This is a genomic window from Bacillus sp. D7-8, from assembly GCF_052055895.1.
Classification (GTDB): Bacteria; Bacillota; Bacilli; order Bacillales; family Bacillaceae; genus Bacillus; species Bacillus velezensis.
Genome location: NZ_CP179922.1, coordinates 70,172 through 162,500, shown reverse-complemented (window position 1 = coordinate 162,500; position 92,329 = coordinate 70,172). Strand labels below are relative to the sequence as shown.

Genomic DNA, 92,329 nt, shown 5'->3' with positions numbered 1-92,329 from the left:
AATTAAACCACATGCTCCACCGCTTGTGCGGGCCCCCGTCAATTCCTTTGAGTTTCAGTCTTGCGACCGTACTCCCCAGGCGGAGTGCTTAATGCGTTAGCTGCAGCACTAAGGGGCGGAAACCCCCTAACACTTAGCACTCATCGTTTACGGCGTGGACTACCAGGGTATCTAATCCTGTTCGCTCCCCACGCTTTCGCTCCTCAGCGTCAGTTACAGACCAGAGAGTCGCCTTCGCCACTGGTGTTCCTCCACATCTCTACGCATTTCACCGCTACACGTGGAATTCCACTCTCCTCTTCTGCACTCAAGTTCCCCAGTTTCCAATGACCCTCCCCGGTTGAGCCGGGGGCTTTCACATCAGACTTAAGAAACCGCCTGCGAGCCCTTTACGCCCAATAATTCCGGACAACGCTTGCCACCTACGTATTACCGCGGCTGCTGGCACGTAGTTAGCCGTGGCTTTCTGGTTAGGTACCGTCAAGGTGCCGCCCTATTTGAACGGCACTTGTTCTTCCCTAACAACAGAGCTTTACGATCCGAAAACCTTCATCACTCACGCGGCGTTGCTCCGTCAGACTTTCGTCCATTGCGGAAGATTCCCTACTGCTGCCTCCCGTAGGAGTCTGGGCCGTGTCTCAGTCCCAGTGTGGCCGATCACCCTCTCAGGTCGGCTACGCATCGTTGCCTTGGTGAGCCGTTACCTCACCAACTAGCTAATGCGCCGCGGGTCCATCTGTAAGTGGTAGCCGAAGCCACCTTTTATGTCTGAACCATGCGGTTCAAACAACCATCCGGTATTAGCCCCGGTTTCCCGGAGTTATCCCAGTCTTACAGGCAGGTTACCCACGTGTTACTCACCCGTCCGCCGCTAACATCAGGGAGCAAGCTCCCATCTGTCCGCTCGACTTGCATGTATTAGGCACGCCGCCAGCGTTCGTCCTGAGCCAGGATCAAACTCTCCGATAAAGTAGTTTGACTGACTACGCACATCGCTGTGCGATTTATTTAAAACTTTGAATTAACAGGTACGTTTTGTCTTGTTTAGTTTTCAAAGATCATTACCGCTTGTTGAAGCAGCTTTATTAGCTTACCACTCAGCTTCTTTTATGTCAACAACTTTTTTCAAGTTGTTTCCGAAGCTTTTTGTTGTTGTCTGCTGTTCATCAGCGACGTTTAATAATATACCATGCATTCGTTGAATTTAGCAAGTGTTTTTTTCATTTTTTTTAAAACGTATTTCGTTATATTCATCTCCGCCGCGGCATACGATGTAATCAAGCATGGACAAGATAAGGAGGCGTCATCAGTGAATCACTTCTACGTATGGCACATCAGAAGGATAAAACAGCTGCTTATTATTATCATTGCCGCATTTGCAGCAGCCAGCTTTTTTTATATACAGAGAGCCGTCCCCCTTCCTGTATTTTTAACTGATAGCGGCCCGAAGGCTATTTCAAAAGGGGAGACGAAAGCGGGCGAAGTCGCATTAACATTCGATATCAGCTGGGGCGATGAAAAGGCGGTTCCGATTCTGAACGCGCTAAAAGCAAACGGTATTAAAAACGCCACTTTTTTTCTGTCAGCTTCTTGGGCGGAACGGCACCCGGACACGGTTGAACGTATGGTAAAAGACGGACATCAAATAGGCAGCATGGGATATGCGTATAAGAATTATACCAACCTAGAGGACAATGAAATAAAAAAAGATATCCTCCGGGCCCAGACCGCATTTAAAAAGCTGGGTGTGAAGAATGTTCATTTACTCCGCCCGCCGACCGGACAATTTAATAAAAAGGTTCTTACCATTGCACAGCAGTACCACTATTCAGTGGTTCATTACAGCGTTAACTCGCAGGATTGGACAAATCCCGGCCCTGATAAAATCATTGAAAATGTAAACAGTCATATAAAAGGCGGCGACATTGTCCTGCTGCACGCCTCTGATTCAGCAACACAGACTGAAGAAGCGCTCCCCGCCATCATCCACAATTTAAAGCAAAAAGGACTGAAAAACGTGACCGTCGGCGACCTGATCGCAAATACTGACGTCAAGTCATCAGAAGTGAAATAATTACCTCTGGGCAAACTTCGGCAGCATTAACAGCTGAAACGCATTGCAGCCCATCAGCGGAATCAGCATCAAATAAAGCCAGTCCTCATTATTCACTCGTAGCGCAGGAACCCATTCAAGCGCTGTAATAACAACCATTAAAAATAATGATGAAACGAACGTATTTTTTGAGGACTGCTTTTGTTTTATATATGCCGTCAACAGGCCGACGGCAAGCAGAGCCAGCGGCAGCCAGACAAACCCTGCAATCGAGTCATCCCGCTCTCCGAAAAACAAAAATCTGACGTACATTAAATCAAAAGCGACAAACAGAATGATAAACAGCTGAAGCAGATTCCAAAGCGAGCTTGATCTGAGAATTTCAAGGGCAAACCGGTGCACCGTAAGAAAAACGAAGAATCCCATCTGGCTGATCACACTGAAAATCATGCCTACCCCGATAAACCAGATCAGAACGGAGAAAATCTGACCGGCCTCAAAATTCAGAAAGAACCCCTTGTACTCCCCCCACTTCAGAGCAAATCCCACGACGCTTGTAATAAGAGCGCCCACAGCTAAAATCGAAAAGAAAAATCGAACAAGCCCGCGGCTTTTCATCTCTTATTCATCCCCCTGACAATCGCGTTCAGCGATATTTTGTTATGTATAAATCCATTCCGATGAATCATATTAAAAATAAGTACAAGTAAGGAAGGAGCTTATGCATGTCAAAAGCCAAAACGCTATTGATAAGCTGTTTTGTTTTATTATCTGTAACAGCTTGTGCTCCAAAAGACCAAGCAGCGGATATGGATTATGACCAGACTAAAAAAATGGTTGTTGATATATTAAAGACCGATGATGGAAAAAAGGCAATTAAGGAAATATTAAATGATGATGCGATGAATGAGGCATTGGTGATTGATCAAAATGCCGTTAAAGGCACAATAGAGAAAACCCTCACCTCTAAAAAAGGGGCGGAGTTCTGGAAAACCATCTTTGAAGACTCAAAATTCGCCGAGAGCTTTGCAAAAACTCTTCAGCCCGAGCATGAAAAAATCATAAAAAAACTGATGAAAGACCCTGATTATCAGAAAAGTTTTATGCAGATCATGCAGGACCCCGGCATGGATAAAAAATACTATGAGCTGGTGAAAAGCCAAAAGTTCCGCAGTTACTTAGAAGATGTAATTACAGAGACACTTTCCAGCCCGCTTTTCAAAAAGCAATTCGAGGATGAATTAAAAAAAGCAGCTTCAAGCTCTGAAAAAGAAAGCCAATAAAAGGCCGGGCCGTGTTGATCCCGGCCCCTTTTTTATTCAGCTGTTTTTTCAATGACTTTCTGGGCGATCCCCATATAAATTTCCCCGATCGGATGACTTCTGTCATAGACAGAAGGCGCAAACTGATCCTTGTCCCAATCAGGCTGTTTTAAAGGAATTCTGCCAAGCAGCGGCACTTGCAATTCCTCCGCAAGCTTATCTCCCCCGCCTTGACCGAACACATATTCTCTCTCGCCGGTTTTTGCACTTTCATAGTAAGCCATATTTTCAATGACCCCTACAACTTCATGATCGGTCTTAATCGCCATAGAACCCGCTCTCGCCGCTACAAATGCGGCTGTAGGGTGCGGCGTTGATACGATAATCTCTTTGCAGCTCGGAAGCATCGTGTGTACATCGAGCGCCACATCACCCGTGCCGGGCGGCAGATCGAGAACGATATAGTCAACCTCTCCCCAGTCAACTTCATGGAAGAAGTTATTCAGCATCTTGCCCAGCATCGGCCCTCTCCACACAACCGGAGCGTTTTCTTCGACGAAAAAGCCCATCGACATAACCTTTACTCCAAATCTTTCGACAGGAAGCAGTTTTTCTCCTTCTACTGTCGGACGAACTGTAATACCCATCATGTCCGGCACGCTGAATCCGTATATATCCGCGTCGATCAAGCCGACTTTTTTTCCGAGCCGCGCAAGAGAAATGGCCAGGTTGACGGAAACCGTTGATTTGCCGACACCGCCTTTTCCGCTTGCCACCGCAAGAAAGACCGGCGGATGTTTCCTATTCAGCAGGGTTTCGCTTTCAGCAGCCGGCCGGCTGAATTTCGCCAATGTTTCTTCCGGCAGCTCTTCAAACCGCAGTCCCACAGTTTCCGCACCCGCTTCTTTCAGAACGGATACGATTTCCTGCTGAACACCCATCTGTTCAGCCGTCCCCGTTTTTGCCAATGCAATTTTCACACTGACATGCCGTTTTTCCGGCTTGATCTTTACTTCTTTAATGGCATCCAATTCTCCCAGCGGTCTATGAAGAAAAGGTTCGCGCATGTTTCCGACTATATTTCTTACTTCATCTTCTCTTATCATCGAACCCTCACCCTTTGTGTATTCGTTTACAAATGGTATTATACCATATATTATACATAGAATCGGCGAAAAACCCTCCTTACTCAGGAGGGTCTCCTTTCTCGGTGAAGTATCTCAATACGCCCTTATACACGGAAGAAGCGATTTTGTCCTGATATTTGGGCTGGCCGAGCCTTTTCGCTTCCGCGGGATTGGACAGAAATCCGATCTCCACCAGCGCGCCCGGTTTGGTTACATTCTGCATTAAGTAAATGCCGTGTATCCGTTTCGCCTTTCTCGTTGTATTCTCCAAATTGATTCTCAATTCGTCCTGTATATATTTTGCCACTTTTTCATTTTCTTCGTATTTTCCATAGTAGAAGCTTTGGGCGCCGCTCCATCTCGGTGACGGTATGGCGTTCAGATGAATGCTGATATAAAGCTCCGCCTCTGAACGGTTGATGATCTCCACGCGCTTTCTCAGATCTTCCGCTTTGCGTCTGCTGTAGCCTTTCGTCCCTTCAGGAGCTAAATCAGTATCCGTCTCCCGCGTCATAATGACCAAAGCCCCCTGCTCCTGCAAATAGTCTCTGACCCTGGAGGCCACTTCGAGAGTAATGTCCTTTTCAAGGTGACTGCCTCCCGTGGCGCCTCCGTCCGGCCCGCCGTGTCCCGGATCGAGATAGATGATTTTCCCGCTCAGCGGCAGACTCCACGGCCGCCAGGAATCATCATTATGGAATTGAAACCGGAATAAACACAATAATATGATAAAGCCAAGTAAAAAACCGAGCCATTTCAGCTTTTTTGTCATACCTTTCCCTCCCGCTTGTCCCCGTTATTAATAAGTATGGGACAAGGGAAGAAATTATGATTACCTCATGCGGAGCTTACATTGTTTTTCTCTTTGCAGAAATCCTTCCGTCCACCAGCTGTTGATAAACCGGCAGGACGCTTCATAGATTTCTTTTTGTTTAACGGAAGAATATTGCTCATGCGTCCAATTGCAAAGATATTCAAAAAAATCGACCGTCAGTTCTTCCTCTTCTTCAGCCGAACGGGCGTTTGCCCTCTGCAAAGACTCACCATAATAGCCAAAGACGCCGAACCGGCCGCCTAATAAATACGCTTCAATTGCAAAATCTATGCATCCTTCACTCAGAATGCCGTTTTCGTCTTGAAGAAAGGGAAACAAAGGGGTAAGACATGCTTTTACGGACTGAATGATCTGCGTCAGTGACAGCTCCTTTAGTAAACTCTTCTCAAGCTCAAAATCCTTCTGCCGTTTCACGTCTGAAAAAGATAATACTTCTGCCATTGCCAGCCACGCTCCTTTTTACTGTTATTTTGAAAGGAAAAGGGAAAAAGCATGCTTTGTTGATAGTGGAAATCCTCCCAAATGAAGGAGTTATATGTTAACTGGAAGAATAAAGAGCTGAGGTGACGTGATGAAAAAGCTGTTTCAATACAATTGGACGGTGCGTGACGAGTGGTTTATGATATGTGAAAAGCTGAGCCGGGAGGAACTGACGAAAACCCGGACGGGCGGAATGGAGAGCATCTTGCGGACTTTATTTCATATCATTGATGTAGAGATCAGCTGGGCTCGTGCCATTTTAGGTAAAGATGATGTTTTACCTGCTCAGTCTGACTATACGAGCATTCAGGATCTCAGAAAGCTGTCTGAACAGTATCGGGAGGATGTCATTCATACGGTCTCCCTCAAAGGACCGGATCTTGTTAAGCCGGACTGGATGGACCAAACCTTTCCTAAAGAAGATATTCTCCGCCACATCCTTGCGCATGAGATTCACCATATGGGACAACTGTCTGTTTGGGCCAGAGACATTGGAATAGAAACGGTTTCGGCTAATGTGATCAGCCGTCCGCAGGAAAAAGCCGCAAAAAAACAGCACCTCTGACGGGATGCCGTTTTTATATTTTAATGCTTCTTGTTACGGAGTATGTATTAATGTATTCATCCAGCACGAGGCCGCCTTTGTCCTCGTAAAAACCGGCAACCATGAAGCCTGCGTCAATCTGACCTTTAATTTGATCCTCCAGCGTATGGCCGAATTCAAGCGCTTCATGATTATCAATAAGTTCCTTTACCTTTTTCTTACTCAGGTCTTTTTCATCCGAAAACGGAATGGAATACTTTACTTTTAGTACGCCTTCCTGCTCTAAATCCATATCAAATAAGAACACGACGGGATTTACAAAACCGGAGACTAAAGACCCGCCTTTTTTCAATACGCGATGAGCTTCTTTCCATACCGGAAGAACCGTATCAACAAAGCAATTCGATACCGGGTGCACGATAAAATCAAATGACTCATCATCAAAACAGCTCAGATCATTCATGCTGCCTTTGACAGTCCGAAGCGTAAGATCGTCCCGCTCGGCAACCATTCTGTCTTGCGCAAGCTGTTTTTCCGAATTGTCAAAGATGGTCACGTCCGCTCCTGCAGCAGCAAGGACCGGCCCTTGCTGTCCTCCTCCTGAAGCGAGACAAAGAACCTTCAGACCGTCTATGAGCGGAAACCAATCCGCCGGCACATCTTTTCCGGGGGTCATTCTGATGCTCCAATTGCCTTTTTTCGCTTCACCAATCGTATGAGAATCAACCGCAACCGTCCATTCATTGCCTGTTTCGACTTTTTTATCCCATGCCTTGCTGTTATGTATGACTAACTTATTCATTATAACTGCGCTCCTTATTGGTAATGAATAGAGTATAACAAACAATTCTAGAAAAACATCGGATAACCTCTTGAATATGAGAAAAAAATACAAAAAAACCACAACCAAGAAGTTGTGGTTTTTGCCATCCAAAACGATTAACGTTTTGAGAACTGAGGTGCACGACGAGCGCCTTTAAGACCGTATTTTTTACGTTCTTTCATACGAGCGTCACGAGTCAGAAGACCAGCACGTTTAAGTGTTGCACGGTATTCTGGATCTGCTTCAAGCAAAGCACGAGCGATACCATGACGGATTGCTCCAGCTTGACCAGATAAGCCGCCTCCATGTACGTTTACTAAAACATCATAAGTACCAGCTGTTTCAGTTAAAGTTAATGGTTGTTTGATATCTTCGATTAGAGCTGGAGATGGAATGTGCTCGCTGATTTCACGATTATTAACGACGATACGACCTTCACCTGGAACTAAGCGCACACGCGCTACAGAACTTTTACGACGGCCAGTACCGTAATATTGAACCTGTGCCAAATTGGTAACCTCCTTTTTAATTAACCGCGAAGTTCGTAAACTTCAGGTTTTTGTGCTTCATGTGGATGCTCAGAACCACGGTATACGTTCAATTTCTTGAACATTTGACGACCTAGAGAACCTTTTGGAAGCATGCCTTTGATAGCAAGCTCAAGCATTTTCTCAGGGTAGTTTGTACGCATTTCAAGAGCAGTTCTTGATTTTAATCCGCCTGGATGTTGAGTGTGACGGTAGTAGATTTTGTCAGTTAACTTTTTACCAGTTAACTCGATTTTTTCAGCGTTGATGATGATCACATGATCTCCAGTATCAACGTGCGGTGTGTAAGTCGGTTTGTGTTTCCCGCGAAGGATAGATGCAACTTCTGTAGAAAGACGTCCTAAAGTCTTGCCTGCTGCATCAACAACTAACCACTTGCGTTCAATAGTACTTGCGTTAGCCATAGGTGTTGTACGCATTGAATTTCCCTCCTAAATGATCTGTCATTTTCAATAATCTTCGATTACGTTCTATTTCACAACACAATAAGTTCCGGGGCTTATCGTGGGGTTGAAATACATACCATATGATATCTTATAACTTTATGCAGACTCTGTCAAGAAAATGTTACACCTGGTTTAGTTGTCATAGCAAACGCTCCATAAATACAGCCCGTGCCCCGGTGCGGTGCGCCCCGCGGCTTCGCGATCCTTCGCTTCGAGCATTGCTTTTACATCATCGGGAGAAAATTTTCCAGCTCCTGTATCCAATAACGTTCCGGCAATGATTCTGACCATATTATAGAGAAAACCGTTACCGGTGATCCGCATCTGCAGGCCGTCTACGGTCTCAGTCCAATCCAGCTCGTAAATCGTTCTGACTTTATCCTGAACCGCGGTATCAGCCGCGCAAAAGCTTGTGAAATCATGTGTCCCGACGAGGTGCCTTGAAGCTTCCCTCATTTTCTGCACATTAAGCGGATATGCAAAATGGTAAGCGTAATGTCGTTTAAATACGTCCGGGTGTTTCTCCGTATATACAAAGTAGCGATATTCCTTTTGGACCGCGCTAAATCGTGCATGGAACCCATCATCCGCAATCTCTGCTGTTTTGACGGCAATATCATCAGGCAGCAGGGCATTGAGCGCAAACGGCCATTTCTCACCCGGGATGGACAGCGGCGTATCAAAATGAATGACCTGCCCGGCAGCATGAACATCGCTGTCCGTGCGGCCGGATGAGTAAACAGGCACTCTGCCGTCCGTTTTATGGATGACAGCCAGCGCTTTTTCCAATTCACTTTGAACGGTCCGCTTTCCAGGCTGGACCTGATATCCGTTAAATAAATGCCCGTCATAAGCAATGGTACATTTCACTCTCATTCAGCAGCACCTCTAACTTCTTAAGAAAAACAATAACACGGCTAATACGATGATAAGCAGAATAGCTCCGGTATCCTTTCCGGTCCAGACGAGCTTTCTGTATTTCGTTCTCCCCTCACCGCCCTGGTAGCCTCTCGCCTCCATGGCGACCGCGAGCTCTTCCGCGCGTTTAAAGGCGCTGACAAACAGCGGGACAAGCAGCGGAACAACCGCTTTGATTCTGTCTTTCACCGGGCCGCTTGTAAAGTCCGCACCCCTCGCCATTTGCGCCTTCATGATTTTATCTGTCTCTTCCATCAATGTAGGGATAAATCGCAATGATATCGACATCATCAATGCGAGTTCGTGTACGGGCAGCTTCACCTTTTTAAAAGGATTCAGGAGCTGCTCCAGTCCATCCGTTATTTCAATCGGCGTTGTTGTCAGCGTCAGCAGCGTCGTCATAAAGATAAGGTAAACGAAACGGAGGGAGATAAAAATACCCTGTATAAGTCCGCCCTCATACACTTTAAACCAGCCAAGCTGAAAAATGACAGATCCTTCATGCGTCATGAAAATGTGTAATAAAAAGGTAAACGCCACAATCCAGATAATCGGCTTAAGCCCCTTCAGCAAAAAGCTGAACGGCACGCGAGTCAAGGCGATCACCCCGAATGTAAACAAACCGAGCAAAGCGTACGTCTGTACGTTGTTTGCCAAAAAGACGATACATACAAAAAGAAAAATGCTGACAAGTTTTGTTCGCGGGTCCAATCGGTGAATAAGCGATGATCCGGGAACATACTTTCCGATAATCATGCTGTCCATCATTGGTCCTTTTCCTCCTGAAAGAAAGCCTTAATTTCACTGGCGGCATCCTGCAGGGTCAGCATGGGTTTTTCATACTTGACTCCGAGAGCCTTCTCAAGCCGTCTCTGAAACTTCACCGATTCAGGAAGATCCAGTCCCATTTCGGACATCTCTTCACCTTTTACAAACAAGTCACGCGGACTCCCCGTCGCTTTAATGGTTCCTTTGTGCATGACGATCATCTCGTCGGCATAACGGGCGGCGTCCTCCATGCTGTGGGTGACGAGAACGGTAGTCAGGTTTCCCCGCTGATGAAGCGCATAGAACATGTCCATAATTTCCTGGCGCCCTCTCGGATCAAGACCGGCCGTCGGTTCATCCAAAACCAGCACTTCCGGCTCCATCGCGAGAACGCCGGCAATCGCCACTCTGCGCATCTGGCCGCCGCTGAGCTCAAATGGTGAACGATCCAAAATGTCTTCCGGAAGGCCCACAAGCCCCAGCATTTCTTTTGCTTTCCGTTCAGCGTCTTCTTTTTTTACACCGAAATTCATCGGTCCGAATGCGATGTCCTTCAGCACAGTCTCTTCAAACAGCTGATGTTCGGGAAATTGGAAAACGATTCCGACTTTTTTTCGCAAAGTCTTAAGGTCTTTATTCTTTTTACCGGCTGCCAGAATCGTGCTCTCGAGTTCAAGCTGTCCTTTAGTCGGTTTCAGCAAACCGTTTAAATGCTGCAGGAGCGTCGATTTGCCCGATCCTGTATGCCCGATGACGGCAACGTAGCTGCCCTCTTTTATCACGGCATTGATATCATACAGAGCCAGCCGTTCAAACGGTGTCTTCATTTGATAGCGGTGTTCTACATCTTTGATTTTAATGTCCACAGCTCATTCACCAGCCCTTCCTGAGTCAGATGGTTTTTCGTTAACGCCAGTCCGCTTTCTTTCAAAAGCAGGCTGAGCTGGAATGAGAAAGGCAAATCAAGACCGATGCGAACCAAGTCTTCGTTTAATTTAAAAATCTCTTCAGGCGTGCCCTCTGCATATTTCCTGCCGCCGTTCATCACAATGATCCTGTCCGCCCTTGCGGCTTCTTCCAGGTCATGTGTTATCGAAATGACGGTGGCCATGCCCTGATCTTTTAAGCGTCTGACAGTATCAAGGACTTCTTCTCTCCCAATCGGGTCAAGCATGGATGTCGCTTCATCCAAAATCATAATATCAGGACGCGCGGCAATAATTCCCGCGATCGCCACTCTTTGTTTTTGACCTCCGGAGAGATGGTGCGGCTCTTGATCAAGAAAATCCTGCATATTGACTTGTGTGACAGCCCAATCTACTCTCTCAATCATTTCTTCGCGCGGAACACCATTGTTTTCTAAACCAAAAGCCACATCATCGCGAACAGTCGTTCCGACAAATTGGTTATCGGGATTCTGAAAGACCATCCCTATTTTTTTTCGCACATCCCACACGGTATCCTCAGTCAGTTTGATGCCGCCGACTTCAATTTCTCCGGCCTCAGGCAAAATCAGCCCGTTCAGCGCTCTGGCCAAAGTCGACTTCCCTGAACCGTTGTGGCCTACGATAGCAAGCCATTCTCCTTCGTATACCTCCAGACTCACACCGTCCAGCGCCGGTCTTTCTGCATCTTTGCGGTAGCGGAATAGAATGTCTTTTACGGATATAAGCTGTTTTTGATCCACGGGCGCCTGACCTCCTCTCAGCTATAGCTCTGCTTTTCTGTCTCATGATAAAAAGTTCTGATATCTAAAAAAAGGGCATAGATCCAGTTAGAAACTGTCCCGCCCTTCTTTAGATACACAAAAATATGTGATTAAACCAATTCGATGATTGCCATTGGTGCACCGTCACCACGGCGAGGACCAAGCTTCATAATACGTGTGTATCCGCCTTGGCGCTCCTCGTAACGAGTTGCAATGTCAGAGAATAATTTTTGAAGTGCATCTTGGTTATTTTCTTCATTAGCAACCTCGTTGCGAATGTATGCAGCTGCTTGACGACGAGCATGCAAGTCACCGCGCTTACCAAGAGTGATCATCTTTTCAACAACAGAGCGAAGTTCTTTCGCACGTGTTTCAGTTGTTTCAATTCTTTCGTTGATGATCAAATCTGTTGTAAGATCACGAAGCATAGCTTTACGCTGTGAACTCGTACGTCCTAGTTTTCTGTATGACATGTGATGTCCCCTCCTTTAATGGAATGCTGTTTCTAAATAAAAAACACACGAAAATCCTAGTTCACATGGAAACTAGATCAATCGTCTTTGCGAAGGCCGAGTCCAAGTTCTTCTAGTTTCGCTTTCACTTCTTCAAGTGATTTGCGTCCCAGGTTGCGAACTTTCATCATATCTTCTTCCGTCTTGTTCGCAAGTTCTTGAACCGTGTTAATGCCCGCACGCTTCAAGCAGTTGTAAGAACGGACAGAAAGGTCAAGTTCCTCAATCGTCATTTCAAGAACTTTTTCTTTTTGATCCTCTTCTTTTTCAACCATGATTTCAGCATGCTGAGCTTCGTCAGTTAAACCGACGAATATATTAAGGTGTTCAGTTAAAATCTTTGAACCGAGAGCAATTGCTTCCTTCGGTCCAGTGCTTCCGTCAGTCCAAACATCAAGTGTAAGTTTGTCATAGTTTGCAACCTGGCCTACACGAGTGTTTTCTACCTGATAAGATAAACGAGAAACTGGCGTAAAGATTGAATCGATCGGAATCACGCCGATTGGCTGATCGTCTCTTTTGTTCGAATCAGCAGGTGTATACCCACGTCCTCTTTGTGCAGTAAGGCGAACTCGGAAACTCGCATTCTCACCAAGAGTCGCAATATGAAGATCCGGATTAAGGATTTCAACATCGCTGTCGTGTGTAATATCAGCTGCTGTGACAGTTCCTTCGCCCTGTACATCAATTTCAAGCGTCTTCTCTTCATCAGAGTAGATTTTCAATGCAAGCTTTTTAATGTGCAAGATTATCGTTGTAACATCTTCCACAACGCCTTCGATTGTCGAGAATTCGTGCAGTACACCATCTATCTGGATCGATGTTACAGCGGCACCAGGGAGTGAGGATAAGAGGATACGACGTAAGGAGTTACCCAGAGTTGTACCATATCCACGCTCAAGCGGCTCTACGACAAACTTACCAAATTTGGCATCGTCGCTGATTTCAACCGTTTCGATTTTTGGTTTTTCAATCTCGATCATTACTTAAAACCCTCCTTCAAAACGTCGAAACCTCGAATAGAATCATATGAGATTCCATCCGAAATTCCCCATTGTTTAGTCCCGTATGTGCTCAGGCAACGAGTCGGTGCATTCGTTTCATAAATAACTGTATCATAACCCATTATTGACAGGGACACAAAATCTATACAAACAAATTACACGCGGCGACGTTTTGGTGGACGGCATCCATTATGAGGAACAGGAGTTACGTCTCTGATAGCTGTAACTTCAAGCCCGGCAGCTTGTAAAGCACGGATTGCAGCTTCACGGCCAGAACCTGGTCCTTTAACAGTTACTTCAAGAGTTTTAAGTCCGTGTTCGATTGAACCTTTAGCAGCTGTTTCAGCAGCCATTTGCGCAGCAAAAGGAGTAGATTTACGAGAACCTCTGAATCCTAGAGCTCCGGCACTTGACCAAGAAAGAGCATTACCATGAGTATCAGTGATCGTAACGATCGTGTTGTTGAAAGTTGAACGAATATGAGCGATTCCTGACTCAATATTCTTTTTCACGCGACGTTTACGCGTGTTTTGTTTACGAGCAGCAGCCATTGTTTAGGTACCTCCCTTACTTATTTTTTCTTGTTAGCTACAGTACGACGCGGACCTTTACGAGTACGCGCATTGTTTTTAGAGTTTTGTCCGCGAACAGGCAAACCTCTGCGATGGCGGATTCCGCGGTAGCTTCCGATTTCGATCAGACGCTTGATGTTAAGAGAAACTTCACGGCGAAGGTCACCTTCTACTTTCAGTTTGTCAATAACATCACGGATTTTACCAAGTTCTTCTTCAGTAAGATCACGCACACGAGTATCTTCAGAAACACCAGCCTCTTTCAAGACTTGCTGAGCCGTTGTGCGGCCAATTCCGAAGACATATGTTAAAGAAATAACAACACGTTTGTCACGTGGGATATCTACACCAGCAATACGAGCCATTCTCTGGGCACCTCCTTATTAATTATCCTTGTTTTTGTTTATGCTTTGGATTTTCACAGATCACCATTACTTTTCCTTTTCTGCGAATAACTTTACATTTCTCGCAGATTGGTTTAACTGATGGTCTCACTTTCATGTGTTTCCAACCTCCTTCAGTTTCCGGAGTGCTTTATTTGTAACGGTACGTAATCCTGCCACGAGTTAAGTCATATGGAGATAATTCTACCGTAACTTTGTCTCCAGGTAAAATGCGAATGAAGTGCATGCGGATTTTACCAGATACGTGAGCCAAAACCGTATGGCCATTTTCGAGTTCAACTTTGAACATCGCGTTTGGCAGTGTTTCGACAATCGTACCTTCCACTTCAATTACATCGTCTTTCGCCATTCAAGTGTTCTCCCTTCTTCAAATCAGTAACTTGCTCTCTGACAAATTTCAAAAGAGAAAATCTCAGTTATCCGTTTGTCACACGCCCTGTTTCGTTTATACTGTTCTGAACTTCCGGAGATACGCAATCATAAAGGGTGAATGATTGATATTCTTTTTCTAAGGAGAATGAAATGTACGCTTTTCTCCGTCTGCTTTAGTACACGATGATGAATCTTCATTCCGGTGACAGCAGCTAGCCGGTTTTTCTTCCGACCAATTGTAAACCTACAATCTGCCCAGGTGCGGAATGAAAAACATATGTCATGGAATTCATTTCATCATCTAGACTTTTGTCAGTATATCAAAACCCGTTTCCGTAATCGCAATCGTATGTTCAAAATGAGCACACTTTTTCCCATCTACCGTTACAACCGTCCAGTTATCAGCCAATGTTTTCACATATCGGCTGCCAGCGTTAACCATCGGTTCTATAGCGAGAACCAAACCAGGCTTCAGCCTAGGTCCTTTGTTTGGCGGACCGTAATGAGGAATTTGCGGATCCTCATGCAAGTCTTGACCAACACCATGTCCGACATACTCCCTAACAACTGAAAACTGCTCATTTTCGACATACGTTTGTATTGCGTGGGAAATATTCGACAAACGTTCACCTGGTTTTGCTTCCTTCAAGCCTTTATATAAAGACTCCTCTGTTACTTCCAGCAGTCGTTTATCATCATCACTGATGTTTCCTACCGGATATGTCCAAGCAGAGTCACCATGATAACCATTTAATTTAGCACCGATATCAATGCTGATAATGTCACCGTCACGCAAAACCCTTTTACCGGGAATTCCGTGAACGAGTTCTTCATTAACTGATACACAGATGCTCCCGCGAAACCCATTATACCCCTTAAAAGATGGGATTGCACCATGCTTCTCAATAAAACGTTCGGCAATTTGATCCAATTCTTTTGTCGAGATTCCTGGTTTAATGTGCTTTTTCATCTCTTCATGAGTCAAAGCCACGATTCGCCCTGCTTCCCGCATGATGCCAAGCTCACGAGGGGTCTTACAGATAATCATTTGCTCAATCCTCCAAGAAGCTCTTTCACATCTTTGTACACGTCGTTAATGTCCTGCTGGCCATTGACGTTGACAAGATACCCTTTCTCAGAATAAAAATCGAGTAAAGGCTGAGTCTGCTTCATGTTGACCTCAAGCCGTTTTGAGACGGTTTCCTCATTATCATCTGCCCGTTGATAAAGGTCTCCTCCGTCTTTATCACAAACACCCGGCGTTTTCGGCGGATTGAAAACCAAATGATAGGTTGTGCCGCAAACACTGCAAATTCTGCGTCCAGTCAAACGTTCCATTAAAGAGTCTTTGTCTACTTTAATGTTAATGACATAATCAATCGGCTTGCCGTATTCCTCAAGAATGTTTTCAAGAGCTTCAGCCTGAGCGACTGTTCGCGGAAATCCGTCCAGAAGAAAACCTCTTTCACAATCATCTTTGCCGAGTCTTTCTTTGACAATGCCGATTGTGACTTCGTCCGGTACGAGCTCGCCTTTATCAATATAAGACTTTGCTTCGAGTCCGAGTGGTGTTTCTTCTTTCATAGCAGCACGGAACATATCTCCCGTTGAGATATGAGGTATCCCATAATCCTCAACAATTCGTTCTCCCTGTGTGCCTTTACCGGCTCCAGGAAGTCCCATTAAGACTAAGTTCATTCGGATTTCCCCCGTCCTCTCTTATTTAGAGGAATGGTTAAAACCAGTCCTCTAATTTTTCATAAATCCTCGGTAATTACGTTTCACTAACTGGCTCTCCAGCTGCTTCATTGTCTCCAAGGCTACCCCGACGACAATTAACAATGATGTTCCGCCAATCTGTGCACTTTGAGGCAATCCAGCGAATTGAATGAAAAAGATAGGAAGAATGGAAATCACGGCTAAGAATATAGAACCCACAAACGTAAGTCGATACAAAATGCTCGTAATTCTATCTTGAGTCATTTTCCCTGGACGAACCCCCGGGATATAGCCACCCTGTTTTTTTAGGTTATCAGCCATTTGTTCAGGGTTTACCTGCACAAAAGCATAGAAGTACGTAAAGGCGATAATTAATGCGACATAAACCGCCATGCCCACCGGATGTGTATTGTCAAAGTTGGCTTGAATCCACTTTGTCACATTGTTTTCTCCGAAAAATGACGCGATAGTACGCGGCGTAATAAGAAACGCAACCGCAAAGATTACCGGAATAACCCCTGCCGGATTCACTTTAAGCGGAAGGTGAGTTGACTGGCCTCCGCCAACAGGTGAACGACCTTGCCCTTTTGCATATTGAATTGCGATTTTGCGTACGGCCTGCTGAATGAAAATAACACCAACAATAACGGCCAAAATTGCAATCACCAGTAAAGCGATTTTTACAATATGAATAAACAGCTGATCGCTGCTGCCGACAAATTGAGTCTCATAAATCTGCCCAACAGTTTTCGGAATACTAGCCACAATCCCCGCGAAGATGATGATCGAAATTCCGTTACCTACTCCATTGGAAGTAATTTGTTCTCCCAGCCACATTAAAAAAGCAGTTCCTCCAGTGAGTACTAAAGCAATAATCAGATATGTCGATATGCCGGATTTTTCAATCAGCATACCGTTTGCCAGGTTGTTAAACCCGTAAGACATACCTAATGCCTGGATAAAACCAAGCACAATCGTAAAATATCTCGTGAACTGAGCTAATTTACGGCGGCCGACTTCACCTTGCTTAGACCACTCGGTAAACTTCGGCACAACATCCATCTGAAGCAGCTGAATGATGATTGAAGCAGTGATGTAAGGCGTAATTCCCATCGCAAAAATGGAGAACTGATAAAGCGCACCGCCGCCAAATGTATTAAGGAGATCAAAAACCCCCATCGAACTTTGTGTCTGCAACGCCTGAGCATTTACATATGGCACAGGGATAAACGCACCTATGCGAAAGACGATAAGCATGAGTAATGTAAAAATGATTTTATTCCGAATATCACTCACACGCATAAAGTTGGAGATTGTCTTAAACAAGTTAGATCACCTCAGCTGTACCGCCAGCAGCTTCAACAGCTTCTTTCGCAGAAGCAGAGAATTTATTGGCTTTTACAGTTAATTTTTTCTCTAATTTACCGTTGCCAAGAATCTTTACTCCTGCATTAAGTTTGCTAATAACACCAGTCTCAAGAAGAAGTTCAGGAGTGACTTCCGTTCCTTCCGCAAAACCGTTCAATTTGTCTACGTTCACAATAGCGTAATCCTTACGGTTGATGTTTGTAAAACCGCGTTTAGGAAGACGTTGGAATAAAGGCATTTGTCCCCCCTCGAATCCAGGGCGTACACCGCCGCCAGAACGAGCGTTTTGACCTTTGTGACCTTTACCAGCTGTTTTACCGTTACCAGAACCAATACCACGACCTACGCGATTGCGTACTTTACGTGAACCTTCTGAAGGCTTTAATTCATGAAGTTTCATTAGGACACCTCCTTAGCCTATAATTTATTTTTATTGTTCTTTAACAGAAACTAGATGAGATACTTTATTAATCATACCGCGGATCGCAGCGTTATCTTCATGAACGACAGTTTGGTTTGTTTTCTTTAAACCAAGTGTTCTTACAGTAACGCGCTGATCTTCCGGGCGACCGATTACACTGCGTTTGAGGGTAATTTCTAATTTAGCCATTAATGTTCCCTCCTTATCCTAACAGTTCTTCTACAGATTTTCCACGAAGCTTCGCAACCTCTTCAGCACGTTTAAGCTCACTTAAACCTTGAAGTGTTGCACGGATCATGTTGATCGGTGTGTTAGAACCTAAAGACTTAGAAAGGATATCAGCAACGCCAGCAAGCTCAAGTACCGCACGTACAGGGCCTCCAGCGATAACTCCAGTACCTTCAGAAGCAGGTTTCAACAAGATATTGCCTGCACCGAAACGTCCGATGATTTCGTGTGGAATCGTAGTTCCAACCATTGGTACTTCAATCAAATTCTTTTTCGCATCTTCAACAGCTTTGCGGATTGCTTCAGGTACTTCTTGTGCTTTACCAGTACCGAAACCTACGTGACCGTTTTTGTCACCGACAACGACTAGAGCTGCGAAACGGAAACGACGACCACCTTTAACAACTTTCGCTACGCGGTTAACCGTAACTAAGCGTTCTTCTAACTCTAATTTGCTTGGGTCAATACGACGCATAATCATGTGTCCCTCCTTTTTTTATTAAAATTTCAGTCCGGCTTCACGAGCTGCATCGGCCAGAGCTTTTACACGTCCATGGTATAAGTATCCGCCGCGGTCAAATACTACGTCAGAAACACCTTTCTCAGAAGCGCGTTTCGCAACGAGTTCACCGACTTTAGCAGCAGCAGCGCTGTCACCAGTGCTTTCCACGTTCAAATCTTTATCGAGAGTAGAGGCACTAGCAAGTGTAACGCCATTTACATCATCGATGATTTGAGCATAAATGTGTTTGTTTGAACGGAACACATTCAGACGAGGTCTTTCAGCTGTGCCTGAAAGTTTAGCACGAACACGGGCATGTCTTTTTTGACGAGCAGCATTTTTGCTAGTTTTCGTAATCATCCTTAGGTCACTCCTTTCTTCACTTTAAGCGGTCTTACTTAGCAGATTTACCTTCTTTACGGCGAACAACTTCACCTTCGTAGCGGATTCCTTTACCTTTGTAAGGCTCTGGAGAACGTACAGCGCGGATGTTAGCAGCGATAGCTCCTACACGCTCTTTGTCTGTACCTTTTACAACTACTTTAGTTTGAGAAGGAACTTCGATTTCGATGCCCTCTTCAGGAACGATCTCAACAGGGTGAGAGTATCCAACGTTTAAAACAAGTTTGTTTCCGGATTTAGCCGCACGATAACCGACACCGACTAATTCCAAACCTCTTTCAAATCCTTTAGATACGCCTTCAACCATGTTTCCAAGCAGACTGCGAGTCGTACCATGCAGCGCACGGTGCTCTTTGTGATCAGAAGGACGAGTAACTGTAAGCACGTTGTCCTCAATTTTGATTTCCATATCAGGATGGAAAGTACGAGTTAATTCTCCTTTTGGTCCTTTTACAGCTACAGTGTTGCCTTCGTTCAGCGTTACTGTAACTCCAGAAGGGATCTCAAGCAGTTTTTTACCTACACGAGACATACTAAAACACCTCCATTCTTGTTAAACTTCTTACCAAACGTATGCTAGAACTTCTCCACCAGCTTGTTTTGCACGGGCTTCTTTGTCCGTTAAAACACCTTGTGATGTAGAAATAATCGCGATTCCAAGACCGTTAAGTACGCGAGGTACTTCATTTGATTTAGCGTATACACGCAAACCTGGTTTGCTGATTCTTTTAAGACCAGTGATAACGCGCTCGTTGTTTTGTCCGTATTTCAAGAAAACGCGGATGATACCTTGTTTGCTGTCTTCTACGAACTCAACGTCACGAATGAAACCTTCACGCTTTAAAATGTCAGCAATTTCTCTTTTCAATTTAGAAGCAGGAATTTCAAGCTTCTCATGACGTACCATGTTTGCATTGCGAATACGAGTCAGCATATCTGCAATTGGATCTGTCATAACCATTATATAATTACCTCCTTCCCATTCTTGGGGATTACCAGCTGGCTTTTTTCACGCCAGGAATTTGTCCTTTATATGCAAGCTCACGGAAACAAATACGGCAAAGTTTAAATTTACGAATGACTGAGTGCGGACGTCCGCAGCGTTCACAGCGAGTGTACTCTTGCACTTTAAACTTTGGTGTACGTTGTTGTTTCGCAATCATTGACTTTTTAGCCACGATTTCGCCTCCCTTTCATTGATTATTTCTGGAACGGCATACCTACTTGAGTTAATAGCTCACGAGCCTCTTCGTCAGAGTTAGCAGTCGTTACGATAACGATGTCCATTCCGCGAACCTTTGTTACTTTATCGTAGTCAATTTCAGGGAAGATTAACTGTTCTTTAATACCAAGAGTGTAGTTTCCGCGACCGTCGAAAGATTTCTTAGAAATCCCGCGGAAGTCACGTACACGCGGTAAAGATACAGAAATAAGTTTATCAAGGAAATCATACATGCGCTCTCCGCGAAGAGTTACTTTCGCACCGATAGGCATTCCCTCACGAAGACGGAATCCAGCAATTGATTTCTTCGCACGAGTAACGACAGGTTTTTGACCTGCGATAAACGTTAATTCTTCAACAGCACTGTCGATTGCTTTTGCGTTTTGAACAGCATCACCGACACCCATGTTGATTACGATTTTTTCGATTTTTGGCACCTGCATAACAGAGTCGTAGTTGAACTTCGTCATTAAAGCAGGTGAAATTTCTTTATTGTACTTTTCTTTAAGGCGGTTCATGAGATAGACCTCCCTTCCTTTAAATACTATTTATCTAAGACTTGCCCAGATTTTTTTGCAACACGAACTTTTTTGCCATCTTCCACTTTGTATCCTACGCGAGTCACTTCACCTGTTTTAGGATCGAGCGGCATAACGTTTGATACATGAATTGGCGCCTCTTGATTAGAAATACCGCCTTGAGGGTTTGCTTGAGTTGGTTTAGAGTGCTTCTTCACCATGTTTACGCCCTCAACTAGAACGCGGTCCTTTTTAGGGAAAGCAGCAAGGATCGTACCTTGTTTGCCTTTATCTTTACCAGAGATAACCATTACTTTATCGCCTTTTTTCACATGCATCCTGATCGCACCTCCTTGAGTAAGGCATTTATTTCATTAGATAACTTCTGGAGCCAGAGAAACAATTTTCATGAAGTTGTTTTCACGTAATTCACGGGCAACCGGTCCGAAGATACGAGTTCCACGCGGGCTCTTGTCGTCACGGATGATAACACATGCATTCTCATCGAAGCTGATGTATGATCCGTCAGTTCTGCGTGCTCCGCTTTTTGTGCGAACGATAACAGCTCTTACGACTTCACCTTTTTTGACAACGCCTCCTGGTGTTGCTTGTTTAACCGTGCAAACAATTACATCACCAATGTTAGCCGTTTTACGTCCAGAACCGCCAAGAACTTTAATAGTAAGTACCTCACGCGCACCGGAGTTGTCAGCAACTTTTAAACGAGTCTCTTGTTGAATCATTATTTGTTACCTCCCTTCGGAAAAAGAATTCCGAACTTTATTAGATAATAACAGCTTCTTCGACAACTTCTACTAGACGAAAACGCTTAGTTGCAGATAATGGACGAGTTTCCATGATCTTTACGATGTCTCCGATTTTAGCTTGGTTATTTTCATCATGTGCTTTGAATTTCTTTGAGTATTTTACGCGTTTACCGTAAATAGGATCCTTTTTGTATGTTTCAACAACAACAGTGATGGTTTTATCCATTTTGTCAGAAACAACACGGCCTTGGTAAACTTTGCGTTGGTTACGTTCGCTCATGCTCACGACCTCCCCTCAGTGATTATTTGTTGGCAGCAATTTCTCTTTCACGAATCACAGTTTTCATGCGCGCGATAGCTTTGCGCACTTCACGAATGCGAGCAGTATTTTCAAGTTGTCCTGTCGCTAATTGAAAGCGAAGATTGAAAAGTTCTTCTTTAAGAGACTTTACTTTTTGTTCAATTTCAGCAGTGGTAAGGTCACGAATTTCATTAGCTTTCATTTGATTCACCACCAATTTCTTCACGTTTTACGAACTTCGTTTTAATTGGCAATTTGTGAGATGCAAGACGAAGAGCTTCACGAGCTACCTCTTCAGACACACCAGAAATTTCAAATAAAACTTTGCCCGGTTTTACAACAGCTACCCAGCCTTCAGGAGCCCCTTTACCGGAACCCATCCGTACCTCAAGCGGTTTAGCAGTGTAAGGTTTTGAAGGGAAAATTTTAATCCAAACTTTACCGCCACGTTTCATGTAACGAGTCATCGCAATACGTGCAGCTTCGATTTGGCGGTTCGTGATCCAAGAAGCTTCAAGAGCCTGGATACCGTACTCACCAAAATGTACTTCAGTACCGCCTTTAGCGCGACCGCGCATTTTTCCGCGATGCTCTCTGCGATATTTAACGCGTTTTGGTAATAACATATTATTTTCCTCCTTCCTCAGTTTTCTTCTTAGTAGGAAGAACCTCTCCACGATAGATCCAGACTTTTACACCAAGCTTACCGTAAGTTGTGTCAGCTTCAGATGTTGCATAGTCGATGTCAGCACGTAAAGTGTGCAATGGAACAGTTCCTTCACTGTAGTATTCAGAACGAGCAATGTCAGCTCCGCCAAGACGGCCGGAAACCATTGTTTTCACACCTTGTGCTCCAGCACGCATAGTGCGTTGGATTTGTTGTTTCTGCGCACGGCGGAAAGAAATACGGTTTTCTAGTTGACGAGCGATGTTGTCAGCTACAAGCTGAGCATCAAGATCTGCTCTTTTGATTTCAAGAATGTTAATGTGTACACGCTTGCCAGTAAGGCTGTTAAGGGCTTTACGAAGTGCTTCAACTTCAGATCCGCCTTTACCGATTACCATACCAGGCTTAGCAGTGTGGATCGTAATGTTAACGCGGTTTGCTGCGCGCTCGATTTCTACTTTAGAAACAGAAGCGTCAGAAAGGCGTTTGCTAATGAATTCACGAATTTTTAAATCTTCGTGCAGGAAGTCAGCGTAATCTTTACCAGCGTACCACTTAGATTCCCAATCACGAATGACTCCGATACGAAGACCGACTGGATTTACCTTTTGACCCACTACTTATCCCTCCTTCTTTTCTGATACAACGATTGTAATGTGGCTCGTACGTTTGTTGATTTGGCTCGCACGTCCCATAGCACGCGGGCGGAATCTTTTTAACGTTGGGCCTTCGTCAACAAATGCCTGAGAAATAACCAGATTGTTAGCGTCCATCTCGTAGTTGTGCTCAGCATTTGCGATAGCAGATTTTAAAACTTTTTCGATGATCGGAGAAGCAGCTCTCGGAGTTAAGTTCAGGATAGATACTGCTTCGCCTACTTGCTTACCTCGAATCAGGTCCATTACTAGACGTGCTTTACGAGGAGCAATACGGACTGTTCTTGCAACAGCTTTAGCTTGCATTTAAAAGCCTCCTCTCTTAGCGTCTTGTTTTTTTATCGTCACTGGCGTGGCCTTTGTAAGTACGAGTCGGTGCGAATTCGCCCAACTTGTGGCCTACCATGTCTTCAGAAATGAATACAGGCACGTGTTTACGTCCGTCATATACTGCGATAGTGTGACCGATAAATTGTGGGAAAATAGTTGAACGGCGAGACCAAGTTTTTACAACTTGTTTCTTGTCCGTTTCGTTTAATTTCTCGATTTTTGTCATCAAGTGTCCATCGACAAATGGTCCTTTTTTCAAGCTGCGAGCCATTTTGGAACCTCCCTTCGTGATTGCACTACGGTCCGAAATGAACCGTAGACAACCCCGTTATTTATTTTTACGACGACGTACGATAAATTTATCAGATTTGTTCTTTTTCTTACGTGTCTTGAATCCAAGAGTCGGTTTGCCCCAAGGAGACATTGGTGATTTACGTCCGATTGGCGCGCGACCTTCACCACCACCGTGCGGGTGATCGTTAGGGTTCATTACAGAACCGCGGACTGTAGGGCGAATGCCTTTCCAGCGAGAGCGTCCTGCTTTACCAACGTTGATAAGTTCGTGCTGCTCGTTACCTACTTGACCGATAGAAGCGCGGCAAGCAGAAAGGATCATGCGAACTTCACCAGAGTTAAGACGTACAAGAACGTATTTGCCTTCTTTACCAAGAACCTGAGCAGATGTACCAGCTGAACGTACAAGCTGTCCGCCTTTACCAGGTTTTAATTCAATGTTATGCACAACTGTACCAACAGGAATGTTGATAAGCGGAAGTGCGTTACCTACTTTGATGTCAGCTTCAGGGCCGGACATGATTTCAGTACCTACTTGAATTCCTTTTGGTGCAAGAATGTAACGTTTTTCTCCGTCTACATAGTTGATTAGTGCAATGTTAGCTGAACGGTTTGGATCGTACTCAACTGTAGCAACGCGTCCAGGTATACCATCTTTATCGCGTTTGAAGTCGATAACACGGTATTGGCGTTTGTGTCCGCCACCTTGGTGACGTACAGTCAATTTACCTTGGTTGTTACGTCCGCCTTTTTTGTGAAGGGGCGCAAGCAAGGATTTTTCCGGCTGGTCAGTCGTGATTTCAGCAAAATCTGAAGTTGTCATGCCACGACGTCCGTTAGAGGTCGGTTTATACTTTTTAATCGCCATTTTGAATTTCCCTCCTTCTTTTTACAGATAATTAAGCTTCAAAAATTTCGATTTCTTTGCTGTCTGCAGTAAGTTTTACGATCGCTTTTCTGCGACGGCTAGTCATACCAGTGTAGCGGCCGACACGTTTTGATTTCCCTTTGTAGTTCATGATGTTGACTTTGTCAACTTTCACTCCAAAGATACTTTCAACTGCATCTTTCACTTCTGTTTTGTTAGCTCTTACATCAACTTCAAAAGTATATTTTTTTTCAGTCATTAAATCAGCAGAACGTTCAGTAATGACGGGGCGCTTAAGAACATCACGAGGATCTTTCATTATGCAAGCACCTCCTCTACTTTTTCAACCGCAGCTTTTGTAATCAGAAGCTTCTCGTGGTTGACAACGTCTAACACGTTGATTCCGTTAGCTTGAACAACTGTAACTCCAGGGATGTTGCGTGCAGAAAGAGATACTGCTTCGTTTGCATCCGCAGTTACGATTAAAGCTTTTTTCTCAACAGATAATCCTTTAAGGATAGCTGCCATTTCTTTTGTTTTAACCGTATCAAGAGTAAGATCTTCAAGAACAATAATGTTGTTGTCGTTCACTTTAGAAGACAATACTGATTTGATTGCCAAGCGGCGAACTTTTTTAGGTAATTTGTAAGAATAGCTGCGTGGTGTTGGGCCGAATACGACACCACCTCCGCGCCATTGCGGTGAACGGATTGAACCTTGACGGGCACGACCTGTACCTTTTTGACGCCATGGTTTGCGACCTCCGCCGCGTACTTCAGAACGATTTTTTACTTTGTGAGATCCTTGACGTAAGGAAGCTCTTTGCATAAGAATAGCGTCGAATACTACGCTCTCATTTGGCTCAATTCCAAATACAGACGCGTTTAATTCGATATCACCAGCAGTAGAACCGTTTTGGTTGTATAATGCTACTTTTGGCATGATCAATTTCCTCCTTTCCTAAGAGACTTATTTAGATTTAACAGCACTTTTAACAGTGATTAAAGTTTTTCTCGCACCAGGTACGTTACCTTTAATCAAAAGAAGATTGCGCTCAGCATCTACTTTTACGATTTCAAGGTTTTGGACAGTGATTTGATCTCCGCCCATGCGTCCAGGTAATAGTTTACCTTTGAATACACGGTTAGGATCTACAGGTCCCATTGAACCAGGACGACGGTGGTAGCGTGAACCGTGAGACATAGGTCCGCGAGATTGTCCGTGGCGCTTGATTGCACCTTGGAAACCTTTACCTTTAGATACTCCTGTTACATCTACGATTTCTCCTGCAGAGAAAATTTCAACCTTGACTTCCTGACCAATTTCATACGCATCCATATCCACGCCGCGTAATTCTTTAACGAAGCGCTTAGGAGCAGTTTCCGCTTTTGCAACGTGTCCTTTTTCCGGTTTGTTTGAAAGCTTTTCACGCTTATCGTCAAAACCAAGCTGGATCGCTTCATAGCCATCGTTTTCAGCTGTTTTCTTTTGAAGAACAACGTTTGGAGCTGCTTCAATAACAGTTACCGGGATAAGATCACCGTTCTCTGCGAATACTTGCGTCATACCAATTTTTCTTCCTAAGATTCCTTTGGTCATTCGTCACACCTCCTATTAAGATCATTCTATATTTTAGAATTAAAGTTTGATTTCGATATCGACACCAGATGGTAAGTCTAATCGCATGAGAGCATCAACAGTTTGTGGTGTTGGGTTCACAATGTCGATTAAACGTTTATGTGTACGCATTTCAAATTGCTCACGAGAATCTTTGTATTTGTGCACCGCACGAAGGATTGTGTAAACTGATTTTTCAGTTGGCAACGGAATCGGACCAGATACGCTGGCACCAGAACGTTTTGCCGTTTCAACAATCTTCTCTGCAGATTGATCAAGGATTCTATGATCATATGCTTTTAAACGAATACGAATTTTTTGTTTTGCCATTATTTTCCCTCCTTTTCGCCTACATCACGTTAGACAGTTCTCCGTGAGAAAAACCTGATCACCTTGCCATGGCAAAGCGGCCGGGTGTGTCAGCAACCTCTCACTTCATCGCAGTCAAAGACCAACATACACTATTATACAGAAAATAGACGCATGTTGCAAGGTTTATTTAAAGAACCTTGTGGTTTTCACACTTTGATTATTATACAGGTGATACCATGATTAATCAAGGATATGTCTGTTTTCTTTCAGAGATGGAACGATGCGAACCGGCTGACAACTTCGGCAAAGCGATCCGGTTCCTCCAAGTGAGGCGAATGGGCTGAGTTCTCAAACCAATGCCATTCTTTATACGGCGCATCAACCTTCTGATAATATTCAAAAGACGTCGTCCCCGGGACCGTCAAATCGTATCTCCCTGACATAAAACAGCACGGTATTATAATAGAAGAAACTGATTCTCCGGCATCAAAGAAAATGAGATCCTCCCATAGGTGTTTCAGGCTGAACATTTGTCCCCGCGCGGCTAAGAAGCTCCCTCTCACACCGTACGGTTCACCAAACAGCATTCGCCCCCCTGCTTTAAGAGCGCCGATCGGATGATGGGTAAAGCCCCCTCCCCTCATCTCGATACAAAGCAGAAATAACGATCGCTGCAGCTGTTTCTCCCATGGAGGCGCTCCGATAAAGCTCAGCGTCTTTTCCAGCAGGAAATGTTTGCGTTGCCTGCTCCATTCCAACATCAGCCGGTAAGCTTCCGTTTCTTCCTTTTGAATATTAACCACCTGACTGATACCGATATACGCATAATACAAATCAGGTCTCTCTTGAAGAACATGAAGCGCCAGAACTGACCCCCACGAATAACCGGCGATATATATTTTTTGCCTGCTGAATTGCTTGCATAGGCGTTCGGTCAAATGAATGGTATCGGCTGTCAGCTGATCCAAGGTCATAGATGAACCCGGAATTTCCTTTGAATAAGAGAGACCCGCCCCTCTCTGATCCCAGTTCACAACGGTGAAATGCTTTTCCAGCTTATTCTGGTATTTTCTCGCATAGCCGATTTGAGGCGTGCCGGGACCGCCGTGCAAAAATAAAAGCAGCGGATTACTCCTGTCATCACCATTAATCATAATGGTTTGTTCACTGCCATTAATCAGCAATTGCTGAAGCATTGAAATACGATTGGTTTTCTTGAAGTTATCGTTCATCGCTCTGCTCCTAAAATTTGTATACGTTCTATTATACATGGAATCAGCGGGGAAACAAAAAAACGAGGCCCCATAAGGGACCCCGCATTAATGAACGAGTCGATTACTCAGTGATTGTAGAAACAACGCCTGAACCAACTGTACGTCCGCCTTCACGAATAGAGAAACGAGTTCCTTCTTCGATAGCGATTGTAGAGATAAGTTCAACGATCATTTCAGTGTTATCTCCAGGCATAACCATTTCTACGCCTTCTGGAAGATTGATGATACCAGTTACGTCAGTTGTACGGAAGTAGAACTGAGGACGGTAGTTAGAGAAGAATGGAGTATGACGTCCACCCTCTTCTTTAGAAAGAACGTAAACTTCAGCTTTGAATTTGCTGTGTGGAGTGATTGTACCTGGTTTAGCAAGTACTTGTCCACGTTGGATGTCTTCACGAGCTACACCGCGAAGAAGTGCACCGATGTTGTCTCCAGCTTCAGCATAGTCAAGAAGCTTACGGAACATTTCAACACCTGTAACAGTTGTTTTGCTGTTTTCTTCTTGAAGACCGATGATTTCAACTTCGTCACCGACTTTAACTTGTCCGCGTTCTACACGGCCAGTAGCAACTGTACCACGACCAGTGATTGAGAATACGTCCTCAACTGGCATCATGAATGGTTTGTCAGTGTCGCGTTCTGGAGTTGGGATGTACTCATCAACTGCAGCCATAAGTTCAAGAATTTTTTCTTCGTACTCAGCGTCACCTTCAAGAGCTTTAAGAGCAGAACCTTTAACAACTGGTACATCATCACCAGGGAAGTCGTATTCGCTAAGAAGATCGCGAACTTCCATTTCAACAAGCTCAAGAAGCTCTTCGTCGTCTACCATGTCGCATTTGTTAAGGAATACTACGATGTATGGTACACCAACGTTTTTAGAAAGAAGGATGTGCTCACGAGTTTGTGGCATTGGGCCATCAGCAGCAGATACTACAAGGATAGCTCCGTCCATTTGCGCAGCACCAGTGATCATGTTTTTAACATAGTCAGCGTGTCCTGGGCAGTCAACGTGTGCATAGTGACGAGTGTCAGTTTCGTACTCAACGTGTGCAGTAGAGATTGTGATACCGCGCTCACGTTCTTCTGGAGCACCATCAATTTGATCGTACGCCATAGCTGTACCTTTACCAGATTTCTTATGAAGTACTGTTGAGATAGCAGCAGTTAATGTTGTTTTACCATGGTCAACGTGTCCAATTGTACCGATATTGGCATGTGATTTGGAACGGTCGAATTTTTCTTTAGCCATTCTAAAATCCTCCTTAAGAGCTTTTAATTAGTAATGTATAGAGTGATAGAAAGTGAAAGCAAGCTTTCACTTCCTCATCTTACAATAGTAGTTATACTTGAGTTAAGTGGCAAAATCAATTATTCGCCTTTATTTTTTTTGATAATTTCTTCAGCGATGCTCTTCGGCACTTCTTCGTAGTGATCCATGAACATTGTGAACGTACCGCGTCCTTGCGTGTTAGAACGAAGGGCAGTAGCGTAACCGAACATTTCAGCAAGAGGTACCATCGCACGCACAACTTGAGCGTTACCGCGAGCTTCCATACCTTCTACACGTCCGCGACGAGAAGTAACATCACCCATGATGTCTCCCATGTATTCTTCAGGAATAACAACTTCAACTTTCATGATTGGTTCAAGAAGAACTGGGTTACATTTGCTGACTGCATTTTTCAATGCCATAGAAGCAGCGACTTTAAACGCCATTTCGTTTGAGTCAACATCATGGTAAGATCCATCAAAAAGTTTCGCCTTGATGTCGATTAGCGGGAATCCGGCTAGGACACCATTTTCAAGAGAGTCTTCAAGACCTGCTTGTACGGCTGGGATGTATTCACGAGGAACAACACCACCGACGATTGCGTTTTCGAATTCAAAGCCAGCGCCTTCTTCGTTCGGTTCAAATTCGATCCAAACGTGACCGAACTGACCGCGCCCGCCTGATTGACGTACGAATTTACCTTCAACTTTTGCACCGGTACGGAATGTCTCACGGTACGCAACTTGAGGAGCACCAACGTTAGCTTCAACTTTGAACTCACGCTTCATACGATCAACAATGATATCAAGGTGAAGCTCACCCATACCAGAGATGATTGTTTGACCCGTTTCAGGGTTTGTTTGTGTACGGAATGTAGGATCTTCTTCAGCAAGTTTCGCTAAAGCGATACCCATTTTATCTTGGTCAGCTTTTGATTTAGGCTCAATCGCTACGTCGATAACAGGCTCTGGGAATTCCATTGATTCAAGGATTACAAGATCCTTCTCATCACATAGAGTATCTCCAGTAGAAGTATCTTTTAGACCTACAGCAGCTGCGATGTCTCCAGCGTAAACAGTAGAGATCTCTTCACGGCTGTTAGCGTGCATTTGAAGGATACGTCCTACGCGCTCACGCTTGCCTTTTGTAGAGTTCTTTACATATGAACCGGAATCAAGTGTACCGGAATATACGCGGAAGAATGTCAGCTTACCGACATAAGGGTCAGTCATAACTTTAAATGCAAGTGCAGAGAATGGCTCTTCATCAGAAGAATGACGAACGATCTCTTCATCTGTATCAGGACGTACACCTTTGATTGCAGCAACATCAGTTGGCGCAGGAAGGTAGTCAAGAACAGCATCAAGTACAAGCTGAACACCTTTGTTTTTGAAAGCAGATCCAACAAGTACAGGGTAGAATTCAACATTCAGTGTACCTTTACGGATAGCAGCTTTCAGTTCAGGGATAGTGATTTCTTCACCTTCAAGGTACTTTTCCATAAGCTCTTCATCAAGCTCAGCTACAGCTTCAATCAGGCTGCTGCGAAGCTCTTCAGCTTGCTCTTTGTACTCTTCAGGGATTTCTTTCGCATCTGAACGAGTTCCAAGGTCATCTTCGTAGAAATACGCAACGTTTTCTACTAAGTCGATGATACCTTCGAAGTTGTCTTCAGCACCGATCGGCAATTGAATTGCGTGAGCGTTAGCTTGAAGACGGTCTCTTAAAGTGCCTACAGAGTAAAGGAAGTCTGCGCCGATTTTGTCCATTTTGTTGACAAATACAACACGCGGTACTCCGTAAGTTGTTGCTTGGCGCCATACTGTTTCTGTCTGAGGCTCAACACCTGATTGAGCATCAAGTACGGCAACCGCACCATCAAGTACACGGAGTGAACGTTCAACTTCAACTGTGAAGTCTACGTGTCCCGGTGTATCGATGATGTTTACACGGTAACCTTTCCACTGTGCAGTCGTTGCTGCAGAAGTGATTGTGATACCGCGTTCTTGTTCCTGCTCCATCCAGTCCATTTGCGAAGCACCTTCGTGAGTTTCGCCAATTTTGTGGATACGGCCTGTGTAGAACAAGATCCGTTCTGTAGTAGTCGTTTTACCGGCATCGATGTGAGCCATGATCCCGATATTACGAGTTTTTTCTAAGGAGAACTCTCTTGCCATTGGGTAATTTCTCCTTCCTTATTAGGGAATTATTATTTTGATTATATGAATCCTACCAGCGGTAGTGAGCAAATGCTTTGTTCGCTTCTGCCATCTTGTGAGTGTCTTCACGTTTCTTAACGGCAGCACCAGTGTTGTTAGCTGCATCAAGAATTTCGTTAGCCAGGCGCTCTTCCATTGTTTTTTCTCCGCGAAGACGCGCATAGTTAACCAACCAGCGAAGACCAAGAGTTGTACGGCGTTCAGGACGAACTTCTACAGGCACTTGGTAGTTAGCTCCACCTACACGGCGTGCTTTTACTTCAAGTACAGGCATGATGTTTTTCAATGCTTGTTCGAAAACCTCCATTGCATCATTGCCAGTGCGTTCTTTAATGATATCGAATGACTTGTATAGGATTGTTTGAGATTTACCTTTTTTACCGTCGATCATCATTTTGTTGATCAGGCGGGATACCAGCTTAGAGTTGTAAAGCGGATCAGGTAAAACATCTCTTTTTGCTACAGGACCTTTACGTGGCATCTGAATATCCTCCCTTCATAGTTTTAATGATTTATTTGATTACTTTGCTTTAGGACGTTTCGTACCGTATTTAGAACGGCCTTGCGCACGGTTTTCAACTCCGGCAGTATCAAGCGCGCCACGAACGATGTGGTAGCGTACCCCCGGTAAGTCTTTTACACGTCCGCCGCGGATCAGTACAACGCTGTGCTCTTGCAGGTTGTGACCGATACCAGGAATGTAGGCAGTAACCTCGATTCCGTTAGTCAAACGAACACGAGCATATTTACGAAGTGCTGAGTTCGGTTTTTTCGGTGTCATTGTACCCACACGAGTACATACCCCGCGTTTTTGTGGAGAAGATACGTTAGTGTGCTCTTTTTTAAAGCTGTTGTATCCTTTGTTTAGTGCAGGTGACTTAGAGTTTTCAACTTTGCTCACGCGTCCCTTGCGAATTAGCTGATTAATTGTAGGCATGTTGTGTTCCTCCCTTCATTACGTTTTATAACCCACATACCCAGGTGGTTCATCATTAGGCAAAAAACAATGTCTTTACACAAGATTGATATCTTATATAAAAACAAAAAGTACGCTATAACATAATGGCAACAGCTGCTGCTCCCACTTCAATTCCGCAGGCTTTGCCGAGCTTTTTCATGGAATCCACCATACAGACAGCGGTATTTTGGTTCTTTGCAAGCTGGATAACGCCAGCTGTAAGAACTGAATCCGCGTCTTTTGCCACGACGACTTCCTTCACTGAACCTCGTTTTAGAGCTTTCACTGTTTGCTTCGTACCAATAATAATTGATTTGGCCTGTGATACTTTATCATAAGACATAAACATATCCTCCAAAGTAACAGGTTTTATTTCGAGCACCTTGGTTATATTATCACTCTGCGGGACGGATGTCAACAACGTATGACATTTTTTAGTGCAGTCCTCCGCCAGAATAATTGTAATACTGAGGAAAAGCTGTCGAAACAGCCTTTCCTGCAGCAGTTTCTGTTATTCAGCCGGAACCATATCTTCCGTAGGCTGAACGTTTGAAACAGGTTTTACTTTTCTGTAATTCATCATACCGGTACCGGCAGGAACCAGTTTACCGATGATAACATTCTCTTTCAGGCCGAGAAGTTCATCGCGCTTGCCTTTAATCGCAGCATCTGTAAGAACGCGTGTTGTTTCTTGGAATGATGCGGCAGACAAGAATGAATCCGTCTCGAGTGAAGCTTTCGTGATACCGAGAAGGACAGGACGGCCTGTAGCAGGTCGATTGCCTTCAAGCAGCACTTTTTTGTTCGCTTCTGTGAATTGGTGAATATCAAGCAATGTGCCAGGGAGAACATCAGTATCTCCGGCATCGATCACACGGACTTTGCGAAGCATCTGGCGAACCATTACTTCTACGTGTTTATCGCCGATTTCAACCCCCTGCATACGGTAAACTTTCTGAACCTCATGCAGAAGATATTCCTGAACCGTTGTCAGGTCAGTGACTTTAAGAAGTTCTTTCGGATCGATTGAACCTTCTGTCAGCACTTGACCGCGGGTAATCTGATCACCCTCAGCCACTTTCAGGCGTGAGTTGTAAGGTGCCGTGTATGAACGTGTCTCAACAGCGCCCTGAACAACAATCTCCTGCTGTTTGTCGCGGACTTCATTGATTTCGGCAATTGTACCGTCAATCTCAGAAATCGTCGCTTGACCTTTCGGATTACGCGCTTCGAAAAGCTCTTGGATACGCGGAAGACCTTGTGTGATATCGTCTCCGGCAACCCCGCCTGTGTGGAACGTACGCATTGTTAACTGTGTTCCAGGCTCACCGATAGATTGAGCGGCGATAATACCTACTGCTTCGCCGACTTCAACATCAGTTCCGGTTGCAAGGTTACGTCCGTAGCATCGTTTACATACACCATGAGGAGTGTTACATGTGAACGCGGAACGGATCCACACTTCTTCGATTCCGGCTTCAACGATTTCCAGCGCTTTATCTTCATCGATCAATTCATTTTCGTTAATGAGCACAGCACCCGTTTCAGGATGTTTGATCTGTTTTCTGGCGAAACGTCCGATCAGACGCTCTTCCAGACGCTCGATGATTTCCGTGCCTTCTTTGAGCGGTTTTGCAAGAATACCGCGGTCTGTTCCGCAATCAGTTTCACGAATGATAACATCCTGCGCAACATCAACAAGACGGCGTGTAAGGTAACCTGAGTCAGCTGTTTTCAGGGCGGTATCGGCAAGACCTTTACGCGCACCGTGAGTGGAGATAAAGTACTCCAATACTGTCAGACCTTCACGGAAACTTGATTTAATCGGCAATTCAATGATTCGTCCAGCCGGGTTGGCCATCAGACCGCGCATACCCGCAAGCTGTGTAAAGTTAGATGCGTTACCACGGGCTCCTGAGTCACTCATCATGTAGATCGGGTTGACTTCGTCTAATGATTTCATCAGTTTGCCTTGGATAACATCTTTCGCTGAACTCCAAATTGAAATGACTCTTTCATAACGTTCTTCTTCGGTGATTAAACCGCGTCTGAACTGTTTCAGGACATTATCAACTTTGCTTTGTGCTTCTTCAAGGATTTCCTGTTTGTCATCGAGAACGACGATATCAGAAACCCCTACTGTGATGCCGGCTTTCGTTGAATATCTGAAACCGAGATTTTTCATGCGGTCAAGCATTTTAGACGTTTCCGTGATATGGAATCGTTTAAAGATTTCCGCGATGATTTTACCGAGAATACCTTTTTTAAACGGTGCGTTGATCGGCTGCTCAGCAATCACAGCTTTTACGTCAGCACCTTTATCTAAGAAGAAACGGTCAGGTGTCTTCTCTTCAATGTTGCTCTTCGTTGGTTCATTCATGTAAGGGAATGATTCCGGAAGAATTTCATTGAAGACGAGCTTACCGACAGTTGTAATTAACAATTTTGAACGCTGTTCTTCAGTAAATGTCACATTCTTAAGGGAGTTCGCTGCAACAGCAACTCTCGTATGAAGGTGAACATAACCGTTTTGATAAGCAAGAAGCGCTTCGTCCGTATTTTTGAAAACCATACCCTCGCCGACTGCTCCGGCGCGCTCAAGCGTCAGGTAGTAGTTTCCTAATACCATATCCTGAGACGGCGTAACAACCGGTTTACCATCTTTAGGGTTCAAAATGTTTTGGGCCGCAAGCATCAGAATGCGCGCCTCAGCTTGAGCCTCAGCTGATAAAGGTACGTGAACCGCCATTTGGTCACCGTCAAAGTCAGCGTTATAAGCTGTACATACTAACGGGTGAAGACGGATGGCGCGTCCTTCAACAAGCGTCGGTTCGAAAGCCTGGATACCTAATCTGTGAAGAGTAGGGGCACGGTTCAGTAAGACCGGATGCTCCTTAATGACAGATTCAAGTACATCCCATACTTCAGGCTGCACGCGTTCGATTTTGCGTTTTGCGCTCTTGATATTGTGAGCAAGGCCTTTTTCAACAAGCTCTTTCATGACGAAAGGCTTGAAGAGCTCAAGCGCCATTTCCTTCGGCAAACCGCACTGATACATTTTCAAATGCGGACCTACGACGATAACGGAGCGTCCTGAGTAGTCTACACGTTTACCGAGAAGGTTCTGACGGAAACGCCCTTGTTTCCCTTTCAGCATGTGAGAAAGAGATTTAAGCGGACGGTTACCCGGTCCGGTAACCGGACGGCCGCGGCGTCCGTTGTCAATCAGAGCATCGACTGCTTCCTGAAGCATACGTTTTTCGTTCTGAACGATGATGCTTGGCGCGCCGAGGTCTAACAGACGTTTTAAACGGTTATTACGGTTGATGACACGACGGTAAAGGTCGTTCAGGTCAGACGTTGCGAAACGTCCGCCGTCAAGCTGAACCATCGGTCTTAATTCAGGCGGAATAACCGGAAGCACGTCGAGGATCATCCAAGACGGCTTGTTTCCTGAATTACGGAAGGCTTCAAGCACTTCAAGGCGTTTGATCGCACGTGTACGGCGCTGTCCTTGAGAAGTCTTCAGCTCTTCTTTTAACATATCAACTTCTTTGACAAGGTCGATGTCCTGCAGAAGTTTATTAATGGCTTCCGCACCCATAGAGGCTTGGAATTTGTTTCCGTACTTATCCAGATACGCACGGTATTCCTTTTCAGATAAAAGCTGTTTCTTTTCGAGCGGTGTATTGGCCGGGTCAGTTACGACGTAAGAAGCAAAGTAAATAACTTCTTCCAGCGCACGCGGTGACATATCCAATACAAGACCCATACGGCTCGGAATACCTTTGAAATACCAAATGTGAGAAACCGGGGCAGCCAGTTCAATATGCCCCATTCTCTCACGACGGACCTTAGCCCGCGTTACTTCAACTCCGCAACGGTCACAAACTACGCCTTTATAACGAACCCGCTTGTACTTGCCGCAATGACATTCCCAGTCCTTAGTCGGTCCGAAAATGCGTTCGCAGAACAGGCCGTCCTTTTCAGGTTTCAATGTACGATAGTTTATCGTTTCAGGCTTTTTCACTTCACCAAAAGACCATGAACGGATTTTATCCGGTGAAGCAAGACCGATGTTCATATACTCAAAATTGTTCACATCTAGCAAGGGGCCTACCTCCCTTTTTATCTTCGGATTAACCGATGTCACTTGCCTTTATCAATCAGAGACTACTCTTTCGTTACTGCGTCACGTTCAACGTCTGGAGATGCTGTTTCTTCCGGCGCTTCATCACCTGATAATGCAAGGCCGTCAGCTTGTTTCGCATCTTCCTCGTCTTCTAGATCTCTCATTTCTATTTCTTCTTCATCGCCTGAAAGGATTTTCACGTCCATACCTAAGCTTTGAAGCTCTTTGATCAATACTTTGAATGATTCCGGAACACCAGGCTCTGGAACATTGTCGCCTTTGACGATGGCTTCATATGTTTTCACACGTCCGACCACGTCATCGGACTTCACAGTCAGGATTTCTTGAAGCGTGTAAGCTGCGCCGTAAGCTTCAAGCGCCCAAACCTCCATCTCACCGAAACGCTGTCCGCCGAATTGGGCTTTACCGCCGAGAGGCTGCTGCGTAACAAGTGAGTAAGGACCTGTAGAACGGGCATGAAGTTTATCATCAACCATGTGTGCCAGTTTGATCATGTACATGATTCCGACAGATACACGGTTGTCAAACGGTTCTCCCGTACGGCCGTCATAAAGAACTGTTTTAGCGTCTCTTGACATGCCTGCTTCTTCAAGTGTTTCCCACACATCTTCTTCACGCGCGCCGTCAAATACAGGTGACGCGATGTGAATGCCGAGGTAGCGGGCAGCCATACCCATGTGAAGTTCTAATACCTGACCGATATTCATACGTGATGGTACACCCAGCGGGTTAAGCATGATATCGATCGGCGTGCCGTCAGGAAGGTAAGGCATATCTTCTTCAGGAAGAATCTTCGAGATAACCCCTTTGTTTCCGTGACGTCCGGCCATTTTATCACCTTCAGAAATCTTACGTTTCTGAACGATATATACGCGTACAAGCTGGTTCACTCCCGGAGGAAGTTCGTCGCCGTCTTCACGGTTGAAGACTTTTACGTCGTGGATAATTCCGCCGCCGCCGTGAGGCACACGGAGAGAAGTATCACGGACTTCACGCGCTTTTTCTCCAAAGATCGCATGCAGAAGGCGTTCTTCAGCCGTAAGCTCAGTTACACCTTTAGGCGTTACTTTACCTACGAGAAGGTCTCCGTCGTTGACTTCCGCACCGATACGGATAATTCCGCGGTCATCAAGATTGCGAAGCGCGTCTTCCCCTACGTTTGGAATATCACGGGTGATCTCTTCCGGCCCAAGCTTTGTATCACGTGCTTCTGATTCATATTCTTCAATGTGAATAGATGTGTATACATCATCTTTCACAAGGCGTTCACTCATGATGATGGCATCCTCATAGTTGTAACCATCCCATGTCATGAAGCCGACCATTACGTTGCGGCCGAGAGCAAGTTCACCAAGCTCCATTGAAGGTCCGTCAGCAAGGATTTCTCCTTTGACTACTTCATCGCCGACACTGACGATCGGACGCTGGTTGTAGCACGTACCTTGGTTGGAGCGGACAAATTTCAGCAAGCTGTACTTATCCAGGTTGCCTTTTACTTTTTGGCCGTCAATTTCTTCATAGCGGCGCACCCATACGTTTTTCGCTTCCACCCGTTCAACGATACCAGGGTGTTTACAAATAACGGCTGCACCGGAGTCTTTACCGGATACGTATTCCATACCCGTTCCGACGATCGGAGCTTCCGGCTGCATCAAAGGCACAGCCTGACGCTGCATGTTCGCTCCCATGAGGGCGCGGTTCGAGTCATCGTTTTCCAAGAACGGAATACATGCTGTCGCAGCAGATACAACCTGTTTAGGAGATACGTCCATGTAATCCACGCGGTTGCGGGCTACAACGGTGTTTTCCCCTCTGAAACGCGCTACGATGCTGTCATCCAAGAAAGAACCGTCATCGCTCAGCTTAGCATTCGCTTGGGCTACGACATAGTTATCCTCTTCATCAGCAGTCAGGTAGTCGATTCTAGGCGTTACTTTTCCTGTTTCAGGATCAACGCGGCGGTATGGCGTCTCAATGAAACCAAAGCGGTTTACTTTCGCAAATGATGACAATGAGTTGATCAAACCGATGTTCGGGCCCTCAGGCGTTTCAATCGGACACATACGGCCATAGTGAGAGTAGTGAACGTCACGTACTTCCATACCTGCGCGCTCACGTGTCAAACCGCCCGGTCCGAGAGCTGACAGACGGCGTTTGTGCGTCAATTCAGCAAGCGGGTTCGTCTGATCCATGAATTGAGAAAGCTGTGAGCTTCCAAAGAACTCTTTAATAGATGCAATAACAGGTCTGATGTTAATCAGCTGCTGCGGCGTAATTGTATTTGTGTCTTGAATAGACATTCTTTCACGTACGACACGTTCCATCCGGCTTAAACCGATACGGAATTGGTTTTGCAGGAGCTCACCTACAGAACGCAGACGGCGGTTTCCGAGATGGTCGATATCATCAGTGTCGCCCACTCCGTGCAGGAGGTTGAAGAAGTAGCTGATAGAAGAAATAATATCAGCAGGCGTAATGTTTTTAATCGCCTCTTCGATGTAAGCATTGCCGATCACATTGATCGTCTGCTCTCCTTCTGCATCGGTAGGAGCATAGATTTTAATGGATTGAAGCATCACTTCATCCTCGACAACGCCGCCGTTAGGATAAAGTTTTCTGAAGCCGATTCCATTTTCTAAGTATGGCAGTACTTTATCAAGTGTTCTTCTGTCAAGAATCTGCCCTTTTTCAGCGAGAATTTCACCGGTTTCCGGATCCACCAGTGTTTCTGCAAGGCGTTGGTTAAACAGGCGGTTCTTGATATGAAGCTTTTTATTAATTTTATAGCGTCCTACATTCGCAAGGTCGTATCGCTTCGGATCGAAGAAACGGGAATCCAGCAAGCTTTTTGCGTTTTCTACTGTAGGCGGCTCTCCGGGACGAAGGCGCTCATAGATTTCAAGAAGCGCTTTGTCACTGTTTTCAGTGTTGTCCTTATCCAGTGTATTGCGGAGATATTCGTTCTCACCAATGAGATCGAGAATCTCTTGGTCGGAACCGAAGCCGAGAGCACGCAAAAGAACCGTAACCGGCAACTTACGTGTGCGATCAATGCGGACATACACAACATCTTTCGCATCAGTTTCGTATTCTAACCATGCGCCACGGTTTGGAATGACAGTCGCGGTAAAACCTTTTTTACCGTTCTTGTCTACTTTACCACTGAAATATACACTTGGAGACCGAACAAGCTGAGATACGATAACACGTTCTGCACCGTTGATGATAAAAGTACCGGTATCTGTCATAATAGGGAAATCACCCATGAAGACATCCTGGTCTTTTACCTCTCCAGTTTCTTTGTTAATTAAACGAACCTTCACTCTCAGCGGAGCTGAGTAAGTCACATCACGTTCTTTTGACTCTTCAACGGGATACTTAGGATCTCCTAAACTGTAGTCAATGAACTCTAGAGAGAGGTTACCAGTGAAATCCTCAATTGGTGATATGTCTTGAAACATCTCTCTAAGACCCTCATCAAGAAACCACTGATAAGAAGAGGTTTGAATTTCAATGAGATTTGGTAATTCTAACACTTCGCTAATGCGAGCATAGCTTCTGCGCTGGCGGTGTCGTCCATACTGAACTAGTTGACCTGTCAACTGATTCACCCCTCAAATCATGCGTATTATATGTGTAATAAGCATCTCTTACGATAAAGAAATACTTTTACAAGACAAAAGAAAAAAGGGTTTCTAATTAAGAAAACCACATCCAAAAACAAATACCGATTTTATTAGCATTTCCATGTTTGTATAATTTATACATGCACTATGATTATTTCAGCATATCATGCAAAATATATACATTGGCATTTTACAATATTAACATAGCTGAAAATTCAAGTCAAACTTTTTTTGCTTTTATGATATAATAGCCTTTCTTTTTTTGAACCACAGAAACTTCGTCAAAAAGCTCCTTCAGTTTTTCAATGGCAGAAGGCCCGCCCTGTTTTTTCTGTATAACGATCCACAATTCACCTGAAGCCCTTAAATGCTCAGCGCTTTTTTCAAAAATGGCATGGACAACTTTTTTTCCGGCGCGGATTGGGGGGTTTGTAATAATAGAAGCAAATGTTTGAGCAGAATCAATATTTGAAAATAAATCACTCTGATAAATTCGAACGTTTTTTATTCCGTTTTTTTCTGCATTTTCATTTGACAGCTCTACGGCTCTTTCATTCACGTCAATCATGTGCACGGTCCGGTCTGTAAATTCACCGGCGAGTGACAGACCGATCGGGCCGTAACCGCAGCCTGCATCCAGGAAGTCACCATCGATCTCCGGCTCTTCAAACGCTTCAATTAAGACACGCGAACCGAAATCAACTTCCTTTTTCGAGAAAACGCCGCTGTCACTTGTGAATGTATAAGATCTGTTCCGCAGTGTAAATGACCATGTCTGTTTATCGCTTTTAACTGAAGGTTTTTCTGAATAATAGTGATCACTCATTATTAGAACCTCCTTTTATAATGGCACTTAAAGAAAAGCAAAGAAAAAGCCCGCCTCATAAAAGCGAGCTTCCCCTACAGGCAAGTGAAGATTACTTAACTTCTACAGAAGCGCCAACTTCTTCAAGTTTAGCTTTAAGCTCTTCAGCTTCTTCTTTCGCAATACCTTCTTTAAGTGGTTTTGGAGTGTTGTCAACAAGTTCTTTAGCTTCTTTCAAGCCAAGACCAGTGATTTCACGAACAACTTTGATAACTTTGATTTTCTGAGAACCTGCACCAGCAAGGATAAGGTCGAATTCGCTTTGCTCTTCAGCAGCGCCGCCAGCAGCAGCTCCGCCAGCTACAGCTACAGGAGCAGCAGCAGTTACGCCAAATTCTTCTTCGATTGCTTTTACTAGGTCGTTCAATTCAAGTACAGTTGCTTCTTTAACGGAAGCAATGATTTCTTCGATATTTAAAGCCATTTGAAATTCCTCCATTTGTTTTATTTTAGGGTAAAATCAGATTAAGCGCCTTGTTCTTCCTTTTGGTCTGCAACTGCTTTAGCTGCAAGTGCAAGGTTGCGAACTGGAGCTTGAAGTACGCTAAGCAACATAGAAAGTAAGCCATCGCGTGAAGGAAGTTCAGCAAGAGCTTTCACTTCTTCAACAGAAGATACTTTTCCTTCGATAACGCCCGCTTTGATTTCCAGAGCTTCGTGATTTTTCGCGAACTCGTTAAGAACTTTTGCCGGAGCGATAACATCTTCAGTACTGAATGCGATCGCATTCGGTCCAGTTAAGACATCATTCAAACCATCAAGTTCAGCTTGTTCAACCGCACGGCGAGTCATTGTGTTTTTGTACACTTTGAACTCTACGTTAGCTTCGCGAAGCTGTTTACGGAGTTCAGTTACTTCAGAAACGTTAAGTCCGCGGTAGTCAACGATGATCGTTGATTTGCTTTCTTTCAGTTTAGAAGCAATCTCTTCAACAACAACTTTTTTTGTATCAATTGCGCTGCTCATGGTTACACCTCCTGTAGATTTTGTGTAACACTTATACCGCTAGGTGATCACGACTGTGACGACGATTTCATATAAAAAGCCTCCATGTGGACATGGAGGCTGTATATACAAGCATACGTAACGTAATAGCTGTGATATATATACACCTCGGCAGGATATTAAGCCTTAACGGCCCCTGCTGTCTACGGTATAAATGACATATTATATTTTACAACATTTTGAATCATATCAGAATGCTGATCTAAAGTCAAATATTATTTTACGTTGAAAGTAGAAGCGTCTACTTTGACACCAGGGCCCATAGTAGAAGTAACGGCAACGTTTTTCACGTAAACACCTTTAGCCGCAGCCGGTTTTGCTTTCAGGATTGTATCATACATTGTTGTGAAGTTCTCAACAAGTTTTTCATCCTCGAAAGAAACTTTTCCGATCGGAACATGGATGTTACCAGCTTTGTCAACGCGGTATTCTACTTTACCAGCTTTGATTTCGCCGATTGCTTTTTCCACTTCGAATGTAACAGTTCCTGTTTTAGGGTTTGGCATAAGACCTTTTGGTCCAAGCACACGGCCGATTTTACCGACTTCACCCATCATGTCAGGAGTCGCAACGATTACATCGAATTCGAACCAGCCTTGCTGGATTTTCGCGATGTAATCAGAATCGCCAACGTAGTCTGCACCGGCAGCTTCAGCTTCTTTTGCTTTTTCGCCTTTAGCGAATACAAGCACGCGCTGAGTTTTACCAGTTCCGTTAGGAAGTACAACTGCACCGCGAATTTGCTGATCGTTTTTACGAGGGTCAACCCCTAAACGAAAAGCAACTTCAACTGTAGCGTCGAATTTAGCTGTGTTTGTTTTTTTAGTAAGCGCCACTGCTTCAGCGACGTCGTAAGCTTTCGCACGGTCTACAAGCTTCGCAGCTTCAACGTACTTTTTACCTTTTTTAGCCATTTTAAAATTTCCTCCTTATGTGGTTATAGCGGAATAACCTCCCACGAATAAGGGTTGCGAACTTGTGAAAACTCGCAACCCGACAAGAAACAAATTAATCCTCGATAACGATACCCATACTGCGGGCAGTACCTTCAACCATGCGCATTGCCGCTTCAACGTCTGCTGCGTTTAAGTCAGGCATTTTCGTTTCAGCGATTTCGCGAACCTTATCGCGCTTAACGGTTGCCACTTTATTACGGTTTGGTTCACCAGAACCAGACTCAATTCCAGCTGCTTTTTTAAGCAATACTGCAGCAGGCGGAGTTTTTGTAATAAATGTAAATGAACGGTCTTCGTAAACCGAAATTTCAACAGGAATGATTAAACCAGCTTGGTCAGCTGTACGAGCGTTAAACTCCTTACAGAATCCCATGATATTTACACCGGCTTGACCTAGTGCAGGTCCAACTGGCGGCGCTGGGTTAGCTTTTCCAGCAGGAATTTGCAATTTTACAACTTTTACTACTTTTTTAGCCACGAGACACACCTCCTTAAGTCCGTGATGTGGTAATAGGGTAAACCCTCCCACTCAAGGTTTCATTCTTTATATGAATGACGAAATATCAAGCTAGCTGCCTTGGATTAGTCCAAGACGTACCTTTGCTATATTATCATTAATATATAGCAATTTCAAGTTTTTTCACATTACAATTTGTCGATCTGGGTAAATTCCAGTTCAACCGGCGTTTCACGGCCGAACATGTTAACGAATACTTTCACTTTGCTCTTATCATAATCAATCTCTTCAATTGATCCTGTAAAGTTGGCGAAAGGTCCGTCTATGACTTTGACTGTCTCATTCAATTCAAAATCAATGTCGGTTTTCCGCTCATCCATGCCCATGCGTTTTAAGATGGTTTCCGCTTCGCCAGGAAGAAGCGGAGTAGGCTTTGAGCCTGAACCGGCTGATCCGACGAATCCGGTAACGCCCGGCGTGTTGCGGACCACATACCAGGAATCATCAGTCATGACGATTTCAACAAGCACATAACCCGGGAACACTTTCTTTTTGACTACTTTTTTCTTGCCGTTCTTAATATCAGTCTCTTCTTCTTCAGGGACGACAACGCGGAAAATTTTATCCTGCATTCCCATTGATTCCACACGTTTTTCAAGGTTCGCTTTTACTTTGTTTTCATAACCGGAATACGTATGAACAACATACCAATTCTTTTCCATTCTATCAGGACTCTGCAGTCCTTCCCTCCCCGCATTTAAAAATGAAGTGTAAAACAAAAAATAGGCTCAGGGCCTATGAATCCTTTTTCAACAACACAATAAAAAACCCGCTGAACGGGTTTTGGCAAACGATATTATGATCTATTATAGCACGTATTGCTGATCATTATTCAACTATTAAACGAATTAATTGAGAAATTCCTGTATCAAGGAGGGCAAAAAAGATAACAAAAAAGATAACCGTTGAAATCACCGTGATCGTATAGCGCGTTAACTCTTTGCCTTTAGGCCAGCTAACCTTTTTCATTTCTTTCCCAACATCTTTAAAGAAACTCATCATGCGCATGTAAAAGACCTCCACAATTTAAAAAGCGAACACTATTTTGTTTCTAAATGAGCTGTATGTGAATTGCAAGTGCTGCAGTACTTCTTAACTTCTAACCGCTCAGCCGCTGATGCAGAGCTTTTCATTGTCGTATAATTACGATTTCCGCATGTTTTGCATGCCAGCGTAATCTTTTTTCTCATGTCGTTACACCTTTTCCTAAACATTCATTTATCTTAATAAAATAGCACAGTCAGAAAAATTCTGTCAATATGACACAGAAACCTGCTACAGGCTGATCTCTCTTATTTCTAAATACTTTTCAAGCTTGCGCTTCACGCGCTGCAGGGCATTATCGATTGATTTTACGTGTCGGTTTAAGTCATCTGAAATCTCTTGGTAACTTCTTCCGTCCAAGTACAAAACAAGCACCTTTCTCTCCAGATCGCTCAGCAGTTCTCCCATTTTCATTTCGATATCATCAAATTCTTCCTGATTAATAATCATCTCTTCAGGATTTAACGTTTTAGCGCCTGAAATGACATCAAGCAGTGTTCTGTCAGATTCTTCATCAAAAATAGGTTTGTCTAAAGAAACATAGGAATTTAAAGGAATGTGTTTCTGACGGGTAGCTGTCTTTATTGCGGTAATAATCTGGCGGGTAATGCATAATTCTGCAAAAGCTTTAAATGAAGTAAGCTTGTCCTCTCTAAAGTCTCGGATAGACTTATATAAGCCTATCATCCCTTCCTGTACAATATCTTCTCTGTCGGCCCCTATTAAAAAATAAGACCTTGCTTTCGCCCGTACAAAATTACGGTACTTCGTAATCAAGTAATCTAACGCATCACTATCCCCAACATGAACCTTTTCAATGACCTGCTCGTCCTCCAACTGGCAAAATTGCACTTTGTTGAACTTTCCCTTGCTGTTCTGTAGATTCACTGCGATCCCCCCGGCGCACGTAGATAGAAATATTATACATTAATGGGCGAAAAAGCGTCAACCTAATCCAGACCGCCTCGGCGCCACTTTTCAAACGTTTTCAAAACCTCTTCGGACAGCTCGATTTTACCCGGTGGTTTTTCAGAAGTGATCTTTGAAACCCGCCTTTGAATCCGGCGTTCTATCGTATCCACTTCCCTCAGGAGCTCCCGGGCGGATTTACGGAGAGCCCCTTGTCCGAAAATCGCCCACTGCTCCGTATAATCGGAGGTTGCGACATGAATCTGTGTCGCAATATTATTCAGTGCCTGGGCAAGCTTCTCGATCCGCTCATCCGCCGTTTCATTCTCCCGTGTGAAAATCACTTCGACTCTGTGATTCGTTTGTTTTTTCTCTATACCTTTTACCAGGTGTGCGTCAAACACCACAATGACTCTGATTCCCGTGTAGGACTGATATTCCGCCATCTTCTGGATCAGTACATCTCTCGCTTCTTCAAAACTGTTCGCTTTTAAATCCTTTAGCTGCGGCCAAGCTCCAATCATGTTGTATCCGTCTACTAACAGGATGTCCATCTGTCTTCATTCCCCTAAAGGATTGCGCTTCCGGTAGACTTCATACATGAGAAGGCCGGCCGCTACCGACGCATTCAGAGAAGTGACTTTTCCGGCCATCGGAAGCTTAATGAGAAAATCACATTTCTCTTTCACAAGCCGGCCCATTCCTCTGCCTTCGCTTCCGATAACGAGCGCCAAAGGCATCTTGCCGTCCATAGAGCGGTAGTCTTCCCGGGCGGATGCATCCGTTCCGACGACCCAAATCCCCCGCTCCTTCATTTCATCAAGTGTCCGGGCAAGGTTGGTCACCTTCACGACGGGAATGTGTTCAATCGCACCGGTCGAAGCTTTTGCGACTGTCGAAGTCAGTCCGACCGCTCTGCGTTTCGGAATCATGATGCCGTGTGCACCGACAGCGTCAGCCGTTCTCATGATGGAACCGAGATTATGAGGGTCTTCCAGCTCGTCCAGTATGAGAAAGAAAGGCTGTTCGTTTCTCTCTTCCGCTCTTTTATATAATTCGTCTAATTGTGCATATTCATATGCCGCCACCTGGGCGACAACACCCTGATGCTGCCCCTCCACCATCTGATCGAGTTTTTTCCTCGGTACAAATTGAATGGTGACGCCGCGCTTTTTAGCAAGCTCCATAACTTGCTGCGCCTGTCCTTTTACTGTGTTTTCCGCCATCCATAACTTATACAGCTTGCGATCTGACTTTAACGTCTCAATCACAGCGTTTTTTCCTATGACGTAATCATGTTGCTGACTCATTTGTTTTCCTCCCTGACGTCCCGACTTGTATAGCCTCAGCAATCAGCTGATTCAGTCTTTCTTCTCTTTTCTCAAGAAAAAGGTATCCGAGTAAAGCCTCAAAAGCTGTACTATGGCGGTACGTCTGTACATCTGTGTTTTTAGGCGTCGTCCCTGATTTCGCGTTTCTGCCTCTTCTCAGCACGGCTTCCTCTTCCTCCGTGAAAAAGGATTCGTCCTGAAGGCGGAACAATATGTCTGCCTGTGATTTTGCCGATACAATCCGGCTCGCCTTCTTATGAAGGTCATTCGGTTTCGTAAAGCCCTGCTTAAGCAGGTGATGCCGGACGTATATTTCAAAAATGGCATCACCCATATAAGCGAGCGCAAGACCGTTTAACTGCTTTGAATCTTTTATTTGTTCAAATTGAAGCATCCGCTTACTCTCCCCGCTTCCAGCGAGTTCCCTGGGCCGTATCTTCAAGAATGATATTCATGCTTTTCAGCTGATCGCGAATCTGGTCTGACAAAGCAAAATCGCGATTGCGGCGGGCTTCATTTCTCTTCTCAATCAACTCTTCAATCTCTTCGTCGACAAGCTCTTCTTCGCCGAGCGTAAGTCCGAGAACAGATCCGATTCTGTCAAACATGCTGATAAAGGCTTTAATGACGTGATCCGCCGTATTGTCTTCCTGCATGTAGTAATTGGCGACCTTCGCCAGATCAAACCAAACGGAAATTGCATTCGCCGTATTAAAATCATCATCCATTGCTTCTTCAAACGCAGTGCGGTGCTCTTCGATTTTAGCGAGCCATTCCTCATCATTGTCAGTCAGATTCGTGCTGCTAATCAAACGATGGTTTAAATTACTGTAGGCCGTCTTCAGGCGGTTAAACGCGTTTTTTGTTTTCTCAAGCAGCTCTTCCGAATAGTTGATCGGGTGGCGGTAATGAACGGACAGCATGAAAAATCTCAAAAGCTGCGGGTCATATTGCTTAATGATATCGTGCACCAAAACAAAGTTGCCGAGCGATTTTGACATTTTCTCATTATCGATATTGATATATCCGTTGTGAAGCCAGTATTTTGCGAATGTCTTGCCTGTTAATGCTTCAGATTGGGCGATTTCGTTTTCATGGTGCGGGAATGTCAGGTCCTGACCGCCGGCATGAATATCGATTTCGTCACCCAAATACTTTTTCACCATTGCGGAGCATTCAATATGCCAGCCCGGGCGGCCTTTTCCCCAAGGGCTATCCCATGAAATTTCTCCGTCCTTAGCAGCTTTCCAAAGAGCAAAGTCCAGCGCATCCTCTTTCTTCTCGCCGACACGGATACGCGCGCCTGATCTGAGTTCATCAATTGATTGCTGAGATAGCTTGCCGTAGCCTTCGAAGGCCCTTGTTTTGAAATAGACGTCGCCTTCTGATTCATAAGCGTAGCCTTTTTTAATCAGTTCGCTGACAAATTCAATAATGGCATCCATGTTTTCCATGACCCGGGGGTGAAGATCCGCTTTCCGGCATCCGAGGGCGCCCACGTCTTCAAAATACGCTTTAATGAACCGTTCAGAAACGGTCGGGACGTCCTCGCCGAGCTCGTTGGCCGCCTTAATCAGTTTGTCGTCAACATCGGTGAAATTCGATACGTATTGAACATCGTATCCTTTATACTCTAAATAGTTGCGTACGGTATCATACACAATCGCCGGACGGGCGTTGCCGATATGAATATAGTTGTATACAGTCGGTCCGCACACGTACATTTTTACTTTGCCTTCCTCAAGAGGAACGAATGTTTCCTTTTTCCGTGTCAATGTATTATAAAGTGTAATGGTCATTTTTGGTTGATCCTTTCTTTTTTATCTTCCAGTTCAGCCTGCAGTTCAAAAATCTGCTGCTCCAATGCTCTAAACCGGTCAGCAACCGGATCGGGCAAGTCTTGGTGATTGAGATCGCGTTTGATTTTTCTTCCGTTCTGAATGACGACTTTCCCCGGTATGCCGACAACGGTCGAAAAGTCGGGAACATCACGAAGCACAACGGAGCCGGCCCCTACTTTAGAACCCTGCCCGACCGTAATAGAGCCGAGCACCTTCGCTCCGGTTGCAATTAAAGCATCATCTTTTATGGTCGGATGCCGCTTCCCCTTTTCTTTTCCCGTTCCCCCGAGAGTGACACCTTGGAATACCGTCACGTTATTGCCGATTTCACATGTTTCCCCTATGACGACCCCCATACCGTGGTCAATGAAAAACCTTCTCCCGATGGTCGCGCCGGGATGAATTTCAATTCCGGTAAAGAAACGGGCAATCTGTGATATCAGGCGCGCCAGGAAGAAAAATCTCCGTTTATATAAAGCATGTGCAATCCGATGCGCCCATATAGCATGTAAACCAGAATAAGTTAAAACAACTTCGAAATAGCTTCTTGCTGCCGGATCTTGATCGAACACTGTATCTATGTCTTCTTTTAGCATTTTAAAAAACACATGCTTCCCCCCATTCTCTCCCCGCTCCAGTCTGTTTTTCCGCCTATAAAAAAAGCGCCTCTGCATGTAAACATGACAGAGACGCTTTTACCGCGCGGTTCCACTCTGTTTGAAAAACAAGTCACTGTTTTCCCAACTTAAAAGCCGGTAACGGCGGCGGCCGCCTTTAAATACTGATTTCCGCAGAAATGTTCTTCAAAGGTCTTAAGGGCGCACTTCTAAAACATGACGCATGAATCTCTCTCAGCCGATGAAGATTCTTTCTGTAATGGTCATTGTTTTATACTCTTCCCTGTCAACAATCGTATATTTAAATGCTTTTCAGGCGTCTGACGGCTGTTTCTCTGCCGATCAGCTCAATGGCCTGCGGAAGCTCAGGACCGTGTGTCTGACCGGTAACCGCTACACGAATCGGCATGAACAGCTTTTTGCCTTTATGGCCTGTTTCTTTCTGAACAGCTTTGATTGAGGCTTTGATCAGCTCAGGCGTAAATTCTTCAAGCTCTTCAAGCTTCGCAGCAAAGACGCTGAGCACTTCAGGCACCTGTTCCTCTTCCAGAACGGCTTTTGCCTCTTGATTATACTCGATCTCATCTTTAAAGAACAAATCAGTCAGCTCGACAATTTCAGCGCCGTAGCTCAATTGCTCATGGTAAAGAGAAATTAATTTACGAACCCATTCCTGCTCCTCGGCAGAAAGCTCAGTGCCGACTTTTCCTGCTTTTTGCAGGTGCGGCAGGGTCAGCTCAACCACTTGATCAAGATCCAGCGCTTTGACGTATTGGTTGTTGACCCATTTCAGTTTATGCATATCAAACAGAGCCGGTGACTTAGACAAACGATTTACATCAAAAATTTCAATGAATTGTTCTCTTGTGAAAAGCTCTTCTTCACCGACGGGAGACCAGCCGAGAAGTCCGATAAAGTTAAACAGCGCTTCAGGCAGGTAACCCAGCTCATCATACTGCTCAATAAACTGGATAATTGATTCATCACGTTTACTTAATTTTTTGCGGCTTTCGTTTACGATAAGCGTCATATGTCCGAAGACAGGAACATCCCAGCCGAATGCCTGGAAAATCATGATCTGTTTCGGTGTATTTGAAATGTGATCCTCACCGCGGAGCACGTGCGTCATTTTCATTAAGTAATCGTCAATCGCGACGGCAAAGTTATACGTCGGTGTTCCGTCTTTTTTGACGATGACAAAGTCGCCGATGCCGTCTGATTCAAAAGAAATCTCACCTTTTACGATATCGTTAAATGCGATGATTTTCCCTTCCGGCACGCGGAAACGGATGCTCGGCTGTCTGCCTTCGGCTAAAAACCGCTCCTGCTCTTCCTGAGTCAGGTTTCTGTGTTTGCCGGAATAGCGCGGCATTTCCCCGCGGGCGATTTGCTCTTCACGCTCTTTCTCAAGTTCTTCTTCCGTACAGAAACATTTATAAGCAAGCCCTTTTTCAAGAAGCTCTTCATAGTACTTTTTGTAAATGTCGTTACGCTCAGACTGGCGGTACGGGCCGTATTCTCCGCCGATATCCACACTTTCATCCCAGTCCATGCCGAGCCATTTCAAATAGTTGAGCTGGCTTTGCTCTCCGCCTTCAATATTTCGCTTTTTGTCCGTATCCTCAATCCGGATAATAAACTTTCCGCCTTGGCTGCGGGCAAATAAATAGTTAAAAAGCGCTGTTCTGGCGTTACCGATATGCAAATGTCCGGTCGGACTCGGTGCATAACGAACGCGTACTTCATTTCCCATGTTCAAATACTTCCTTTCATCTCGTCTGTAGCCTCTAGCCGAATATATGTATCTATTCTACCACCAAATAGACCGGGCATCAAAACAATGATCAGGCTTTTTGGATCAGAACGGTCGCCTGAGCGGCAATTCCTTCGGCTCTTCCGGTAAACCCGAGCTTTTCTGTCGTCGTCGCTTTTACGTTTACTTGAGAGACGTCCGCCTCAAGGCCTTCCGCTATCCGTTTTCTCATAGCATCAATATGCGGCGCCATTTTCGGCTTTTGCGCAATAATCGTGCAGTCTATATTTCCGAGTACGTATCCTTTTTCTTTAACAATGTTCCAGACATGCTGAAGAAGCTTAAAAGAATCCGCATCCTTGAATTCCGGATCAGTATCCGGGAAATGCTTGCCGATATCTCCTTCACCTGCCGCTCCGAGACACGCGTCTGCGACTGTATGCAGCAATACATCAGCATCTGAATGTCCGAGCAGCCCCTTTTCATAAGGAATTTCAATTCCGCCGATGATGAGAGGACGGCCTTCCGTTAATTGATGCACATCAAATCCTTGTCCGATTCTAAACATTATGATTCCCACTTTCCGCTTTCATGATTGCTTCCGCAAATATCAGGTCATCCGGCGTTGTCAGCTTAATATTGGTATAGCTGCCTTCAACGATACTCACCTGATATCCATCAAGACGCTCGACGAGGCTGGCGTCATCCGTCCCTAAGAAGCCTTTGTTTTCCGCTTCCATATGCGCCGTCTTCAATAAAGAAAGACGAAAAGCTTGCGGCGTTTGAACGGCCCACAAGCTTGAACGATCAAAGGTCTCCGCAACCCGGGAGCCTTCCGCCCGTTTTATCGTGTCTTTCACAGGAACAGCCAGGACAGCCGCTCCCGCCTCCTCTGCTGTTTCAACGAGCTTATCGATATGCTGATGTGTGACAAACGGGCGCGCTCCGTCATGAACAAGGACGACCGATTCCTTATCAATCATTTTCAGTCCTTCGTATACACTGTGCTGACGCTCCGCACCTCCGGTAACAAGCTCAATTTCCGTCTGAATCGGAAATTGGGCCAGCAGCTGGCGAAAATCTTCCCGTTCACTCTCGTTTATCACCAAGATTATTTTCTGACAGGGTGCGTGGCTTTCAAAAACCCGCAGTGTGTGTATAATAACAGGCGCACCTTTTAAGCTGATGAACAGCTTATTTTTCCCGGCCTTCATCCGTTTTCCTTGTCCGGCAGCCGGAATAACGACAACATACTCCATATGAACTCCCTCTTAAAGAGCTTTCTCAAGCAGCTTGGGCTTGGCAAAAATCATTCGTCCCGCCGCTGTCTGCAGTACGCTGGTTACGAGCACATCAATATGTTTACCTATATAATTGCGGCCTTCTTCCACAACAATCATCGTCCCGTCATCCAAGTAAGCCACACCTTGATTATGCTCTTTCCCGTCCTTAATCACCTGCACATTCATCTCTTCGCCCGGAAGCACAACCGGCTTCACCGCGTTTGCAAGGTCATTAATATTCAGTACCGCAACCTTCTGAAGCTCACATACTTTATTTAAATTAAAATCATTCGTCACAACGACGCCGGATGTCAGCTTCGCAAGTTTGACAAGCTTGCTGTCAACCTCCTGAATGTCCTCGAAGTCGCCTTCATAAATTTCAACCGTAATATCCAGTTCCTTTTGAATGCGATTCAAGATATCCAGTCCGCGGCGTCCTCTGTTACGTTTTAAAACATCTGAAGAATCAGCGATATGCTGTAATTCCTCCAGCACAAATTGAGGAATGACAATGACGCCTTCTAAAAAGCCCGTCTGACAAATATCTGCAATTCTCCCATCAATAATAACACTTGTATCCAAGATTTTCAGCCTTTTATCCTGTTCCTCCTGCTCCTCATCAGCACTTCCCTTTTTCTTCTGCATTCTTGCAGAAATGGAGAAAAGACTGATCAGTTCATCCTTTTTCTTAAATCCGACTTGGAAGCCCAGGTAACCGAGAAAGAAAGCCAGAAAGACCGGAATGATGGTGCTGAATATACGGTACGGAATATTGTCCAGCGGAATCACGTTTACAATGAGATATGCGATGATAAGTCCAAAAACCAATCCGAGACTCCCGAATAACAGATCCGGCACCGGAGCTCTCAGCAAAGAATCTTCAATCCATTTTACCCAATTAATCACATATTCTGTCGTCCATATACTGATGAGAAAAAAGATAATAGCACCAATTGCAGCAGACGTATATGCGTTTGTTATTAAAGGTATGTCCTGTATATTTGACAGTACAAACAATTCAGGTATTAAAAAGATACCGACAACGCCGCCCACAATAATGAAGAACGCCTGAACTATTCGTTTTAACATACCTCCACCTCCTTTTAAGTAGCATTTTTTCAGCAGACTGTCAGAGCCTACAAATTCAGAATAAACAAAAACTAACAATAATATACCCGGATTCCGACAGGTTTAAGCGATTCTTAAAGTTGTCTATCTATATAGTGTTTTTCCTGAAGGCGTTTTAAGCCTTTTTTGATTTTTTTGGCGCGCACTTCGCCGATACCCTCAACATCATCAAGCTCTTCTACAGTGGCTTCCGTTATGCTTGGCAAAAATCCGAACGCCTCAACCACATTTTCAACAATCGGCATCGGCAGACGCGGAATTTTGTTCAGCAGCCTGTATCCTCTCGGGAGCACATAATCATCAATATTGGTAGAAGCCGGATATCCAAGCAGCTTAAACAGAATGGAATCATCAAGCAGGTCATAGCTGGACATATCCTGAAGCTCTTTTAACAGCACGAACGGATCTTTGATTTTTTCTTTGACATAGTCTTTAATGAAAAGTGCCGCCTCTTCTTCCATGTCCGTAATCAGTTCAATCACCTGCAGACGGATTAAGTGGCCTTCCGTTCCGAGTTCTTTAATATACATATTGATTTCATTTTTTATTCGGAGCACCATTTCATATCGATGCATGACGGACAGCACGTCACTGAATGTCACAAGCTCCTCAAACTCTAATGCGTTTAAAGCCGTAATCGTTTTGTCTAAAATGGTTTTATACTTCTCAAGCGTTTGAATGGCCTGATTTGCCTTTGTTAAAATAAATCCTATGTCCTTTAGTGTGTACTTCATGCTGTCCTGATATAACGTAATGACATTTCTGCGCTCAGAAATGGCAATGACGAGACAGCCGGTCTGCTTCGCCACCCGTTCCGCCGTACGGTGCCTCATTCCCGTTTCTGAAGAAGAAATGGTCGCTTCCGGCATAAGCTGCGTATTCGCATAAAGAATTTTCTGGCCGGAATCACTTAAAATAATGGCACCGTCCATTTTGGCCAGCTCGTATAAGTGAGCGGGCGCAAATGATGTATTAATATGAAAACCGCCATCCACGACTTGCTTTACCTTATCATTGTATCCGACAACAATCAGGCCGCCTGTATTTGCCCGAAGTACATTCTCTATCCCGGCTCTGAGCGGGGTGCCCGGTGCAACGAACTGCAGAATTGCAGACAGGTCAAGCTCTTGTTTCGCCCCTTTTTTCTCTTTTTCCATCTATTATGATCCTCCTAATGAAGTACGAAGCGCTTCTGCAACATTTGCTACTCCGACAACCTCAATCCCTTTTGGTATTGTCCACCCATCTGCATTCGCCTCAGGTATGACCATGCGCTTGAAGCCGAGTTTTGCCGCTTCTTTTACGCGCTGTTCGATTCTTGACACCCTGCGGACTTCTCCTGTCAGACCCACTTCACCGATAAAGCAATCTGCGGGATTCGGCGGTGTATCTCTGAAGCTTGAGGCAATGCTGACGGCTACTGCCAAATCAATCGCCGGTTCATCCAGTTTGACCCCGCCGGCGACCTTTAAATAGGCATCTTGATTTTGAAGCAAAAGACCCACCCGCTTCTCAAGCACAGCCATAATTAACGACACCCTGTTGTGGTCAATGCCTGTAGCCATGCGGCGCGGGTTTCCAAAACTGGTCGGTGATATGAGCGCCTGGATTTCAACCAGGATCGGTCTCGTTCCTTCCATTGACGCAACGATACTCGAACCCGATGCCCCGGCAGAACGCTCTTCCAAGAAAATTTCAGAAGGGTTCAGCACTTCCGTAAGCCCCTCTTCCCGCATTTCAAAGATGCCCATTTCATTTGTTGAGCCGAAACGGTTTTTTACGGCCCGCAAAATACGGAATGTATGGTGCCGCTCTCCTTCAAAGTATAGAACGGTATCGACCATGTGCTCAAGCAATCTCGGCCCTGCGATCGATCCTTCTTTTGTGACGTGCCCGACGATAAAAATAGGTATGCCGTTTGTTTTCGCGATTTTCATCAATTCGGCCGTACACTCTCTTACTTGTGATACACTGCCGGGAGCTGAGGTGATATCACTTTGGTAAACGGTCTGAATGGAGTCTACGACAACAAATGCGGGTTTCATCTCTTGTATAGCAGACGAAATATACTCCATATCGGTTTCAGATAAAACATGTAACATTTGGCTGTTGATTCCAAGTCTGTCGGCGCGCAGCTTCGTTTGCTTCACGGATTCTTCCCCTGAAATGTAAAGCACGCTGCCGGCCGTATCTGCTAATTGTGCGGATACTTGGAGAAGGAGCGTTGATTTTCCGATGCCGGGATCGCCGCCGATTAATACTAACGAGCCCTTCACAACGCCGCCGCCAAGCACTCTGTTGAATTCTTCAAGCTTTGTGTGAACGCGGGGTTCTTCCGATGTTTCAATTGATGTAATGGGTGATGGTTTCTGGACGGTTTGAACGGAGTGGGAGAAAGCCGCCCGCCGATTCGCCGGCGCTTTTTTTATGGTTTCTTCCACCATTGTATTCCAAGCCCCGCAGCCCGGGCACTTTCCCATCCATTTTGCGGATTCATAACCGCATGAGTGGCAGATGAATTTTGTTTTTGATTTAGCCATATATGTTGTAAGACCTCTTCCTTATCGAATATTTCTCTATATAACAAAGTGAGGCATACACTCGCTTACGTATGCCTCATGTTTGTCACTTATATTAGTTCGTTTTAGCAGTTGTTTTTACGACAAATTCGCCGTCCTCAACATCAAGAACAATGTGCTGGCCTTTATCAATATTGCCTCTGAGGAGTTCTTCTGATAACCGGTCCTCCACATGCTTTTGAATCGCTCTTCTTAACGGACGTGCGCCGTATTCCAAATCGACGCCCTCTTCTGCCACTTTTGCTTTTGCAGCATCCGTCAGCTCGATAGAGAGATCTTGTTCTTTCAGACGTTTTGTTAACTGATCAGACATAAGCGACACGATGTCTGTAAGGTGTTTTTTCTCAAGGGAGTGGAAGACGATAATTTCGTCAATCCGGTTGATAAACTCAGGTCTGAAGGCACGCTTCAGCTCTCCCATGACTTTGTCTTTCATGTCTTTATGGTTTTGTGATTCATCCTGCACATTGAAGCCCACATATTTGTTGCGTTTCAGCTCGCTCGCTCCGACGTTTGACGTCATAATCAGGATCGTGTTGCGGAAATCCACAGTGCGTCCTTTTGAATCAGTCAAGCGTCCGTCTTCAAGCACTTGCAGGAGAATGTTAAACACATCAGGATGCGCTTTTTCAATTTCATCAAGCAGTACGACAGAGTAAGGTTTTCTTCTCACTTTTTCTGTCAGCTGGCCGCCTTCATCATAGCCGACATACCCCGGAGGAGAACCGACAAGACGTGAAGTCGAATGTTTCTCCATGTATTCGGACATATCCACTCTGATCATCGCTTCTTCATCACCGAAAATGGATTCCGCCAGCGCTCGTGCCAGCTCTGTCTTCCCAACGCCTGTAGGGCCTAAGAAGATGAATGAACCAATCGGGCGTTTCGGGTCCTTCAGACCGGCTCTTGCACGTCTGACGGCCTTTGCAACGGCTACAACAGCTTCATCCTGGCCGATGACGCGGGAGTGCAGAATGCTTTCCATATTGAGAAGCTTATCTGTTTCCGTTTGGGCAATTTTAGATACAGGCACCCCGGTCCAGCTGGATACAACCATCGCGATATCCTCTACAGAAACTTCGGAGTTCTCCTGGCCTTGTTTTTCTTTCCACGTTTTTTTCGTGTCTTCCACCTGTTCTCTCAGGCGCTGCTCCGTATCACGAAGGGAAGCCGCTTTTTCAAACTCCTGGCTCTGAACGGCAGCGTCTTTTTCCTTGCGAACTTCATCGAGTTTCTGCTCAAGCTCTTTTAAGTTCGGAGGCGTTGTGAACGAACGGAGACGCACTTTTGAACCGGCTTCATCAATTAAATCGATCGCTTTATCCGGAAGGAAGCGGTCAGAAATATAACGGTCGGACAATTTTACCGCCGCTTCAATCGCTTCATCGGTAATGGATACGCGGTGATGCGCTTCATAGCGGTCACGGAGTCCTTTTAAAATTTGAATGCTTTCATCGGCTGAGGGCTGATCCACCTGAATCGGCTGGAAACGGCGCTCGAGAGCGGCGTCTTTTTCGATATATTTACGGTATTCATCAAGCGTTGTCGCGCCGATGCATTGAAGCTCTCCGCGGGCCAGTGAAGGTTTTAAGATATTCGACGCGTCAATCGCACCTTCTGCTCCCCCCGCTCCGATCAGTGTATGCAGTTCGTCAATGAATAAAATAATATTGCCGGCCTGACGTATTTCATCCATTACTTTTTTCAAGCGGTCTTCAAATTCTCCGCGGTATTTCGTACCGGCTACAACCGTACCCATGTCTAATGTCATTACGCGTTTATCACGTAAAATTTCCGGCACTTCATTATTGATGATCTGCTGTGCAAGGCCTTCAGCAATCGCAGTTTTACCTACACCCGGTTCTCCGATAAGAACGGGGTTATTCTTCGTTCTGCGGCTTAATACCTCAATAACACGCTGAATTTCTTTGCTTCGGCCGATAACCGGATCAAGACTGTCTTCCTTCGCAATCGCAGTTAAATCACGCGCCAAGCTGTCAAGCGTCGGCGTGTTCGCATTGCTGTTCGTACCGGATGCAGAAGACCCCGTCTCATTGCTTCCCAGAAGCTGCAGCACTTGCTGTCTCGCCTTATTCAAGCTGACACCGAGATTATTCAGAACTCTCGCCGCCACGCCTTCTCCTTCACGAATCAGTCCGAGAAGTATGTGTTCTGTTCCCACATAAGAATGTCCTAGCTTTCTGGCTTCATCCATGCTGAGCTCAATGACTTTTTTTGCTCTTGGCGTATAATGAATCGTTTGAGACATTTCCTGTCCCCGTCCGATTAAGCTCTCCACTTCTTTCTGAATTTTATCCGAACCGAGTCCGAGTGCTTGGAGTGCTTTAGCCGCAATCCCTTCTCCTTCACGAACCAGACCTAATAAGATATGTTCAGTTCCAATATTGTTATGACCTAAGCGCAGTGCTTCTTCCTGTGCCAGTGCCAATACCTTTTGAGCTCGCTCTGTAAACCTTCCAAACATCATATCGAATCATCCTCCTGTCTATTTGCACTCATTTCTAAATGCAGCCTTTCCCTGATAAGAGCCGCTCTTCTCGCGTCTCTTTCGTTCGGCCGTAATGCACCGCCCGAATATTGCTGGAGAAAACCCGGCTGTGTCAAAATCATCAGTTCATTAAGTATATTGCTTGATAGCCCTTTAATGATCCCCAGGTCTATCCCCAGCCGAACGTCAGAAAGGCATTTCGCCGTTTCCTTTGATTCAATCATACGGCAGTTGGATAAAACGCCGTAAGATCTGAATACCCGGTCCTCCAATTCAATTTTCGAGGTTTGGTAAAGCGCTTCTCGGGCTGAACGTTCCTGCTCAATCAGCTGGGCAGCCACACTGTTTAAATCATCTACAATGTCCTGTTCTGATTTTCCGAGTGTGATTTGATTTGAAATTTGAAAGATATTTCCTAATGCTTCGCTGCCTTCACCGTAAATTCCTCTAACAACTAAACCTAATTGGTTAATTGCCGGTATAATTCGATTCATTTGCCTAGTTAATACAAGACCCGGCAAATGCATCATGACTGAAGCCCTTAGTCCCGTCCCTACATTTGTAGGACAGCTTGTTAAGTACCCTCTCTTCTCTCCAAAGGCGTAATCCACTTTCTCCTCAATCCAGTCATCAACCTGGTTTGCCGCTTTTATGGCGTTGAGAAGCTGGAAGCCGGGGAAGAGGCATTGAATTCTGATATGATCTTCTTCATTTAACATAATGCTGACTTCTTCATTTTCAGAAAGCAGACAGCCGCCAAAAGGGGATTCCGTTAAATTCGGGCTGATCAGATGTTTCTCCATCAGCACCCGTTTTTCCAAAGGCTGAGCTTCACTCATTCTGATTAAATGAAATTGACCGATATCAGGCAGTTCTTTTCCTGAAAAATGATCTTCGAATTGCTGAATGATGGATGAGGCTTCTTCATTCGTATACCGGGCGGGAAACTTTATATTTTCAAAGTTTCGGGCCAACCGTATACGGCTGCTGAGTACAATGTCACTTTCAGGTCCCTTTTGCTTCATCCAATTGCTTAGTGCGTCCTGAATAAAATGCTTGAGCGACATTACCCTTGTTCCCCCTCACTGTCTTTACTTTTTAACTTCTGCTCTAACGATCGGATCTGATCTCTGACCTCCGCTGCTCTTTCAAACTCTTCGTGGTGTATTAAAGATTCAAGTTCTTTTTTTAACATTTCCATTTGCCGTCTTACATGCAGGTTTCCGCCTATTCGTTTTGGAATTTTCCCGGCATGCACCGTATTCCCGCTGTGAACTTTTCGCAAGATCGGCGTAATTTGGCTGTAGAACGTATCGTAACATTCCGCACAGCCGAAACGCCCTGTTTTTCTCAGCTGCTGAAACGTCATACCGCATTTCTTACAAGCTGTGCCTTGCTCTGAGTAGCCGAACATTTGAGAACCGGTGTTTTGAAATGAAGACTCCATATTCAGCAGCCCTGATAATAAATTATGGATCGAGAACCCTTGGTTTCCACTTATACTGTATGAATCGCTATTTTCTTTTGCACATTGTTCACAAATATGAACTTCTTGTTTTTCTCCATTAACAACTTTCGTAAAGTGAAAAGTGGCCGGTCTCTCATTGCATTCTTGACAAATCAATCTTTTCACCCGCTTACTTTAGTTTTAAAGATGTGAGCATTGCTTTCATCATTCTGGCTCTTAGTTCATCCCGTTCGGGCAAATCAATATATAGAACTGAACGATCCATTACACTCACCATCATTTTAGCTTCTCTTTCCGAAATAACTCCGTCCTCTAACAGTCTGAGAATAATGTCATCAGAGGCTGCCTGGGACAAGTGGGTATGAATCTGCGAAATAATATTATTGATGAGGACGACTTCGTTATTCATTTTAATTTTGATAATACGAATATAACCGCCGCCTCCCCGTTTACTTTCAACAATATATCCTCTTTCACTTGTAAATCTGGTGTTGATGACATAATTTATTTGGGAAGGAACACATTGAAATTTATCAGCGATTTCACTGCGTTTGATCTCTAAAATTTCTTTGCCATTTTGATCTAATACTTGTTTCAAGTACTGTTCAATGATGTCAGAAATATTATGTCCCACTCAACCCCCTCCTTCATTGACTTTGACTATATTTGACTTTAATCTTACTATAAGGTGTTTCGCAAAATTTTTCAACTGTATCGCTCTATCTCTATTATTTCCACTTTGCACAAGCATAAAACCTGCTTTTGCAAAAAGGCATATCGTTACGTTTCTCATATTATATAACGTATGCAGAAAAACACAAAAAAGGCAACTCATGATGAGCTGCCTTTACCGTAATGATAGCTTGGCGGCGTCCTACTCTCACAGGGGGAAACCCCCGACTACCATCGGCGCTGAAGAGCTTAACTTCCGTGTTCGGCATGGGAACGGGTGTGACCTCTTCGCTATCGCCACCAAACCATTGAGAGTGTTCTCTCAAAACTAGATAACAGTAAGCATACATTCAAATTGGTTAAGTCCTCGATCGATTAGTATCTGTCAGCTCCATGTGTCGCCACACTTCCACCTCAGACCTATCAACCTGATCATCTTTCAGGGATCTTACTTCCTTGCGGAATGGGAAATCTCATCTTGAGGGGGGCTTCATGCTTAGATGCTTTCAGCACTTATCCCGTCCGCACATAGCTACCCAGCGATGCCCTTGGCAGAACAACTGGTACACCAGCGGTGCGTCCATCCCGGTCCTCTCGTACTAAGGACAGCTCCTCTCAAATTTCCTGCGCCCGCGACGGATAGGGACCGAACTGTCTCACGACGTTCTGAACCCAGCTCGCGTACCGCTTTAATGGGCGAACAGCCCAACCCTTGGGACCGACTACAGCCCCAGGATGCGATGAGCCGACATCGAGGTGCCAAACCTCCCCGTCGATGTGGACTCTTGGGGGAGATAAGCCTGTTATCCCCGGGGTAGCTTTTATCCGTTGAGCGATGGCCCTTCCATGCGGAACCACCGGATCACTAAGCCCGACTTTCGTCCCTGCTCGACTTGTAGGTCTCGCAGTCAAGCTCCCTTGTGCCTTTACACTCTGCGAATGATTTCCAACCATTCTGAGGGAACCTTTGGGCGCCTCCGTTACCTTTTAGGAGGCGACCGCCCCAGTCAAACTGCCCACCTGACACTGTCTCCCCGCCCGATAAGGGCGGCGGGTTAGAAGGTCAATACAGCCAGGGTAGTATCCCACCGATGCCTCCACCGAAGCTGGCGCTCCGGTTTCCAAGGCTCCTACCTATCCTGTACAAGCTGTACCAACATTCAATATCAGGCTGCAGTAAAGCTCCACGGGGTCTTTCCGTCCTGTCGCGGGTAACCTGCATCTTCACAGGTACTATAATTTCACCGAGTCTCTCGTTGAGACAGTGCCCAGATCGTTGCGCCTTTCGTGCGGGTCGGAACTTACCCGACAAGGAATTTCGCTACCTTAGGACCGTTATAGTTACGGCCGCCGTTTACTGGGGCTTCAATTCGCACCTTCGCTTACGCTAAGCGCTCCTCTTAACCTTCCAGCACCGGGCAGGCGTCAGCCCCTATACTTCGCCTTACGGCTTCGCAGAGACCTGTGTTTTTGCTAAACAGTCGCCTGGGCCTATTCACTGCGGCTCTCTCGGGCTTGCACCCTAACAGAGCACCCCTTCTCCCGAAGTTACGGGGTCATTTTGCCGAGTTCCTTAACGAGAGTTCTCTCGATCACCTTAGGATTCTCTCCTCGCCTACCTGTGTCGGTTTGCGGTACGGGCACCTCTCACCTCGCTAGAGGCTTTTCTTGGCAGTGTGGAATCAGGAACTTCGCTACTATAATTCGCTCGCCATCACAGCTCAGCCTTCACGGGAAACGGATTTGCCTATTTCCCAGCCTAACTGCTTGGACGCGGATATCCAATACCGCGCTTACCCTATCCTCCTGCGTCCCCCCATTGCTCAAATGGTGAGGAGGTGGTACAGGAATATCAACCTGTTGTCCATCGCCTACGCCTTTCGGCCTCGGCTTAGGTCCCGACTAACCCTGAGCGGACGAGCCTTCCTCAGGAAACCTTAGGCATTCGGTGGAGGGGATTCTCACCCCTCTTTCGCTACTCATACCGGCATTCTCACTTCTAAGCGCTCCACAAGTCCTTCCGGTCTTGCTTCACAGCCCTTAGAACGCTCTCCTACCACTGTTCGAAGAACAGTCCGCAGCTTCGGTGATACGTTTAGCCCCGGTACATTTTCGGCGCAGAGTCACTCGACCAGTGAGCTATTACGCACTCTTTAAATGGTGGCTGCTTCTAAGCCAACATCCTGGTTGTCTAAGCAACTCCACATCCTTTTCCACTTAACGTATACTTTGGGACCTTAGCTGGCGGTCTGGGCTGTTTCCCTTTCGACTACGGATCTTATCACTCGCAGTCTGACTCCCAAGGATAAGTCATCGGCATTCGGAGTTTGACTGAATTCGGTAACCCGGTAGGGGCCCCTAGTCCAATCAGTGCTCTACCTCCGAGACTCTTACCTTGAGGCTAGCCCTAAAGCTATTTCGGAGAGAACCAGCTATCTCCAGGTTCGATTGGCATTTCACCCCTACCCACACCTCATCCCCGCACTTTTCAACGTGCGTGGGTTCGGGCCTCCATTCAGTGTTACCTGAACTTCACCCTGGACATGGGTAGATCACCTGGTTTCGGGTCTACGACCACGTACTCAATTCGCCCTATTCAGACTCGCTTTCGCTGCGGCTCCGCATCTTCTGCTTAACCTTGCACGGGATCGTAACTCGCCGGTTCATTCTACAAAAGGCACGCCATCACCCGTTAACGGGCTCTGACTACTTGTAGGCACACGGTTTCAGGATCTCTTTCACTCCCCTTCCGGGGTGCTTTTCACCTTTCCCTCACGGTACTGGTTCACTATCGGTCACTAGGGAGTATTTAGCCTTGGGAGATGGTCCTCCCGGATTCCGACGGAATTTCACGTGTTCCGCCGTACTCAGGATCCACTCAGGAGAGAACGAAGTTTTGACTACAGGGCTGTTACCTCCTATGGCGGGCCTTTCCAGACCTCTTCATCTACCTCGTTCCTTTGTAACTCCGTACAGAGTGTCCTACAACCCCAAGAGGCAAGCCTCTTGGTTTGGGCTGGTCCCGTTTCGCTCGCCGCTACTCAGGGAATCGCATTTGCTTTCTCTTCCTCCGGGTACTTAGATGTTTCAGTTCCCCGGGTCTGCCTTCTCATATCCTATGTATTCAGATATGGATACCACTCCATTACGAGTGGTGGGTTTCCCCATTCGGAAATCTCCGGATCAAAGCTTGCTTACAGCTCCCCGAAGCATATCGGTGTTCGTCCCGTCCTTCATCGGCTCCTAGTGCCAAGGCATCCACCGTGCGCCCTTTCTAACTTAACCGTTAAAAAGAATCACTACGTGATATCTTGCATTACTAATTGAATGTGAATTACTTCTGTTATCTAGTTTTCAAAGAACAACATCTCGAAGAATCGAATGATCCTTCAAAACTAAACAAGACAGGGAACGTTCTGTTTATAAGACCCAAGGTCTTATATTCCGTTAAAATCCTTAGAAAGGAGGTGATCCAGCCGCACCTTCCGATACGGCTACCTTGTTACGACTTCACCCCAATCATCTGTCCCACCTTCGGCGGCTGGCTCCTAAAAGGTTACCTCACCGACTTCGGGTGTTACAAACTCTCGTGGTGTGACGGGCGGTGTGTACAAGGCCCGGGAACGTATTCACCGCGGCATGCTGATCCGCGATTACTAGCGATTCCAGCTTCACGCAGTCGAGTTGCAGACTGCGATCCGAACTGAGAACAGATTTGTGGGATTGGCTTAACCTCGCGGTTTCGCTGCCCTTTGTTCTGTCCATTGTAGCACGTGTGTAGCCCAGGTCATAAGGGGCATGATGATTTGACGTCATCCCCACCTTCCTCCGGTTTGTCACCGGCAGTCACCTTAGAGTGCCCAACTGAATGCTGGCAACTAAGATCAAGGGTTGCGCTCGTTGCGGGACTTAACCCAACATCTCACGACACGAGCTGACGACAACCATGCACCACCTGTCACTCTGCCCCCGAAGGGGACGTCCTATCTCTAGGATTGTCAGAGGATGTCAAGACCTGGTAAGGTTCTTCGCGTTGCTTCGAATTAAACCACATGCTCCACCGCTTGTGCGGGCCCCCGTCAATTCCTTTGAGTTTCAGTCTTGCGACCGTACTCCCCAGGCGGAGTGCTTAATGCGTTAGCTGCAGCACTAAGGGGCGGAAACCCCCTAACACTTAGCACTCATCGTTTACGGCGTGGACTACCAGGGTATCTAATCCTGTTCGCTCCCCACGCTTTCGCTCCTCAGCGTCAGTTACAGACCAGAGAGTCGCCTTCGCCACTGGTGTTCCTCCACATCTCTACGCATTTCACCGCTACACGTGGAATTCCACTCTCCTCTTCTGCACTCAAGTTCCCCAGTTTCCAATGACCCTCCCCGGTTGAGCCGGGGGCTTTCACATCAGACTTAAGAAACCGCCTGCGAGCCCTTTACGCCCAATAATTCCGGACAACGCTTGCCACCTACGTATTACCGCGGCTGCTGGCACGTAGTTAGCCGTGGCTTTCTGGTTAGGTACCGTCAAGGTGCCGCCCTATTTGAACGGCACTTGTTCTTCCCTAACAACAGAGCTTTACGATCCGAAAACCTTCATCACTCACGCGGCGTTGCTCCGTCAGACTTTCGTCCATTGCGGAAGATTCCCTACTGCTGCCTCCCGTAGGAGTCTGGGCCGTGTCTCAGTCCCAGTGTGGCCGATCACCCTCTCAGGTCGGCTACGCATCGTCGCCTTGGTGAGCCGTTACCTCACCAACTAGCTAATGCGCCGCGGGTCCATCTGTAAGTGATAGCCGAAGCCACCTTTTATGTCTGAACCATGCGGTTCAAACAACCATCCGGTATTAGCCCCGGTTTCCCGGAGTTATCCCAGTCTTACAGGCAGGTTACCCACGTGTTACTCACCCGTCCGCCGCTAACATCAGGGAGCAAGCTCCCATCTGTCCGCTCGACTTGCATGTATTAGGCACGCCGCCAGCGTTCGTCCTGAGCCAGGATCAAACTCTCCGATAAAGTAGTTTGACTGACTACGCACATCGCTGTGCGATTTATTTAAAACTTTGAATTAACAGGTACGTTTTGTCTTGTTTAGTTTTCAAAGATCATTTTGTTCACTTTCTCAATCAACTTTTTAATTATATAATAAGTTTCTTTTAAAGTCAACATATTTTTTTATAAATGGTGGAGCCTAGCGGGATCGAACCGCTGACCTCCTGCGTGCAAAGCAGGCGCTCTCCCAGCTGAGCTAAGGCCCCGAAGTGGTCGGGAAGACAGGATTCGAACCTGCGACCCCATGGTCCCAAACCATGTGCTCTACCAAGCTGAGCTACTTCCCGATTTTTAAAAATATTATGGCGCGCCCGAGAGGAGTCGAACCCCTAACCTTTTGATCCGTAGTCAAACGCTCTATCCAATTGAGCTACGGGCGCATAATAATGAATGCCGAGGGCCGGACTTGAACCGGCACGGTAGTCACCTACCGCAGGATTTTAAGTCCTGTGTGTCTGCCAATTCCACCACCCCGGCGTGGATGGTATAGTTGGAGCGGAAGACGGGATTCGAACCCGCGACCCCCACCTTGGCAAGGTGGTGTTCTACCACTGAACTACTTCCGCATACAGGATAGTTATCCTGTATAATGCGGGTGAAGGGACTTGAACCCCCACGTCATAAGACACTAGATCCTAAGTCTAGCGCGTCTGCCAATTCCGCCACACCCGCGTAACATGGTGAGCCATGAAGGACTCGAACCTTCGACCCTCTGATTAAAAGTCAGATGCTCTACCAACTGAGCTAATGGCTCTTTTTAAAAGACTTATGTTATTATCTTGTCCAAAAATGGTGCCGGCCAGAGGACTTGAACCCCCAACCTACTGATTACAAGTCAGTTGCTCTACCAATTGAGCTAGGCCGGCAAATATGGTGGAGGATGACGGGCTCGAACCGCCGACCCTCTGCTTGTAAGGCAGATGCTCTCCCAGCTGAGCTAATCCTCCATATATTACACTTACGTGTAATAGCTTGGCGGCGTCCTACTCTCACAGGGGGAAACCCCCGACTACCATCGGCGCTGAAGAGCTTAACTTCCGTGTTCGGCATGGGAACGGGTGTGACCTCTTCGCTATCGCCACCAAACCATTGAGAGTGTTCTCTCAAAACTAGATAACAGTAAGCATACATTCAAATTGGTTAAGTCCTCGATCGATTAGTATCTGTCAGCTCCATGTGTCGCCACACTTCCACCTCAGACCTATCAACCTGATCATCTTTCAGGGATCTTACTTCCTTGCGGAATGGGAAATCTCATCTTGAGGGGGGCTTCATGCTTAGATGCTTTCAGCACTTATCCCGTCCGCACATAGCTACCCAGCGATGCCCTTGGCAGAACAACTGGTACACCAGCGGTGCGTCCATCCCGGTCCTCTCGTACTAAGGACAGCTCCTCTCAAATTTCCTGCGCCCGCGACGGATAGGGACCGAACTGTCTCACGACGTTCTGAACCCAGCTCGCGTACCGCTTTAATGGGCGAACAGCCCAACCCTTGGGACCGACTACAGCCCCAGGATGCGATGAGCCGACATCGAGGTGCCAAACCTCCCCGTCGATGTGGACTCTTGGGGGAGATAAGCCTGTTATCCCCGGGGTAGCTTTTATCCGTTGAGCGATGGCCCTTCCATGCGGAACCACCGGATCACTAAGCCCGACTTTCGTCCCTGCTCGACTTGTAGGTCTCGCAGTCAAGCTCCCTTGTGCCTTTACACTCTGCGAATGATTTCCAACCATTCTGAGGGAACCTTTGGGCGCCTCCGTTACCTTTTAGGAGGCGACCGCCCCAGTCAAACTGCCCACCTGACACTGTCTCCCCGCCCGATAAGGGCGGCGGGTTAGAAGGTCAATACAGCCAGGGTAGTATCCCACCGATGCCTCCACCGAAGCTGGCGCTCCGGTTTCCAAGGCTCCTACCTATCCTGTACAAGCTGTACCAACATTCAATATCAGGCTGCAGTAAAGCTCCACGGGGTCTTTCCGTCCTGTCGCGGGTAACCTGCATCTTCACAGGTACTATAATTTCACCGAGTCTCTCGTTGAGACAGTGCCCAGATCGTTGCGCCTTTCGTGCGGGTCGGAACTTACCCGACAAGGAATTTCGCTACCTTAGGACCGTTATAGTTACGGCCGCCGTTTACTGGGGCTTCAATTCGCACCTTCGCTTACGCTAAGCGCTCCTCTTAACCTTCCAGCACCGGGCAGGCGTCAGCCCCTATACTTCGCCTTACGGCTTCGCAGAGACCTGTGTTTTTGCTAAACAGTCGCCTGGGCCTATTCACTGCGGCTCTCTCGGGCTTGCACCCTAACAGAGCACCCCTTCTCCCGAAGTTACGGGGTCATTTTGCCGAGTTCCTTAACGAGAGTTCTCTCGATCACCTTAGGATTCTCTCCTCGCCTACCTGTGTCGGTTTGCGGTACGGGCACCTCTCACCTCGCTAGAGGCTTTTCTTGGCAGTGTGGAATCAGGAACTTCGCTACTATAATTCGCTCGCCATCACAGCTCAGCCTTCACGGGAAACGGATTTGCCTATTTCCCAGCCTAACTGCTTGGACGCGGATATCCAATACCGCGCTTACCCTATCCTCCTGCGTCCCCCCATTGCTCAAATGGTGAGGAGGTGGTACAGGAATATCAACCTGTTGTCCATCGCCTACGCCTTTCGGCCTCGGCTTAGGTCCCGACTAACCCTGAGCGGACGAGCCTTCCTCAGGAAACCTTAGGCATTCGGTGGAGGGGATTCTCACCCCTCTTTCGCTACTCATACCGGCATTCTCACTTCTAAGCGCTCCACAAGTCCTTCCGGTCTTGCTTCACAGCCCTTAGAACGCTCTCCTACCACTGTTCGAAGAACAGTCCGCAGCTTCGGTGATACGTTTAGCCCCGGTACATTTTCGGCGCAGAGTCACTCGACCAGTGAGCTATTACGCACTCTTTAAATGGTGGCTGCTTCTAAGCCAACATCCTGGTTGTCTAAGCAACTCCACATCCTTTTCCACTTAACGTATACTTTGGGACCTTAGCTGGCGGTCTGGGCTGTTTCCCTTTCGACTACGGATCTTATCACTCGCAGTCTGACTCCCAAGGATAAGTCATCGGCATTCGGAGTTTGACTGAATTCGGTAACCCGGTAGGGGCCCCTAGTCCAATCAGTGCTCTACCTCCGAGACTCTTACCTTGAGGCTAGCCCTAAAGCTATTTCGGAGAGAACCAGCTATCTCCAGGTTCGATTGGCATTTCACCCCTACCCACACCTCATCCCCGCACTTTTCAACGTGCGTGGGTTCGGGCCTCCATTCAGTGTTACCTGAACTTCACCCTGGACATGGGTAGATCACCTGGTTTCGGGTCTACGACCACGTACTCAATTCGCCCTATTCAGACTCGCTTTCGCTGCGGCTCCGCATCTTCTGCTTAACCTTGCACGGGATCGTAACTCGCCGGTTCATTCTACAAAAGGCACGCCATCACCCGTTAACGGGCTCTGACTACTTGTAGGCACACGGTTTCAGGATCTCTTTCACTCCCCTTCCGGGGTGCTTTTCACCTTTCCCTCACGGTACTGGTTCACTATCGGTCACTAGGGAGTATTTAGCCTTGGGAGATGGTCCTCCCGGATTCCGACGGAATTTCACGTGTTCCGCCGTACTCAGGATCCACTCAGGAGAGAACGAAGTTTTGACTACAGGGCTGTTACCTCCTATGGCGGGCCTTTCCAGACCTCTTCATCTACCTCGTTCCTTTGTAACTCCGTACAGAGTGTCCTACAACCCCAAGAGGCAAGCCTCTTGGTTTGGGCTGGTCCCGTTTCGCTCGCCGCTACTCAGGGAATCGCATTTGCTTTCTCTTCCTCCGGGTACTTAGATGTTTCAGTTCCCCGGGTCTGCCTTCTCATACCCTATGTATTCAGATATGGATACCACTCCATTACGAGTGGTGGGTTTCCCCATTCGGAAATCTCCGGATCAAAGCTTGCTTACAGCTCCCCGAAGCATATCGGTGTTCGTCCCGTCCTTCATCGGCTCCTAGTGCCAAGGCATCCACCGTGCGCCCTTTCTAACTTAACCGTTAAAAAGAATCACTACGTGATATCTTGCATTACTAATTGAATGTGAATTACTTCTGTTATCTAGTTTTCAAAGAACAACATCTCGAAGAATCGAATGATCCTTCAAAACTAAACAAGACAGGGAACGTTCTGTTTATAAGACCCAAGGTCTTATATTCCGTTAAAATCCTTAGAAAGGAGGTGATCCAGCCGCACCTTCCGATACGGCTACCTTGTTACGACTTCACCCCAATCATCTGTCCCACCTTCGGCGGCTGGCTCCTAAAAGGTTACCTCACCGACTTCGGGTGTTACAAACTCTCGTGGTGTGACGGGCGGTGTGTACAAGGCCCGGGAACGTATTCACCGCGGCATGCTGATCCGCGATTACTAGCGATTCCAGCTTCACGCAGTCGAGTTGCAGACTGCGATCCGAACTGAGAACAGATTTGTGGGATTGGCTTAACCTCGCGGTTTCGCTGCCCTTTGTTCTGTCCATTGTAGCACGTGTGTAGCCCAGGTCATAAGGGGCATGATGATTTGACGTCATCCCCACCTTCCTCCGGTTTGTCACCGGCAGTCACCTTAGAGTGCCCAACTGAATGCTGGCAACTAAGATCAAGGGTTGCGCTCGTTGCGGGACTTAACCCAACATCTCACGACACGAGCTGACGACAACCATGCACCACCTGTCACTCTGCCCCCGAAGGGGACGTCCTATCTCTAGGATTGTCAGAGGATGTCAAGACCTGGTAAGGTTCTTCGCGTTGCTTCGAATTAAACCACATGCTCCACCGCTTGTGCGGGCCCCCGTCAATTCCTTTGAGTTTCAGTCTTGCGACCGTACTCCCCAGGCGGAGTGCTTAATGCGTTAGCTGCAGCACTAAGGGGCGGAAACCCCCTAACACTTAGCACTCATCGTTTACGGCGTGGACTACCAGGGTATCTAATCCTGTTCGCTCCCCACGCTTTCGCTCCTCAGCGTCAGTTACAGACCAGAGAGTCGCCTTCGCCACTGGTGTTCCTCCACATCTCTACGCATTTCACCGCTACACGTGGAATTCCACTCTCCTCTTCTGCACTCAAGTTCCCCAGTTTCCAATGACCCTCCCCGGTTGAGCCGGGGGCTTTCACATCAGACTTAAGAAACCGCCTGCGAGCCCTTTACGCCCAATAATTCCGGACAACGCTTGCCACCTACGTATTACCGCGGCTGCTGGCACGTAGTTAGCCGTGGCTTTCTGGTTAGGTACCGTCAAGGTGCCGCCCTATTTGAACGGCACTTGTTCTTCCCTAACAACAGAGCTTTACGATCCGAAAACCTTCATCACTCACGCGGCGTTGCTCCGTCAGACTTTCGTCCATTGCGGAAGATTCCCTACTGCTGCCTCCCGTAGGAGTCTGGGCCGTGTCTCAGTCCCAGTGTGGCCGATCACCCTCTCAGGTCGGCTACGCATCGTTGCCTTGGTGAGCCGTTACCTCACCAACTAGCTAATGCGCCGCGGGTCCATCTGTAAGTGGTAGCCGAAGCCACCTTTTATGTCTGAACCATGCGGTTCAAACAACCATCCGGTATTAGCCCCGGTTTCCCGGAGTTATCCCAGTCTTACAGGCAGGTTACCCACGTGTTACTCACCCGTCCGCCGCTAACATCAGGGAGCAAGCTCCCATCTGTCCGCTCGACTTGCATGTATTAGGCACGCCGCCAGCGTTCGTCCTGAGCCAGGATCAAACTCTCCGATAAAGTAGTTTGACTGACTACGCACATCGCTGTGCGATTTATTTAAAACTTTGAATTAACAGGTACGTTTTGTCTTGTTTAGTTTTCAAAGATCATTTTGTCTTTCGTTCAAGCGACTTTATTATTATATCTTATCAATCTCTTGAAGTCAACAACTTTTTAAATTTCTTTTTTCGTCAGCGCCTTGTTTAGCGGCAACGAATAATAATATACCACCTCACAAATAATAGTGCAATAGTTTTTTAAAAGAAAATCAAAAAAGTTTTACGAGCGGCTTGTTTCTAAAAAAGCGCCGTACTGCGATAAGCAGAAACGGCGCCTTCCCTTTTACTAGCGTTGTCTCATTTGAGGGAATAATAAAACGTCTCTGATAGACGGAGCATTTGTTAACAGCATGACAAGGCGGTCGATACCGATACCCAATCCCCCGGTCGGCGGCATGCCGTATTCAAGAGCTTCAACGAAGTCTTCATCCATCATATGCGCTTCATCGTTTCCTTCTTCTCTTTCTTTTAACTGCGCTTCAAAGCGTTCCCTCTGGTCGATAGGGTCATTCAGCTCCGTAAACGCATTAGCATGCTCACGGCCGACGATAAACAGCTCAAAACGGTCTGTAAAGCGAGGGTCCTCCGGATTTTTCTTAGCAAGAGGAGAAATCTCTACAGGGTGGCCGTAAATAAATGTAGGCTGAATGAGTGTTTCTTCAATTTTTTGTTCGAAGAATTCATTGATGATATGACCCACCGTCATTGAGTTTGTGATCTCGATACCATGCTCTTTTGCATGACCGCGCGCTTCTTCAACAGTCATCTCATTCCAGAAATCTACACCTGTCGCTTCTTTGACCGCATCTACCATGTGGAGTCGTTTCCACTCAGGTTTCAGATCAATCTGCTCTTCGCCGTACTGGATTGTGGTGCTTCCAAGCACTTCCTGCGCAATATGTGCAACGAGATTTTCCGTAAGGCTCATAATATCTTTATAATCGGCGTACGCTTCATACAGCTCGATCATCGTGAATTCAGGGTTATGGCGTGTAGAAACACCTTCATTACGGAACACGCGGCCGATTTCGTAGACTTTTTCTAATCCGCCGACAATCAGGCGTTTCAGGTGCAGTTCAATCGCAATACGCATATAAAGAGGCATGTCGAGCGCATTATGGTGCGTGATGAACGGGCGCGCAGACGCTCCTCCCGGTATGCTGTGCATCGTAGGTGTTTCAACTTCTAAGTATCCATGGTCATCTAAGTATCTTCTCATCGCTTGGATGATTTTGCTGCGTGTGATAAACGTTTGTTTGCTGTCAGGGTTTACGATGAGATCGAGATAGCGCTGGCGGTAACGCTGTTCAACGTCTTTTAACCCATGATATTTATCAGGAAGAGGACGCAGTGCTTTTGTCAGCAGTTCAAAAGATGTCGCTTTGACAGAAAGCTCGCCTACGTTTGTTTTGAAAACTTTCCCCGTGATGCCGATAACGTCTCCGAGGTCTGAAGATTTAAAGATTTCATATTGTTCTTCGCCGACACTGTCTTTTCTTACGTAAATTTGAATTTGACCTTCTAAGTCCTGCAGATGCGCAAAGCCGGCTTTCCCTTTTCCGCGCTTTGTCATCATACGGCCTGCAATGGTCACTTCTACCGCTTTTTCTTCCAGTTCTTCTTTAGAAAGCTCCTGGTAGGCGTCAATGATCTGTTGAGATTGATGCGTTCTCTCGAAACGTTCGCCGAAAGGGTCAATGCCGTTTTCTCTCAGCTGGTTCATTTTATCTCGTCTGACTTGCAGCTGGTCGTTCAATTCCTCATGATTTTGCTCTTCTTGACTCATTGGTATCACTCCGTTACATTTTGATTTCACGAAAAAGCAGAAAAACTGCCAGCGGTAAGCTGGCAGTGAGCAGCAATAGAGGGTGTATATTAACCTACTTTTGCATCTTGAAGCTCTTTTGCCTCTGCTTCGGCGGTAAATGCATCTAAAAGCTGCACAACTTCTTCACGCGTCTCACATTGGTTAATTTCGTTGCGTACATTCGCATTGCCTCTGACACCTTTCAGGTACCAGGCAGCGTGCTTTCTCATTTCTCTGACTGCCACATTTTCGCCTTTTAACTTAATCAGGCGGTCTAAGTGCAGTTTGCATACCGACATTTTTTCACGGACTTTCGGTTCGTCTTTTAACTCGCCGGTTTCAAGGTAGTGCACCGTACGGTAAATCATCCACGGGTTGCCGAGTGCGGCCCGGCCGATCATGACGCCGTCAACCCCTGTTTCCTCAAGCATGCGTTTCGCGTCCTGAGGCGTTTTGACATCACCGTTTCCGATGACGGGAATGGAGACGGATTGCTTCACTTCTTTAATGATATCCCAGTTCGCAGTGCCTTCATACATTTGCACTCTTGTGCGGCCGTGCAGGGCAACGGCTTTTCCGCCGGCACGTTCAACGGCTTGGGCGTTTTTCACCGCATAAATGTGCTCTTCATCCCAACCCATTCTCATCTTCACTGTAACCGGCTTATCAACAGCATCTACTACTGCGGATACCATTTCATAAATCTTATCGGGATCGAGAAGCCATTTGGCGCCCGCATCACATTTTGTAATCTTGGGTACGGGACATCCCATGTTAATATCAATAATATCAGCAGTCGTGTTTTGATCTACAAACTTCGCCGCTTCCACAAGGGTTTCCTTTTTCCCTCCAAAAATCTGAAGGCTGAGCGGTTTTTCACGTTCATCAATGTAAAGCATCCCCATTGTTCTGGCGTTGTTGTAAAGAATCGCTTTGTCGCTGACCATTTCAGCGCATACCAATCCGGCTCCGAATTCCTTTACAGTCAATCTGAACGCTGAGTTGCAGACACCGGCCATAGGGGCAAGCACAACCCGATTTTTCAATTGAATATCACCGATTTTAAACATTTTTCCCCTCCTTTCATTTGTCTATTTTTCAGGCGGGGCCAATTCGTCCGCACTTATATTTAAAACATCTGCCGCATCTTGAATGATGGCATCTGATGGCAATCGGTTTCCGCGTTCAATTTCACCGACAATAGAAACTGATATACCTAATGCTTTTGCAAATCCTTCTTGAGTATAACCTTTCAGCTTTCTGAATGCACGAATTCGCCTACCCCAGATTTCTGCTTCCATACTCTTACACCTTCTTGGTTTGTTTCAGCGCTTATCGTGATATGATCCGCCTGCGGACATATTTCTTTTAACGGCGCAAGGACAAATAAGCGCTCATACATTCTCGGATGCGGAACAATCAGCCGCTCTGTTTCAATATTTTCACGATTATACAGCAAAATGTCAAGGTCTGCCGTCCGCGGTCCCCAGCGAATCTCTCTCGTTCTGCCTAATTCAGCTTCAATGCTCTGCGTTACATCAAGAAGTTCAAAAGGAGATAACGACGTTTTCACTTCAACCGCCATATTAAGAAACTGATCTTGATCCTCATAGCCGACGGGATCTGTTTCATATATGGAGGACACCTTTGACACCGTCACGCCATGATGCCGGCTGAGCATGGCCACTGCCTGGCGCAAATAATGTTCACGGTCGCCCATATTGGAGCCGAGACCGATATATGCCGTATTGTTCATGATTTCTTTCTCGTCATTTCTATGGCCACTGATTTATAATGGCCGGGAATCGGCGGGTCAGGCTTAACAACCTTTACCGTACATTGCTGCACCGGCTCAAATTTCTCAAGGACGGTGTCTGCGATCCGTTCCGCAAGCGTCTCGACCAAATTGACGGGTTCGCCCTCAACGATGCCGCGGCAGACACTGTACAATTCCGCATAGTTAATGGTATAAGAAAGGTCATCCGTTTTTCCCGCTTTGCTCAAATCCAGTTCGGCAGTCAGGTCTACTTTGAAGCGCTGGCCGAGTTTGTTTTCTTCTTCGAACACACCGTGATATCCGTAAAACTCCATACCTTCTACATATACTTTATCCATAATGTACGCCTCCTTTGTTCAACATAGCATCCATCATCTTCGTCATTCTTGCGATCTCTTTGACATCGTGGACCCTCACAATGTCGCAGCCTTTTTGGACGCCAAGGCACACTGTCGCTCCCGTTCCCTCGGCACGTTCTTCAGGGGGAAGGTCAAGCACACGGCCGATGAACCTTTTTCTCGATGTCGCCAGAAGCAGCGGATAACCTAACCCGCTGAACACCTCCAGCTTGTTCATGACAGCCAGATTGTCCTCATAGTTTTTCGCAAAGCCGATCCCCGGATCCAGAATCATATTTTCATCTGTGACGCCGGCTTCTGCGGCAATTTTTACGCTTTCCATCAAGTCTGCAAGCATATCAGGAATAAGATCGTTGTAGTTTCTTTCCATGCGATTATGCATTAAGATAATCGGAACCCCGTGTGCGGCGGCTACTGACGCCATGTCAGGATCACCTTTCGCCCCCCAGATGTCATTAAGGATAGAGGCTCCCGCTTTGACCGCTTCGTCTGCCACGGACGCTTTGTACGTATCGATTGAAAGCGGAATGTCCAGCTCGCTTGTAATCCGTTCTATGACGGGGATGACTCGGGACATTTCCTCATCAGCCGACACGAGTGATGCGCCGGGTCTTGTCGATTCACCGCCGATATCTATGATATGCGCCCCTTCTTCAGCCATCTTCGCCGCATGCAGAAGCGCCCTTTCCGTACTGTCGTATTTGCCGCCGTCAGAGAAGGAGTCTGGCGTTACATTTAATATCCCCATAACGAGCGTCTTCTCTTTATAGGAAAGAGCGCCTTTTTTTGTATGAATCAGTTTAGGCTGTTCAATTGTTTGCTGCGCCATTTTGTTCCTCCTCCTGTACATTCATTTTGTTTATTTCCTGCTGATACTGCTTACGGAGCAATTGCACCGTTTTTCCGCTCACTCCGGGCAGCGGCACTTCCTCTATTTTAGAAAACGGGATGATTTCAAGCACGGAGTTTGTCAACCATGCTTCATCCGCTTCAAGCATTGATTGAAAACGGAATCGGCCTTCGGTGACTTCTGTCCCCTGCCGTTTCAATTCATCAATAACAAACTGTCTCGTTACGCCGTCGAGAATGCCTGTATCCAAGGATGGTGTAAAGACCTTGTCTCCTTTTCGCCAAAACACGTTGGAGACAATGCCTTCCGCGACATCTCCTTCTCCGGTCAGGAAAATGCCTTCAAGATTGGGATCATTCCCGATCTCCCGTTTAGCATACATGTTGTTTAAATAGTGATGGGATTTTAACCGAAAAGTTCCTTCAGGCGTATTTCTCCTGATAGAGAGAAGCCTGCCTTCTTTTTGAACAGGCAGAGTTTCCAGATTGAGCTGGTTGACGAAACAAAGGACGGTCGGCTTTTCATAAGTCTGCGCGGCAAATCCCTTATCGCTGACGCCTGCCGAGATGTTAAGCCGGACACGCGCGCTGCCGTCCTTGATGTCATTGAGGAGCAACAGTCTCCGAAGCATATCAAGCAGCTCCTGTTTGTTCACCTCATATGCAATCTGCAGATCCCGAAGCGCCCTGTTGAGCCTGGCGACATGCGCATCCGGCAGAAACGGCCGGCCGCTGTAAAGCCTGAACGTCTCGAACGCGCCGATCCCGTACAGATAACCATGGTCAAAAGGAGAAAGCGCCGCTTCTTTCTCCTCTATATATTGACCATTCAAATATATAATCACACCGTCACTTCCTTTTTGCGGTGTGTCTCTATAAAGTTTCTGAGCATCTCTTTGCCGAAGGAGGTCATGATGGATTCCGGATGGAACTGAACACCTTCAACAGGCAGCTCATTATGGCGGATTGCCATAATTTCTCCTTCTTTGGTTTGAGCGGATACCGTAAAACAATCCGGCAGCGTGTCCGCTTTGACAATAAGTGAATGGTACCGGGTGGCGACAAGCGGATTTTGCAGGCCTTTAAAAATCGTCTGTCCGTCATGCATAACTTCTGACGTTTTGCCGTGCATGAGCCGCTCCGCTCTGACGACATCGCCGCCGAATACTTGCGCAATCGACTGATGCCCGAGACATACGCCGAAAATAGGAATACTGCCGGCAAAATGTTTGATCGCTTCGAGGCTGATCCCCGCTTCATCAGGACTGCACGGCCCGGGTGAAATCATTAAGAAATCCGGTGCCAGCTCTTCAATCTGCTCAATTGTAATCTCGTCATTCCGTCTGACGATCAGTTCCTCCCCGAGCTCACCCAAATATTGAACCAAGTTGTACGTAAATGAATCATAATTGTCAATCATTAAAATCATCTCTGCTCACCTCGTCTAATTTTTTGTCTCTTCTTCGCTCAGCTCTAACGCCTTTTTCATTGCAAAAGCTTTTTTGAACGATTCCTTGTATTCATGCTTCGGAACCGAATCAATGACTACTCCTGCTCCGGACTGCATGAAAGCATGTCCGCCGGCTGCATAGATCGTCCGGATCACAATGTTAAACTGCAAATCTCCGTTGAATCCGAACCAGCCTATAGATCCAGTATAAAGCCCCCGTCTTGTCGGCTCAAGCTCTTCTATAATTTCCATCGTTCTCACTTTGGGCGCTCCCGTGATGGTGCCCCCCGGGAAAACCGCATGAATAATGTCTGTCGCGTCATATCCGTCCTGCAGTTCCCCCTGTACGTTTGACACGATATGCATGACGTGGGAATACTTTTCGATCGCCATAAATTCGTTAACCCGCACGGAGCCGTAGCGCGATACGCGCCCGAGATCATTGCGCTCAAGATCAACAAGCATGACGTGTTCCGCACGTTCTTTTTCGTTGTGAATTAATTCATCAGCCAAAGCCTTGTCTTCAGCATCGTCTTTTCCTCTTGAACGCGTACCCGCGATCGGCCTCGTTTCAAGCTTCTTCCCCTTCTTTGTCACCAATAGCTCCGGCGACCCGCATATCACTTGAAACCCCGGTGTCTCGAGATAGGCCATGTAAGGAGACGGATTGACGTTTCTCAAGTGTTTATACACCTCATACGGATGAACGGATAAGGACTGAGACTGCCTGATGGACAAATTAACCTGGAACACATCGCCGCTCGCGATATATTGTTTAATTTGTTCTACAGCCTGTGAAAATCCTTCCTCAGTGAACGGAGCGGCGTACGATCCGTCCCCATTCCGATTCAGCGGTGAAAAAGGCTCGTCCGCCGTTTGAAGGGAACACCACATGCCCTCTAAGCGGGACAGCTTTTCTTCCGCAAGATCCGCTTCTTCCGCTTCAGTATGGGTAATGAGCCATAACGCCTCTTCCTCATGGTCATAAACGGCCACATCATCAAAAACAAGAAAGTAAATATCAGGTGTTTCCAGATCATCTAACGACAGCATCTTAAAATTCTCAATATATCGGGCGTAGTCGTAACTGATAAAACCAATCGCACCGCCCTGAAAGTCCGGAAACTCAACGTTTGTTTCCGTTCCGAGCGTTCCAAACCATTCATGAAAGGCCCGCAGCGGGTCACCTTCTTTAAACAGTGTCTCCCCCTCATGCTTGATCGTTGTAATTCCGTCTTTCCCTCTGACGGACGCAATCGGATCTAGACCGGCTATACTGAATCTTCCCCCTCTCGCGCTTTCGAGCAGAACATGCCGTTTTCTCGATTTCGAAAGGTTTTCATATCGCTGTAAAAATGCTTGTTTCGTAAAAGGTATTTTTCTTCCTGCCGGTCTGCGTTGTGCCATCATATCAATCCTCTGCTTCGTTTTACTGTAGTTTTATTTTAAAGCAATCACACTGGTGAAAAAAGTGAATTTCACTTCCAACCATAAAATTCGAAACGTTTTTTGGATTTCCGATGCTTCAGGCACAAAAAAACTCCCGGATACAGCCGGGAGCCGTGTGTATGTCTCTATTCAAACTGATAAAGCGGTGTGCTTAAGTAACGTTCTCCGTTACTAGGGATGATCGCAAGCACTTTCTTGCCTTTCCCCAGTTTTTTCGCGATTTCCAGTGCCGCGTAAATGGCCGCTCCGGAAGAAATGCCGCCGAGAATCCCTTCTTCTTTTGCCGTTTTACGGGCATATTCAAATGCATCCTCGTTTTTGACGGGAATGATCTGATCATAGATGTCCGTATTCAATGTTTCAGGGACAAATCCCGCTCCGATACCCTGAATTTTATGCGGGCCCGGTTTTCCGCCGGAAAGAACTGGAGAATCCGCCGGCTCTACCGCATAGATTTTGATGGATGGATATGCTTCTTTCAGCACTTCGCCCGCTCCCGTGATGGTTCCGCCGGTACCGATTCCGGCCACGAACGCATCAAGCTGGTCGTCACCAAACTGTTCTACGATTTCTTTCCCCGTCGTTTGGCGGTGAATTTCCGGGTTTGCCGCATTGTTGAATTGCTGAGGCACAAAGTATCCGTGTTCCTCGGCAAGTTCTTCCGCCTTTTTAATGGCGCCCTTCATTCCTTCTGCGCCGGGAGTCAGCACAAGCTCCGCTCCGTATGCGCGCAGCAGATTGCGTCGCTCCATACTCATTGTATCAGGCATAACGAGAATGGCTCTGAGACCTTTAGCCGCTGCCACCATAGCAAGACCGATCCCTGTATTTCCGCTTGTCGGTTCAATGATTGTGTCGCCGGCTTTTAATTTTCCTTCTTTTTCAGCCGCTTCAATCATCGCCACTCCGATACGGTCTTTTACGCTGCTGCCCGGATTCATGTATTCAAGCTTCAGATATACATCTGCACTGTTTTCATCCGTCAGGCGATTCAATTTCACAATAGGAGTATTTCCGATTAGTTCAATAATAGAATTTGCAATACGCACCATGTTGGACACCTCAATTTCCGACTAAATTTATTGGTATTATAAATATAAGTTATCAATTTCAAAATTTTTTGTCAATCATTTAGTTCTTTTTTCCCCGTAGAACCAAGAGACCCCCGCCTCTTTCCACAGCGTTTTGACTGTCGCCTTGTCACCTAATTGTTCCATCGCGATCTGGCGTCTGATTTGGCTCTTCACTTCATTGTATGAGAAAGTTCTCGATTTAAGCTTTTCTTTCAGCTGAATGACGGCGTATCCTGAAGAAACTTTAATCGGTTCAACGGACCATTCATCTTCTTTAAGCTTTTTAGCTTCTGTGATATATGCCTGCGGGATATTTTCCTGATTTTCTGTCACAAAGCCGAGGTCTCCGCCATACTGTGACGTGTATCTGTCCGTGGAACGCTCAGCGGCGACGGCTTCAAAGCTGGAACCGCCTTTCAAATCAGCAAGCACCCTGTCCGCCTCATCTTTGTTTTTGACGACAATGTGCCGGATTCTGTATGAATCATCGAAATGGTACAATTCTTTATTTTTATTATAAAATGATTGCATTTCCTTATCCGATATATCGATGTCCTTCGTCAGCAGTTCTTCAAGAAGAATGTTGTAGCGGATCTGGTCTCTCCATTCTTTTTCGGTAATATGGCTGTCTTCATAAAATGAATTATCTACCGCTTTGATTAAAAGAAACTCACGATCCAATTCGCTGTTTGAAACTGTGAGTTTATTCTTTTCCGCAAGCTCTTCCACTACTTGTGCATTAATCATGTCTTCCAGAGTTGATTTTCCGTACTGGTCTTCCATCTTTTTCATCCAGTCTTGCCGTGTGATATGTTTATCACCGATTGTCGCGATGGATTCTTCAGATGACCCCGCGGCTTGGGATTTTGTTAACTTATACGCCACTGTCACACTGCATACTAACAGCGCCGCTACAATAATCGTCAAAAGTGTTCTCGATTTCAAAATCTACCCCATCCCTTTTATAAAATAGAACAACCCGCTAAAGAGCTAGCGGGTTGTTTCGTCACGAAGCTCTTCCAGTTCTTCTTTTGTAAATAAATACTTCTCATTACAAAAATGGCAAACCGCTTCGGCTTTTCCGTCTTCTTCTATCATATCTTGTATTTCTTTTTTGCCTAGTCCTAAAATGGCCGTTTCGAATCGATCTTTTGAACAAGAACAGTGAAATTTGACCGGCATTGTTTCGAGAACGTCCGGTTTTTGACCCAGAACTTCTTCCAAGATTTCTTCCGGTGTCAGGCCTTTTTGAATCAATTTTGAAATCGGTTCGATTTGAGATAATTGCTTTTCAATTGTTGAAATGGTTTCTTCATCAGTCCCCGGAAGAAGCTGAATGATGAACCCGCCCGCAGCGAGAATCGTGTTATCAGGATTTACCAGAACACCTACGCCGACAGATGAAGGGACTTGTTCAGAAGAAACAAGATAATATGTGAAGTCGTCACCGAGTTCACCCGAGACAATCTCTACTTGTCCCGTAAAATAATCACGCAAGCCCAAATCTTTTACGACACTGAGTGTTCCATCAGTTCCGACCGCCCGTCTGACATCCAGTTTCCCTTGTTCATTGAGATCAAAATGAACGTGCGGGTTTGATACGTATGCTCTTACCTCACCCTTTGCGTTCGCATCTGCGACAATGGCTCCGATCGGGCCGCCGCCTTCTATTTTGACTGTCAGCTTATCTTCACCCTTAAGCATCGCTCCTAGCATCAGAGAAGCTGTCATCGTCCGGCCGATTGCGGCTGATGCCGTCGGCCACGTGTCATGCCTTCTTTGCGCTTCATTTACCATATCTGTCGTTCTGGCTGCATAAGCCCGCACTTTACCGTCATATGCAATTGCTTTAATTAAATAATCCATCGTTTACCTCCTATACGTGACCCACGCGATTTCGCTCATAAATGATTTCCAGCCCTTTCAGAGTGAGAAACGGGTCAACAATATCAATACAGTCTGATTCGTTTGCGATTAATGACGCAAGCCCGCCTGTCGCAATGACTTTCGGTTCCTGTGTTGCCTGCCATTTCATCCGCTTCACTATACCTTCAACTTGTCCGACATAACCGAAAAGGATGCCGGACTGCATGGCGCTTACCGTGTTTTTGCCGATGATATTGTCCGGACGGGCAATTTCAATTCTCGGAAGCTTCGCCGCACGTGAGTACAGCGCTTCCGTTGAAATCGTAATGCCGGGAGCAATCGCGCCGCCCATGTATTGTTTGTTTTCATCAATGTAGCAATACGTCGTCGCCGTTCCGAAATCAACAACAATTAAGGGGGCGCCATACTGCTGGATCGCCGCAACGGCATTGACGATCCTGTCAGCTCCCACTTCTTTCGGATTGTCATACTTTATATTTAAACCTGTTTTCATTCCCGGGCCGACAACTTGCGGCTCGATGTGAAAGTATTTTGTGCACATTCTTTCTAAAGAGAACATAATCGGCGGCACCACGGATGAGATGATAATCCCTTCAATCTGTTCAAACATGAGTCCGGAATGTTCAAATAAGGAACGGAGCAGCATGCCGAATTCGTCTTCTGTTTTGTGCCTGCTCGTTTCTATGCGCCAATGATATTCTAATTCCCCATCATGATATACACCAATCACGGTGTTGGTGTTCCCCACATCTATAACCAGTAACAACCTCTATCACCACTTTTGAATAGTTTCTAATCATAACATTTTCAACATTCTACAATACCATACACGATCTGCGGCTCTTTTGTAAACAAAACGGAACCAGTAAAAAAACCGCCGGTATACGCCGGCGGTTTTCATATCAGAAAGCGAACTATTCTTTCGGCTCGTCTTTCTTTTCGTCTTCTGTTTTAGACAGGATGTTTACTTTCACATCGTCTTTTTGAAGATGGTCATCTGAGAAATTGCGCTCAGGGAGTTTTCCGTGATCCACGAGATGCTTGATTTGTTCCGCATCTAATGTTTCCACATCAAGCAATGTCTGAGCAATCAATTCAAGCTTATCGCGATTTTCAGTCAGGATGGTTTTCGCACGCTCATAACATTCTTTAATGATGCGCTGAATTTCCTGATCGATTTCGTAAGCGATCTGATCACTGTAGTTCTGCTCGTTGTTGAAATCCCGGCCCAGGAATACTTGACCGCCTTGAGATTGACCGAACTGAAGCGGTCCGAGTTTTTCTGACATACCGAACTCTGTCACCATTCTTCTGGCAATGCTCGTTGCCCGCTGGAAGTCATTGTGAGCCCCCGTGCTGACTTCGCCGAAGATAATTTCCTCGGCAACCCGTCCGCCCAGAAGACCGACAATTTTATCGAGAAGTTCAGGTTTTGTCTGGAAGTAACGGTCTTCTCTCGGAAGCATGACCGCGTATCCGCCCGCCTGCCCCCTCGGAACGATCGTTACTTTATGAACCATATCGGCTTCATCCAGCACAAGTCCGATAACGGTGTGACCGCCCTCGTGGTACGCCACGATATTGCGTTCTTTTTTCGATATGACGCGGCTCTTCTTCGCAGGACCCGCAATGACACGGTCCGTCGCTTCATCAATGTCGCGCATATCAATTTTCTTCTTGTTTTGACGGGCAGCAACAAGTGCCGCTTCGTTAAGAAGGTTTTCTAAATCGGCGCCTGAGAAACCGGGTGTTCTTGAAGCGATTGCTTTTAAGTTCACCGTTTCATCAAGCGGTTTGTTTCTCGCATGGACCTGTAATACGGCTTCACGGCCGATGACATCCGGACGGTCTACCGTAATCTGACGGTCAAAACGTCCCGGACGAAGCAATGCGGGGTCAAGAATGTCCGCACGGTTTGTCGCAGCGATAATAATGATTCCTTCATTCGCACTGAAACCGTCCATCTCTACAAGCAGCTGGTTCAGCGTCTGTTCGCGTTCATCATGCCCGCCGCCAAGACCTGCGCCGCGCTGACGTCCCACCGCGTCGATCTCATCAATGAAAATCAGACAAGGCGCATTCTTTTTCGCATTTTCGAATAAATCACGCACACGGGAAGCACCGACACCGACAAACATTTCAACGAAGTCAGATCCGCTGATGCTGAAGAAAGGAACGCCTGCTTCACCGGCTGAGGCTCTCGCAAGCAGCGTCTTACCGGTTCCCGGAGGTCCGACCAACAGCACGCCTTTAGGGATTCTGGCGCCAAGCTCGGCGAATTTGCGAGGATCTTTCAGAAACTCAACAACCTCAACAAGCTCCTGCTTCTCCTCATCCGCGCCGGCTACATCTTTAAACTTCACGCGTTTCTTTTCTTCCGTATACAGCTTCGCTTTGCTCTTTCCGAAGTTCATGACACGGCTGCCGCCGCCCTGAGCCTGATTGAGCAGGAAGAAAAACAGAATAAAGATGATGACAAACGGAATGATCGTCGTTAAGAACGTCACCCACCCGCTTGTTTCCTGTGCGGGATCAACTTTTACGTCCGTCTTTTTAATTGCATCAAATATCTGGTCTGCTCCTTTTCCTTCAGGAACATGTGTTAAAAAGTACTGGTCTTTGTCGTATTTTTTCAGCTGTCCTTTTACCTCATAAACACCTCTGACAGGCTGAACCGATACGCTATCAACTTTCCCCTCATCGAGGTTCTTGATAAACGTACTGTACGACATATTTTCTGTTTTCGGGTTTGAAGTCTGGAAGTAACTCACAACCCCGATTACTACTAATAAAATAAGTAAATAAAAAATGGTATTACGGAAGACCCGATTCATTCCTTACCTCCTCCCACAGTAAGCACAACTATGTTCAATAGTACCATAGAAAATCATTCCAATACAACCGATAACCATCTCGGAAGCAGGCAGCCGATCAGCTTTCATAAATCGCCGGTTTTAATACTCCGATGTAAGGCAGATTGCGATAGCGTTCGGCATAATCAAGTCCGTAACCCACAACAAACGCGTCAGGAACTTCAAAACCTACGAAGTCAGCTTTAATGTCCGCTTTTCTTCCGCTTGGTTTATCCAACAGGGTAACAATCTTAATTGATTTCGCTTTACGATATCGGAAGAGTTCTACGAGATAGCTCAAGGTTAACCCACTGTCGATAATATCTTCAATGATTAAGATGTCCCGGCCTTCTACAGATGTATCCAAATCTTTGATGATTTTGACTTCTCCGGAAGAAACCGTGGAATTTCCGTAGCTTGATACATCCATGAAGTCCATTTCCAAATATGTATCAATATGCTTTATAAGATCAGCCATAAAAGGAAGCGCTCCCTTTAACACACCGATTGCCAACGGAAACGTGTCGCTGTACTCGCTTGTTAATTGTTCTCCAAGCTGTTTTACTTTCTGCTGGATCTCATCTTCTGAGATCAGCACTTTTTCGATATCCTGTTTCATGTTAATGCTTGCCCCCTACACTTTTCATGCTGTCTATATTGTAATACAATGCGGTCACTGTTTGAAATCACAAGATCGTCAAAGATGGATTTTTTCAAGCCAGGCAGCCAGATAATTTCACCGCTCGCATCCGTTACAATCGGCCATTCGTCCCGATCCCGCAGAGGCAGTTTATGATCAATAAATATATCTTTCACCTTTTTCGAGCCATTCATCCCTTTAAGTTTGATCCGGTCGCCGATTTTTCTCGTCCGGATTGTTAAAGGAAATTGCACCTTGTTTCTGCTTGTCATAAAAACAGCATTCCCATTTTTGATATGAGGATCAGCCTGATCGGCCACCTCTATCATAAAGCCGTTGGGGAGAACAGCAGTCTCGCCTTTCGCTCCTTGCAGCTGCAGCTCAAAGGGAACTTTTTCACATTGCCATTGTTCAAATGTAAACAAACATGTCTGATATGATTTGACCACCTTGAGCCCTTTCGGAAAATCAAGCACTCCCGAGGCGCTTCCATTTTCCGCCCATTCGAGAAACTGCTGTATGTGGCGGGCGGAAAACGACGATGGAACGTTTTCATAAAGATAGTTTAATATTAGTTGAACTCCTCTTCTTTGTAAAGGTATCGGAAGGGCAAGCAATTGAGAGGAATTGACTTCAACCGATGTGTCTGACTTGCTTGTAATAACCTTATTCATTCGTTCTTTCGTTAATGACTGCAGGTATTGTTCGTCTTCTGTCAGTGCTTCACTCACCTTTTGAAACATTTTATGAACGTCAGGTGATTCATGTTTTAAAAAAGGAAGCACGGTCTTTCTGAATCTGTTTCTTGTATAATCGTCTTTTGCATTGCTCTCATCCGTTCTGTAGCTGAGCCCTTCTTGACGGCAGTATTCAAGGATTTCATCCTTTGCCGCATAGAGGAAAGGCCTGATCAGCCAGCCGGATGCAAATTCGCGGACGGGCTGCATTCCCGCAAGCCCTGCCCCGAGCGTACCTTTCGCAAGCCTCATGAGCATTGTCTCAACTTGATCATCGCCATGATGAGCCAGCGCCAAAAACTTCGCTTGGTGTTTTGTCATCAGATCTTCGAAAAACTGATATCTGCAATCACGCGCGGCAGCCTGCTTGTTCAGCTTATTCTTCTTTGCGTATGCAGAAACATCAATCTGTACCGTTTCGCAGAGGATGTGTTCCGCTTCGCAATATGACTGCACAAACTTCATATCTTCTTCAGATTCAGGACCCCTGAACTGATGGTCGACATGCGCCGCTATGATAACGGAGGAATGCCCGAAGTGCTTATTCAGCATACTGAGAAGCGCCATTGAATCAGGGCCTCCGGAGACCCCGGCAATAATCGTTTCTCCCTCCGCCTGAAGATGATATGTTTTGAAAAAATCTTCCACGCTTTTCACAATGTCCCCCTCACAATGAGCAGGTTTTTTAAAGATATACATATCCTATCACTTTCATTCCCTCCAAGCAAAGAAGAAGCATGAGCGCAGGCGTCCGGCCGGCACTAGATGAGAAAAAAGACGATGTAAGCGAAATAAAGTGCGAGAACGCTGATTAAAATAAGTGTTGTTTCAAATAAACCATTGTGCTTTGCGGGTTTTTGTTTAGGTTTATACCGCGTTTGAGATACAGTGCCCTGCTGCGGTTTTGATTGCGGCGGCTTAGGCTTGGCGGCGGCTTTCCTTTTGCTCCCGGCGCTCTGCCCCGCAGTCAGGATGTCATGCTTCATGGCTTCCGCAGACGGATATTGGCCGTTTAAAGCAGAAAACAGAACCTTCTTATACTTATTCAGAAACGGGTGGCCTTCAATGATAGAACGAAGCTGTTCTTTCGGCTGTCCTGACTTTTTGCACTCTTTCTTCTGGGCACAGTGGATCATGATCATTGCGACAGCAAACAGGTCATAGGATGGTTCTGCTTTTCTTGTTCCATACCCCCAATAGCCCCTGTCGTAAAACTCCGTATACTCTTTAATCGCGCGGCCCTGTTTTGTCGTTCCCCCTACATCAATGCAGCGAATGGCAGCCGGTGGTCCGGTTACAATGAGATTGTCCGGTTTGAGGTCGCCAAAAACCCACCCTTGCTGATGAAGGACTGACAGGCTGGAAAGAAGCTGCACCATCAGCACCGGAATCCACTCCGCTCCCTTACTGCTGATATATTGCGGAAGAAGCGGCCCTTCTATGTACTCCATCACGTAAAAAGAGACATTTTTATTCAGCTGCGGAATAAACGCGTCGTCCGCATCAAAAAAAGAAGGCCCCATCGTTTGCGACCGGGCCTTTGAAAAGGATTTTAAGACATTCACTTCAGAGGTAACAGACATGCTGTCGCTGCTTATTTTCAAAGCGACCTGTCCGCCTGATGCTTCTGCCAGATATACAATACCGTTAGCCCCTTTTCCAAGCTGTTTGAGCAATCTGTAGGATTTGCCGTTCCATTTGCCCTGAATTGCCGTCCCCGGTGCCAGACTACATGCCAAACTCGTTAAAGCGTCGTTCATCATCTGCCAACATGCTCCTTCTTGAGCGGATTCTCTCAAACTGCTGCGTTGCTTCCCGGATAGCGGGGCCCGTAGGGGTGATACCGCCGGTCGACAGCTTCGCAAAGAGTGCAGAAAGGGATTCAAGCTTCGGCGTCCAATTCAGCACAAGCTCAACTTCCTGGCTTTTCCCGGGAAATATACACATTGCAAATTCATTTTGCCCGGCCCGGGAATTTAAACTGATGGAAAGATCGATCAGCGCTTCTTTCACCGTCGGCAGTTTCGGCGCCATACTCGCACTCGTATCAACCAGCACAAGCACTTGCAGATGAACCGTTTCGCCGAGTTCATCAACCACTTCCATCACTTCGCCGCGTTTTTCAGGAGAAAGCTCTTCCATTTCAACGTTTTTCCCTAAGATTTGTTTAAGCTCTTGATTGACGACACCTTGCAGCGTCTGGGTCATTGCTTTTTTCGTCACCATTTGAACCGTCTGAGACAATTGTGACGCATACACAACTTGATGGACGCCGCCTCCGGCCATGGCGATGCCTTCAACTTCCTTCATTGCTTCTTGGTCAATCGCGTTTTCTTCCATAATTCCTATAACATTCACCGTAATCCCCTGCTCCTTGGCGAAAGCCGCCATTGCGATCGGGTCTTCACCATGATTGGAGCAGCCATCTGTAATCAGCAGAACTTGATTTAAATGTCCCTTATTCACATACATTCCTCCCGGTGATACGATTAGTCCCATCTTCGCCAGAAGGAAAGTGATTTATACGAATGGATTAAGAAATCTCCTTTTTATTTTGGAAAATCGCCGGTACCGGTATGGAAGCCCATTTCGGCGTGTTGTGATCAATCCGGACAACAACCACTGTCATATCGTCTTCGATTTGGCCGGAACGCGTTCTGATGACCTCTTCCATTAATATATCAGCGATTTCCTGCGGGTCTTCGGTTTTCAGCCCTTTCATTTTCCGTTTCATCCACAGGTCGTGGTTTTCAACGTGCTTCGGCCCTTCAAAAATACCGTCACTCATCATGACGAGCAGATCTCCCGCTTTTAACTGTTCACTTACAACCTCCACATCAAATTCATTGATGATGCCGATCGGCAGATTGCTGGCCTGCACTTTCATGACTTGATCTCCCCGCTTGATAAAACTCGGCGTTGAACCGACCTTCAAGAATTTGCAGCTTGCATCCTGAAGATCAATGATAGAAAGATCGAGAGTTGAGTAGATTTCGTCTGTCGTCCGTAAAGACAGAATACTGTTGATCGTTTTTATCGCTATTTTTTCATCAATACCTGATTCGAGAATTTTTTCGAGCAGCTTAATCGTTTCATTGCTCTCATAATGGGCCCTCGCCCCATTGCCCATGCCGTCACTGATCGCGGCCGCATACTTTCTCGCCCCCAGTTCCATCATGCTGTAGCTGTCGCCGGAGACAAGGCCGCCGCCTTTTGCCGCATGAGCCGCGCCTGTCGATACCCGGTACGACTTGGTCGAACCGAACGCGACATGGCTGTAGCCATTCGGATGAGTCGAGTGCTGTTCGCTTTTGACAAGTATCTGCTCCTCAAGAATGTCAGACAGCATCGGGGCGATAATTTTCTCACTCTCGCCGTGTCCTCCGCTGAACGGGATTGTCATTTCGATATCAATATTGCCCTGCTCCAAGCTGTATATCTCGACATGCTGAATCTCGATTCCAAAATGCTGAAGCGCCTCTATCATTTGTTCTTCCTGAATAAAATGCTGCTCCCTCTCCCGTTTTATTTCCCGAGAAAAGTCCGCCATGACCTCAGAAACCCCCAACAGCTGCTCGGCAACAAGCCTTCTGCTGTCCTGAACTTTTCTCTTCAGTGTCAGATGGGCGTGATGGTGGGCAAGTTCGTCCTCAATCAGCTCTTCCACCTGTCTGGATTTGGAACAGTGCTGTTGAAACTCCTTTTTTAATCTGCGGTTTGAGGCATACTGTTTTTCTTCTGTTTCATGCATAACTTGTTTCATTAAGTCATATGTTTTATCAAAGTTTTGAACCCAGCATTTGCTTTTCTTATAGCAGGATTGGCAGGAATGCTCGGTGATTTTGCTTAAAAAGAGATCCACTTCCCCTTCTTCCGCCTGCTCATCGGAAGACGTCTGATGAAAGGTGGCGAAGCTCTCCGACAAGGCATGAAACACATTGGAGAACTGGTCTACTTTCTGGGCGGTGACATCTCTGATTTTCCTCGCGTACTGCTGCTGTTCCTGACTGTGCTCAGCAGTGCCCGGTATGTATCGCGCCACCTTTTTCGTAATCGATTGGGGCGTAATCAAAAACAAAACAACGGCAATCAAAGATTCATAAAGAGTGGTCATTAATCCGGCAGACCCTTCTCCATATAATGAAATCAGCAGTGAGCCGATCACTAACCCGACTGCGGCTCCGGCTTTCTTTCCTTCTTTCAGCAGCCCGCCAAGAAGCCCGGAAAACGCAAGCAGACTCATTTGATAGAGGTTCCCGATATTCGCAAGCCCGAGGATCAGTCCGGTCACAACACCGACCGTACAGCCGATGCTTGCCCCGCCGACAAAGGAAAAACTCAGCACGACATAGCGGGCCAGGATATGTTCAGCCTGCATTCCCTGAAATGAAACACCCGCAAGCCCGGTTAAAACGGATGCGATCAAGATCATAAAACAGATGATTTCTTCTATTTTTAACGATTGCTTCACTTTTTTGATCGTGAAAATCGGCAGGCTTTGTAAAAAGATCAGCGTCAAAATAAAGGCCAGGCCCGCCTCGACAACAGCCATCACATAATCATAGGTGGTAAAAGCGCCGCTTTCAAAATAAACAAATCCGATTCTCGCGGCAGCCATAGAGAAAAACACCACGATCGGCAGCATCTTCACCCGGTCCTGCACGATATATGTACCGATTTTTGAAAATAAAGTGAAGACGGCCAAAGCTGTGAGAATCAATAAAGAGTGTTTCGGCGAAATGGTTAAAGCGCCCGCAAGTAAAGACAGACAAGCATAGAAGGCTTTATCTCTTCTAATCAAAAGCATCGCTCCGAAAAACGGCAGCGCAAACGGAAGAACCTCAGATAATATGAAAGCCCGTCCAAGTAAAAAACCGATCACGACATAAATGAAACCCTTATAGAAAAAAAGTGAATGCGCTTGATGGACTGTAAGCTTTGCCGCCTTTTCAAAAAACGATTGCAGTTTTTCCAGAGCTTGTCCCGCCATCGGCCCGTTCACTCTTCTTTCCGCTTTTTCCATTGCTCTCATCCCCCACCTGTTTTATTCGTTGCTTGTCATTATAAATGAAAGCCCAGATAGGATTTTGTCAAAAGAAGGTAACAATACCAAAGAACTCTTCGACGCTTTCTCCCTTGTTCCCCTTTCCTTTCGTATTTCCTCCGACATTTCTCAAAAAGTTGTCTAAATATGAAAAAATCGGCTTCTGCAACAGAAGCCGATTCGCTTGATGACCCGTACGGGATTCGAACCCGTGTTACCGCCGTGAAAGGGCGGTGTCTTAACCGCTTGACCAACGGGCCAGATATATATGGTAGCGGCGGAGGGGATCGAACCCCCGACCTCACGGGTATGAACCGTACGCTCTAGCCAGCTGAGCTACACCGCCATATAAGGTGCTTATAAGCACAAGTTATATAATACAAAGGTTTCTTCATTCCGTCAACAGAAACTTTGAAGTTTTAATTTTCTGACTATAATGGCGCATACAAAAAAAGCACCCGCTGGGATAGACGGATGCTCCATGTATTTATAGAAAGCAGCAAGTTATCCTCTTCTTGCTCCGCGCCCTCCACGTTTTGATTCCGTGTTTCGTTTTAAAGATGATAAGCGGTCTTCGCTATCTTTAAGAAACTTGTTCATTTTCTGTTCAAAAGATTCTTTCGGACGGAAATCATTTCTAGGTCTGGCTTGCGGACGGTCTTTAGCTTTTTTAATTGATAAACCAATTTTCCCGTCTTTTTCAACGTTGATGACTTTCACTTCAACTTGATCGCCGACTTTTAAATGCTCGTTAATGTCTTTAACATAATTATCGGCTACCTCACTGATATGAACGAGACCGGTTGAGCCTCCAGGCAATTCAACAAATGCTCCGAAATTTGTAATACCTGTTATTTTCCCTTGCAACTTGCTGCCAACTTCAATCGACATAAAAAAAGTGCTCCTCCTTAGGCTTATAAAAAGATCGTTTGTTTAATTATACCTAAATAAAAATTTAAGTGTCAACAAGGCTACTTGC

At 46.1% G+C, this 92,329-nt stretch carries 97 protein-coding genes, 11 tRNA genes, 7 rRNA genes, 1 pseudogene and 2 other annotated features (2 of these 118 cut by a window edge); of the genes and pseudogenes, 3 read left to right on the top strand and 113 right to left on the bottom strand.

The annotated features are described in order from the left end of the window. A 16S ribosomal RNA gene (locus tag ACKTRM_RS00950) occupies positions 1 to 969 on the bottom strand; it reaches 581 nt to the left of the window's first position. A 340-nt stretch (positions 970 to 1,309) separates the two neighbouring features. On the opposite strand from ACKTRM_RS00950, the gene pdaB reads away from it, so the two are divergent. Further along, on the top strand, positions 1,310 to 2,074 hold the full coding sequence (gene pdaB, locus ACKTRM_RS00945; protein WP_011996204.1) for a polysaccharide deacetylase family sporulation protein PdaB: 765 nt from the start codon (positions 1,310 to 1,312) through the stop codon (positions 2,072 to 2,074). On the opposite strand, the gene kbaA is transcribed toward pdaB, so the two are convergent. Beyond that, positions 2,075 to 2,671 carry a KinB-signaling pathway activation protein gene (kbaA, locus tag ACKTRM_RS00940; RefSeq protein ID WP_007410420.1) on the bottom strand — a complete coding sequence of 199 codons (597 nt, stop codon included), beginning with the start codon at positions 2,669 to 2,671 and terminating at the stop codon, positions 2,075 to 2,077. 107 nt (positions 2,672 to 2,778) lie between these two features. On the opposite strand from kbaA, the gene gerD reads away from it, so the two are divergent. Then, positions 2,779 to 3,336, top strand: a complete 558-nt coding sequence (gene gerD / locus ACKTRM_RS00935; RefSeq protein ID WP_011996203.1) for a spore germination lipoprotein GerD — start codon at positions 2,779 to 2,781, stop codon at positions 3,334 to 3,336. Between the two features lie 32 nt (positions 3,337 to 3,368). On the opposite strand, the gene ACKTRM_RS00930 is transcribed toward gerD, so the two are convergent. The 3 genes from ACKTRM_RS00930 to ACKTRM_RS00920 form a co-directional block, all read right to left on the bottom strand. Beyond that, positions 3,369 to 4,421: an Mrp/NBP35 family ATP-binding protein gene (locus tag ACKTRM_RS00930; RefSeq protein WP_011996202.1), complete on the bottom strand. Its 1,053-nt coding sequence runs from the start codon at positions 4,419 to 4,421 to the stop codon at positions 3,369 to 3,371. Between the two features lie 79 nt (positions 4,422 to 4,500). Next, a complete protein-coding gene (gene cwlD / locus ACKTRM_RS00925) occupies positions 4,501 to 5,214 on the bottom strand; it encodes an N-acetylmuramoyl-L-alanine amidase CwlD (RefSeq protein ID WP_007410417.1) in 714 nt (237 codons plus the stop codon). Between the two features lie 60 nt (positions 5,215 to 5,274). Further along, a complete protein-coding gene (locus tag ACKTRM_RS00920) occupies positions 5,275 to 5,718 on the bottom strand; it encodes a DUF2521 family protein (protein ID WP_011996201.1) in 444 nt (147 codons plus the stop codon). Between the two features lie 130 nt (positions 5,719 to 5,848). Between ACKTRM_RS00920 and ACKTRM_RS00915 the strand changes: the two genes are divergently transcribed. After that, positions 5,849 to 6,322, top strand: a complete 474-nt coding sequence (locus ACKTRM_RS00915; RefSeq protein WP_011996200.1) for a DinB family protein — start codon at positions 5,849 to 5,851, stop codon at positions 6,320 to 6,322. Positions 6,323 to 6,335: 13 nt separating this feature from the next. On the opposite strand, the gene ACKTRM_RS00910 is transcribed toward ACKTRM_RS00915, so the two are convergent. The 108 genes and pseudogenes from ACKTRM_RS00910 to divIC form a co-directional block, all read right to left on the bottom strand. Then, entirely contained in the window at positions 6,336 to 7,103 is a 768-nt protein-coding gene (locus ACKTRM_RS00910; RefSeq protein WP_011996199.1) for a class I SAM-dependent methyltransferase, read from the bottom strand. Positions 7,104 to 7,240: 137 nt separating this feature from the next. Continuing rightward, on the bottom strand, positions 7,241 to 7,633 hold the full coding sequence (gene rpsI / locus ACKTRM_RS00905; RefSeq protein ID WP_003225846.1) for a 30S ribosomal protein S9: 393 nt from the start codon (positions 7,631 to 7,633) through the stop codon (positions 7,241 to 7,243). 20 nt (positions 7,634 to 7,653) lie between these two features. Further along, entirely contained in the window at positions 7,654 to 8,091 is a 438-nt protein-coding gene (gene rplM, locus ACKTRM_RS00900; protein ID WP_003225844.1) for a 50S ribosomal protein L13, read from the bottom strand. Positions 8,092 to 8,250: 159 nt separating this feature from the next. Beyond that, the gene (gene truA / locus ACKTRM_RS00895; RefSeq protein ID WP_011996198.1) at positions 8,251 to 8,994 is read right to left on the bottom strand and encodes a tRNA pseudouridine(38-40) synthase TruA; all 744 of its coding nucleotides are present in this window, start codon (positions 8,992 to 8,994) and stop codon (positions 8,251 to 8,253) included. Between the two features lie 12 nt (positions 8,995 to 9,006). Beyond that, a complete protein-coding gene (locus tag ACKTRM_RS00890; protein WP_011996197.1) occupies positions 9,007 to 9,804 on the bottom strand; it encodes an energy-coupling factor transporter transmembrane component T family protein in 798 nt (265 codons plus the stop codon). Continuing rightward, positions 9,801 to 10,670 carry an energy-coupling factor ABC transporter ATP-binding protein gene (locus tag ACKTRM_RS00885; protein ID WP_023356672.1) on the bottom strand — a complete coding sequence of 290 codons (870 nt, stop codon included), beginning with the start codon at positions 10,668 to 10,670 and terminating at the stop codon, positions 9,801 to 9,803. The genes ACKTRM_RS00890 and ACKTRM_RS00885 overlap by 4 nt, the downstream gene beginning before the upstream one ends. Then, positions 10,646 to 11,491: an energy-coupling factor ABC transporter ATP-binding protein gene (locus ACKTRM_RS00880; protein WP_007615256.1), complete on the bottom strand. Its 846-nt coding sequence runs from the start codon at positions 11,489 to 11,491 to the stop codon at positions 10,646 to 10,648. The genes ACKTRM_RS00885 and ACKTRM_RS00880 overlap by 25 nt, the downstream gene beginning before the upstream one ends. Positions 11,492 to 11,622: 131 nt before the next feature. Then, positions 11,623 to 11,985 carry a 50S ribosomal protein L17 gene (gene rplQ / locus ACKTRM_RS00875; protein ID WP_003156550.1) on the bottom strand — a complete coding sequence of 121 codons (363 nt, stop codon included), beginning with the start codon at positions 11,983 to 11,985 and terminating at the stop codon, positions 11,623 to 11,625. Positions 11,986 to 12,062: 77 nt separating this feature from the next. Continuing rightward, positions 12,063 to 13,007: a DNA-directed RNA polymerase subunit alpha gene (locus tag ACKTRM_RS00870; protein WP_003156549.1), complete on the bottom strand. Its 945-nt coding sequence runs from the start codon at positions 13,005 to 13,007 to the stop codon at positions 12,063 to 12,065. A gap of 176 nt (positions 13,008 to 13,183) precedes the next feature. Continuing rightward, entirely contained in the window at positions 13,184 to 13,579 is a 396-nt protein-coding gene (gene rpsK / locus ACKTRM_RS00865; protein WP_007410409.1) for a 30S ribosomal protein S11, read from the bottom strand. Positions 13,580 to 13,599: 20 nt separating this feature from the next. Then, complete coding sequence (rpsM, locus tag ACKTRM_RS00860) at positions 13,600 to 13,965, bottom strand: 30S ribosomal protein S13 (protein WP_003156545.1); 366 nt, start codon at positions 13,963 to 13,965, stop codon at positions 13,600 to 13,602. A gap of 22 nt (positions 13,966 to 13,987) precedes the next feature. After that, a complete protein-coding gene (rpmJ, locus tag ACKTRM_RS00855) occupies positions 13,988 to 14,101 on the bottom strand; it encodes a 50S ribosomal protein L36 (protein WP_003156543.1) in 114 nt (37 codons plus the stop codon). A 33-nt stretch (positions 14,102 to 14,134) separates the two neighbouring features. Continuing rightward, positions 14,135 to 14,353, bottom strand: a complete 219-nt coding sequence (gene infA, locus ACKTRM_RS00850) for a translation initiation factor IF-1 (RefSeq protein ID WP_003156508.1) — start codon at positions 14,351 to 14,353, stop codon at positions 14,135 to 14,137. Continuing rightward, positions 14,331 to 14,655, bottom strand: a pseudogene (locus tag ACKTRM_RS00845) (KOW domain-containing RNA-binding protein). Before ACKTRM_RS00845 ends, infA begins: the two are co-directional and overlap by 23 nt. Before the next feature lie 22 nt (positions 14,656 to 14,677). Continuing rightward, on the bottom strand, positions 14,678 to 15,424 hold the full coding sequence (gene map / locus ACKTRM_RS00840) for a type I methionyl aminopeptidase (RefSeq protein ID WP_440898457.1): 747 nt from the start codon (positions 15,422 to 15,424) through the stop codon (positions 14,678 to 14,680). After that, positions 15,421 to 16,074: an adenylate kinase gene (locus ACKTRM_RS00835; protein ID WP_007410407.1), complete on the bottom strand. Its 654-nt coding sequence runs from the start codon at positions 16,072 to 16,074 to the stop codon at positions 15,421 to 15,423. The genes map and ACKTRM_RS00835 overlap by 4 nt, the downstream gene beginning before the upstream one ends. Before the next feature lie 51 nt (positions 16,075 to 16,125). Further along, the gene (secY, locus tag ACKTRM_RS00830) at positions 16,126 to 17,421 is read right to left on the bottom strand and encodes a preprotein translocase subunit SecY (RefSeq protein WP_007615246.1); all 1,296 of its coding nucleotides are present in this window, start codon (positions 17,419 to 17,421) and stop codon (positions 16,126 to 16,128) included. Position 17,422: 1 nt separating this feature from the next. Continuing rightward, entirely contained in the window at positions 17,423 to 17,863 is a 441-nt protein-coding gene (gene rplO / locus ACKTRM_RS00825) for a 50S ribosomal protein L15 (protein ID WP_007410405.1), read from the bottom strand. Between the two features lie 30 nt (positions 17,864 to 17,893). Then, positions 17,894 to 18,073, bottom strand: coding sequence for a 50S ribosomal protein L30 (gene rpmD, locus ACKTRM_RS00820; RefSeq protein ID WP_003156497.1), 180 nt, complete (start codon positions 18,071 to 18,073; stop codon positions 17,894 to 17,896). Positions 18,074 to 18,086: 13 nt separating this feature from the next. Further along, positions 18,087 to 18,587: a 30S ribosomal protein S5 gene (gene rpsE, locus ACKTRM_RS00815; RefSeq protein WP_003156493.1), complete on the bottom strand. Its 501-nt coding sequence runs from the start codon at positions 18,585 to 18,587 to the stop codon at positions 18,087 to 18,089. Positions 18,588 to 18,611: 24 nt separating this feature from the next. After that, on the bottom strand, positions 18,612 to 18,974 hold the full coding sequence (gene rplR / locus ACKTRM_RS00810) for a 50S ribosomal protein L18 (RefSeq protein WP_003156492.1): 363 nt from the start codon (positions 18,972 to 18,974) through the stop codon (positions 18,612 to 18,614). Positions 18,975 to 19,008: 34 nt separating this feature from the next. Next, positions 19,009 to 19,548, bottom strand: coding sequence for a 50S ribosomal protein L6 (gene rplF, locus ACKTRM_RS00805; protein WP_003156490.1), 540 nt, complete (start codon positions 19,546 to 19,548; stop codon positions 19,009 to 19,011). A 30-nt stretch (positions 19,549 to 19,578) separates the two neighbouring features. Beyond that, on the bottom strand, positions 19,579 to 19,977 hold the full coding sequence (rpsH, locus tag ACKTRM_RS00800) for a 30S ribosomal protein S8 (RefSeq protein ID WP_003156489.1): 399 nt from the start codon (positions 19,975 to 19,977) through the stop codon (positions 19,579 to 19,581). Between the two features lie 31 nt (positions 19,978 to 20,008). After that, positions 20,009 to 20,194: a 30S ribosomal protein S14 gene (gene rpsN / locus ACKTRM_RS00795; protein ID WP_003156488.1), complete on the bottom strand. Its 186-nt coding sequence runs from the start codon at positions 20,192 to 20,194 to the stop codon at positions 20,009 to 20,011. A 22-nt stretch (positions 20,195 to 20,216) separates the two neighbouring features. After that, positions 20,217 to 20,756: a 50S ribosomal protein L5 gene (gene rplE, locus ACKTRM_RS00790; protein WP_003156487.1), complete on the bottom strand. Its 540-nt coding sequence runs from the start codon at positions 20,754 to 20,756 to the stop codon at positions 20,217 to 20,219. 26 nt (positions 20,757 to 20,782) lie between these two features. Next, positions 20,783 to 21,094: a 50S ribosomal protein L24 gene (gene rplX / locus ACKTRM_RS00785; protein ID WP_003156486.1), complete on the bottom strand. Its 312-nt coding sequence runs from the start codon at positions 21,092 to 21,094 to the stop codon at positions 20,783 to 20,785. A 36-nt stretch (positions 21,095 to 21,130) separates the two neighbouring features. Next, positions 21,131 to 21,499: a 50S ribosomal protein L14 gene (gene rplN, locus ACKTRM_RS00780; RefSeq protein WP_007410404.1), complete on the bottom strand. Its 369-nt coding sequence runs from the start codon at positions 21,497 to 21,499 to the stop codon at positions 21,131 to 21,133. Between the two features lie 40 nt (positions 21,500 to 21,539). Beyond that, on the bottom strand, positions 21,540 to 21,803 hold the full coding sequence (gene rpsQ / locus ACKTRM_RS00775) for a 30S ribosomal protein S17 (protein ID WP_003156484.1): 264 nt from the start codon (positions 21,801 to 21,803) through the stop codon (positions 21,540 to 21,542). A 22-nt stretch (positions 21,804 to 21,825) separates the two neighbouring features. Then, positions 21,826 to 22,026, bottom strand: coding sequence for a 50S ribosomal protein L29 (rpmC, locus tag ACKTRM_RS00770; protein WP_003156482.1), 201 nt, complete (start codon positions 22,024 to 22,026; stop codon positions 21,826 to 21,828). Next, a complete protein-coding gene (rplP, locus tag ACKTRM_RS00765) occupies positions 22,016 to 22,450 on the bottom strand; it encodes a 50S ribosomal protein L16 (RefSeq protein ID WP_003156478.1) in 435 nt (144 codons plus the stop codon). Before rplP ends, rpmC begins: the two co-directional genes overlap by 11 nt. Position 22,451: 1 nt before the next feature. After that, complete coding sequence (gene rpsC, locus ACKTRM_RS00760) at positions 22,452 to 23,108, bottom strand: 30S ribosomal protein S3 (protein ID WP_003156476.1); 657 nt, start codon at positions 23,106 to 23,108, stop codon at positions 22,452 to 22,454. A 3-nt stretch (positions 23,109 to 23,111) separates the two neighbouring features. Then, complete coding sequence (gene rplV / locus ACKTRM_RS00755; protein ID WP_003156475.1) at positions 23,112 to 23,453, bottom strand: 50S ribosomal protein L22; 342 nt, start codon at positions 23,451 to 23,453, stop codon at positions 23,112 to 23,114. Positions 23,454 to 23,469: 16 nt separating this feature from the next. Further along, a complete protein-coding gene (rpsS, locus tag ACKTRM_RS00750) occupies positions 23,470 to 23,748 on the bottom strand; it encodes a 30S ribosomal protein S19 (protein ID WP_003156472.1) in 279 nt (92 codons plus the stop codon). Between the two features lie 57 nt (positions 23,749 to 23,805). Continuing rightward, complete coding sequence (gene rplB, locus ACKTRM_RS00745; protein WP_003156470.1) at positions 23,806 to 24,639, bottom strand: 50S ribosomal protein L2; 834 nt, start codon at positions 24,637 to 24,639, stop codon at positions 23,806 to 23,808. 31 nt (positions 24,640 to 24,670) lie between these two features. After that, positions 24,671 to 24,958: a 50S ribosomal protein L23 gene (gene rplW / locus ACKTRM_RS00740; RefSeq protein WP_003156467.1), complete on the bottom strand. Its 288-nt coding sequence runs from the start codon at positions 24,956 to 24,958 to the stop codon at positions 24,671 to 24,673. Next, positions 24,958 to 25,581, bottom strand: a complete 624-nt coding sequence (gene rplD / locus ACKTRM_RS00735; protein ID WP_007615239.1) for a 50S ribosomal protein L4 — start codon at positions 25,579 to 25,581, stop codon at positions 24,958 to 24,960. The genes rplW and rplD overlap by 1 nt, the downstream gene beginning before the upstream one ends. 27 nt (positions 25,582 to 25,608) lie before the next feature. Then, on the bottom strand, positions 25,609 to 26,238 hold the full coding sequence (rplC, locus tag ACKTRM_RS00730) for a 50S ribosomal protein L3 (protein WP_007410402.1): 630 nt from the start codon (positions 26,236 to 26,238) through the stop codon (positions 25,609 to 25,611). A 39-nt stretch (positions 26,239 to 26,277) separates the two neighbouring features. Next, a complete protein-coding gene (gene rpsJ, locus ACKTRM_RS00725) occupies positions 26,278 to 26,586 on the bottom strand; it encodes a 30S ribosomal protein S10 (protein WP_003156464.1) in 309 nt (102 codons plus the stop codon). A 248-nt stretch (positions 26,587 to 26,834) separates the two neighbouring features. After that, the gene (locus tag ACKTRM_RS00720) at positions 26,835 to 27,800 is read right to left on the bottom strand and encodes an alpha/beta fold hydrolase (protein ID WP_011996194.1); all 966 of its coding nucleotides are present in this window, start codon (positions 27,798 to 27,800) and stop codon (positions 26,835 to 26,837) included. A 103-nt stretch (positions 27,801 to 27,903) separates the two neighbouring features. After that, positions 27,904 to 29,094, bottom strand: a complete 1,191-nt coding sequence (gene tuf / locus ACKTRM_RS00715; protein WP_007410400.1) for an elongation factor Tu — start codon at positions 29,092 to 29,094, stop codon at positions 27,904 to 27,906. 119 nt (positions 29,095 to 29,213) lie between these two features. Further along, positions 29,214 to 31,292, bottom strand: a complete 2,079-nt coding sequence (fusA, locus tag ACKTRM_RS00710; protein ID WP_007410399.1) for an elongation factor G — start codon at positions 31,290 to 31,292, stop codon at positions 29,214 to 29,216. A gap of 52 nt (positions 31,293 to 31,344) precedes the next feature. After that, positions 31,345 to 31,815 (bottom strand): 30S ribosomal protein S7, encoded by a 471-nt coding sequence (gene rpsG, locus ACKTRM_RS00705; RefSeq protein ID WP_003156447.1) that lies wholly within the window; start codon positions 31,813 to 31,815, stop codon positions 31,345 to 31,347. Between the two features lie 39 nt (positions 31,816 to 31,854). After that, positions 31,855 to 32,271 carry a 30S ribosomal protein S12 gene (gene rpsL / locus ACKTRM_RS00700; protein WP_003156445.1) on the bottom strand — a complete coding sequence of 139 codons (417 nt, stop codon included), beginning with the start codon at positions 32,269 to 32,271 and terminating at the stop codon, positions 31,855 to 31,857. A gap of 115 nt (positions 32,272 to 32,386) precedes the next feature. After that, positions 32,387 to 32,635, bottom strand: coding sequence for a 50S ribosomal protein L7ae-like protein (locus tag ACKTRM_RS00695; protein WP_003156443.1), 249 nt, complete (start codon positions 32,633 to 32,635; stop codon positions 32,387 to 32,389). Between the two features lie 168 nt (positions 32,636 to 32,803). Next, entirely contained in the window at positions 32,804 to 36,403 is a 3,600-nt protein-coding gene (rpoC, locus tag ACKTRM_RS00690) for a DNA-directed RNA polymerase subunit beta' (protein ID WP_011996193.1), read from the bottom strand. 62 nt (positions 36,404 to 36,465) lie between these two features. Continuing rightward, a complete protein-coding gene (rpoB, locus tag ACKTRM_RS00685) occupies positions 36,466 to 40,047 on the bottom strand; it encodes a DNA-directed RNA polymerase subunit beta (protein WP_003156440.1) in 3,582 nt (1,193 codons plus the stop codon). Positions 40,048 to 40,291: 244 nt separating this feature from the next. Next, positions 40,292 to 40,897, bottom strand: a complete 606-nt coding sequence (locus tag ACKTRM_RS00680) for a class I SAM-dependent methyltransferase (RefSeq protein ID WP_007410397.1) — start codon at positions 40,895 to 40,897, stop codon at positions 40,292 to 40,294. A gap of 91 nt (positions 40,898 to 40,988) precedes the next feature. After that, on the bottom strand, positions 40,989 to 41,360 hold the full coding sequence (rplL, locus tag ACKTRM_RS00675) for a 50S ribosomal protein L7/L12 (protein WP_003156436.1): 372 nt from the start codon (positions 41,358 to 41,360) through the stop codon (positions 40,989 to 40,991). Positions 41,361 to 41,401: 41 nt separating this feature from the next. After that, complete coding sequence (gene rplJ, locus ACKTRM_RS00670) at positions 41,402 to 41,902, bottom strand: 50S ribosomal protein L10 (RefSeq protein ID WP_007410396.1); 501 nt, start codon at positions 41,900 to 41,902, stop codon at positions 41,402 to 41,404. A gap of 63 nt (positions 41,903 to 41,965) precedes the next feature. Then, positions 41,966 to 42,108: a sequence feature (ribosomal protein L10 leader region), on the bottom strand. 48 nt (positions 42,109 to 42,156) lie between these two features. Beyond that, the gene (rplA, locus tag ACKTRM_RS00665; protein ID WP_003156431.1) at positions 42,157 to 42,855 is read right to left on the bottom strand and encodes a 50S ribosomal protein L1; all 699 of its coding nucleotides are present in this window, start codon (positions 42,853 to 42,855) and stop codon (positions 42,157 to 42,159) included. 94 nt (positions 42,856 to 42,949) lie between these two features. Then, entirely contained in the window at positions 42,950 to 43,375 is a 426-nt protein-coding gene (gene rplK / locus ACKTRM_RS00660) for a 50S ribosomal protein L11 (RefSeq protein ID WP_003156430.1), read from the bottom strand. Positions 43,376 to 43,542: 167 nt separating this feature from the next. Next, complete coding sequence (gene nusG, locus ACKTRM_RS00655) at positions 43,543 to 44,076, bottom strand: transcription termination/antitermination protein NusG (RefSeq protein WP_003156423.1); 534 nt, start codon at positions 44,074 to 44,076, stop codon at positions 43,543 to 43,545. 166 nt (positions 44,077 to 44,242) lie between these two features. Continuing rightward, on the bottom strand, positions 44,243 to 44,422 hold the full coding sequence (gene secE / locus ACKTRM_RS00650) for a preprotein translocase subunit SecE (RefSeq protein ID WP_003156422.1): 180 nt from the start codon (positions 44,420 to 44,422) through the stop codon (positions 44,243 to 44,245). A 32-nt stretch (positions 44,423 to 44,454) separates the two neighbouring features. Continuing rightward, on the bottom strand, positions 44,455 to 44,604 hold the full coding sequence (gene rpmG, locus ACKTRM_RS00645) for a 50S ribosomal protein L33 (RefSeq protein WP_003156421.1): 150 nt from the start codon (positions 44,602 to 44,604) through the stop codon (positions 44,455 to 44,457). Between the two features lie 85 nt (positions 44,605 to 44,689). Beyond that, entirely contained in the window at positions 44,690 to 45,346 is a 657-nt protein-coding gene (sigH, locus tag ACKTRM_RS00640; protein WP_003156415.1) for an RNA polymerase sporulation sigma factor SigH, read from the bottom strand. Positions 45,347 to 45,408: 62 nt separating this feature from the next. Then, positions 45,409 to 45,921 carry a ribosome-dependent mRNA decay endonuclease Rae1/YacP gene (rae1, locus tag ACKTRM_RS00635; RefSeq protein ID WP_003156414.1) on the bottom strand — a complete coding sequence of 171 codons (513 nt, stop codon included), beginning with the start codon at positions 45,919 to 45,921 and terminating at the stop codon, positions 45,409 to 45,411. A gap of 6 nt (positions 45,922 to 45,927) precedes the next feature. After that, positions 45,928 to 46,677, bottom strand: a complete 750-nt coding sequence (rlmB, locus tag ACKTRM_RS00630) for a 23S rRNA (guanosine(2251)-2'-O)-methyltransferase RlmB (protein ID WP_011996191.1) — start codon at positions 46,675 to 46,677, stop codon at positions 45,928 to 45,930. Continuing rightward, entirely contained in the window at positions 46,661 to 47,092 is a 432-nt protein-coding gene (locus ACKTRM_RS00625) for a Mini-ribonuclease 3 (protein WP_003156412.1), read from the bottom strand. Before ACKTRM_RS00625 ends, rlmB begins: the two co-directional genes overlap by 17 nt. Positions 47,093 to 47,096: 4 nt before the next feature. Continuing rightward, on the bottom strand, positions 47,097 to 48,497 hold the full coding sequence (gene cysS, locus ACKTRM_RS00620) for a cysteine--tRNA ligase (protein ID WP_011996190.1): 1,401 nt from the start codon (positions 48,495 to 48,497) through the stop codon (positions 47,097 to 47,099). Next, positions 48,494 to 49,147, bottom strand: coding sequence for a serine O-acetyltransferase (gene cysE, locus ACKTRM_RS00615; protein ID WP_003156410.1), 654 nt, complete (start codon positions 49,145 to 49,147; stop codon positions 48,494 to 48,496). Before cysE ends, cysS begins: the two co-directional genes overlap by 4 nt. 74 nt (positions 49,148 to 49,221) lie before the next feature. Further along, positions 49,222 to 49,455, bottom strand: a binding site (T-box leader). A 2-nt stretch (positions 49,456 to 49,457) separates the two neighbouring features. After that, entirely contained in the window at positions 49,458 to 50,909 is a 1,452-nt protein-coding gene (gltX, locus tag ACKTRM_RS00610) for a glutamate--tRNA ligase (RefSeq protein WP_011996189.1), read from the bottom strand. A gap of 91 nt (positions 50,910 to 51,000) precedes the next feature. Next, complete coding sequence (gene ispF, locus ACKTRM_RS00605) at positions 51,001 to 51,477, bottom strand: 2-C-methyl-D-erythritol 2,4-cyclodiphosphate synthase (RefSeq protein ID WP_003156407.1); 477 nt, start codon at positions 51,475 to 51,477, stop codon at positions 51,001 to 51,003. Continuing rightward, a complete protein-coding gene (gene ispD / locus ACKTRM_RS00600) occupies positions 51,470 to 52,168 on the bottom strand; it encodes a 2-C-methyl-D-erythritol 4-phosphate cytidylyltransferase (RefSeq protein WP_011996188.1) in 699 nt (232 codons plus the stop codon). Before ispD ends, ispF begins: the two co-directional genes overlap by 8 nt. A 12-nt stretch (positions 52,169 to 52,180) precedes the next feature. Further along, positions 52,181 to 53,281 carry a PIN/TRAM domain-containing protein gene (locus ACKTRM_RS00595; RefSeq protein ID WP_003156403.1) on the bottom strand — a complete coding sequence of 367 codons (1,101 nt, stop codon included), beginning with the start codon at positions 53,279 to 53,281 and terminating at the stop codon, positions 52,181 to 52,183. A gap of 113 nt (positions 53,282 to 53,394) precedes the next feature. Next, a complete protein-coding gene (gene disA, locus ACKTRM_RS00590) occupies positions 53,395 to 54,477 on the bottom strand; it encodes a DNA integrity scanning diadenylate cyclase DisA (RefSeq protein WP_007615225.1) in 1,083 nt (360 codons plus the stop codon). 3 nt (positions 54,478 to 54,480) lie between these two features. Beyond that, entirely contained in the window at positions 54,481 to 55,860 is a 1,380-nt protein-coding gene (radA, locus tag ACKTRM_RS00585; RefSeq protein ID WP_011996187.1) for a DNA repair protein RadA, read from the bottom strand. Positions 55,861 to 55,954: 94 nt separating this feature from the next. Then, complete coding sequence (gene clpC / locus ACKTRM_RS00580) at positions 55,955 to 58,387, bottom strand: ATP-dependent protease ATP-binding subunit ClpC (protein WP_007410388.1); 2,433 nt, start codon at positions 58,385 to 58,387, stop codon at positions 55,955 to 55,957. Continuing rightward, complete coding sequence (locus ACKTRM_RS00575; RefSeq protein WP_003156398.1) at positions 58,384 to 59,475, bottom strand: protein arginine kinase; 1,092 nt, start codon at positions 59,473 to 59,475, stop codon at positions 58,384 to 58,386. The genes clpC and ACKTRM_RS00575 overlap by 4 nt, the downstream gene beginning before the upstream one ends. After that, entirely contained in the window at positions 59,475 to 60,032 is a 558-nt protein-coding gene (locus tag ACKTRM_RS00570; protein WP_007410387.1) for a UvrB/UvrC motif-containing protein, read from the bottom strand. The genes ACKTRM_RS00575 and ACKTRM_RS00570 overlap by 1 nt, the downstream gene beginning before the upstream one ends. 13 nt (positions 60,033 to 60,045) lie before the next feature. Next, positions 60,046 to 60,510 carry a transcriptional regulator CtsR gene (gene ctsR / locus ACKTRM_RS00565; protein WP_003156396.1) on the bottom strand — a complete coding sequence of 155 codons (465 nt, stop codon included), beginning with the start codon at positions 60,508 to 60,510 and terminating at the stop codon, positions 60,046 to 60,048. Positions 60,511 to 60,737: 227 nt separating this feature from the next. After that, a 5S ribosomal RNA gene (gene rrf / locus ACKTRM_RS00560) occupies positions 60,738 to 60,853 on the bottom strand. A 50-nt stretch (positions 60,854 to 60,903) separates the two neighbouring features. Further along, a 23S ribosomal RNA gene (locus ACKTRM_RS00555) occupies positions 60,904 to 63,833 on the bottom strand. Positions 63,834 to 64,008: 175 nt separating this feature from the next. Continuing rightward, a 16S ribosomal RNA gene (locus ACKTRM_RS00550) occupies positions 64,009 to 65,558 on the bottom strand. A gap of 166 nt (positions 65,559 to 65,724) precedes the next feature. Beyond that, positions 65,725 to 65,800 (bottom strand) — tRNA-Ala (locus tag ACKTRM_RS00545). A 4-nt stretch (positions 65,801 to 65,804) separates the two neighbouring features. Next, a tRNA-Pro gene (locus tag ACKTRM_RS00540) sits at positions 65,805 to 65,881 on the bottom strand. A gap of 16 nt (positions 65,882 to 65,897) precedes the next feature. Continuing rightward, positions 65,898 to 65,974, bottom strand: a tRNA-Arg gene (locus ACKTRM_RS00535). An 11-nt stretch (positions 65,975 to 65,985) separates the two neighbouring features. After that, positions 65,986 to 66,071, bottom strand: a tRNA-Leu gene (locus ACKTRM_RS00530). Positions 66,072 to 66,085: 14 nt separating this feature from the next. Beyond that, positions 66,086 to 66,160, bottom strand: a tRNA-Gly gene (locus ACKTRM_RS00525). 24 nt (positions 66,161 to 66,184) lie between these two features. Continuing rightward, positions 66,185 to 66,266: transfer RNA gene (locus tag ACKTRM_RS00520), tRNA-Leu, on the bottom strand. 6 nt (positions 66,267 to 66,272) lie between these two features. After that, positions 66,273 to 66,348, bottom strand: a tRNA-Lys gene (locus tag ACKTRM_RS00515). 36 nt (positions 66,349 to 66,384) lie between these two features. Then, positions 66,385 to 66,460 (bottom strand) — tRNA-Thr (locus ACKTRM_RS00510). Positions 66,461 to 66,465: 5 nt separating this feature from the next. After that, positions 66,466 to 66,541, bottom strand: a tRNA-Val gene (locus ACKTRM_RS00505). A gap of 23 nt (positions 66,542 to 66,564) precedes the next feature. Continuing rightward, positions 66,565 to 66,680 (bottom strand): 5S ribosomal RNA (rrf, locus tag ACKTRM_RS00500). A 50-nt stretch (positions 66,681 to 66,730) separates the two neighbouring features. After that, positions 66,731 to 69,660: ribosomal RNA gene (locus ACKTRM_RS00495) — 23S ribosomal RNA — on the bottom strand. A 175-nt stretch (positions 69,661 to 69,835) separates the two neighbouring features. Beyond that, positions 69,836 to 71,385: ribosomal RNA gene (locus ACKTRM_RS00490) — 16S ribosomal RNA — on the bottom strand. The 16S, 23S and 5S rRNA genes sit together here with 9 tRNA genes alongside, the layout of an rRNA operon. A 327-nt stretch (positions 71,386 to 71,712) precedes the next feature. Beyond that, a complete protein-coding gene (gene lysS / locus ACKTRM_RS00485) occupies positions 71,713 to 73,212 on the bottom strand; it encodes a lysine--tRNA ligase (protein ID WP_007409949.1) in 1,500 nt (499 codons plus the stop codon). 89 nt (positions 73,213 to 73,301) lie between these two features. Further along, a complete protein-coding gene (gene dusB, locus ACKTRM_RS00480) occupies positions 73,302 to 74,303 on the bottom strand; it encodes a tRNA dihydrouridine synthase DusB (protein WP_007409948.1) in 1,002 nt (333 codons plus the stop codon). A 21-nt stretch (positions 74,304 to 74,324) separates the two neighbouring features. After that, complete coding sequence (locus ACKTRM_RS00475) at positions 74,325 to 74,534, bottom strand: helix-turn-helix domain-containing protein (protein WP_003150668.1); 210 nt, start codon at positions 74,532 to 74,534, stop codon at positions 74,325 to 74,327. After that, the gene (gene folK, locus ACKTRM_RS00470; protein WP_007409947.1) at positions 74,486 to 74,989 is read right to left on the bottom strand and encodes a 2-amino-4-hydroxy-6-hydroxymethyldihydropteridine diphosphokinase; all 504 of its coding nucleotides are present in this window, start codon (positions 74,987 to 74,989) and stop codon (positions 74,486 to 74,488) included. Before folK ends, ACKTRM_RS00475 begins: the two co-directional genes overlap by 49 nt. Next, complete coding sequence (gene folB / locus ACKTRM_RS00465; protein ID WP_003150671.1) at positions 74,986 to 75,348, bottom strand: dihydroneopterin aldolase; 363 nt, start codon at positions 75,346 to 75,348, stop codon at positions 74,986 to 74,988. The genes folK and folB overlap by 4 nt, the downstream gene beginning before the upstream one ends. Continuing rightward, complete coding sequence (gene folP / locus ACKTRM_RS00460; RefSeq protein ID WP_007409946.1) at positions 75,341 to 76,198, bottom strand: dihydropteroate synthase; 858 nt, start codon at positions 76,196 to 76,198, stop codon at positions 75,341 to 75,343. Before folP ends, folB begins: the two co-directional genes overlap by 8 nt. After that, a complete protein-coding gene (gene pabC / locus ACKTRM_RS00455; RefSeq protein WP_011996186.1) occupies positions 76,179 to 77,063 on the bottom strand; it encodes an aminodeoxychorismate lyase in 885 nt (294 codons plus the stop codon). The genes folP and pabC overlap by 20 nt, the downstream gene beginning before the upstream one ends. Continuing rightward, positions 77,060 to 77,647, bottom strand: a complete 588-nt coding sequence (gene pabA / locus ACKTRM_RS00450; RefSeq protein ID WP_011996185.1) for an aminodeoxychorismate/anthranilate synthase component II — start codon at positions 77,645 to 77,647, stop codon at positions 77,060 to 77,062. The genes pabC and pabA overlap by 4 nt, the downstream gene beginning before the upstream one ends. 15 nt (positions 77,648 to 77,662) lie before the next feature. Beyond that, on the bottom strand, positions 77,663 to 79,075 hold the full coding sequence (gene pabB, locus ACKTRM_RS00445; protein ID WP_041482235.1) for an aminodeoxychorismate synthase, component I: 1,413 nt from the start codon (positions 79,073 to 79,075) through the stop codon (positions 77,663 to 77,665). A 167-nt stretch (positions 79,076 to 79,242) separates the two neighbouring features. Next, positions 79,243 to 80,169, bottom strand: coding sequence for a cysteine synthase A (cysK, locus tag ACKTRM_RS00440; RefSeq protein WP_011996183.1), 927 nt, complete (start codon positions 80,167 to 80,169; stop codon positions 79,243 to 79,245). Positions 80,170 to 80,244: 75 nt separating this feature from the next. Further along, positions 80,245 to 81,135, bottom strand: a complete 891-nt coding sequence (locus ACKTRM_RS00435; protein ID WP_011996182.1) for a peptidyl-prolyl cis-trans isomerase — start codon at positions 81,133 to 81,135, stop codon at positions 80,245 to 80,247. A 45-nt stretch (positions 81,136 to 81,180) separates the two neighbouring features. Beyond that, positions 81,181 to 82,056: an Hsp33 family molecular chaperone HslO gene (gene hslO / locus ACKTRM_RS00430; protein WP_004264606.1), complete on the bottom strand. Its 876-nt coding sequence runs from the start codon at positions 82,054 to 82,056 to the stop codon at positions 81,181 to 81,183. Positions 82,057 to 82,066: 10 nt separating this feature from the next. Then, a complete protein-coding gene (locus ACKTRM_RS00425) occupies positions 82,067 to 82,843 on the bottom strand; it encodes a type III pantothenate kinase (protein WP_011996181.1) in 777 nt (258 codons plus the stop codon). A gap of 148 nt (positions 82,844 to 82,991) precedes the next feature. After that, on the bottom strand, positions 82,992 to 84,911 hold the full coding sequence (ftsH, locus tag ACKTRM_RS00420; RefSeq protein ID WP_007615201.1) for an ATP-dependent zinc metalloprotease FtsH: 1,920 nt from the start codon (positions 84,909 to 84,911) through the stop codon (positions 82,992 to 82,994). 97 nt (positions 84,912 to 85,008) lie between these two features. Beyond that, positions 85,009 to 85,548, bottom strand: coding sequence for a hypoxanthine phosphoribosyltransferase (gene hpt, locus ACKTRM_RS00415; RefSeq protein WP_004264611.1), 540 nt, complete (start codon positions 85,546 to 85,548; stop codon positions 85,009 to 85,011). Then, positions 85,545 to 86,963: a tRNA lysidine(34) synthetase TilS gene (gene tilS, locus ACKTRM_RS00410; RefSeq protein ID WP_011996180.1), complete on the bottom strand. Its 1,419-nt coding sequence runs from the start codon at positions 86,961 to 86,963 to the stop codon at positions 85,545 to 85,547. Before tilS ends, hpt begins: the two co-directional genes overlap by 4 nt. Before the next feature lie 104 nt (positions 86,964 to 87,067). Next, the gene (locus ACKTRM_RS00405; RefSeq protein ID WP_011996179.1) at positions 87,068 to 88,069 is read right to left on the bottom strand and encodes a protein kinase domain-containing protein; all 1,002 of its coding nucleotides are present in this window, start codon (positions 88,067 to 88,069) and stop codon (positions 87,068 to 87,070) included. After that, positions 88,035 to 88,772 (bottom strand): VWA domain-containing protein, encoded by a 738-nt coding sequence (locus ACKTRM_RS00400; RefSeq protein ID WP_004264624.1) that lies wholly within the window; start codon positions 88,770 to 88,772, stop codon positions 88,035 to 88,037. Before ACKTRM_RS00400 ends, ACKTRM_RS00405 begins: the two co-directional genes overlap by 35 nt. Positions 88,773 to 88,839: 67 nt before the next feature. Continuing rightward, positions 88,840 to 91,329, bottom strand: coding sequence for a stage II sporulation protein E (spoIIE, locus tag ACKTRM_RS00395; protein ID WP_011996178.1), 2,490 nt, complete (start codon positions 91,327 to 91,329; stop codon positions 88,840 to 88,842). Between the two features lie 209 nt (positions 91,330 to 91,538). Next, positions 91,539 to 91,610: transfer RNA gene (locus tag ACKTRM_RS00390), tRNA-Glu, on the bottom strand. Between the two features lie 9 nt (positions 91,611 to 91,619). Next, positions 91,620 to 91,696, bottom strand: a tRNA-Met gene (locus ACKTRM_RS00385). A gap of 158 nt (positions 91,697 to 91,854) precedes the next feature. Next, the gene (locus ACKTRM_RS00380; protein WP_004264630.1) at positions 91,855 to 92,241 is read right to left on the bottom strand and encodes a S1 domain-containing RNA-binding protein; all 387 of its coding nucleotides are present in this window, start codon (positions 92,239 to 92,241) and stop codon (positions 91,855 to 91,857) included. Positions 92,242 to 92,321: 80 nt separating this feature from the next. Beyond that, on the bottom strand, positions 92,322 to 92,329 hold the end of the coding sequence (gene divIC / locus ACKTRM_RS00375; protein ID WP_004264632.1) for a cell division protein DivIC. 370 nt of this gene lie beyond the right edge of the window; the window shows 8 of its 378 coding nt (coding positions 371–378); its start codon lies off the right edge, out of view; the stop codon is at positions 92,322 to 92,324.

Excerpts from the sequence above, each read along its gene's own strand:
- tuf (WP_007410400.1), bottom strand. The coding sequence starts at position 29,094 with ATGGCTAAAGAAAAATTCGACCGTTCCAAATCACATGCCAATATCGGT.
- ACKTRM_RS00680 (WP_007410397.1), bottom strand. The coding sequence starts at position 40,897 with ATGAGTGATCACTATTATTCAGAAAAACCTTCAGTTAAAAGCGATAAA.
- ACKTRM_RS00695 (WP_003156443.1), bottom strand. The coding sequence starts at position 32,635 with ATGTCTTATGATAAAGTATCACAGGCCAAATCAATTATTATTGGTACG.
- ACKTRM_RS00475 (WP_003150668.1), bottom strand. The coding sequence starts at position 74,534 with ATGGAAGCAGAAATCTGGGGTAGGCGAATTCGTGCATTCAGAAAGCTG.
- pabB (WP_041482235.1), bottom strand. The coding sequence starts at position 79,075 with ATGGCACAACGCAGACCGGCAGGAAGAAAAATACCTTTTACGAAACAA.
- cysK (WP_011996183.1), bottom strand. The coding sequence starts at position 80,169 with ATGGTGCGTATTGCAAATTCTATTATTGAACTAATCGGAAATACTCCT.
- folK (WP_007409947.1), bottom strand. The coding sequence starts at position 74,989 with ATGAACAATACGGCATATATCGGTCTCGGCTCCAATATGGGCGACCGT.
- ACKTRM_RS00405 (WP_011996179.1), bottom strand. The coding sequence starts at position 88,069 with ATGATGAACGACGCTTTAACGAGTTTGGCATGTAGTCTGGCACCGGGG.
- secE (WP_003156422.1), bottom strand. The coding sequence starts at position 44,422 with ATGCGCATGATGAGTTTCTTTAAAGATGTTGGGAAAGAAATGAAAAAG.
- ACKTRM_RS00720 (WP_011996194.1), bottom strand. The coding sequence starts at position 27,800 with ATGAACGATAACTTCAAGAAAACCAATCGTATTTCAATGCTTCAGCAA.
- rplC (WP_007410402.1), bottom strand. The coding sequence starts at position 26,238 with ATGACCAAAGGAATCTTAGGAAGAAAAATTGGTATGACGCAAGTATTC.
- ACKTRM_RS00930 (WP_011996202.1), bottom strand. The coding sequence starts at position 4,421 with ATGATAAGAGAAGATGAAGTAAGAAATATAGTCGGAAACATGCGCGAA.
- rplJ (WP_007410396.1), bottom strand. The coding sequence starts at position 41,902 with ATGAGCAGCGCAATTGATACAAAAAAAGTTGTTGTTGAAGAGATTGCT.
- rpsL (WP_003156445.1), bottom strand. The coding sequence starts at position 32,271 with ATGCCTACAATTAATCAGCTAATTCGCAAGGGACGCGTGAGCAAAGTT.
- folB (WP_003150671.1), bottom strand. The coding sequence starts at position 75,348 with ATGGATAAAGTATATGTAGAAGGTATGGAGTTTTACGGATATCACGGT.
- cysS (WP_011996190.1), bottom strand. The coding sequence starts at position 48,497 with ATGACCATTACACTTTATAATACATTGACACGGAAAAAGGAAACATTC.
- rplO (WP_007410405.1), bottom strand. The coding sequence starts at position 17,863 with ATGAAACTTCATGAATTAAAGCCTTCAGAAGGTTCACGTAAAGTACGC.
- rplM (WP_003225844.1), bottom strand. The coding sequence starts at position 8,091 with ATGCGTACAACACCTATGGCTAACGCAAGTACTATTGAACGCAAGTGG.
- rpmC (WP_003156482.1), bottom strand. The coding sequence starts at position 22,026 with ATGAAAGCTAATGAAATTCGTGACCTTACCACTGCTGAAATTGAACAA.
- rpsM (WP_003156545.1), bottom strand. The coding sequence starts at position 13,965 with ATGGCTCGTATTGCTGGTGTAGATATCCCACGTGACAAACGTGTTGTT.
- ACKTRM_RS00890 (WP_011996197.1), bottom strand. The coding sequence starts at position 9,804 with ATGATGGACAGCATGATTATCGGAAAGTATGTTCCCGGATCATCGCTT.
- rplD (WP_007615239.1), bottom strand. The coding sequence starts at position 25,581 with ATGCCAAAAGTAGCATTATACAACCAAAACGGTTCTACTGCTGGTGAT.
- ACKTRM_RS00575 (WP_003156398.1), bottom strand. The coding sequence starts at position 59,475 with ATGTCGCTCAAGCATTTTATTCAGGACGCACTAAGCAATTGGATGAAG.
- ispF (WP_003156407.1), bottom strand. The coding sequence starts at position 51,477 with ATGTTTAGAATCGGACAAGGATTTGATGTGCATCAATTAACGGAAGGC.
- nusG (WP_003156423.1), bottom strand. The coding sequence starts at position 44,076 with ATGGAAAAGAATTGGTATGTTGTTCATACGTATTCCGGTTATGAAAAC.
- ACKTRM_RS00910 (WP_011996199.1), bottom strand. The coding sequence starts at position 7,103 with ATGAATAAGTTAGTCATACATAACAGCAAGGCATGGGATAAAAAAGTC.
- rpsQ (WP_003156484.1), bottom strand. The coding sequence starts at position 21,803 with ATGAGCGAACGTAACCAACGCAAAGTTTACCAAGGCCGTGTTGTTTCT.
- rpmD (WP_003156497.1), bottom strand. The coding sequence starts at position 18,073 with ATGGCTAAATTAGAAATTACCCTCAAACGCAGTGTAATCGGTCGCCCG.
- gerD (WP_011996203.1), top strand. The coding sequence starts at position 2,779 with ATGTCAAAAGCCAAAACGCTATTGATAAGCTGTTTTGTTTTATTATCT.
- rpmG (WP_003156421.1), bottom strand. The coding sequence starts at position 44,604 with ATGAGAAAAAAGATTACGCTGGCATGCAAAACATGCGGAAATCGTAAT.
- rpsH (WP_003156489.1), bottom strand. The coding sequence starts at position 19,977 with ATGGTTATGACAGATCCAATTGCAGATATGCTGACTCGTATTCGCAAT.
- ACKTRM_RS00870 (WP_003156549.1), bottom strand. The coding sequence starts at position 13,007 with ATGATCGAGATTGAAAAACCAAAAATCGAAACGGTTGAAATCAGCGAC.
- dusB (WP_007409948.1), bottom strand. The coding sequence starts at position 74,303 with ATGTTTAAAATCGGTGATATTCAATTGAAAAATCGGGTTGTGCTTGCC.
- rlmB (WP_011996191.1), bottom strand. The coding sequence starts at position 46,677 with ATGAGTCAGCAACATGATTACGTCATAGGAAAAAACGCTGTGATTGAG.
- hpt (WP_004264611.1), bottom strand. The coding sequence starts at position 85,548 with ATGAAACAGGATATCGAAAAAGTGCTGATCTCAGAAGATGAGATCCAG.
- rpsE (WP_003156493.1), bottom strand. The coding sequence starts at position 18,587 with ATGCGTCGTATTGACCCAAGCAAATTAGAGTTAGAAGAACGCTTAGTT.
- rplX (WP_003156486.1), bottom strand. The coding sequence starts at position 21,094 with ATGCATGTGAAAAAAGGCGATAAAGTAATGGTTATCTCTGGTAAAGAT.
- ACKTRM_RS00835 (WP_007410407.1), bottom strand. The coding sequence starts at position 16,074 with ATGAACTTAGTCTTAATGGGACTTCCTGGAGCCGGTAAAGGCACACAG.
- hslO (WP_004264606.1), bottom strand. The coding sequence starts at position 82,056 with ATGGATTATTTAATTAAAGCAATTGCATATGACGGTAAAGTGCGGGCT.
- ACKTRM_RS00380 (WP_004264630.1), bottom strand. The coding sequence starts at position 92,241 with ATGTCGATTGAAGTTGGCAGCAAGTTGCAAGGGAAAATAACAGGTATT.
- pabA (WP_011996185.1), bottom strand. The coding sequence starts at position 77,647 with ATGATTTTAATGATTGACAATTATGATTCATTTACGTACAACTTGGTT.
- folP (WP_007409946.1), bottom strand. The coding sequence starts at position 76,198 with ATGGCGCAGCAAACAATTGAACAGCCTAAACTGATTCATACAAAAAAA.
- cwlD (WP_007410417.1), bottom strand. The coding sequence starts at position 5,214 with ATGACAAAAAAGCTGAAATGGCTCGGTTTTTTACTTGGCTTTATCATA.
- rplV (WP_003156475.1), bottom strand. The coding sequence starts at position 23,453 with ATGCAAGCTAAAGCTGTTGCAAGAACAGTCCGTATTGCTCCTCGTAAA.
- rplE (WP_003156487.1), bottom strand. The coding sequence starts at position 20,756 with ATGAACCGCCTTAAAGAAAAGTACAATAAAGAAATTTCACCTGCTTTA.
- rplF (WP_003156490.1), bottom strand. The coding sequence starts at position 19,548 with ATGTCTCGTGTAGGTAAAAAACTGCTTGAGATCCCTTCTGGAGTTACA.
- gltX (WP_011996189.1), bottom strand. The coding sequence starts at position 50,909 with ATGGGAAATGAAGTACGCGTTCGTTATGCACCGAGTCCGACCGGACAT.
- kbaA (WP_007410420.1), bottom strand. The coding sequence starts at position 2,671 with ATGAAAAGCCGCGGGCTTGTTCGATTTTTCTTTTCGATTTTAGCTGTG.
- rplQ (WP_003156550.1), bottom strand. The coding sequence starts at position 11,985 with ATGTCATACAGAAAACTAGGACGTACGAGTTCACAGCGTAAAGCTATG.
- rplN (WP_007410404.1), bottom strand. The coding sequence starts at position 21,499 with ATGATTCAACAAGAGACTCGTTTAAAAGTTGCTGACAACTCCGGTGCG.
- rpsK (WP_007410409.1), bottom strand. The coding sequence starts at position 13,579 with ATGGCTGCTGCTCGTAAACAAAACACGCGTAAACGTCGCGTGAAAAAG.
- rplA (WP_003156431.1), bottom strand. The coding sequence starts at position 42,855 with ATGGCTAAAAAAGGTAAAAAGTACGTTGAAGCTGCGAAGCTTGTAGAC.
- lysS (WP_007409949.1), bottom strand. The coding sequence starts at position 73,212 with ATGAGTCAAGAAGAGCAAAATCATGAGGAATTGAACGACCAGCTGCAA.
- ACKTRM_RS00595 (WP_003156403.1), bottom strand. The coding sequence starts at position 53,281 with ATGTTAAAACGAATAGTTCAGGCGTTCTTCATTATTGTGGGCGGCGTT.
- radA (WP_011996187.1), bottom strand. The coding sequence starts at position 55,860 with ATGGCTAAATCAAAAACAAAATTCATCTGCCACTCATGCGGTTATGAA.
- rpmJ (WP_003156543.1), bottom strand. The coding sequence starts at position 14,101 with ATGAAAGTGAGACCATCAGTTAAACCAATCTGCGAGAAATGTAAAGTT.
- ACKTRM_RS00915 (WP_011996200.1), top strand. The coding sequence starts at position 5,849 with ATGAAAAAGCTGTTTCAATACAATTGGACGGTGCGTGACGAGTGGTTT.
- rplR (WP_003156492.1), bottom strand. The coding sequence starts at position 18,974 with ATGATTACGAAAACTAGCAAAAATGCTGCTCGTCAAAAAAGACATGCC.
- rpsJ (WP_003156464.1), bottom strand. The coding sequence starts at position 26,586 with ATGGCAAAACAAAAAATTCGTATTCGTTTAAAAGCATATGATCATAGA.
- ACKTRM_RS00920 (WP_011996201.1), bottom strand. The coding sequence starts at position 5,718 with ATGGCAGAAGTATTATCTTTTTCAGACGTGAAACGGCAGAAGGATTTT.
- rplP (WP_003156478.1), bottom strand. The coding sequence starts at position 22,450 with ATGTTATTACCAAAACGCGTTAAATATCGCAGAGAGCATCGCGGAAAA.
- truA (WP_011996198.1), bottom strand. The coding sequence starts at position 8,994 with ATGAGAGTGAAATGTACCATTGCTTATGACGGGCATTTATTTAACGGA.
- rplW (WP_003156467.1), bottom strand. The coding sequence starts at position 24,958 with ATGAAAGATCCTCGTGATGTTCTTAAGCGCCCCGTCATTACTGAACGT.
- disA (WP_007615225.1), bottom strand. The coding sequence starts at position 54,477 with ATGGAAAAAGAGAAAAAAGGGGCGAAACAAGAGCTTGACCTGTCTGCA.
- infA (WP_003156508.1), bottom strand. The coding sequence starts at position 14,353 with ATGGCGAAAGACGATGTAATTGAAGTGGAAGGTACGATTGTCGAAACA.
- ispD (WP_011996188.1), bottom strand. The coding sequence starts at position 52,168 with ATGGAGTATGTTGTCGTTATTCCGGCTGCCGGACAAGGAAAACGGATG.
- rpsG (WP_003156447.1), bottom strand. The coding sequence starts at position 31,815 with ATGCCACGTAAAGGTCCTGTAGCAAAAAGAGATGTTTTACCTGATCCG.
- clpC (WP_007410388.1), bottom strand. The coding sequence starts at position 58,387 with ATGATGTTTGGAAGGTTTACAGAGCGAGCTCAAAAGGTATTGGCACTG.
- rplL (WP_003156436.1), bottom strand. The coding sequence starts at position 41,360 with ATGGCTTTAAATATCGAAGAAATCATTGCTTCCGTTAAAGAAGCAACT.
- ACKTRM_RS00625 (WP_003156412.1), bottom strand. The coding sequence starts at position 47,092 with ATGCTTCAATTTGAACAAATAAAAGATTCAAAGCAGTTAAACGGTCTT.
- fusA (WP_007410399.1), bottom strand. The coding sequence starts at position 31,292 with ATGGCAAGAGAGTTCTCCTTAGAAAAAACTCGTAATATCGGGATCATG.
- rpsS (WP_003156472.1), bottom strand. The coding sequence starts at position 23,748 with ATGGCTCGCAGCTTGAAAAAAGGACCATTTGTCGATGGACACTTGATG.
- rae1 (WP_003156414.1), bottom strand. The coding sequence starts at position 45,921 with ATGGACATCCTGTTAGTAGACGGATACAACATGATTGGAGCTTGGCCG.
- rplB (WP_003156470.1), bottom strand. The coding sequence starts at position 24,639 with ATGGCGATTAAAAAGTATAAACCGACCTCTAACGGACGTCGTGGCATG.
- map (WP_440898457.1), bottom strand. The coding sequence starts at position 15,424 with ATGATTATCTGTAAGACCCCTCGTGAGCTTGGCATCATGCGGGAAGCA.
- spoIIE (WP_011996178.1), bottom strand. The coding sequence starts at position 91,329 with ATGGAAAAAGCGGAAAGAAGAGTGAACGGGCCGATGGCGGGACAAGCT.
- ftsH (WP_007615201.1), bottom strand. The coding sequence starts at position 84,911 with ATGAATCGGGTCTTCCGTAATACCATTTTTTATTTACTTATTTTATTA.